The sequence below is a fragment of the Nocardioides sp. T5 genome, assembly GCF_048161455.1.
Classification (GTDB): domain Bacteria; phylum Actinomycetota; class Actinomycetes; order Propionibacteriales; family Nocardioidaceae; genus Nocardioides.
Genome location: NZ_CP182415.1, coordinates 2,188,975 through 2,303,271, shown reverse-complemented (window position 1 = coordinate 2,303,271; position 114,297 = coordinate 2,188,975). Strand labels below are relative to the sequence as shown.

At 71.9% G+C, this 114,297-nt stretch carries 100 protein-coding genes (2 of these 100 cut by a window edge); 40 read left to right on the top strand and 60 right to left on the bottom strand.

The window, feature by feature from the left end; genetic code table 11:
• Both ACNKF0_RS11140 and ACNKF0_RS11135 read left to right on the top strand, forming a co-directional pair.
• Positions 1 to 315 carry the end of a VOC family protein gene (locus ACNKF0_RS11140; protein ID WP_416958375.1) on the top strand. The gene continues 417 nt to the left of window position 1, outside the view, so only the last 315 of its 732 coding nucleotides appear in the window; the start codon falls outside the window, past its left edge; it ends in the stop codon at positions 313 to 315.
• 46 nt (positions 316 to 361) lie between these two features.
• The gene (locus ACNKF0_RS11135) at positions 362 to 1,012 is read left to right on the top strand and encodes a DUF3060 domain-containing protein (protein ID WP_416958373.1); all 651 of its coding nucleotides are present in this window, start codon (positions 362 to 364) and stop codon (positions 1,010 to 1,012) included.
• A 133-nt stretch (positions 1,013 to 1,145) separates the two neighbouring features.
• On the opposite strand, the gene ACNKF0_RS11130 is transcribed toward ACNKF0_RS11135, so the two are convergent.
• The 4 genes from ACNKF0_RS11130 to ACNKF0_RS11115 form a co-directional block, all read right to left on the bottom strand.
• Positions 1,146 to 2,429, bottom strand: coding sequence for a dihydroorotase (locus ACNKF0_RS11130; RefSeq protein WP_416958371.1), 1,284 nt, complete (start codon positions 2,427 to 2,429; stop codon positions 1,146 to 1,148).
• A complete protein-coding gene (locus tag ACNKF0_RS11125; RefSeq protein ID WP_416958369.1) occupies positions 2,429 to 3,367 on the bottom strand; it encodes an aspartate carbamoyltransferase catalytic subunit in 939 nt (312 codons plus the stop codon). Before ACNKF0_RS11125 ends, ACNKF0_RS11130 begins: the two co-directional genes overlap by 1 nt.
• The gene (pyrR, locus tag ACNKF0_RS11120) at positions 3,364 to 3,930 is read right to left on the bottom strand and encodes a bifunctional pyr operon transcriptional regulator/uracil phosphoribosyltransferase PyrR (RefSeq protein WP_299928745.1); all 567 of its coding nucleotides are present in this window, start codon (positions 3,928 to 3,930) and stop codon (positions 3,364 to 3,366) included. The genes ACNKF0_RS11125 and pyrR overlap by 4 nt, the downstream gene beginning before the upstream one ends.
• 253 nt (positions 3,931 to 4,183) lie before the next feature.
• Positions 4,184 to 5,464: an acetyl-CoA C-acetyltransferase gene (locus ACNKF0_RS11115; RefSeq protein WP_416958367.1), complete on the bottom strand. Its 1,281-nt coding sequence runs from the start codon at positions 5,462 to 5,464 to the stop codon at positions 4,184 to 4,186.
• A gap of 137 nt (positions 5,465 to 5,601) precedes the next feature.
• On the opposite strand from ACNKF0_RS11115, the gene ACNKF0_RS11110 reads away from it, so the two are divergent.
• Together ACNKF0_RS11110 and ACNKF0_RS11105 are read left to right on the top strand one after the other, a co-directional pair.
• Positions 5,602 to 6,936: a 3-oxoacyl-ACP reductase gene (locus ACNKF0_RS11110; protein WP_416958365.1), complete on the top strand. Its 1,335-nt coding sequence runs from the start codon at positions 5,602 to 5,604 to the stop codon at positions 6,934 to 6,936.
• On the top strand, positions 6,936 to 7,823 hold the full coding sequence (locus tag ACNKF0_RS11105) for a MaoC family dehydratase (RefSeq protein WP_416958363.1): 888 nt from the start codon (positions 6,936 to 6,938) through the stop codon (positions 7,821 to 7,823). Before ACNKF0_RS11110 ends, ACNKF0_RS11105 begins: the two co-directional genes overlap by 1 nt.
• Before the next feature lie 2 nt (positions 7,824 to 7,825).
• On the opposite strand, the gene ACNKF0_RS11100 is transcribed toward ACNKF0_RS11105, so the two are convergent.
• Together ACNKF0_RS11100 and ACNKF0_RS11095 are read right to left on the bottom strand one after the other, a co-directional pair.
• On the bottom strand, positions 7,826 to 8,692 hold the full coding sequence (locus ACNKF0_RS11100) for an acyl-CoA thioesterase (RefSeq protein WP_416958359.1): 867 nt from the start codon (positions 8,690 to 8,692) through the stop codon (positions 7,826 to 7,828).
• Positions 8,692 to 9,639 carry a proteasome assembly chaperone family protein gene (locus ACNKF0_RS11095; RefSeq protein ID WP_299928762.1) on the bottom strand — a complete coding sequence of 316 codons (948 nt, stop codon included), beginning with the start codon at positions 9,637 to 9,639 and terminating at the stop codon, positions 8,692 to 8,694. Before ACNKF0_RS11095 ends, ACNKF0_RS11100 begins: the two co-directional genes overlap by 1 nt.
• A gap of 119 nt (positions 9,640 to 9,758) precedes the next feature.
• Between ACNKF0_RS11095 and ACNKF0_RS11090 the strand changes: the two genes are divergently transcribed.
• The 4 genes from ACNKF0_RS11090 to ACNKF0_RS11075 all read left to right on the top strand — a co-directional run bounded on the left by ACNKF0_RS11090 (position 9,759) and on the right by ACNKF0_RS11075 (position 14,924).
• Positions 9,759 to 10,973 carry a thiolase family protein gene (locus ACNKF0_RS11090; protein WP_416958357.1) on the top strand — a complete coding sequence of 405 codons (1,215 nt, stop codon included), beginning with the start codon at positions 9,759 to 9,761 and terminating at the stop codon, positions 10,971 to 10,973.
• Entirely contained in the window at positions 10,970 to 13,042 is a 2,073-nt protein-coding gene (locus ACNKF0_RS11085; RefSeq protein ID WP_416958355.1) for a 3-hydroxyacyl-CoA dehydrogenase NAD-binding domain-containing protein, read from the top strand. Before ACNKF0_RS11090 ends, ACNKF0_RS11085 begins: the two co-directional genes overlap by 4 nt.
• A gap of 206 nt (positions 13,043 to 13,248) precedes the next feature.
• Positions 13,249 to 14,796, top strand: coding sequence for a sodium-dependent transporter (locus ACNKF0_RS11080; RefSeq protein ID WP_416958353.1), 1,548 nt, complete (start codon positions 13,249 to 13,251; stop codon positions 14,794 to 14,796).
• The gene (locus ACNKF0_RS11075) at positions 14,796 to 14,924 is read left to right on the top strand and encodes a methionine/alanine import family NSS transporter small subunit (RefSeq protein ID WP_299928776.1); all 129 of its coding nucleotides are present in this window, start codon (positions 14,796 to 14,798) and stop codon (positions 14,922 to 14,924) included. The genes ACNKF0_RS11080 and ACNKF0_RS11075 overlap by 1 nt, the downstream gene beginning before the upstream one ends.
• Before the next feature lie 21 nt (positions 14,925 to 14,945).
• Here the strand turns inward: ACNKF0_RS11075 and dxs are convergent, their stop codons facing one another.
• The 4 genes from dxs to ACNKF0_RS11055 are packed head-to-tail and all read right to left on the bottom strand — an operon-like array spanning position 14,946 to position 19,102.
• Positions 14,946 to 16,850: a 1-deoxy-D-xylulose-5-phosphate synthase gene (gene dxs / locus ACNKF0_RS11070; protein WP_416958351.1), complete on the bottom strand. Its 1,905-nt coding sequence runs from the start codon at positions 16,848 to 16,850 to the stop codon at positions 14,946 to 14,948.
• Positions 16,851 to 16,866: 16 nt separating this feature from the next.
• Complete coding sequence (locus ACNKF0_RS11065) at positions 16,867 to 17,802, bottom strand: SMP-30/gluconolactonase/LRE family protein (protein WP_416958349.1); 936 nt, start codon at positions 17,800 to 17,802, stop codon at positions 16,867 to 16,869.
• On the bottom strand, positions 17,799 to 18,665 hold the full coding sequence (locus tag ACNKF0_RS11060; RefSeq protein ID WP_416958347.1) for an NUDIX domain-containing protein: 867 nt from the start codon (positions 18,663 to 18,665) through the stop codon (positions 17,799 to 17,801). The genes ACNKF0_RS11065 and ACNKF0_RS11060 overlap by 4 nt, the downstream gene beginning before the upstream one ends.
• Positions 18,666 to 18,685: 20 nt before the next feature.
• Positions 18,686 to 19,102 (bottom strand): hypothetical protein, encoded by a 417-nt coding sequence (locus tag ACNKF0_RS11055; protein WP_416958345.1) that lies wholly within the window; start codon positions 19,100 to 19,102, stop codon positions 18,686 to 18,688.
• 317 nt (positions 19,103 to 19,419) lie between these two features.
• Here ACNKF0_RS11055 and ACNKF0_RS11050 point away from each other — a divergent pair, with 317 nt between their 5' ends.
• Positions 19,420 to 20,481 carry an IS110 family transposase gene (locus tag ACNKF0_RS11050; RefSeq protein WP_416958343.1) on the top strand — a complete coding sequence of 354 codons (1,062 nt, stop codon included), beginning with the start codon at positions 19,420 to 19,422 and terminating at the stop codon, positions 20,479 to 20,481.
• Positions 20,482 to 20,565: 84 nt separating this feature from the next.
• Here the strand turns inward: ACNKF0_RS11050 and ACNKF0_RS11045 are convergent, their stop codons facing one another.
• Complete coding sequence (locus tag ACNKF0_RS11045; protein WP_416958341.1) at positions 20,566 to 20,970, bottom strand: YjbQ family protein; 405 nt, start codon at positions 20,968 to 20,970, stop codon at positions 20,566 to 20,568.
• Complete coding sequence (locus ACNKF0_RS11040; protein WP_299928794.1) at positions 20,960 to 21,265, bottom strand: thiamine-binding protein; 306 nt, start codon at positions 21,263 to 21,265, stop codon at positions 20,960 to 20,962. The genes ACNKF0_RS11045 and ACNKF0_RS11040 overlap by 11 nt, the downstream gene beginning before the upstream one ends.
• 138 nt (positions 21,266 to 21,403) lie before the next feature.
• Here ACNKF0_RS11040 and ACNKF0_RS11035 point away from each other — a divergent pair, with 138 nt between their 5' ends.
• A complete protein-coding gene (locus ACNKF0_RS11035; RefSeq protein ID WP_416958338.1) occupies positions 21,404 to 22,240 on the top strand; it encodes an alpha/beta fold hydrolase in 837 nt (278 codons plus the stop codon).
• A gap of 31 nt (positions 22,241 to 22,271) precedes the next feature.
• On the opposite strand, the gene ACNKF0_RS11030 is transcribed toward ACNKF0_RS11035, so the two are convergent.
• The 5 genes from ACNKF0_RS11030 to ACNKF0_RS11010 form a co-directional block, all read right to left on the bottom strand.
• Positions 22,272 to 22,946 carry a DUF3105 domain-containing protein gene (locus ACNKF0_RS11030; RefSeq protein WP_416958336.1) on the bottom strand — a complete coding sequence of 225 codons (675 nt, stop codon included), beginning with the start codon at positions 22,944 to 22,946 and terminating at the stop codon, positions 22,272 to 22,274.
• 9 nt (positions 22,947 to 22,955) lie between these two features.
• On the bottom strand, positions 22,956 to 23,465 hold the full coding sequence (locus ACNKF0_RS11025; protein WP_416958334.1) for a SigE family RNA polymerase sigma factor: 510 nt from the start codon (positions 23,463 to 23,465) through the stop codon (positions 22,956 to 22,958).
• Entirely contained in the window at positions 23,452 to 24,813 is a 1,362-nt protein-coding gene (locus ACNKF0_RS11020) for a hypothetical protein (protein ID WP_416958332.1), read from the bottom strand. The genes ACNKF0_RS11025 and ACNKF0_RS11020 overlap by 14 nt, the downstream gene beginning before the upstream one ends.
• Before the next feature lie 86 nt (positions 24,814 to 24,899).
• Positions 24,900 to 25,496, bottom strand: coding sequence for a hypothetical protein (locus ACNKF0_RS11015; protein WP_416958330.1), 597 nt, complete (start codon positions 25,494 to 25,496; stop codon positions 24,900 to 24,902).
• The gene (locus tag ACNKF0_RS11010; RefSeq protein WP_416958328.1) at positions 25,493 to 28,327 is read right to left on the bottom strand and encodes an aconitate hydratase; all 2,835 of its coding nucleotides are present in this window, start codon (positions 28,325 to 28,327) and stop codon (positions 25,493 to 25,495) included. Before ACNKF0_RS11010 ends, ACNKF0_RS11015 begins: the two co-directional genes overlap by 4 nt.
• A gap of 151 nt (positions 28,328 to 28,478) precedes the next feature.
• On the opposite strand from ACNKF0_RS11010, the gene ACNKF0_RS11005 reads away from it, so the two are divergent.
• Positions 28,479 to 29,018, top strand: coding sequence for an AAA family ATPase (locus ACNKF0_RS11005; RefSeq protein WP_416958326.1), 540 nt, complete (start codon positions 28,479 to 28,481; stop codon positions 29,016 to 29,018).
• Between the two features lie 9 nt (positions 29,019 to 29,027).
• Here ACNKF0_RS11005 and ACNKF0_RS11000 read toward each other — a convergent pair whose 3' ends face one another.
• From ACNKF0_RS11000 to ACNKF0_RS10985, 4 genes are read right to left on the bottom strand one after another with little or no spacing between them, the layout of a single operon-like run.
• Positions 29,028 to 29,384: a hypothetical protein gene (locus ACNKF0_RS11000; protein WP_416958324.1), complete on the bottom strand. Its 357-nt coding sequence runs from the start codon at positions 29,382 to 29,384 to the stop codon at positions 29,028 to 29,030.
• A gap of 18 nt (positions 29,385 to 29,402) precedes the next feature.
• Entirely contained in the window at positions 29,403 to 30,908 is a 1,506-nt protein-coding gene (locus ACNKF0_RS10995) for a hypothetical protein (protein ID WP_416958322.1), read from the bottom strand.
• A gap of 20 nt (positions 30,909 to 30,928) precedes the next feature.
• Entirely contained in the window at positions 30,929 to 32,152 is a 1,224-nt protein-coding gene (locus ACNKF0_RS10990; protein WP_416958320.1) for a class I SAM-dependent RNA methyltransferase, read from the bottom strand.
• 10 nt (positions 32,153 to 32,162) lie between these two features.
• A complete protein-coding gene (locus tag ACNKF0_RS10985; RefSeq protein WP_416958318.1) occupies positions 32,163 to 34,214 on the bottom strand; it encodes an APC family permease in 2,052 nt (683 codons plus the stop codon).
• Positions 34,215 to 34,269: 55 nt separating this feature from the next.
• Here ACNKF0_RS10985 and ACNKF0_RS10980 point away from each other — a divergent pair, with 55 nt between their 5' ends.
• Together ACNKF0_RS10980 and ACNKF0_RS10975 are read left to right on the top strand one after the other, a co-directional pair.
• Complete coding sequence (locus ACNKF0_RS10980; RefSeq protein WP_299929643.1) at positions 34,270 to 34,932, top strand: potassium channel family protein; 663 nt, start codon at positions 34,270 to 34,272, stop codon at positions 34,930 to 34,932.
• A 14-nt stretch (positions 34,933 to 34,946) separates the two neighbouring features.
• Entirely contained in the window at positions 34,947 to 35,618 is a 672-nt protein-coding gene (locus tag ACNKF0_RS10975) for a potassium channel family protein (protein ID WP_299929646.1), read from the top strand.
• 11 nt (positions 35,619 to 35,629) lie between these two features.
• On the opposite strand, the gene ACNKF0_RS10970 is transcribed toward ACNKF0_RS10975, so the two are convergent.
• The 4 genes from ACNKF0_RS10970 to dut are packed head-to-tail and all read right to left on the bottom strand — an operon-like array spanning position 35,630 to position 37,894.
• Positions 35,630 to 36,370 (bottom strand): DUF3159 domain-containing protein, encoded by a 741-nt coding sequence (locus ACNKF0_RS10970; protein WP_299929649.1) that lies wholly within the window; start codon positions 36,368 to 36,370, stop codon positions 35,630 to 35,632.
• Positions 36,367 to 36,729: an OB-fold nucleic acid binding domain-containing protein gene (locus ACNKF0_RS10965; protein ID WP_299929652.1), complete on the bottom strand. Its 363-nt coding sequence runs from the start codon at positions 36,727 to 36,729 to the stop codon at positions 36,367 to 36,369. Before ACNKF0_RS10965 ends, ACNKF0_RS10970 begins: the two co-directional genes overlap by 4 nt.
• Positions 36,730 to 36,732: 3 nt before the next feature.
• Positions 36,733 to 37,368 (bottom strand): DUF3710 domain-containing protein, encoded by a 636-nt coding sequence (locus ACNKF0_RS10960; protein WP_299929655.1) that lies wholly within the window; start codon positions 37,366 to 37,368, stop codon positions 36,733 to 36,735.
• Between the two features lie 43 nt (positions 37,369 to 37,411).
• Positions 37,412 to 37,894, bottom strand: coding sequence for a dUTP diphosphatase (gene dut, locus ACNKF0_RS10955; RefSeq protein ID WP_299929658.1), 483 nt, complete (start codon positions 37,892 to 37,894; stop codon positions 37,412 to 37,414).
• A 27-nt stretch (positions 37,895 to 37,921) separates the two neighbouring features.
• Here dut and ACNKF0_RS10950 point away from each other — a divergent pair, with 27 nt between their 5' ends.
• From ACNKF0_RS10950 to ACNKF0_RS10940, 3 genes are all read left to right on the top strand, one after another.
• Positions 37,922 to 38,380: a DUF3093 domain-containing protein gene (locus ACNKF0_RS10950; RefSeq protein WP_416958314.1), complete on the top strand. Its 459-nt coding sequence runs from the start codon at positions 37,922 to 37,924 to the stop codon at positions 38,378 to 38,380.
• A 9-nt stretch (positions 38,381 to 38,389) separates the two neighbouring features.
• Entirely contained in the window at positions 38,390 to 38,722 is a 333-nt protein-coding gene (locus tag ACNKF0_RS10945; RefSeq protein WP_299929664.1) for a DUF4235 domain-containing protein, read from the top strand.
• 425 nt (positions 38,723 to 39,147) lie between these two features.
• Complete coding sequence (locus ACNKF0_RS10940) at positions 39,148 to 39,783, top strand: helix-turn-helix transcriptional regulator (RefSeq protein WP_416958311.1); 636 nt, start codon at positions 39,148 to 39,150, stop codon at positions 39,781 to 39,783.
• A gap of 142 nt (positions 39,784 to 39,925) precedes the next feature.
• Here the strand turns inward: ACNKF0_RS10940 and ACNKF0_RS10935 are convergent, their stop codons facing one another.
• From ACNKF0_RS10935 to ACNKF0_RS10925, 3 genes are all read right to left on the bottom strand, one after another.
• Complete coding sequence (locus ACNKF0_RS10935; protein WP_056600397.1) at positions 39,926 to 40,216, bottom strand: DUF4193 domain-containing protein; 291 nt, start codon at positions 40,214 to 40,216, stop codon at positions 39,926 to 39,928.
• Between the two features lie 200 nt (positions 40,217 to 40,416).
• Positions 40,417 to 41,226 (bottom strand): inositol monophosphatase family protein, encoded by an 810-nt coding sequence (locus ACNKF0_RS10930; RefSeq protein WP_416958308.1) that lies wholly within the window; start codon positions 41,224 to 41,226, stop codon positions 40,417 to 40,419.
• Entirely contained in the window at positions 41,223 to 42,338 is a 1,116-nt protein-coding gene (locus ACNKF0_RS10925; protein ID WP_416958306.1) for a ferrochelatase, read from the bottom strand. Before ACNKF0_RS10925 ends, ACNKF0_RS10930 begins: the two co-directional genes overlap by 4 nt.
• Before the next feature lie 33 nt (positions 42,339 to 42,371).
• Here ACNKF0_RS10925 and ACNKF0_RS10920 point away from each other — a divergent pair, with 33 nt between their 5' ends.
• Both ACNKF0_RS10920 and ACNKF0_RS10915 read left to right on the top strand, forming a co-directional pair.
• The gene (locus tag ACNKF0_RS10920; protein WP_416958304.1) at positions 42,372 to 43,556 is read left to right on the top strand and encodes an MFS transporter; all 1,185 of its coding nucleotides are present in this window, start codon (positions 42,372 to 42,374) and stop codon (positions 43,554 to 43,556) included.
• Positions 43,553 to 44,875, top strand: coding sequence for a D-arabinono-1,4-lactone oxidase (locus ACNKF0_RS10915; RefSeq protein ID WP_416958301.1), 1,323 nt, complete (start codon positions 43,553 to 43,555; stop codon positions 44,873 to 44,875). Before ACNKF0_RS10920 ends, ACNKF0_RS10915 begins: the two co-directional genes overlap by 4 nt.
• On the opposite strand, the gene ACNKF0_RS10910 is transcribed toward ACNKF0_RS10915, so the two are convergent.
• Complete coding sequence (locus tag ACNKF0_RS10910; RefSeq protein ID WP_299929684.1) at positions 44,872 to 45,507, bottom strand: trimeric intracellular cation channel family protein; 636 nt, start codon at positions 45,505 to 45,507, stop codon at positions 44,872 to 44,874. The genes ACNKF0_RS10915 and ACNKF0_RS10910 overlap by 4 nt on opposite strands.
• 138 nt (positions 45,508 to 45,645) lie before the next feature.
• On the opposite strand from ACNKF0_RS10910, the gene sepH reads away from it, so the two are divergent.
• On the top strand, positions 45,646 to 46,647 hold the full coding sequence (sepH, locus tag ACNKF0_RS10905) for a septation protein SepH (RefSeq protein ID WP_416958299.1): 1,002 nt from the start codon (positions 45,646 to 45,648) through the stop codon (positions 46,645 to 46,647).
• 3 nt (positions 46,648 to 46,650) lie between these two features.
• A complete protein-coding gene (locus ACNKF0_RS10900) occupies positions 46,651 to 47,490 on the top strand; it encodes an MOSC domain-containing protein (protein ID WP_416958296.1) in 840 nt (279 codons plus the stop codon).
• On the opposite strand, the gene ACNKF0_RS10895 is transcribed toward ACNKF0_RS10900, so the two are convergent.
• Positions 47,491 to 48,330: a sulfurtransferase gene (locus ACNKF0_RS10895; RefSeq protein WP_416958293.1), complete on the bottom strand. Its 840-nt coding sequence runs from the start codon at positions 48,328 to 48,330 to the stop codon at positions 47,491 to 47,493.
• Between the two features lie 54 nt (positions 48,331 to 48,384).
• On the opposite strand from ACNKF0_RS10895, the gene ACNKF0_RS10890 reads away from it, so the two are divergent.
• Positions 48,385 to 49,047 carry a thymidine kinase gene (locus ACNKF0_RS10890; protein ID WP_416958291.1) on the top strand — a complete coding sequence of 221 codons (663 nt, stop codon included), beginning with the start codon at positions 48,385 to 48,387 and terminating at the stop codon, positions 49,045 to 49,047.
• Positions 49,048 to 49,069: 22 nt separating this feature from the next.
• Here ACNKF0_RS10890 and ACNKF0_RS10885 read toward each other — a convergent pair whose 3' ends face one another.
• Genes ACNKF0_RS10885 through ACNKF0_RS10875 form a run of 3 tightly spaced genes read right to left on the bottom strand, consistent with a single transcriptional unit; the run spans position 49,070 to position 53,522 of the window.
• A complete protein-coding gene (locus ACNKF0_RS10885; RefSeq protein ID WP_299929699.1) occupies positions 49,070 to 50,197 on the bottom strand; it encodes an alkaline phosphatase family protein in 1,128 nt (375 codons plus the stop codon).
• On the bottom strand, positions 50,194 to 50,775 hold the full coding sequence (locus tag ACNKF0_RS10880) for a DUF5998 family protein (RefSeq protein WP_299929702.1): 582 nt from the start codon (positions 50,773 to 50,775) through the stop codon (positions 50,194 to 50,196). The genes ACNKF0_RS10885 and ACNKF0_RS10880 overlap by 4 nt, the downstream gene beginning before the upstream one ends.
• Positions 50,776 to 50,798: 23 nt before the next feature.
• Positions 50,799 to 53,522, bottom strand: coding sequence for a GNAT family N-acetyltransferase (locus ACNKF0_RS10875; RefSeq protein WP_416958287.1), 2,724 nt, complete (start codon positions 53,520 to 53,522; stop codon positions 50,799 to 50,801).
• Between the two features lie 75 nt (positions 53,523 to 53,597).
• Between ACNKF0_RS10875 and ACNKF0_RS10870 the strand changes: the two genes are divergently transcribed.
• Genes ACNKF0_RS10870 through ACNKF0_RS10855 form a run of 4 tightly spaced genes read left to right on the top strand, consistent with a single transcriptional unit; the run spans position 53,598 to position 59,128 of the window.
• Entirely contained in the window at positions 53,598 to 56,114 is a 2,517-nt protein-coding gene (locus ACNKF0_RS10870; protein ID WP_416958285.1) for a DNA gyrase/topoisomerase IV subunit A, read from the top strand.
• A 4-nt stretch (positions 56,115 to 56,118) separates the two neighbouring features.
• Complete coding sequence (locus tag ACNKF0_RS10865; RefSeq protein WP_299929711.1) at positions 56,119 to 56,847, top strand: LppX_LprAFG lipoprotein; 729 nt, start codon at positions 56,119 to 56,121, stop codon at positions 56,845 to 56,847.
• The gene (locus ACNKF0_RS10860) at positions 56,844 to 58,613 is read left to right on the top strand and encodes an MFS transporter (protein ID WP_299929714.1); all 1,770 of its coding nucleotides are present in this window, start codon (positions 56,844 to 56,846) and stop codon (positions 58,611 to 58,613) included. The genes ACNKF0_RS10865 and ACNKF0_RS10860 overlap by 4 nt, the downstream gene beginning before the upstream one ends.
• A 20-nt stretch (positions 58,614 to 58,633) precedes the next feature.
• Entirely contained in the window at positions 58,634 to 59,128 is a 495-nt protein-coding gene (locus ACNKF0_RS10855; RefSeq protein WP_416958282.1) for a beta-class carbonic anhydrase, read from the top strand.
• A gap of 13 nt (positions 59,129 to 59,141) precedes the next feature.
• Here ACNKF0_RS10855 and ACNKF0_RS10850 read toward each other — a convergent pair whose 3' ends face one another.
• From ACNKF0_RS10850 to ACNKF0_RS10840, 3 genes are all read right to left on the bottom strand, one after another.
• Positions 59,142 to 59,297, bottom strand: coding sequence for a hypothetical protein (locus ACNKF0_RS10850; protein ID WP_299929720.1), 156 nt, complete (start codon positions 59,295 to 59,297; stop codon positions 59,142 to 59,144).
• Between the two features lie 358 nt (positions 59,298 to 59,655).
• On the bottom strand, positions 59,656 to 60,180 hold the full coding sequence (locus ACNKF0_RS10845) for a GNAT family N-acetyltransferase (RefSeq protein WP_416958280.1): 525 nt from the start codon (positions 60,178 to 60,180) through the stop codon (positions 59,656 to 59,658).
• Positions 60,180 to 62,252 carry a DNA gyrase/topoisomerase IV subunit B gene (locus tag ACNKF0_RS10840; RefSeq protein ID WP_416958278.1) on the bottom strand — a complete coding sequence of 691 codons (2,073 nt, stop codon included), beginning with the start codon at positions 62,250 to 62,252 and terminating at the stop codon, positions 60,180 to 60,182. Before ACNKF0_RS10840 ends, ACNKF0_RS10845 begins: the two co-directional genes overlap by 1 nt.
• A 235-nt stretch (positions 62,253 to 62,487) precedes the next feature.
• On the opposite strand from ACNKF0_RS10840, the gene ACNKF0_RS10835 reads away from it, so the two are divergent.
• Both ACNKF0_RS10835 and ACNKF0_RS10830 read left to right on the top strand, forming a co-directional pair.
• Positions 62,488 to 62,733 (top strand): DUF7455 domain-containing protein, encoded by a 246-nt coding sequence (locus ACNKF0_RS10835; RefSeq protein ID WP_299929729.1) that lies wholly within the window; start codon positions 62,488 to 62,490, stop codon positions 62,731 to 62,733.
• A gap of 106 nt (positions 62,734 to 62,839) precedes the next feature.
• A complete protein-coding gene (locus ACNKF0_RS10830; RefSeq protein WP_416958276.1) occupies positions 62,840 to 63,316 on the top strand; it encodes a DUF456 domain-containing protein in 477 nt (158 codons plus the stop codon).
• A 30-nt stretch (positions 63,317 to 63,346) separates the two neighbouring features.
• On the opposite strand, the gene ACNKF0_RS10825 is transcribed toward ACNKF0_RS10830, so the two are convergent.
• Positions 63,347 to 63,892: a hypothetical protein gene (locus ACNKF0_RS10825; RefSeq protein ID WP_299929735.1), complete on the bottom strand. Its 546-nt coding sequence runs from the start codon at positions 63,890 to 63,892 to the stop codon at positions 63,347 to 63,349.
• 81 nt (positions 63,893 to 63,973) lie between these two features.
• Between ACNKF0_RS10825 and ACNKF0_RS10820 the strand changes: the two genes are divergently transcribed.
• Positions 63,974 to 65,107, top strand: a complete 1,134-nt coding sequence (locus tag ACNKF0_RS10820; protein WP_416958274.1) for a CapA family protein — start codon at positions 63,974 to 63,976, stop codon at positions 65,105 to 65,107.
• A gap of 6 nt (positions 65,108 to 65,113) precedes the next feature.
• Here the strand turns inward: ACNKF0_RS10820 and ACNKF0_RS10815 are convergent, their stop codons facing one another.
• The 4 genes from ACNKF0_RS10815 to ACNKF0_RS10800 form a co-directional block, all read right to left on the bottom strand.
• A complete protein-coding gene (locus ACNKF0_RS10815; RefSeq protein ID WP_416958272.1) occupies positions 65,114 to 66,154 on the bottom strand; it encodes a M28 family metallopeptidase in 1,041 nt (346 codons plus the stop codon).
• A gap of 103 nt (positions 66,155 to 66,257) precedes the next feature.
• Positions 66,258 to 67,745, bottom strand: a complete 1,488-nt coding sequence (locus ACNKF0_RS10810; protein WP_416958270.1) for an RNA polymerase sigma factor — start codon at positions 67,743 to 67,745, stop codon at positions 66,258 to 66,260.
• 153 nt (positions 67,746 to 67,898) lie between these two features.
• Positions 67,899 to 68,465, bottom strand: a complete 567-nt coding sequence (locus ACNKF0_RS10805) for an HhH-GPD-type base excision DNA repair protein (RefSeq protein WP_299929744.1) — start codon at positions 68,463 to 68,465, stop codon at positions 67,899 to 67,901.
• A 73-nt stretch (positions 68,466 to 68,538) separates the two neighbouring features.
• The gene (locus ACNKF0_RS10800) at positions 68,539 to 68,940 is read right to left on the bottom strand and encodes a universal stress protein (RefSeq protein WP_299929747.1); all 402 of its coding nucleotides are present in this window, start codon (positions 68,938 to 68,940) and stop codon (positions 68,539 to 68,541) included.
• Positions 68,941 to 69,064: 124 nt separating this feature from the next.
• On the opposite strand from ACNKF0_RS10800, the gene ACNKF0_RS10795 reads away from it, so the two are divergent.
• Positions 69,065 to 69,520 (top strand): hypothetical protein, encoded by a 456-nt coding sequence (locus ACNKF0_RS10795; protein ID WP_416958267.1) that lies wholly within the window; start codon positions 69,065 to 69,067, stop codon positions 69,518 to 69,520.
• Positions 69,521 to 69,538: 18 nt separating this feature from the next.
• Here ACNKF0_RS10795 and ACNKF0_RS10790 read toward each other — a convergent pair whose 3' ends face one another.
• Together ACNKF0_RS10790 and ACNKF0_RS10785 are read right to left on the bottom strand one after the other, a co-directional pair.
• Positions 69,539 to 71,002 (bottom strand): glutamate-cysteine ligase family protein, encoded by a 1,464-nt coding sequence (locus ACNKF0_RS10790; protein WP_416958265.1) that lies wholly within the window; start codon positions 71,000 to 71,002, stop codon positions 69,539 to 69,541.
• Between the two features lie 53 nt (positions 71,003 to 71,055).
• Positions 71,056 to 72,063: a DUF4192 family protein gene (locus ACNKF0_RS10785; RefSeq protein ID WP_416958263.1), complete on the bottom strand. Its 1,008-nt coding sequence runs from the start codon at positions 72,061 to 72,063 to the stop codon at positions 71,056 to 71,058.
• Between the two features lie 190 nt (positions 72,064 to 72,253).
• Here ACNKF0_RS10785 and ACNKF0_RS10780 point away from each other — a divergent pair, with 190 nt between their 5' ends.
• The gene (locus ACNKF0_RS10780) at positions 72,254 to 73,555 is read left to right on the top strand and encodes a DNA polymerase IV (protein ID WP_416958261.1); all 1,302 of its coding nucleotides are present in this window, start codon (positions 72,254 to 72,256) and stop codon (positions 73,553 to 73,555) included.
• A gap of 659 nt (positions 73,556 to 74,214) precedes the next feature.
• Positions 74,215 to 75,177 (top strand): sigma-70 family RNA polymerase sigma factor, encoded by a 963-nt coding sequence (locus tag ACNKF0_RS10775; protein WP_299929760.1) that lies wholly within the window; start codon positions 74,215 to 74,217, stop codon positions 75,175 to 75,177.
• Between the two features lie 182 nt (positions 75,178 to 75,359).
• Here the strand turns inward: ACNKF0_RS10775 and ACNKF0_RS10770 are convergent, their stop codons facing one another.
• The 3 genes from ACNKF0_RS10770 to ACNKF0_RS10760 are packed head-to-tail and all read right to left on the bottom strand — an operon-like array spanning position 75,360 to position 77,747.
• A complete protein-coding gene (locus ACNKF0_RS10770; protein ID WP_416958258.1) occupies positions 75,360 to 76,682 on the bottom strand; it encodes a glycoside hydrolase family 3 protein in 1,323 nt (440 codons plus the stop codon).
• A 40-nt stretch (positions 76,683 to 76,722) separates the two neighbouring features.
• Positions 76,723 to 77,319 (bottom strand): dephospho-CoA kinase, encoded by a 597-nt coding sequence (gene coaE / locus ACNKF0_RS10765; protein WP_416958256.1) that lies wholly within the window; start codon positions 77,317 to 77,319, stop codon positions 76,723 to 76,725.
• Positions 77,316 to 77,747: a MarR family winged helix-turn-helix transcriptional regulator gene (locus ACNKF0_RS10760; RefSeq protein ID WP_416958253.1), complete on the bottom strand. Its 432-nt coding sequence runs from the start codon at positions 77,745 to 77,747 to the stop codon at positions 77,316 to 77,318. The genes coaE and ACNKF0_RS10760 overlap by 4 nt, the downstream gene beginning before the upstream one ends.
• Positions 77,748 to 77,830: 83 nt before the next feature.
• Between ACNKF0_RS10760 and ACNKF0_RS10755 the strand changes: the two genes are divergently transcribed.
• The gene (locus ACNKF0_RS10755) at positions 77,831 to 79,675 is read left to right on the top strand and encodes an ABC transporter ATP-binding protein (protein WP_416958250.1); all 1,845 of its coding nucleotides are present in this window, start codon (positions 77,831 to 77,833) and stop codon (positions 79,673 to 79,675) included.
• A gap of 56 nt (positions 79,676 to 79,731) precedes the next feature.
• Here the strand turns inward: ACNKF0_RS10755 and ACNKF0_RS10750 are convergent, their stop codons facing one another.
• Together ACNKF0_RS10750 and ACNKF0_RS10745 are read right to left on the bottom strand one after the other, a co-directional pair.
• Complete coding sequence (locus ACNKF0_RS10750; RefSeq protein ID WP_416958248.1) at positions 79,732 to 81,015, bottom strand: aminotransferase class I/II-fold pyridoxal phosphate-dependent enzyme; 1,284 nt, start codon at positions 81,013 to 81,015, stop codon at positions 79,732 to 79,734.
• Between the two features lie 73 nt (positions 81,016 to 81,088).
• Entirely contained in the window at positions 81,089 to 82,039 is a 951-nt protein-coding gene (locus tag ACNKF0_RS10745; RefSeq protein ID WP_416958246.1) for a GlxA family transcriptional regulator, read from the bottom strand.
• 94 nt (positions 82,040 to 82,133) lie between these two features.
• Between ACNKF0_RS10745 and ACNKF0_RS10740 the strand changes: the two genes are divergently transcribed.
• From ACNKF0_RS10740 to ACNKF0_RS10730, 3 genes are all read left to right on the top strand, one after another.
• The gene (locus ACNKF0_RS10740) at positions 82,134 to 82,292 is read left to right on the top strand and encodes a hypothetical protein (protein ID WP_416958244.1); all 159 of its coding nucleotides are present in this window, start codon (positions 82,134 to 82,136) and stop codon (positions 82,290 to 82,292) included.
• Positions 82,293 to 82,417: 125 nt separating this feature from the next.
• Positions 82,418 to 90,769: a PKD domain-containing protein gene (locus ACNKF0_RS10735; RefSeq protein ID WP_416958242.1), complete on the top strand. Its 8,352-nt coding sequence runs from the start codon at positions 82,418 to 82,420 to the stop codon at positions 90,767 to 90,769.
• An 81-nt stretch (positions 90,770 to 90,850) separates the two neighbouring features.
• The gene (locus ACNKF0_RS10730) at positions 90,851 to 92,125 is read left to right on the top strand and encodes a class I adenylate-forming enzyme family protein (RefSeq protein WP_416958240.1); all 1,275 of its coding nucleotides are present in this window, start codon (positions 90,851 to 90,853) and stop codon (positions 92,123 to 92,125) included.
• A gap of 4 nt (positions 92,126 to 92,129) precedes the next feature.
• On the opposite strand, the gene ACNKF0_RS10725 is transcribed toward ACNKF0_RS10730, so the two are convergent.
• From ACNKF0_RS10725 to ACNKF0_RS10715, 3 genes are all read right to left on the bottom strand, one after another.
• On the bottom strand, positions 92,130 to 92,972 hold the full coding sequence (locus ACNKF0_RS10725; protein WP_416958238.1) for a patatin-like phospholipase family protein: 843 nt from the start codon (positions 92,970 to 92,972) through the stop codon (positions 92,130 to 92,132).
• A 115-nt stretch (positions 92,973 to 93,087) separates the two neighbouring features.
• Positions 93,088 to 94,575 (bottom strand): 30S ribosomal protein S1, encoded by a 1,488-nt coding sequence (gene rpsA, locus ACNKF0_RS10720; protein WP_299929788.1) that lies wholly within the window; start codon positions 94,573 to 94,575, stop codon positions 93,088 to 93,090.
• Between the two features lie 218 nt (positions 94,576 to 94,793).
• Positions 94,794 to 95,696 carry a phosphotransferase family protein gene (locus ACNKF0_RS10715; RefSeq protein WP_416958235.1) on the bottom strand — a complete coding sequence of 301 codons (903 nt, stop codon included), beginning with the start codon at positions 95,694 to 95,696 and terminating at the stop codon, positions 94,794 to 94,796.
• A gap of 59 nt (positions 95,697 to 95,755) precedes the next feature.
• On the opposite strand from ACNKF0_RS10715, the gene ACNKF0_RS10710 reads away from it, so the two are divergent.
• Positions 95,756 to 96,574, top strand: a complete 819-nt coding sequence (locus ACNKF0_RS10710; RefSeq protein ID WP_416958233.1) for a class I SAM-dependent methyltransferase — start codon at positions 95,756 to 95,758, stop codon at positions 96,572 to 96,574.
• On the opposite strand, the gene ACNKF0_RS10705 is transcribed toward ACNKF0_RS10710, so the two are convergent.
• The 4 genes from ACNKF0_RS10705 to ACNKF0_RS10690 are packed head-to-tail and all read right to left on the bottom strand — an operon-like array spanning position 96,512 to position 101,821.
• Positions 96,512 to 98,713, bottom strand: a complete 2,202-nt coding sequence (locus ACNKF0_RS10705; protein WP_416958231.1) for a transglutaminase-like domain-containing protein — start codon at positions 98,711 to 98,713, stop codon at positions 96,512 to 96,514. The two genes, ACNKF0_RS10710 and ACNKF0_RS10705, sit on opposite strands and share 63 nt — an antisense overlap.
• Positions 98,710 to 99,930 carry a DUF58 domain-containing protein gene (locus ACNKF0_RS10700; protein WP_416958229.1) on the bottom strand — a complete coding sequence of 407 codons (1,221 nt, stop codon included), beginning with the start codon at positions 99,928 to 99,930 and terminating at the stop codon, positions 98,710 to 98,712. The genes ACNKF0_RS10705 and ACNKF0_RS10700 overlap by 4 nt, the downstream gene beginning before the upstream one ends.
• Positions 99,927 to 100,904 (bottom strand): AAA family ATPase, encoded by a 978-nt coding sequence (locus ACNKF0_RS10695; protein WP_416958226.1) that lies wholly within the window; start codon positions 100,902 to 100,904, stop codon positions 99,927 to 99,929. Before ACNKF0_RS10695 ends, ACNKF0_RS10700 begins: the two co-directional genes overlap by 4 nt.
• Positions 100,905 to 100,930: 26 nt before the next feature.
• The gene (locus tag ACNKF0_RS10690) at positions 100,931 to 101,821 is read right to left on the bottom strand and encodes a DUF3068 domain-containing protein (protein WP_416958224.1); all 891 of its coding nucleotides are present in this window, start codon (positions 101,819 to 101,821) and stop codon (positions 100,931 to 100,933) included.
• Between the two features lie 173 nt (positions 101,822 to 101,994).
• Here ACNKF0_RS10690 and ACNKF0_RS10685 point away from each other — a divergent pair, with 173 nt between their 5' ends.
• Together ACNKF0_RS10685 and ACNKF0_RS10680 are read left to right on the top strand one after the other, a co-directional pair.
• Positions 101,995 to 103,815 carry a hypothetical protein gene (locus ACNKF0_RS10685; protein WP_416958222.1) on the top strand — a complete coding sequence of 607 codons (1,821 nt, stop codon included), beginning with the start codon at positions 101,995 to 101,997 and terminating at the stop codon, positions 103,813 to 103,815.
• Positions 103,812 to 105,035 (top strand): acyltransferase family protein, encoded by a 1,224-nt coding sequence (locus tag ACNKF0_RS10680; protein WP_416958220.1) that lies wholly within the window; start codon positions 103,812 to 103,814, stop codon positions 105,033 to 105,035. Before ACNKF0_RS10685 ends, ACNKF0_RS10680 begins: the two co-directional genes overlap by 4 nt.
• On the opposite strand, the gene ACNKF0_RS10675 is transcribed toward ACNKF0_RS10680, so the two are convergent.
• Together ACNKF0_RS10675 and ACNKF0_RS10670 are read right to left on the bottom strand one after the other, a co-directional pair.
• Positions 104,927 to 109,024 (bottom strand): alpha-(1->3)-arabinofuranosyltransferase, encoded by a 4,098-nt coding sequence (locus tag ACNKF0_RS10675; RefSeq protein WP_416958218.1) that lies wholly within the window; start codon positions 109,022 to 109,024, stop codon positions 104,927 to 104,929. The two genes, ACNKF0_RS10680 and ACNKF0_RS10675, sit on opposite strands and share 109 nt — an antisense overlap.
• Positions 109,021 to 109,761 (bottom strand): class I SAM-dependent methyltransferase, encoded by a 741-nt coding sequence (locus tag ACNKF0_RS10670; RefSeq protein ID WP_416958216.1) that lies wholly within the window; start codon positions 109,759 to 109,761, stop codon positions 109,021 to 109,023. The genes ACNKF0_RS10675 and ACNKF0_RS10670 overlap by 4 nt, the downstream gene beginning before the upstream one ends.
• 46 nt (positions 109,762 to 109,807) lie before the next feature.
• Between ACNKF0_RS10670 and ACNKF0_RS10665 the strand changes: the two genes are divergently transcribed.
• Positions 109,808 to 110,965, top strand: a complete 1,158-nt coding sequence (locus ACNKF0_RS10665; protein WP_416958215.1) for a glycosyltransferase family 4 protein — start codon at positions 109,808 to 109,810, stop codon at positions 110,963 to 110,965.
• Positions 110,966 to 110,999: 34 nt separating this feature from the next.
• Here the strand turns inward: ACNKF0_RS10665 and ACNKF0_RS10660 are convergent, their stop codons facing one another.
• Together ACNKF0_RS10660 and ACNKF0_RS10655 are read right to left on the bottom strand one after the other, a co-directional pair.
• The gene (locus ACNKF0_RS10660) at positions 111,000 to 111,155 is read right to left on the bottom strand and encodes a hypothetical protein (RefSeq protein ID WP_416958213.1); all 156 of its coding nucleotides are present in this window, start codon (positions 111,153 to 111,155) and stop codon (positions 111,000 to 111,002) included.
• Positions 111,156 to 111,216: 61 nt separating this feature from the next.
• Positions 111,217 to 112,845, bottom strand: coding sequence for a hypothetical protein (locus ACNKF0_RS10655; RefSeq protein ID WP_416958211.1), 1,629 nt, complete (start codon positions 112,843 to 112,845; stop codon positions 111,217 to 111,219).
• Between the two features lie 103 nt (positions 112,846 to 112,948).
• On the opposite strand from ACNKF0_RS10655, the gene ACNKF0_RS10650 reads away from it, so the two are divergent.
• Entirely contained in the window at positions 112,949 to 114,217 is a 1,269-nt protein-coding gene (locus tag ACNKF0_RS10650; protein ID WP_416958209.1) for a lipopolysaccharide biosynthesis protein, read from the top strand.
• Here ACNKF0_RS10650 and polA read toward each other — a convergent pair.
• Positions 114,211 to 114,297: the 3' portion of a DNA polymerase I gene (polA, locus tag ACNKF0_RS10645; RefSeq protein WP_416958207.1), read on the bottom strand. The gene runs 2,616 nt beyond the window's last position; only the last 87 of its 2,703 coding nucleotides appear in the window; its start codon lies beyond the right edge, outside the window; its stop codon occupies positions 114,211 to 114,213. The genes ACNKF0_RS10650 and polA overlap by 7 nt on opposite strands.

Genomic DNA, 114,297 nt, shown 5'->3' with positions numbered 1-114,297 from the left:
GAGTCCGAGGTGGCGTTCTGGTCCGGGCTGACGGGCCGCGGGGTCCAGGTCGGGTCGCTCCCGCACTTTGCCCGGCTCGTCGAGTACGGCCGGCTGCGGATCCTGCTGCAGCGGCTCGACGAGTCCGAGGGTCCCGTGCGGGCGCACCCGGACCTCGCGACGGCCGACCGCGCGCGCGACGCCGAGGAGCACGTCCGCCTTGGCGCGCGGCTGGAGCGGGTCCTCGACCACTGGACCGTCCTCACCGCGCCCGGCGGCCAGGTCTACTGCCTCACCGACCGCGACCCGTCGACCGGCCTCGCGGCCGGCGTGTGACCGAGCCCACGACCCACCCCGCCCCTGCTCTGCGTACTGTCGGTATGTGACTTCTCGCCACCGCGTCCTGCCCGCCGTCCTCGTTGCCGCCGCGCTCACCGCGGCCGGCGGGACCGCGCTTCCCGCGCAGGCCGCGGGCATCGCGGTGCCCGTCCAGTGCGAGACCGGCGCCGAGACCGTGCTCGCCTGGGACGACGTGACCTACGACCTGCGGGGCACGTGCGGCGTCGTACGGGTGAGCGCCGACCACGCGACCGTCACGATGCCGGCCGCCACCCGCCTCGTCCTGGAGGGCACGGGCAATGCGGTCACCGCCAAGCCGTTGTACGACGTCGAGGTGACAGGGGCCGGCAACAGCCTCACCACCCCGTCCGTGCGGTCCCTGTCCGTCACCGGGGCCGGCACCACGGTCACCGTCTCGGGGCTCGTGGAGTCCGCCGAGCTGGCCAGCACCTCGTCATCGCTCACCGCCGACGTCGTCAACCTCGTCCGGCTGCGCGGCGCCGACGCCGTGACGGCCCGCAAGGCCTACCGCACGCGCATCACCGGCTCGGACAACACCGTCGGCCTGCGACGCGCCGGCAAGGTCGTCCTCACCGGCGACCGCAACACCGTCACCGTCGCCCGGGGCCGTACGACGCTCCGCGACCGCGGAGCCGACAACGTGCTCGACCTCCGCCCCCGCCGCCGCCGCTGAAGGCCTGCCGATGGACTTCCACCCGTGTGTGTGGAAGTCCATCCGGGCCTGAGCGTGGGACGCCCGCATACGCGCTGAACTTCCACGCGTGGGCGTGGAAGTCCAGGCACGAGGGCCCGGCTCAGGTACGACGTCAGGCCAGCGCGCCGTCGCGCACGGTCACCCGACCGGCGTACACCGTGTGCACCACCCGCGAGCTCAGGCTGCGCCCGTGCCACGGGTTGTTGCGGGAGAGCGAGGCCGAGGCGTCGCGGTCGACCGTGACGGAGGCCGTCGGGTCGACGAGCACGACGTGGGCCGGCGAGCCGGGCTCGAGCGGTCGGCCCTGCTCGGCCAGGCCGGCGATCCGGGCCGGGGTCGTCGACATGACCCGGGCGACGTCGGTCCAGGACAGGTCGGGCAGCGCGGTGCGGACGACGCCGAGCGCCGTCTCGATGCCGAGCATCCCGAAGGCCGCGTCGACGAACGCGTGCTCCTTGTCGTGGCGCGCGTGCGGCGCGTGGTCGGTCGCGACGGCGTCAATGGTGCCGTCGACGAGCGCCGCGCGGAGCGCGTCGACGTCCTCCTGCGGGCGCAGCGGTGGGTTCACCTTGTACGTCGGGTCGTAGCCGGTGAGCAGGTCGGTGGTGAGCAGCAGGTGGTGCGGGGTCACCTCGGCGGTGACCTCCCAGGTGCCGTCGCGCTGCGCCTGCGCCTTCGCCCACCGCAGCACCTCCACCGAGCCGGCGGTGGAGACGTGGGCGACGTGCACCCGCGAGCCCGTGTGGCGGGCGAGCATCACGTCACGGGCGACGATGACCTCCTCCGCGATCCCGGGCCAGCCGGGGAGCCCGAGCCGGCCGGACAGCTCGCCCTCGTGACAGCACGCGGCCGGTCCGGCGAGCGTGGGGTCCTGCGAGTGCTGCGAGACGACGCCGCCGAACGCCTTGACGTACTCCAGCGCCCGGCGCATCACCCGCGCGTCGTGCACGCACTTGCCGTCGTCGGAGAAGACCTTCACCGCGGCGCGCGAGCGGTGCATGAGGCCCAGCTCGGCGAGCTCCGCGCCGGCCAGCCCCCGCGTCACCGCACCGACCGGCTGCACGTGCACCAGGCCTGCCTCGCGGCCGAGCTCCCACACGCGGGTGGCGGCCTCGGCGGTGTCGGTCACGGGCGAGGTGTTGGCCATGGCGAGCACGGCGGTGTAGCCGCCGAGGGCCGCCGCCTGCGAGCCGGTGAGGATGGTCTCGGCGTCCTCGCGTCCCGGTTCGCGCAGGTGGGTGTGCAGGTCGACCAGACCGGGCAGGGCGACCAGACCGTCGGCGTCGACGGTCTCCGCGCCGGCCGGCGCCTCGTCGACGAGCACGCCCGCGTCGTCGACGTACAGGTCCCGGGTCTGCTCGCCGAGCAGCGAGGCTCCCTTGATCACCAGCGACATCAGGCAATTCCTCCCCGGGTGTCCCCGGCCAGCAGGTGGTAGAGCACGGCCATCCGGATCGCCAGGCCGCTGGAGACCTGCTCCAGCACGACCGACTGGGCCGCGTCGGCGGCGTCGGCGGCGATCTCGAGGCCGCGGTTCATCGGTCCGGGGTGGCAGATCGGGACGTCCGGCTTGAGCAGGGCGAGCCGGTTGCGCGTGAGGCCGTAGCCGACCGTGTACTCGCGCGGGCTCGGGAAGAACGCGCCCGACATCCGCTCGCGCTGGACCCGCAGCATCATCACGGCGTCGGCGTCCGGCAGCACCGAGTCGATGTCGTACGACGTCTCGAACCCCGCCGCGGCCGACCACGCGCCGATGCCGCTGGGCATGAGCGTCGGCGGCGCGACGACGGTGACGCGGGCGCCCAGCCGGGTCAGGCACTGGATGTTGGAGCGGAAGACGCGGCTGTGGGTCAGGTCGCCGATGATCGCGACGTGCCGGCCCTCGAGCGAGCCGAGGTGGCGCTGGAGGGTGTAGGCGTCGAGCAGCGCCTGGGTGGGGTGCTCGTGCATCCCGTCGCCGGCGTTGACCACCGCGGCGTCGACCCACTGGCTGACCTGCACGGCCGCGCCGCTGGCGGGGTGACGGATGACGAGGCCGTCGACGCCCATCGCGCAGACGGTGAGCACCGTGTCGCGCAGGCTCTCGCCCTTCGACGTGCTCGAGCCCTTGGCGCTGACGTTGATGACGTCGGCGGAGAGCCACTTGCCGGCGATCTCGAACGACGACCGGGTACGGGTGGAGTCCTCGAAGAACATGTTGACGACCGTGCGGCCGCGCAGCGCCGGCAGCTTCTTGACCTCGCGGCTCTGCACGTCGTGCATGTCGGCGGCGGTCTCGAAGAGCTGGTGGATCTCGTCGGTCGACAGGTCGTCGATGGACAGCAGGTGCTTCACGAGATCGTCACCTCGTCGCTGCCGTCGACCTCGGCCAGCCGGACGCTGACGCGCTCGGCGAGGGCGCTGGGGAGGTTCTTGCCGACGTGGTCGGCGCGGATCGGCAGCTCGCGGTGCCCGCGGTCGACGAGCACGGCCAGGCGTACGGCGGCGGGCCGGCCGAGGTCGGCGAGCGCGTCGAGGGCGGCCCGGATGGTGCGCCCGGAGAACAGCACGTCGTCGACGAGGACGACGACCTTCTCGTCGATGCCGCCGGGGGGAAGCGCGGTCTTGTGGGCACGCCGGGTCGGCTGCGAGCGCAGGTCGTCGCGGTACATCGTCACGTCGAGCTCGCCGACCGCGACCGGGGCGCCCTCGACGGCGGCGATCTTCTCGGCGATCCGCCTCGCGAGGGGTACGCCGCGGGTGTGCAGGCCGAGCAGCACCAGGTCGGTGGCGCCCTTGTTGCGCTCGAGCAGCTCGTGCGAGATCCGGGTCAGCGCCCGGGAGATGTCACGGGCGTCCAGGACCGTGCGGTCCGGACGGTCGGTGCCGGGGTCGGTCTCTTCGGTGGTGGCAGGCATCTGCGCGCCGGACCTCCTTCTCCGCCTCACGGGACGGCTCGTTAAAGGATGTCGATCGGCCCCGACCCTAGCAGCGGTCGACGGGGCCGGCCCACCTCCACCGGGCGCATCGCGCGGTCGGCACAACTTGGTGGGGAAGTCTGACGCTCCGAGGCCGTTGCAACCCCCTCCAGGTGTCAGAGTCGCCGCTCGGGCGGGGACTCTGCGCCAACCGGACCCGCCGAGCCAGAAGCGCCAGCCGGACCAGCCCCGGTCAGCGCTCCAGGATCGCGACGACGCCCTGGCCGCCGGCGGCGCAGATCGAGATCAGCGCGCGGCCTGAGCCCTTCTGGGCCAGTAGCTTGGCGGCGACCGGGAGGATCCGGCCGCCGGTCGCGGCGAACGGGTGGGCGGCAGCGAGCGAGGAGCCGTTGACGTTGAGCTTGTCCCGGTCGATCGAGCCGAGCGGGGCGTCGAGGCCGAGGCGCTCCTTGCAGAACACCGGGTCCTCCCAGGCCGCGAGCGTGGACAGCACCTGGGAGGCGAAGGCCTCGTGGATCTCGTAGTAGTCGAAGTCCTGCAGCGTGAGGCCGTTGCGCGCCAGCATGCGCGGGACGGCGTACGCCGGCGCCATGAGCAGGCCCTCGTGGCCGTTGACGTAGTCGACGGCGGCGGTCTCGGCGTCGACGAGGTGGGCGAGCACCGGCAGGCCCCGCTCCTCGGCCCACTCGTCGCTCGAGAGCAGGACCGCGGACGCGCCGTCGGACAGCGGGGTGCTGTTGCCGGCGGTCATCGTGGCGGCCACGCCCTTGCCGAAGACAGGCTTGAGGGTGGCGAGCTTCTCGACCGTCGAGTCGGGGCGCAGGTTGTTGTCGCGCTCGACGCCGCGGAACGCGGTGACGAGGTCGTCGTGGAAGCCCTCGTCGTACGAGCGGGCCAGGTGGTGGTGCGAGCGTGCGGCCAGCTCGTCCTGCGCCTCGCGGGTGATCCGCCACTCGAGCGCGGTGAGCGCGGCGTGCTCACCCATCGAGAGCCGGGTGCGGGGCTCACCGTTCTGGGGGATGTCGAGGCCGATGTCGCCGGGGCGGATGGCGCCGAGGGCCTTGATCCGGCTGGCGGTGTCCTTGGCGGAGTTGACCCTCATCAGCTTCTTGCGCAGCTTGTCGCTGATGGCGACCGGTGCGTCGGAGGTGGTGTCGGTGCCACCGGCGACACCGGCGTCGATGACCCCGAGGGCGATCTTGTTCGCCACCTGGATCGCCGCCTGCAGCCCGGTGCCGCACGCCTGCTGGATGTCAGTGGCCGGCGTCTCGGGGGCCAGCCGGGACCCGAGCACGCACTCGCGGGTGAGGTTGAAGTCGCGCGAGTGCTTGAGCACCGCGCCGGCCACGACCTCGCCGAGCCGTTCGCCGCGCAGCTCGAACCGGTCGACGAGGCCGTCGATGGCGGCGGTCAGCATCTCCTGGTTGGAGACGCCTGCGTAGACGGTGTTGGACCGGGCGAACGGGATGCGGTTGCCGCCGACGACGGCGACCGGACGCGTGGTGGGCTGCATGTTCCTATCCTTGCCGGAGAGTCGCCCCCCGCCAACGGCGTGAGGGGCACGTCACGAAAAGTGGACTCGGAGTTACAGCACGCGTTACACATCGACGAGACGTCCGTCCGCACCAGCGAAGAGGGAACACCGCGACCATGAGCGACCGCTACCAGGGCTTCGTGTCCACCCCGATCGGCAAGCAGCTCACCAAGATCCTGGGCCTGCCCGCGCCCACGCGACTGGAGCGCTGGACCGAGGGCGCCCCCCTCGTGGACGGGCTCGTCGTGCTCGGGGGCGAGGGGCGCCTCACCGAGACGCTGCCGACCACGCTCGACGGGCTCGGCATCGCCTCGACCACCACGCTGGACGACGGCGTACGCGCCAAGGCCCTGGTGTTCGACGCGACCGGCATCACCGACACCTCGGGGCTCGTCGCCCTGCAGGAGTTCTTCACCCCGCTCATGCGCCGGCTCGAGACCTGCCCGCGCGTCGTCGTGATCGGTACGCCGCCGGAGCAGCGCACCGGCTCGGAGCGGGTGGCGCAGCGCGCGCTCGAGGGCTTCACCCGCTCGCTCGGCAAGGAGATCGGTCGCGGCGGCGCCGTCCAGCTCGTGTACGTCGCCCCTGCCGCCGACGGTGCGATCGCCTCGACCCTCGCCTTCCTCCTCTCCCCCAAGTCGGCCTACGTCTCGGGCCAGGTGGTCCGCATCGGTGCTCACGGCGGAGCGACCACCGACGAGCTCGGCGACTGGACCCGCCCGCTGGCCGGCAAGGTCGCCCTCGTGACCGGCGCCAGTCGCGGCATCGGCGAGGAGATCGCCCGCGTGCTGCACCGCGACGGCGCGACCGTGGTCGGGGTCGACGTGCCCCAGGCCGCCAGCGAGCTGCAGACCCTGATGGGCGAGCTGGACGGCGACCACCTCGTGCTCGACATCACCGCCAAGGACGCGCCGCAGCGCATCGCCCACCACCTGCGCGAGCACCACGGCGGCGTCGACGTCGTCGTGCACAACGCGGGCATCACCCGCGACAAGAAGCTCGCCAACATGGCGGAGGACCGGTGGCGCAGCGTCGTCGCCGTCAACCTCACGGCGCCCGAGCTCATCACCCGCGAGCTCCTCGACCAGGGCGTCGTCAACGCCGGCGGTCGCATCGTCGGCGTCGCCTCGATCGCGGGCATCGCCGGCAACGTCGGTCAGACCAACTACGCGACCTCCAAGGCCGGCGTGATCGGCCTCGTCGACAGCCTGCGCGACGAGCTCCCCGACGGCATCACGGTCAACGCCGTCGCGCCCGGCTTCATCATCACCCAGATGACCGCCGCCGTCCCGTTCGCGACCCGCGAGGTCGGCCAGCGCCTCAACGCCATGGCCCAGGGCGGGCTGCCGGTCGACGTCGCCGAGACCATCGCGTGGTTCGCCGGCGCCGGGTCGGGCGCGGTCAACGGCAACGTCGTGCGCGTGTGCGGCCAGATGATGCTGGGCGCCTGATGGCCACCGAGCAGCCGAGGACCCTCACCGGCGAGCCGGGCGGGCTGGCCACGCTCGCCCGCGCCGCGCTGCCGGCCGTCCCTGGTCTCAACCGGCTCCCCGGGATCCGCAAGGGCCCGGCTCGCGACTTCACCGGCCTGTCCTACGCCCGCGAGGCCGTCGTCGTCGAACGCTCGCGCGTCGACGCGTACGCCAGCGTGTGCGGCTTCCCGCGCCGCGACGTCGTACCCGTGAGCTTCCCGCACCTGCTGGCGTTCCCGCTCCACATGGCGATCATGGGCGACCCGGCGTTCCCCTACGCCGCGATCGGGATGGTCCACGTCGAGAACACGATCACCGCGCGCCGCGCCATCGGGGTCGGCGAGGCGCTCGACGTCACCACCTCGGTCGCCGCGCCGCGCCCCCACGCCAGAGGCGTCCTGCTCGACTTCACCACCACCGTGGCCGCCGACGGCGAGACCGCGTGGGAGTCGACCTCGACCTACCTGCGTCGCGGCCGGTCCGTCGACGGTGCACCCACTCCGGGCCTCACGCTGCCGGACCCGCCGACCGGTGGCGTCGAGTGGCGCCTGCCGGCCGACCTCGGGCGCACGTACGCCGCGGTGTCGGGCGACGCCAACCCGATCCACCTCCACCCGCTGACCGCGAAGGCGCTGGGCTTCCCGCGCCAGATCGCCCACGGCATGTGGACGCTGGCTCGCTCGGTCGCCGCGATCGAGAACCGGTTGCCCGAGGCGGTCACCGTCGAGGTGGCGTTCAAGAAGCCGGTCCTGCTGCCCGGCACCGTGCGCTACGCGGCGCGGCACGACGACGCCGGCTGGAGCTTCGCGATGACGAACCCGAAGGACGGCTCACCGCACCTGCTCGGCCGAGCCGACCCGGCCTGACGCTACGAGCGGTCGTCGCGCAGGCGGATCAGGCCCTCCTGGGCGACGGTCGCGACGAGCTCTCCCGACTGGGAGAAGACCCGGGCCAGCGCCAGGCCCCGCGCGCCGCCCGCGAACGGCGAGAACTGGTCGTAGAGCCACCACTCGTCGGCACGGAAGGGGCGGTGGAACCAGATCGTGTGGTCGAGCGACGCGGGCTGCAGGCGCGGGGAGGCGATGTGGATGCCGTGGGGCACGAGCGCGGCGCCGAGCAGCGTGAGGTCGCTGGCGTAGGTGAACGCGGCCTGCTGGACCGTCGGGTCGGCGGCGAGGTCGCCGTCGACCTTGATCCAGAGCCGGGCCCGCGCCGGGTGGTCGGGGTCCTCGGGCAAGCCCTGACCCGTGATGCCGACGTGGCGGATGTCGAGGGCTGCCCACTCCCGCTCCCAGTGCTCGGCGGCCTCGGGGCCGCGCGAGCGGGCCAGCTCCACCAGCGGCATCCCCTGCTCGGGGCTGGGCACGTCGGGCATCCGGTCCTGGTGCTCGAGGCCGGGCTCGGGGACCTGGAAGTTGGCGGTCATGTAGAAGATCGTGCGGCCGTGCTGGCGCGCGGAGACGCGACGGGTGACGAACGAGCGACCGTCGCGGATGCGCTCGACGTCGTACACGATCGGCACGGCCGTGTCGCCCGGACGCAGGAAGTAGGAGTGCAGCGAGTGCAGGACGAACGGGCTGTCCACGCTGCGGGTGGCGGCGACCACCGCCTGGGCGGCGACCTGCCCGCCGAAGACCCGCTGCCGCTCCGTGCGCGCCTGCGCACCGCGGTAGAGGTCGACCTCGAGGCGCTCGAGGTCGAGCAGGCCCGCCAGCTCGTAGGCGCTGCCCGCCATCAGCGACCGTCCCAGCCGCCGGCGTCGTCGCCGTTGTCCTTGGACTCGTCGTCCAGGTTGGCCAGGAACGCCTCGAACGCGCTGCCGATCTCCTCCCCGGTCGGGAGCGGCTCGTCGTCGGAGAGCAGCGACGACCCGCTGGCCTCGGCCTCGCGGAAGGAGTCGTACTGCTGCTCCAGCCCGCGCACCACGTCACCGACCTCGTCGTGGGTGGAGAGGTAGCGGTCGACCTCGGTCTCGGTGATCTCGGCCGCCTCGCGGAGCTCGCCGAGGTCGATGGTGAGGTGGCCGCCGATCTCGAGGTGCTCGAGGAGGACGAGCGCGGCCTGGGGGTACTCCATCTGGGCCAGGTAGTGCGGGATGTGGGCGACGAAGCCCAGCGCGTCGATGCCCCACTCCCCCAGCCGGATCTCCAGCAGCGCCTGGGCGCTCGCCGGGACGCGCAGCTCGCCCTGCCACGGGCTCTCGCCGGGGACCAGGTCGGGGCGGTTGGCGTGGGGGGTGATGGCGATCGGACGGGTGTGCGGCACCGCCATCGGCACGGCTCCCATGCTGACGACGCGGCTCACGTCGAAGCGCTCGACGACCTCGCGGACCGCACGAGCGAAGGCCTCCCACCGGATGTCGGGCTCGGGGCCGGCCAGCAGCAGGAATGGCGTACCGCCGCTGTCACGCAGCGCCCGGACGACGAGCCGGGGCGCCTCGTAGTCGGTGTAGTGGTCGCGCACGAAGGTGACCGGCGGGCGTCGGGCGCGGTAGTCGTGGAGGGCGTCGACGTCGAAGGTGGCCACCACCTTGCCGTCCGACAGGTCGGCCAGGTGCCGCGCAGCCAGCTCCGCGGACTTGCCCGCATCGAGGAATCCGGTGAGGACGACGACGAGGGTGAGGTCACCGGCGTCGGCGAGCACCTCGGCGTCGTCGACGATGTGCACGAGTCGATCGGCCATGGCCAGAGCCTAGTGAGTCGCCGTCCGTGACCCGACACACACCCGCCCTGGTGGGCAGGCGTTGTTACTGAGGGGTAACGTGAGGACACCCTGTCCCCCTCGAAGCCTGGGAGTAGCCAGTGTCCCGACCACAGCGTGAGGTCGTCTTCGTCGACGGCGTACGCACCCCGTTCGGCAAGGCCAAGGGCCAGTACGCCGAGACGCGCGCCGACGACCTCGTCATCAAGAGCATCCGCGAGCTGCTCCGCCGCAACCCGTCGCTGCCCCCCGAGCGGGTCGACGAGGTGGCGATCGCCGCGACCACCCAGATCGGCGACCAGGGCCTGACCATCGGTCGTACCGCCGCGCTGCTCGCCGGCCTGCCCCAGAGCGTCCCCGGCTACTCGATCGACCGCATGTGCGCCGGTGCGATGACGGCCGTGACCAACACCGCGTCGGGCATCGCCTTCGGTGCGTACGACGTCGCCATCGCCGGCGGCGTCGAGCACATGGGCCGCCACCCGATGGGTGAGGGTGTCGACCCCAACCCGCGCATCCTGTCGGAGCGGATCGTCAACCCCGACGCGCTCGTCATGGGCAAGACCGCGGAGAACCTCCACGACCGCTACCCCAGCATCACCAAGCAGCGGGTGGACGAGTACGCCGTCCGCAGCCAGCAGAAGACCAAGGCGGCCTACGACGCCGGGAAGATCCAGCCCGACCTCGTGGCCGTCGCGACCCGCTCGGCCGAGGCCGGCTGGGGCCTGGCCACGACCGACGAGCCCATGCGCCCCGAGACGACGATGGAGTCGCTCGCGAGCCTCAAGACCCCGTTCCGCTCGCACGGCAACGTCACCGCCGGCAACGCCGCGGGGATCAACGATGGCGCCACCGCCGCGCTGCTGGCCGACGAGGAGACCGCGCGCGAGCTCGGCCTCCCGGTGAAGATGCGCCTGGTCACCTACGCCTTCGTCGGTGTCGAGCCCGAGGTGATGGGCGCGGGTCCGATCCCCGCCACGGAGAAGGCCCTCAGGCTAGCCGGTCTCACCATCGACGACATCGAGGCCTTCGAGGTCAACGAGGCGTTCGCCGTCCAGGTGCTCGCCTTCCTCGAGCACTACGGCATCGCCGACGACGACGCCCGGGTGAACCCGTACGGCGGCGCGATCGCGATGGGCCACCCCCTCGCGTCGTCCGGCGTACGCCTGATGAACCAGCTGGCGCGCCAGTTCGAGGAGCGCCCCGAGGTCCGCTACGGCCTCACCACCATGTGCATCGGCATCGGCATGGGCGGCACCGTGATCTGGGAGAACCCCCACTGGACCGGCGGCGACAACGAGGGAGACGTCAAGTGAGCACCATCTTCGAGCGCGCGCAGGCGATCGTGTCCGACGCCGAGCGCGTCACGCAGGCCCACCTGCGGACCGTGACCCTGCCGGGCGCGACCATCGGCCTGATCACCCTCGACAACGGCGAGGACCACACCAAGCCCAACACCTTCGGACCTGCGTCGCTGCTGGCGCTCGACACCGCGATCGACGCGGCGCTGGCCGACGACACGATCGACGCGATCGCCGTGACCGGCAAGCCGTTCATCCTCGCCGCGGGCGCCGACCTCAACGCCATCCAGGGCGGCGGCCCCGACGCCGTACGCACCGTGGCGGAGCTCGGGCACGCCGTCTTCCGCAAGCTCCAGGACGGCGGCAAGCCGTCGTTCGGCTTCATCAACGGCCTCGCCCTCGGCGGGGGCCTCGAGGTGGCGCTGCACTGCACCTACCGCACCGTCATGGACTCGGCGCCGGCCCTCGGCCTGCCCGAGGTCATGCTGGGCCTCGTGCCCGGCTGGGGCGGGGCGTGGCTGGTGCCCAACCTCGTCGGCGCAGACAAGGCCGTCACGCTCATCGTCGAGAACCCGCTCAACCAGGGCAGGACGCTGGGCGGGCAGGCGGCGTACGACTTCGGCCTGGCCGACGCGGTCTTCAACGGCGCGGACTTCCTCGAGCAGTCGCTGCTCTGGGCGGCCTCCGTGCTGCGCGGCGAGACCGTCGTCGAGCGCCCCGAGGTCGACCGCGGAGAGGCGTGGGACGCCGCGATCGAGCGGGCCAAGGGCATCGTGGCCGCCAAGACCGGTGGCGGCTCCCCCGCCGCTGCCAAGGCCGTCGAGCTCATCGCCGCGGCGCGCGACACCGACCGCGACGCCGGCTTCGCGGCGGAGGACGACGCCCTCGAAGCGATGTCGCAAACCGCTGAGCTGCTGGCGTCGCTCTACTCGTTCGACCTGGTGCAGAAGCGGGCCAAGCGGCCCGCCGGCGCACCGGACAGGTCGCTGGCCCGCCCCGTCACCAAGGTGGGCATCGTGGGTGCGGGCCTGATGGCCAGCCAGCTCGCGCTGCTGTTCGTACGTCGCCTCGAGGTGCCGGTGGTGCTCACCGACCTCGACCAGGAGCGGGCCGACAAGGGCGTGGCCTACGTGCACGCCGAGATCGACAAGCTGCTCGCCAAGGGGCGGATCAACCAGGACAAGGCCAACCGCCACAAGGCGCTGGTGTCTGGCGAGACCGACAAGCAGGTCGCCTTCGGTGACGCCGACTTCGTGATCGAGGCCGTCTTCGAGGAGATGTCGGTCAAGAAGACTGTCTTCGCCGACGTCGAGAAGGTCGTCAGCAGCGAGTGCGTCCTGGCGACCAACACCTCGTCGCTGTCGATCACCGAGATGGCCGCCGACCTCGAGCACCCCGAGCGGGTCGTGGGCTTCCACTTCTTCAACCCGGTGGCGGTCATGCCGCTGCTGGAGATCGTCAAGGGCGACGCCACCGACGACGCGACGCTGGCGACGGCGTTCGCCACCGGCAAGACGCTGAAGAAGACGACGATCCTGGTCAAGGACAGCCCGTCGTTCATCGTCAACCGGCTGCTCGGCCGCTTCATGAGCGAGGTCGGCCGCATCGTCGACGAGGGCACCTCCGTCGGTGTCGCCGACGGCGCCTTCGCCGGCATCGCGCCGATGCCGCCGTTCGTGCTGCTCTCGCTCGTCGGGCCGGCGATCGCGCTGCACAACAACGAGACGCTCGCGGGCGCGTTCCCCGACCGCTTCTACGTCTCCCCCGCCCTCGAGCGGATCGTCGCGGCGAAGAAGGGTGCCTACTACGGCCCCGACGGCCGCCTCGACCCCGAGGTCGAGGAGCTGCTCGAGAAGCCCGAGCACCCCGTCGTCCTGACCGCCGACGAGGTGCGGGAGCGCACGCTGGCCGGTCTGGCCGAGGAGGCGCGCCTGATGCTCGACGAGGGCGTCGTCGCCGCACCCCAGGACATCGACCTGGCGATGATCACCGGAGCCGGGTTCTCGTTCTGGAACGGCGGCCTGACCTTCATGCTCGACGTGAAGGGCATCTCGGAGAAGGCGACGGGCACGCGCTTCCACTGATCCGCCGTTCGAGCGGTGCGTGCGGCATCTTCCGAGCCCGGGAATGATGTCTCACCCACCGCTCGGCCACGTACGCCCCGCCGGGCGGTGAGTCACGCAGGTTCTGGACCTTCAGAACGTGTCCCACTCACCGCTCGGCGGGGCGTTTCGCGTGCCTGATCTCTGGCATGCTGGTGCGATCGACGTCGTCGACAGGAGGAGGCACCGTGAGCGAAGCAGTGGAACACTCCGAGAAGCACCGGGGGGCGTTCAGCTCCCGCAAGGTCTTCATCCTCGCCGCGATCGGCTCGGCCGTCGGGCTCGGCAACATCTGGCGCTTTCCCTACGTCGCCTACGAGAACGGCGGCGGCGCCTTCATCCTCCCGTACCTGATCGCGCTGCTGACCGCGGGACTTCCGTTCCTGCTGCTCGACTACGGTCTGGGCCATCGCTACCGCGGCTCGGCCCCGCTCTCGTTCCGGCGGGCAGCCCGGGCGTCCGAGGGGCTCGGGTGGTGGCAGGTGGGCATCTGCTTCGTCATCGCCGTCTACTACGCCGCGGTCATCGCGTGGGCCGCCCGCTACGCCTTCTTCTCCTTCGACAAGGCGTGGGGCGACGACCCCGAGGGCTTCCTGTTCGGCTCCTACCTGCAGGCGGGCGACCCGGGCATCAGCCTCGACTTCGTCAGCGGCGTCACGGTGCCGCTCGTGCTGGTCTGGGTCACCGTCCTCGCCCTGATGGCGCTGGGGGTGCAGAAGGGCATCGGCGTCGCCTCCACCATCTTCATCCCGATCCTGTTCGCCGCCTTCATCGCGCTCGTCGTGGTCGCGCTGACGCTGGACGGCGCATCCGTCGGCCTGGACGCCTTGTTCACCCCCGACTGGAGCGCGCTCGGCGAGACGAGCGTGTGGATCGCCGCCTACGGCCAGATCTTCTTCTCGTTGTCCGTGGGCTTCGGCATCATGATCACCTACGCCTCGTACGTCGGTCGCCGCAGCGATATGACTGGGTCCGGACTCGTCGTGGGCTTCGCCAACTCGGGCTTCGAGCTGCTCGCCGGCATCGGCGTGTTCGCCGCGCTGGGGTTCATGGCGACCGCCAGCGGCGTGGGCGTCGACGAGGTGGCGACCGACGGTCTCGGGCTGGCGTTCATCGCCTTCCCGGCCATCATCAACGAGGCACCGGCGGGCGCGCTGATCGGCGTGCTCTTCTTCGGGTCCCTCGTCGTGGCCGGTGTGACGTCGCTCGTCAGCGTCATCGAGGTCGTGATCTCCGCGGTCCGGGACAAGTTCGAGATGTCCCGCGTCGGAGCCTCGATGGCGGTCGGCGTCCCGGCCGCGGTGATCAGCATCACGCTGCTCGGCACGACCACCGGCGTCTACGTGCTCGACATCATCGACCACTTCATCAACCGGTTCGGCATCCTCGTGGTGGCGGTCGCCAGCATGCTCGCGCTCGTGTGGGTGTTCCGGAAGACGAGCCTGCTGCGCGAGCACCTCAACCGCGACGGATCGGTGCAGGTCGGTCGCTGGTGGGAGCTGCTCATCGGCGTCTTCGCGCCGGCCGCGCTCACCTTCATCCTGGTCAACGAGTTCATCGACAACATCCAGGAGCCCTACGAGGGCTACCCGACGTGGATGTTGGCCACCCTCGGCTGGGGCGTCGCCGTCGCCGTGCTGGTGCTCGGGTTCGTCGCCGCGCGTCTCCCGTGGCGGGAGAGCACCTTCCTCGGTGATCCGGAGATCCAAGCCAGGCAGGACGAGAGGAGCTCCTGATGTCCACCTCTGCCGTCGTCATGATGCTGATCGCGATGCTCGTCCTCTGGGGCGGGCTGGGCGTGGCCATCTGGAACATCAACCGCTACCAGGGCGAGGAGCCGGAGTCCGTCCACCGCGACCTCTGAGGAGGCCCGGCCCGCTCGGCATCAGGCGGTGTGGTCGACCTCGACGATGCCGGCCCCGCCGTCGAGCGCGGTCACGTCCTCGACGATCGAGCGCGCGAGCGTCTGTGCGTCGAGACCGATGCGAGCCAGGATCACGTCGCGCTTGGCGTGGTCGAGGAACTCCTGCGGGATGCCGTGCAGGCGGAACGGCGTCTCGACACCCTCGTCGTTGAGGGTCTGCAGCAGCGTCGCGCCGCAGCCGCCGACGCGACCGTTGTCCTCGACGCTGACCACGAGCCGGTGCTCGCGGGCGAGGTCGACGATGGCGGGGTCGACGGGCTTGACCCACCGCGGGTCGACCACGGTGACCCCGATGCCTTGGTCGGCCAGCCGCGAGGCGACCTCGACGGCCGTCGTCGCCATCGACCCGACGGCAACGATCAGCACGTCCCGGTCCCCTGAGCGCACCAGCACGTCGGCGCCGCCTGCGCGGTCGATCGCCGGCACGTCGGCGGGCGGAGGGCCCTTGGGGAATCGGACGACGGTCGGGGCGTCGTCGACGAGGACGGCCTCGTCGAGCAGCTCGCGCAGCCGGGTGACGTCCCGCGGTGCGGCCAGGCGCAGCCCGGGGACGACCTGCAGGATCGACATGTCCCACATGCCGTTGTGGCTCGCACCGTCGTCACCGGTGACGCCGGAGCGGTCGAGCACGAAGGTGACTCCGCACTTGTGCAGCGCGACGTCCATCAGCACCTGGTCGAAGGCGCGGTTGAGGAAGGTGGCGTAGACCGCGAAGACCGGGTGCAGCCCGCCCATCGCCAGGCCGGCGGAGGAGGTGACGGCGTGCTGCTCGGCGATCCCGACGTCGAAGGTGCGCTCGGGGTACTTCGCGGCGAAGGCGTCGAGCCCGACGGGGTGCATCATCGCCGCGGTGATGGCGACGACGTCCTCCCGGCGGCCGCCGAGGTCGACGATGGCCTCGGAGAAGTGGTCGGTCCAGATCTTGCCCTTGGGCTTCTCCGCACCGGTCTGCACGTCGAACGGGCCGGGAGCGTGGAACTGGTCGGCCTCGTGCCGCAGGGCGGGGTCGTAGCCCTGGCCCTTGCGGGTCAGGGCGTGGACGATGACCGGGCCGTCGAAGCGCTTGGCGTTGGTCAGCGCCTGCTCCATGGCCGTGCGGTCGTGGCCGTCCACCGGCCCGACGTACTTCAGGCCGAGGTCCTCGAAGAGGCCCTGCGGGGCCAGCGCGTCCTTCATGCCCTTCTTGACCGCGTGGAGCGCGTCGTAGGCCGCGTGCCCGACGCCGGGGACCGCGTTGAGACGCTTCTTCACCAGGTCGAGCACCTGCTCGTAGCGCGGGTTGGTGCGCAGCGACGTGAGCGCGGTGGCGAGACCACCGATGGTCGGCGTGTAGGACCGCTCGTTGTCGTTGACGACGATGACCAGGCGGCTCTTCTTCGCGATCGCGATGTTGTTGAGGGCCTCCCAGGCCATGCCGCCGGTCAGCGCGCCGTCGCCGATCACCGCCACGACGTGCCGGTCCTCACCGCGGATCGCATAGGCCTTCGCCAGCCCGTCGGCGTAGGACAGCGCTGTCGAGGCGTGGGAGTTCTCCACGATGTCGTGCTCGGACTCGGCCTGGCTGGGGTAGCCGCTGATCCCGCCCTCCTTGCGGAGCGTCGCGAAGTCGGCGTGCCGTCCGGTGACGAGCTTGTGGACGTAGGACTGGTGCCCGGTGTCGAAGACGACCCGGTCGTGCGGCGAGTCGAAGACCCGGTGGATCGCCAGCGTCAGCTCGACCACGCCGAGGTTGGGTCCCAGGTGACCGGAGTTGGTCGCGACGGTGCGGATCATCACGTCGCGGATCTCGGCGGCGAGCTCGTCGAGCTGCTCCGCGGAGAGGCCACGGAGGTCGCGCGGCGAGGCGATCGAGTCGAGGAGAGCCATGGGGCAGGAGTCTATTTCATGGGCGGTCGAGGACCGCCACCGACGGCTCGTGGAGGCTTCCCAGCCACACGCGTCCCTCGTGCTCCCGGACCCCGGTGACCATGTGGTAGCCGGGACCGTGGTCCGGCCGGGGCAGGTCGAGGTCGTGCACCAGGCGGCCCTCGTCGTCGTAGGCCTGGACCCGGATCGTCTGGGCCGGCTTGGGCTGCAGCGCCTCGGGGATCCGCGTGACCGCCTTGCGCAGCACCATCGGCGCCGACCCGAGCCGCTCGACGAGGCCGTCGACCGGGCTCGCCACCGCGATCCAGATCAGCCCGTCGCTGCCCCGGCTGATGTTGTCGGGATAGCCCAGGAGGTCGGCGACGAGGTGGTCGCGCTCCCCCGCGCGCGGTCCGGTCAGCCAGAGTCGTACGACGGTGCGGCCGCGGCACTCGGCCACGGCGACGTAGGACTCGTCGGCGGCGAGCGCGACGCCGTTGGCGAAGGCGAGACCCTCGAGGACGACCTCGACGGAACCGTCGGGGTCGCGCCGGAGCAGCCGGCCGGTCCGGGTGTGCTGGACGAAGTCGTCCTTCCACCGGTCGACGCCGTAGTGGAGCGAGGAGTCGCTGAACCAGATCGTGCCGTCGGAGGCGACGGCGGCGTTGTTGCAGAACTGCATCGTTCGGCCCTCGACCCGGTCGACCAGCACCTCGACGGTGCCGGTCGCGGGCGCGACCCGGAGCACGCCTCGCCGGGCGTCGCAGACGACGAGGTCGCCGTCGGGGAGGAGCTCGAGGCCGAGCGGCCGGCCGCCGGTGTCGGCGACCCGGCGGGTGCTGCCGGTCGCCGGGTCGAGCGCCCAGATCACCCCGTCCTCGGTGCCGGTGAAGACCGTGCCGTCGGGGGCGACGACGACGTCCTCGGCACCCATCGACGGGACGGGGTGGACGGTGAGGGTGCGATCGGTCATGGCGCCATGCTGGCGTAGAGATCGCTGTCGAGGAAGGCCGGGACGATGTCGGTGGCGGCCGAGCTGAGGTCGAGCCCGCGCGCCACGGTGGGGTCGACGAACACGATCTGACGTCCCTCCCGGCAGTCGATGTCGGCGTCCGTGAGGTCGGTGGCGGCGACGAAGACCTGCATCACGTCCCACGAGCCGTAGGCCTCGTGGTGGTCCACCACGAACTCCCGGAACAGGCGCAGGCTGCCGGCCGGCATCCGGACCCCGGTCTCCTCCTCCAGCTCGCGGTGGGCGGCGGGCTCGAAGTCCTCACCCGGGTCGACGTGCCCGCCGGCCAGGCCCCACTTCTCCGGGTCGATCCGCGGGTGCTCGTCGCGCTCCTGCAGCAGGATCCAGCCCCGGCGGTCGACGAGGATGATCCCCGCGAACCTCCTCGGGTCCGGGCCGGGGTCGAAGGGGTGGGCCTCGGACCACTCGCGCACCCGGTGGAGGGTCAGCTCCGTCGCCCTGTGCAGCGGGCGGTCGGCGACGTCATCGAGGTGGACGAAGACCATCTGGCGGCCCTCACCGCACACCACGTTCGCCTGCGTGGCGATGGTCCGGACCGCGAACAGCTCGAACTCGTCGTCCCCGCCGCACCCGTCGCTGCGGAACCGCCGCACCCCCAGCGACTCGAGGTCGTGGATGTCGACGACCAGCCCGGTCTCCTCGCGGAGTTCACGGACCGCGGCGGCGCGGAAGTCCTCGCCGGCCTCGAGGTCCCCGCCGGGATAGCCCCAGCGGCCCGGCTCGTGGAGCACGTCGTCGTCGCGCTCCTGCATCAGCAGCCGCCCCTGCGGGTCGATGACGGCGACGGCGGCGAACCTGTGCATCACGCGACCCTAGCCAGACCTCACATCCGCACCCGGTAGCGACGCCCTCGTAGGGCGTCCTCGACGAGCCCCACCTCGCGGCGTACGCCGAGCAGGCGGGCGTCCTCGAGCTGGAAGGTCTGCACGGCCGCGAGCACGACCGCCTCGTCAGCCAGGTCCTTGAGGTCGCCGCGGATCTCGCTCAGCCCGCGGCGGGTCGCCAGCTGCTGGGCCTCGACGTGCAGCACCGCGAAGCGGGCCAGGACGACGACGTGCCGGCGCAGCCCCGAGAAGCGGCGGTAGTCGGGCGGGCACAGGTCGAGCAGCCAGCTCGCGGCGGTCGCCTCCCAGTCGGGCGCGTCCGGCGGCCGCACCTGCCGCGGCCACCCGGGCGGCGCGACCCCGCGGTGCCCCTCGGGCGGGGTGGGCCGCTGGCGGGGCTGCGGAGCGGGGAACACGCGGCCAGTCTATCGAACACGCGTTCGACTCGGAATGGGTGGCGTCTGCTCGACTGACTGTGAGGATTCCCTTCGCAGCCTGATGGTGCTGGGCTGTGGGGCGGTGACTGCGGGTGTGACCCATCGACTGACTGGCTTCGTGCCTTCCGCGCGACTTGTCCGCTCGTGGTTGCCGGCCCCGGCCCGGTCGGAGTAGCTGGCCTGATCAGGAGCTTGACCGACCGGTGTTCGCGCACCGGTCGTGTCTCATCACAGTCCTGCCGAATCTCCGCCCCGGACCGGAAACCACATCCGCTCCCAGGCAAGGAGAGAACGCAATGACCAGTCTGACCGATCTACGCGAGGTGGTCGATGTCGTCATCGGCGTCGACACCCACGTCCACACCCACTCCGCGGCCGCGATCGACGCCCGAACCGGTGGCGTGCTCGCCGAGATCACCGTCGAGGCCACCGCCGACGGATACGAACAGCTGGTGGAGTTCGCCGACGAGCACGCAACCCTGCGCGCGTGGGCGATCGAGGGCACCGGCGGTCACGGCGCCGGCCTGACCCGCCACCTTGAACGGCGCGAGGAAGTCGTGATCGAGCTCGACCGCCCCGAACGCGCCAAGCGACGTCACGGCGCGAAGTCCGACCCGATCGACGCGATCCGCGCCGCCCGGGAGGCGCTGTCACGGCCCCGGCTCGGTGGCCCGCGCAGCGGCGGCGACCGTCAAGCCCTGTCGGTGCTGCTGGCCGCACGTCGATCCGCGGTCAACGCCGCCGGCGACGCGCAGCGGCAGGTGTTCAGCCTCGTCATCGCCGCCCCCGAACAGATCCGCGCCCGGTTCCGCAACCAGAAGCTGCCGGCCATGCTCAAGACCGCCGCCGCTTTGCGGGTCCACCCGTCGTGGGACGTGGAGACCACCACCACTGTGACCGTGCTGCGGTCCCTGGCCCGCCGCGCCCGTGCGCTGGCCGAGGAGGCCGACGAGCACGAGAAGGCCCTCAAGGTGATCGTGCGGTCCTGGCGTCCCGACCTCCTCGAGCAGCTCGGCGTCGGACCGATCGTGGCCGCGACCGTGCTGTGCGCCTGGTCCCACCCCGGCCGCATCCACTCCGAGGCCGCCTTCGCGATGCTCGCCGGCGTCGCGCCGATCCCAGCCACCAGCGGCCAGGTCACCACCCGGCACCGACTCAACCGTTACGGCGACCGACAACTCAACCGCGCCCTGCACACCATCACGCTGTCCCGGATCCGCTACGACCAAAACACCCGCGACTACGTCGCGCGTCGCACGACCGAGGGCAAGACCACCCGCGAGATCAAGAGATGTCTCAAGCGCTACATCGCCCGAGACCTCTACCGACTACTCGAACACCGACCGATCATGACTTGACGATCCATAGGAGCGTCGGGTCAACGGGGAAGGACGGCCTCGACATGTCACGGCGATGCTCCCCGCTGTGCACGGGCAGGGCGCTCAGCCCGCCAGGAACGACCAGCGCACCTGGCGCTCGTCGTTGTCGACGTTGAGGTCGACCAGGCAGATGCTCTGCCAGGTGCCGAGCGCGAGCCGGCCTCCGAGCACCGGGACCGTGCAGTGGGGCGGCACGAACGCCGGCATGACGTGGGACCGGCCGTGGCCGGGCGAGCCGTGGCGGTGGCGCCAGCGGTCGTCGGGAGGCAGCTGGTCGCGCAGGGCGGCGAGCAGGTCGTCGTCCGACCCGGCGCCCGTCTCGATCACCGCGATGCCGGCGGTCGCGTGGGGCACGAAGACCTGGAGCAGCCCGTCGCCGCGTCCGTCCACGAACTCGACCGCGTCCTGCGTCAGGTCGAGCACGACCTCGTCCGCGCCGGTGCGGTAGGTGCGGATCTCACTGTCCATCGCGCAGCGCCTCCTCGATCCGCTCCACCTTCGCGGTCAGCTGGCCCTCGTAGCCGGGGCGGATGTCGGCCTTCAGCACCAGGCCGACCCGCGGCGACACGGCGGCGACCGCGTCGACGGCCTGCTTGACCACGGCCATCACCTCGTCCCACTCCCCCTCCACGTTGGTGAACATCGCGTTGGTCTCGTGGGGCAGCCCCGATTCGCGTACGACGCGGACGGCCGTGGCGACCGCGTCGGTGACCGAGCCGGAGGGATCGCTGGACATGGGTGAGATCGAGAAGGCGACGAGCATGTCTCCACGCTAGGGCACGCCCCGCCTCCCGGGCCGCGGCCACCCCGGCGGGTGGAACGACCCATCCACGCCCGTGCCTACGTTCGAAGGACCAAGGAACGGCCCTCCCACCCGGGGGCCCCAACGAAGGGACACCACGTGCCTGACGTCACCGCAAGCTCTGGCCTGCTGAGCTCCACCAAGGTCCATGTCGAGGACTCGGGCGGGAGCGGTCGGCCCGTCGTCCTCATCCACGGCTGGCCCCTCTCCGGCGAGTCGTGGAGCGAGCAGGTCGGCCCTCTGAGCGCCGCCGGCTACCGCGTCGTCGCCTACGACCGTCGCGGCTTCGGTCGCAGCGACAAGCCGTCCAAGGGCTACGACTACGACACCCTTGCCGACGACCTCGACGGGATCCTCTCCGAGCTCGACCTCACCGACGTCACTCTCGTCGGGTTCTCGATGGGCGGCGGTGAGGTGGCCCGCTACATCGCCCGCCACGGCCAGGAGCGGTTGCACTCGGTCGTGTTCGCGGCCGCCGTCCCGCCCTACCTGATGAAGGGCGACGACAACCCCGACGGGCCGCTCACCGAGGAGGCCGCGACCGAGATGACCCAGGGGCTCGAGGAGGACCGGACCACGTTCTTCGACGGCTTCACCCGCGACTTCTTCTCCGCCAAGGGCGAGCTGAAGGTCACCGAGGAGCAGCGCCAGGAGGCCATTGCGATGTGCCACCAGAGCGACCAGAAGGCGGCGCTGGGCTGCATGGAGGCCTTCGGCACGACCGACTTCCGCGACGACCTCACCCAGGTCACGGTGCCCACGCTCGTCATCCACGGCGACAGCGACGCCACGGTCCCGTTCGAGGGCTCGGGCAAGCGCACCCACGAGGCGATCGCCGGCTCGGAGCTCGTCGTCGTACCGGACGCGCCGCACGGCTTCAACGTCAGCCACGCCGACGAGTTCAACGCCGCGCTGCTGGACTTCCTGGCCCGCTGAGGCCGGCCCGCCCGAGCAGACCGCCCCCGCCTCAGGCGTCGGTGCCCTGCTCGGGCAGCCCGCCCTGGGGGTCGGGGGTGCCGCCCTGGCAGCTCACCCCGAACTCCGGGGCGGTGTGCCCGTCGCCGTACTCCTCGAGGAAGAGCCCCAGCCGCCGGTCGTCCGCACCGTCGAGCTGCAGCTGCGCGCCCCACACCGTCACCACGACGGGCGAGGGCAGGTCCTCGCGCGGCGACATGATGCCGTTGTCGGGCAGCTGCTCGGCGAGCGCTGCGCGGTCGTCCTCCGACAGGTCGGGGTCGTGGGTGATCCACACGGTGCCGTGCTCGAGGTCGTGGACGGCGTTCTCGTCGCGGACCGGCTCGTCGTAGACGCCGCACGCCAGCCAGATGGGAGCGTGGGCGCCTCCGGCGGGCGGGTGCTGCTCGTAGGTCACGTCGTCGGTGGTGTGGGAGCGGTCGGTGATCTCCCAGGTCTCCACGAGGGTGAGGTCGAGGGCGCGTTGCTCCCGCTCGTCACCGCGGATCGCCCGGTCGACGAGCGGCGCGACGAGGGCTGCGCCGAGCACGAGCGCGGCCGCGACGCTCGCCAGCACCAGGGGCAGGCTCCGCCGCGGACGCTCCACGACGGGCGCGGTGCCGACCACGGGGCCGGGGTCCTGCTGCTCGACCGCCTCGGGCGGACCGGGGTGCTGGACGTCGCTCACGGCGTCAGGCTACCGACGCAGGTCCAACACCACGTCGGTGCGATCCTCGTCGTCTGCGGGCAGCGCAAGCCGCAGGCGCGCCAGCCCGTCGCGCGCCTGTGACTTGACCGTACCGGGCGCGATGCCGAGCTGCGCCGCGATCTCCGCCTCGGAGAGTCCCTCGTAGTAGCGCAGCACGAGCACGGCTCGCTGCCGCGGCGCGAGCGACCGCAGCGCATCACGTACGGCGATGAGATCGGCGCTGTCCGGGTCGTGCGACAGCGCCTCGGGCAGCACGTCGCTCGCCTGCTCGCGCCAGCGTCGGCGCCGCCAGCGCGAGACGTTCTCGTTGACCATCGTCCGCCGGACGTAGGGCTCGGGGTTGTCCCGGATCCGCCGCCACTGCGGCACCACCTTGACCAGCGCGGCCTGCACGAGGTCCTCGGCGTCCTGGGCGTGCCCGGTGAGGAGGTACGCCGTCCGCAGCAGCGCGGCCTGCCGCGCGACGACGAACTCGGCGAAGCCGTCAGGCGTGGCCACGTCGCCGCCTCAGGTCGCGCCAGAGCGAGATGCAGAAGACCAGGGCGAGGATCCCGCCGGCCCCCACCACTCGAGGGTCGGGAGCGAACGGGGCGTCCGGGGCGGGCACGACCTCGGCGGTCCACGCGTCGGCGGCCACCTGCGGCGTGCTGCCCGAGAACTCCGTCAGGTCCGTCCGCGCACCGCTCACCACGTCGAGCGCCCACGCCCGGTGGACGCGCTGGGGCCGACCCTCCTCCACCTCGTCCAGCCCGGCCACGACCACCTCGGTCGGGGAACGCCACCCCAGGACCGTCCCCGCGACGGCGTCGTCGACCTGTCGCAGCGCGACGCGGGTGCCGGCGACGGCGCCCACCACGACCGGCTTGGGCGTCGAGTCGTAGATGCTGGCGTCGGGCATCAGCAGGGCCGCCAGGCGGGCCCCGTCGGTGCTGAGTGCCGCGTGGACGGTCCCCGCCTCGTCGGGCGCGCCGGCCGGGAGCTCGAGCCGGAGCGTCCGCGGGTCACGGTCGCCGATGACCACCTCGACCTGGCCGGAACGGCCCTGCTCGACGAAGCCGCCGGGTGCGTCGCCGACGCCGTTGGCGCTGACGCGGCGGCCGGCCGGGCTGGTGGCGTCCTCGCGCTCGTCGGTACCCAGGTCCCACGTGTGGGTCCGGGTCCGCGCGGTGAGCGCACCGTCCTCCCGAGCCTGCGCGGGGCCAGCCGACCACCACAGCACGTCCCCCGCCCAGGCCAGGCCGCCGGTCCACAACCCGTGGTCGGACTCGATGGTCCAGACGTCGCGCTCGCCGGTCTCGAGGTCGAGCACGGCGACCCCGTCGGCGAGCATCGCGCTCTCCCCCGCCTGCCCGAGCGCGTCGGCGTCGGCAGTCGTCGCGATCCAGTACGCCACGCGCGAGCCGTCGTGCGACACGGCGACCTGACCGAGCTCGAGCGCGTCGGGCAGGTCGAGGAACCGCGACTCCCCCGTTGTCGCCGAGACGCCCCAGAAGGCGTTGCGGTCCGACCACAGGCCCGACCGCGTGCCGATGCCGACGGCCGAGAGCCGTCCCGGGACGCTCGGGAAGGCGGACTCCCAGCTCCCCGGCTGGCGGACCACGTCGGGCAGGACCATCGGCTGCGCGGAGTCCGCCGGCTCGACGCGCTGCACCCGCTCGAGCAGCAGCGGCGTCGCCGTCGTACCCAGCAGCCCGACCGCCACGACGGCGGCCAGCGCGGCTGCGAGCCTCCCGCGTTGCCGTCGGCGACCGTGCGTCCAGACCGAGTCGGGCTCGATGACGCCGGCCGGCGCGTGTGCGGCCAGGCGCTCGAGCCGCTCGGCGACGTCGATGGGTGGTGCGGTCATGCGTGGATCCCCCTCGTGTGCGGCACAGCCTCACACGTCCACACGCCACGAGGAGCGCATCCGGTGGGGTGGCTCCGGGGGATTTCTCAGGCCAGGGCAGTGCGTACGTCGTCGGCGCGCTCGTCGTACTCGTCCTGCGGGATGTCGGGCAGCATGTCGGCCCAGACCGGCAGGTTGGAGCCGCGGAGCTCGAGCACCCCGAGCGGGCGGGCCAGCACGTTGACGGACAGGTGGCCGCCGCCGTTCTCCCACTTGCTCACCTGGACGTTGCCGACGCCGGGGAGCGCGCGCAGGGCGCGGTAGGTGCGCGCCACCAGCCGACCGAGCTCCTCGTCGGCAGCCTCGTCGAGGTCGTCGAGCCGCTCGTGCTCGCGCGAGACGACGTTGGCGACGAACATCAGGCTGGTGCCGCCCGGCCGGATCACCGCGAGCCGGGACCCGGTGTGCAGCACGAGGTCGTCACGCCCGAGGGCCTTGCAGGTGCCGCAGGCGTCGGGCGAGCGGTCCCGTGACGGCTCGGGGACGACCCGCTCCCCCATCGGCTTCGGGGTGAGCCCGTCGCGCTCGAAGGGGAAGACCTCCCAGTCGGCCATGCCGCCCAGCGGCGGGCGGCCGGCCGCGTCCAGGTGGTCCTGGACGCGGCCGCGCCACACCGCCGCCGGATCGGCGGCAGGGTCGGTCATCCGCGCAGCAGGTTGCGCAGGACGTACTGCATGATCCCGCCGTTGCGGTAGTAGTTGGCCTCGCCCGGGGTGTCGATCCGGACGGTGGCCTGGAAATCGCTGGTCTCGCCGTGCGCCTGGTCGGTGCCGGGCGCGGGCTCCACCTTGACCGTGACGGTCTTCGGCGTGGTGCCGTCGTTGAGCTCGGTGATGCCGCTGATCGAGATGATCTCGGCACCGGTGAGGCCCAGGTCGTCGGCGGTCTTGCCGTCGGGGAACTGCAGCGGGATGACGCCCATGCCGATGAGGTTGGAGCGGTGGATCCGCTCGTAGGACTCGGCGATGACGGCCTTGACGCCCAGCAGCGCGGTGCCCTTGGCGGCCCAGTCGCGCGAGGACCCGGAGCCGTACTCCTTGCCGGCCAGGACGACCAGTGGGGTGCCGGCCTCCTGGTAGCTCTGGCTGGCCTCGTAGACGCTGGTGACCTCGCCGTCCTTGGTGAAGTCCTTGGTCACGCCGCCCTCGGTGCCCGGCGCGATCTGGTTGCGCAGGCGGATGTTGGCGAACGTGCCGCGGATCATGACCTCGTGGTTGCCGCGGCGCGAGCCGTAGGAGTTGAAGTCACGCTGCTCGACACCGTGCTCGGCGAGGTAGTGGCCTGCCGGGCTGTCCTTCTTGATCGCACCGGCCGGGCTGATGTGGTCGGTGGTGACCGAGTCGCCCAGCTTGAGCAGGACGCGGGCGCCGACGATGTCGGTGACCGGCTCCGGCTCGTCGGGCATGCCGTCGAAGTAGGGAGGACGGCGGACGTAGGTCGAGTCCTCGTCCCACTCGAAGGTGTTGCCCTCCGGGGTGGGCAGCGACTGCCAGCGCTCGTCACCCTTGAAGACGTCGGCGTAGGAGTCGCCAAACATGTCGGAGGTGATCGCCTGGGCGATCGTCTCCTCGATCTCCTGCGGGCTCGGCCAGATGTCCTCGAGGAAGACGTCGTTGCCGTCGGAGTCCTGGCCCAGCGGGTCACCGAAGAGGTCGACGTCCATCGACCCGGCCAGCGCGTAGGCGACGACGAGCGGCGGTGACGCGAGGTAGTTCATCTTCACGTCCGGGTTGATCCGGCCCTCGAAGTTGCGGTTTCCGGACAGCACCGAGACGACCGCGAGGTCGGCCTCGTTGACGGCCGCGGACACCTCGGGGATGAGCGGGCCGGAGTTGCCGATGCAGGTCGTGCAGCCGTAGCCGACGAGGTTGAAGCCCAGCTTGTCGAGGTAGGGCGTGAGTCCCGAGCGGTCGTAGTAGTCGGAGACGACCTTGGAGCCGGGCGCGAGCGAGGTCTTGACCCACGGCTTGCGGGTCAGGCCCTTCTCGACGGCCTTCTTGGCCAGCAGCGCGGCACCGATCATCACGCTCGGGTTGGAGGTGTTGGTGCACGACGTGATCGCGGCGATCACCACGGCGCCGTGGTCGATCTCGACCTCCTGGCCGTCGAGCGAGACCTTCGTCCGCTTCGTGGGCCGACCGGCGTCCTTCGGGGCGTCGGCGTGCACGGGCTTGCCGTTGCCGCCCTCGTGGCTCGGCGAGTCGGAGGCCGGGAAGGACTCCTCGACCGCCTCGTCGTAGCCCGTGGCCTCGGCGGCGTCGTCCGGGTCGGAGTCGCCCTCGTCGACGTAGTCCGCGAGCGCGGCGCGGAACGAGTCCTTGGCCGCACTGACCTCGACGCGGTCCTGCGGACGCTTCGGGCCGGCGAGCGACGGCACCACGGTGGAGACGTCGAGCTCGAGGCGCTCGCTGTAGCGCGGCTCGGCGCTCGGGTCGTGCCACAGCCCCTGCTCCTTGGCGTACGCCTCGACGAGGGCGAGCTGCTCGTCGGTGCGGCCGGTCAGGCGCAGGTAGTCGATCGTCTGGTCGTCGATCGGGAAGACCGCGATCGTCGAGCCGAACTCCGGGCTCATGTTGCCGATGGTGGCGCGGTTGGCCAGCGGCAGCGCGGAGACGCCCTCGCCGTAGAACTCGACGAACTTGCCGACCACACCGTGCTCGCGGAGCATCTCGGTGATGGTCAGCACGAGGTCGGTGGCCGTCGAACCCGCGGGCAGCTCGCCCGACAGCTTGAAGCCCACGACGCGCGGGATGAGCATCGAGACCGGCTGGCCGAGCATCGCGGCCTCGGCCTCGATGCCGCCGACGCCCCAGCCGACCACGCCGATGCCGTTGACCATCGTGGTGTGGGAGTCGGTGCCGACGCAGGTGTCGGGGTAGGCCACGCCGTCGCGCACCATGACGACGCGCGCGAGGTGCTCGATGTTGACCTGGTGGACGATGCCGGTGCCCGGCGGGACGACCTTGAAGTCGTCGAAGGCGCCCTGGCCCCAGCGAAGGAACTGGTAGCGCTCGCGGTTGCGCTCGTACTCGATCTCGACGTTGCGCTCGAAGGCGTCGGCGGAGCCGAAGACGTCGGCGATCACCGAGTGGTCGATGACCATCTCGGCGGGCGCGAGCGGGTTGATCTTGGTGGCGTCGCCGCCGAGCTCGGCCATCGCCTCGCGCATGGTGGCGAGGTCGACGACGCAGGGGACGCCGGTGAAGTCCTGCATGATCACGCGGGCAGGCGTGAACTGGATCTCCTGGTCGGGCGCGGCGCTGGCGTCCCAGCCGGCGATCGCCTTGATGTGGTCGGCGGTGATGTCCGCGCCGTCCTCGGTGCGGAGCAGGTTCTCCAGCAGCACCTTCAGCGAGAAGGGCAGGCTCTGGACGTCGAGCCCCTCACCCTCGACCGCGTCGAGTCGGTAGATCTCGTAGGACTGTCCGTCCACGTCCAAGGTGCCCTTGGCACCGAAGCTGTCCTGACTGGCCATCAGCCACATCTCCTCGGGAGTTCGCGGGTTCGCATCCATCTTGCCGTCGCACCCTGAGGCGCGGGAAGCAGGGGGACCCCTAGTTCTGACATCGCAGTATCTTGATGTCAAGATATCACACACGCCCGGCTGGCTCGGCTAGCCTCCCCGCGTGCCGACCCTCCTCCACCTCAACGGACCGTCCGGTGTCGGCAAGTCCACGCTCGCCCGTGCGTACGCCGCCTCGCACCCGGGCACCCTCGTGTGCGACATCGACGAGCTGCGGTCGTGGGTCTCGGGCTGGGAGGACGACTTCGTCGGCACCGGTGAGGCCGTCCGGGCCTCCGCCCTCGCCCTGCTGACCGCCTACCTCGCCACCGGTCGCGACGTGGTGCTCCCCCAGCTCATCGTCACGCCCTCCCAGGCCGAGCGGTTCGAGGCGGCCGCGGCGGCGGCAGGGGCGTCGTACGTCGGCGTGGTGCTGACGGTCGAGCCGGAGGCCCTGCTCCCCCGCCTGCACGCCCGCGCCGCCACGCCCGTGAACACCGTCGTCTCGCGCATCATCGAGGAGCGGGGCGGCGACGAGCTGGTGCTCGAGGGCCGGCGGCAGCTGCTCGACCTCGCACCGCAGCACGGGTGGACCGTGGTCGATGCGACGGACCGCGACGCGGCCCTCACCTCACTGTCGGACCTCGTGACCGCCCGTCGCTGACGCGGCCCGTCAGTCGATCCCGGCCATCTGGTCGAGCCGTTGGAGCAGGTCGTGCGCGGCCAGCTCGACAGCCTTGTGCCGCCACTCGGACGCGCGGTAGACGCACGCGATGAGGCCCGAGCGGTGCACGCGACGCAGGTCTCCGTAGACGAACGCGTAGCGGGCCTTGGTCCCGTCGTTGGCGCCCTCGGTGAGGCCCAGGTGCCAGGCTCCGTAGTCGTCCCACGAGTGGCGCTCGAGGTAGGCGTTCTCGTCCTCCGCCCGCGGCTGCACCTGGCCCCAGTCGCTGTCCAGGACGTACTGCCGGCCGTCGATGAGCCTGCGTGCGTGCGCGACCGCCGCCGGGTTCACGTCGTACGTGGCCATGGCGTCACCCTGCCACGATCAGAAGCCCAAGATCCTGCCGAAGGCCGAGAAGAAGGCGTCGAACGCCTTGGCGATCGGGTTCCTGGGACCGTCGGCGCTCGCCTTCTGCCAGAAGAGCGGGTGCGAGCCACTGAACTCGTCGTCGACCAGTGGGGTCCGGCCCCACAGGTACGGCCAGAACACCTCGGTCCGGTTGACACCCACCTGCAGGCGGGAGTCGAAGCCCATCACGAGGTGTTGCTCCATCCGGGTGGTCCCGCTGCGCGGGCTCGTGGCCACCACGTCGCCGCATCCCTGGACGATCAGGCTCCCGCTGCCCGAGAACATGATGTAGCGCACCTGCCACGTCGCCAGGGACTGGATTCCCCACCGCCACCGCGTCTTCAGCTCCGGTGAGCCGATCACACCGACGACGTGCCGCGGCCGCATGACCAGACCCGGGTGGTCCCGGAAGTCGATGCGCATGAGGTACGAGTCCGGGTCGTCCGGGGTGGCCAGCGTCGCCGTGGTGACGCGTTCATCGCCCGTGACCCGGCTCAGGCCGTAGAGCCCGGCCGCGTAGCTGATGAACGGCGACGACCAGTCGTACAGGAGGTGGCCGCGGATCGGGCCCTGCACCGGCCGGACGTGCTCCGACCGCGCCGACAGCACCTCGTCGGGGCCCAGCTCGATCGTCAGGGTGCGCTCGGCGCGAGTGGTGCGGAGGTCGCTCCGCTCGGTCTCTGCCCCCTCCGACAGGTGGATCGGCCGCTGGGCCCGGTGGACCAGCGGCATGAGCACGAAGTAGCTGATGGCCCGCAGCGTTGGGGGCATGACGAGCACGAGCAGGGCGATGGCGGCCAGCCACCTCCACGACCGGGCCCACTGGTCGACGACCCATCCCACGCCCGATCCCTGGGCCTCCTCCAGGCTGCGCTCCTCGGCCTGCTTCTGCTCACGCTCCGACTGCTTGCTGTCGATCTCCCTCTCGGCGGACGAGAAGGCGCCGCTCACGCCGAGCTGCTCGAGCTTCTGCTCGTTCGTCAACGCTGGGTCGCGTAGGACCAGAGCATCGGCTTCGGCCTCGGCCAGATTCCGTTCGACCGTGGCCTGCGCCTGCTCGGCCTTCTCCAGCAGCTTCGTCGCGTCCTCACACGGGTTCGGGCCGATCGGCAGCCGCTCGGGCAGGCTCTCCCAGAAGCCGCACACGTTGTCCCGCTGCTCGCGGTTGTCCTCGACGGCGGACGCCAGCTCCGATGCCTGTCGATCCAGCCCGTCGATCTCCGCGCCGATCGTGCCCTCGAGCGACGTGACGGCCTCGGCCCGGGCCTGCTCGGCCTCGGCGCGGAGCTGCTCGAGATCGCTGTCGAGCGCTGTGCGTTCGGCGCGGACCTGCTGCAGCCGCTCGCGGTCCGTGACGGCGTCCTTGAGGGCCGGGACCGCGGCCTGGACGAGCAGGAAGCCCAGGAACATCGACAGGACGACCGCGAGGAGCAGACCCACCTTCCTCAGTGCGAAGCCGAGGACTGCCGAGACCAGACGCACCGCGCGATCCTAGTTCGACGTCACGGCAGGCCGGGGCCGGTTCTCCTCAACAGCGCGACGCACTCGACGTGGTGGGTCATCGGGAACAGGTCGAAGGCCCGGATGGCCGTGAGCTCGTAGTCGTGCTCGGCGAAGATCGCGACGTCGCGCCCGAGCGCGGCGGGGTCGCAGGCGACGTACGCCACGGCGCGGGGGCGGCGGTCGACCACCTGCTCCACGACGGCGCGCTTGGCGCCCTCGCGCGGCGGGTCGAGCACGACGAGGTCGAACGGCTCGTCCAGGCCCGAACGCAGCACCCGGTCGGTCGGGCCGCACTCGACGACGGCGCCCTTCAGCGCCGACAGGTTGGCGCGGGCGTGGGTGCACGCGGTCCGGTCCGCCTCGACGGCGACCACCCGGGCGCCGGTGGCCTCGCCCACGAACCGGGCGAACAGCCCGACGCCTGCGTAGAGGTCGAGGGCGCGCTCGCCGGGGCGCGGGTCGAGCAGCTCGAGGACGCTCTCGACGAGCACGCGCGGGGCCTCGGGGTGCACCTGCCAGAAACCGTCGGAGGCGGCGGAGAACGGGTGCGCGTCGGCGCCGACCGTGACCTCGTGGCTCACCGAGTCTCGTGACAGGCGTGGTGCGCCCCCCTCGCCCAGCGGTTCGTCGACCGCGTCGCCGGGTCGCGCACCCTCGGCGGCGATGAGGCAGTCGTCGACCCGGACGAGGTCGTGGGAGCGGTGCGCCCGCATCGCCGGACGGCCGTCCGGGCCGATGGCGTAGCGCTGACGGGTGCGCCACCGCAGGCCGTCGTCGGGGCGGTCGGGGACTGGGACGGCCTGCACCTGGAGACCGGTGACGAGCGACGAGGACGCGTCGAGGCGCCCGAGGCGGACGAGCTGCTCGCGCACCACGGCGGTCTTGAGGTCGCGCTGGGCCGGCACCGCGACGTGCTGGAAGTCGCACCCGCCGCACAGGCCCGGGCCGGCGTAGGGGCACGGGGCCTCGACCCGGTCGGCGGACGCGGTCGCCACCTCCACCGCGTCGCCGCGCCAGAAGCGGTCGCCGTCGGTGCCCTCGGTGATCTCGACGACCACTCGCTCCCCGGGCAGGGCATGGCGCACGAACACCACCCGAGACTCGGGCTCGGGCAGCCGCGCGACGCAGTGCCCGCCGTGGGCGACGGGTCCCACCTCGACTTCGAAGCGCTCCCCCACCCTTGAGCGGCCGCGGGCACGGCGGGTGCGGTTGTGGCGGCTCATCGTGGCGTGGTCATTCGTCGTCGATCTGCCGGTTGTTGTTGCGCGAGGCCACCCGGCCACGGCGCAGGTCGCCGGCGTGCACCCGGACCTCGTCGCGGCGCCGCTCCTCGGCCATCTGGGAGGAGCGCAGCTGGTAGGGCACCGAGATCACCATGACGCCCGGCGTGAACAGCAGCCGTCCCTTGAGCCGCAGCGCGGTCTGGTTGTGCAGGAGCTGCTCCCACCAGCGCCCGACGACGTACTCCGGGATGTAGACCGCCACGACGCCGCGCGGGCTCGCGCGCCGGATCTCCTGGGTGTACTCCACGATGGGGCGCACCACCTCGCGGTAGGGCGAGTGCAGCACCTTGAGCGGGATGTCGAGGTGCCGGTCGTCCCACTCCTCGAGCAACCGGGTCGTGGCCTTGGCGTCGACGCTGACGTAGATCGCCTCCAGCACGTTGGGGCGGGTGGCGCGGGCGAAGGCGAGCGCGCGCAGGGTCGGCTTGTGCAGCCTGGAGGCGAGCACGATGGCGTGCACCCGGGTCGGCATGACCTTGTCCTGCTCGTCGGCCGCGAGCTCGAGCTCCACGCGGGCGTAGTGGCGCCCGATCGCCTGCATGACGAGGAAGAAGAAGCCCATCGCCAGGATCGTGATCCACGCACCGGCGAGGAACTTGGTGATCAGCACGATCACCAGGACCACTGCGGTCATCCCGAGGCCGAAGGTGTTGATGGCCCGCGAGCGCATCATCCGGCGGCGTACGGCCGGGTCGCGCTCGGTGCGCAGGTGACGCGTCCAGTGGCGGATCATCCCGAGCTGGCTGAGGTTGAAGGAGACGAAGACGCCGACGATGTAGAGCTGGATCAGCTTGGTGGTCTCGGCGTCGAAGACCCAGATCAGCAGCATCGACAGGGCCGCAAGGAAGACGATGCCGTTGCTGTACGCGAGCCGGTCGCCGCGCGAGCCGAGCGACCGGGGGGCCAGCCCGTCCTGGGCGAGGATCGAGCCGAGGACGGGGAAGCCGTTGAAGGCGGTGTTGGCCGCCAGCACGAGGATGACGCCGGTGACGGTGACGACGAAGTAGAAGGCCGGCGGGAACGTGTCCATGAACAAGCCCTCCGCGATCTGGGAGATCACGGGGTGCTGCTCGTAGCTGTCCGGCACAGCGCCCCCGGCAGCCGTGCGGAGGCGGTCGAGCTCGTGCGGGTCGACGTAGCGGATCGTCATCTGGTTGGCGAGGACGATGACGCTCATCATCATCGTGATCGCGATCAGGCCGAGCATGAGCAGCGTGGTGGCGGCGTTGCGGCTCTTGGGCTTGCGGAAGGCCGGCACGCCGTTGCTGATGGCCTCGACGCCCGTCAACGCAGCACACCCGGAGGAGAACGCCCGCGCCAGCAGGAACATCAGCGCGATCTGGGTCAGCGGCTCCTCCCACCCGGGCTGCGGCGCGATGTCGAGATGGGCGCTCTCCGCCTCGGGAAGATCGCCGGCCAGCAGGCGCAGGAGTCCGTAGGCGCACATGCCGAGGATGGCCACCATGAAGAGGTACGTCGGCACGGCGAAGAACGAGCCCGACTCACGCACGCCGCGCAGGTTCATCGCGGTCAGCAGCGCCACTGCGACGACACCGACCGTCGCCTCGTGCCCGATCAACGGCGGGATCGCACCGGCGGCGTACTGGGAGGCCGACGAGATGGACACGGCGACGGTGAGCACGTAGTCGACCAGCAGCGCGCTGGCGACCGTGACGCCGGCGTTGCGGCCGAGGTTGACGGTGGCGACCTCGTAGTCGCCGCCGCCGGACGGATAGGCGTGCACGGTCTGGCGGTAGCTGGCGACGACGGTGAGCATCACCAGCGCGACCGCGAGACCGATCTTCCACGACCAGACGTACGTCGACGCGCCGGCGACGGCGAGCATGATGAACACCTCGTCCGGGGCGTAGGCCACCGACGACAGTGCGTCGCTGGCGAACACCGGCAGGGCGATCCGCTTGGGGAGGAGCGTCTCCCCCAGCTGGCTGCTGCGCAGCTTGCGACCCAGCAGGATCCGCTTGGACACGTCGCCGACACTCACGGGCGCGAGCCTAGACCCGCGACGATCCAGATCCTTGCTGGGATACGGTTCTGGCGTGCACGTCGTGATCATGGGTTGTGGCCGCGTCGGTTCGACGCTCGCCCGTAGCCTCGAGGACCGCAACCACACCGTGTCCGTGATCGACAGCGAGCCCGACGCCTTCCGTCGCCTGGGCCCGGAGTTCAACGGTGACAAGATCACGGGCTACGGCTTCGACCAGCAGGTGCTGGAGAAGGCCGGCATCCGCCGCGCCGACGCCTTCGCCGCGGTCTCCAGCGGTGACAACTCCAACATCATCGCCGCGCGGGTCGCCCGGGAGACCTTCGGCCTCCAGCAGGTGGTCGCCCGCATCTACGACCCCGGCCGCGCCGAGGTCTACCAGCGCCTCGGCATCACGACCGTGGCCACCGTGAAGTGGACGGCCGACCAGGTCCTGCGTCGCATCCTGCCGGCGGGGGCCGAGCCCGACTTCCGCGACCCGTCGGGAACGATCCGCGTCGACCACATCCCCGTCCCCGAGGTCTGGGTCGGCAACCGCACGGTCGAGTTCCAGATGCAGTCGCGCAGCCGGATCGCCTGGATCGACCGGCTCGGCGAGGGCATGCTGCCCACCCGCGAGACCGTGCTGCAGGAGGGCGACATGCTGCACATCGTGATCCGCGAGGAGAACGCCGCCCACGCCTACGCCGTGCTCGAGGCCGGCCCCGAAGACGACTGAAGGACATCTGAGACATGCGCGTCGCCATCGCCGGAGCCGGAGCCGTGGGTCGATCGATCGCCCGGGAGCTGATCGAGAACGGTCACCAGATCCTGCTGATCGACAAGAACCCCTCGGCCATCCGTCCCGAGCGCGTCCCCAACGCCGAGTGGCTGCTCGCCGACTCGTGCGAGCTGTCCTCGCTCGCCGAGGCGCAGCTGGGCAAGTGCGACGTGGTCATCGCCGCGACCGGTGACGACAAGGCCAACCTGGTCACCTCGCTCCTCGCCAAGACCGAGTTCGGCGTCCCCCGCACCGTCGGGCGGGTCAACCACCCCAACAACGAGTGGCTCTTCACCGAGGCGTGGGGCGTCGACGTCAACGTCTCCACCCCGCGCATCATGTCCGCGCTCGTCGAGGAGGCCGTCTCGATCGGCGACCTGGTGCGCCTGTTCACCTTCCGTCAGGGCAACGCCAACCTGGTCGAGCTCACCCTGTCGGCCGACTCCCCCTACGTCGGCACGCCCGCCGGGCTGGTGCCGTTCCCCGAGAACTGCGCGCTCGTGACCATCCTGCGCGACGGGCAGGTCTACACGCCCGAGGCCGAGCAGCCGCTGGAGTCCGGCGACGAGCTGCTGTTCGTGGTGCCCGCCGAGGTCGAGTCCGAGCTCGAGCAGCTCCTCTCCCCCGTCCAGCACCACGGCTGAGGGCGGGGCCCTCAGGCGGTCGCGGCGTCCTGCGCGACCGGCGTCTTGTTGCGCGAGAGCAGCCAGATCATCGAGGCGAGCGCCGCGAGCTGCAACGGCCAGCCGAGCGCGATCTTGAGCACGCCGAGGGCGGCCACCGCCGCGTCGGGGTCCATCGAGCCGGAGTTCCCGCCCAGCCAGATCGGTCCCTGGATCGCCACCCGCAGCAGGCACGGGGCGACGAGGAGCCAGGTCAGCCGGTTGCAGAGCTTCACGACCTGCTTGTCGGAGTGCCAGGCCGTGGGGTCGCCGGTGATGCTGCCGACCATGAAGCCGACCAGCGGCCAGCCGATGAGGCAGGTGAACGCCAGCACGACGGCGTACCCGCCGTTGTAGAGCAGCCCGGGCAGGAAGTAGGCGAGCGCCTGCTCCTGCTCCGACCCGCCCGACTGGGCGGCGCGGTAGACGAAGTACCAGCCGATGCCGATCCCGAAGAGGGCGTTGACGACGAACTGGACCGTCGAGCGCTGCACCAACCGGATGGCGAGCAGGACGAGCGCCGCACCGATGCTGATCGACAGCGCGAGGTTGAGGTCGCGCATCGTCAGCCAGGTGACGGTGAACAGGATGGTCGGGACCGCGGCCTCGGCCATGCCCCGCCGGCCGCCGAGCGCCTTGGCGAGCTGGCCGCGCACCACGGCCTCGACCGTGTCGGTGGTGGGGGTGATGGCGCTCGTGGGCTTGGCAGCCGGATCGCTGGTCGGGTCGGTCACGGGCGCAGCTCGTATCGGGGGTTGAACATGATCGGCACGCCGCCCTGTCGCCCGATGCAGCCGGCGACGCTCACCGACCGGCCGGGGTCCACGCCGGTGATGCGGCGCCGCCCCAGCCACACCACGGTGATGACGCCCGAGCCGTCGTCCAGCTCGGCCTCGAGGGCCGGGACGCCACCGCGCGGGCGAAGCGTGACCGTCCGCAGCACGCCGTTGACGACCACGTGCTCACGCTCGGGGGCGTCCGCGATGGCGATGGCCTCGTTGGTCGCGTGCGACTGGCGCAGGTCGCGCTGATGGGCCTCGGAGCTGTCCGCCCACCGGGAGAGCGCCTGACGCAGCCGGCTCTTCTCGGCCACGGCTCACCTGACCCGGCGGGCGTCGTCCGGCAGCGTGACCGGCAGCGGCTCGCCGACCGGCATCGCCTGGTCGCCGCGGCGTACGACGATCTGCGCGAGCGCGTCCTCCCAGTCGGAGGTCGTGTCGGGGTCGACGGCCGGCTTTCCGAGGAAGGAGGCGCGGAGCATCCAACGGTCGCCGTTGACACCGACGATGCGTGAGGGCTGCGTGGCCGTGGTCCCGTCGGGGCGTCGTACCGGCATCTGGCACACCAGCTCGGTGCCCCAGCGGCCCTCGCGCTCCGTGGCCTGGCCCCCGCGGCGCGCCATGTCCTCGGCGATCTGCGGGCGGACCTCGGACCACAGGTCACCGTTGCGCGGGGCGGCGAAGGCCTGGAACTCACACGCGCCGTCGGAGCCGGCGAGCATGACGGCGCGGACCTGGCCGCTCTTCTCGTCGACCTGCAACCGGAGCTCGCGATCGGCGATCGCGGGCACCAGGACCGAGCCGAGGTCGGCGCGCTCGACGCCGTCGCCCTCGACCTGGGTCACGTCGAACGGGCCGGTGCCCGCAGCCGGGCCGGCGGTGTCGTCCGCGGCGCTCTCCGCGGAGGTCTCCGCAGTCGCCGGGGTCGTGTCTGCCTTGCGGCGGAACTTCACGTCTGCACTCCTTCGATCAGCGCGCCTTCGAACGCGTTCCGGCTCAGGGACGCGAACCGGTACCTGTAGAACCGTAGCCCCCGGCGCCCCGGATCGACTCGGGCAGCACCCCCACCTCGACGAACCGCGCCCGCTCGAACCGCTGGACGACGAGCTGGGCGATCCGGTCGCCGCGGCGGAGGGTCACGGACTCGACCGGGTCGTGGTTGATCAGCATGACCTTGACCTCGCCGCGGTAGCCCGCGTCGATCGTGCCCGGGGTGTTCACGATCGACAGGCCGTGGCGGGCGGCGAGCCCGGAGCGCGGGTGCACGAGCGCGACGTACCCGTCCGGCAGCGCGATCGAGATGCCCGTCGGCACGAGCGCCCGCTCACCGGGTGCGAGGTCGACGTCGACGGTGGTGTGCAGGTCGGCGCCGGCGTCTCCCGGGTGTGCGTACGACGGGAGCGGCAGGTCGGCGTCGAGGCGGACGATCGCGATGTCCAGGTCGGGGGTTGGGTCGGGGGTTGGGTCGTGGTCGGGCACGGGGAGTGAATCTATAGGCTCTGCGCCGTGGACTACGCCGAACGCCTCACCGTCCCGCTCCGCTGGTGGGTGCAGGGCACGATGTTCGTGGCGTCGTTGTGGCTGGCCGTCCTCGCCGCCACGCCCGAGGTCGTGGCGTGGTCCGTCACGGCCCTGGCCATGGGTGTCCTGGTCGTCATGTTCGTCGGTTACGGCCGCCCGCGGGTGTCCGTGGACGGCACGACCTTCCGCGCCGGCCGGGCGCACATCCCGCTGGAGCTCGTCGGTCCCGCAACCGCACTCGAGGCGGACGACGTACGACGTCAGGCGGGCGTGGACGCCGACGCGAGGGCCTACCTCCTGCTGCGCCCCTACCTCAAGCGCGGCGTCCGGGTGGACATCGCGGACCCCGCCGATCCGACGCCGTACTGGCTGGTCAGCTCGCGCCGACCCGACGCCCTCGTCTCAGCCCTGGAGGCGGGGCGGACGCGCGCAACTGCTGGGTAGGGTGCGTCCATGGCTTCTTCCACAGCGGACAGCTCCAGCAAGTTCTACTCTGCGTTCTCCCTCGTCGCCGCGATCGGCGCGGCAGCCGTGGCCAAGAAGGGCCTCAACTCGTCCTGGCGCGCGGCCACCGGGAAGAACCCGCCCGCCAACCCGGCCGACCCCGACGTCAGCATCGGTGAGGCCGTCATGTGGGCCGCCGTCAGCGGCACCCTGATCGGCGTCGCACGCATGCTCGCCACCCGCCGCGCAGCGCACTACTACGCCAAGTCCACCGGCCACCTCCCCCCGCAGCTCAAGAAGGACGGCCAGGACGCCGACAAGGCGCCCGCCGCCGAGTCCTGACGTCGGACAGCCTCTCCAGATCCACCGAGCCCACCCGCGCCCCGGCGCCGGAGCCGGCCCCGGGCTCGCTCGTCGGAGTCCGGGCCGGTCCGGACTCTCGGCAGGACGACCTCCCCGCTCACGCCCCTCGGCCCCCCGCGGGCGTACCTCGCCCGACCATGGCCAGTGAGTCTCCCAGCGACTCATTGACATCGGGCGCCCCCGCCAACGGCTCACTAGCCGGTGAGTCGCTCAGCGACTCACCGGCCACTGTGCGGTCCGGGGGGTCGACACGCCCGGCCCGGACGACATCCGTGGCCACGAAGCGTCCACAGGGGCGACCAGGAGTGGTCGGCGCCGCCTCCTGTGGAGAGGGCTGCCACCGCTGTCGGCTCCTCGCGGTTCGCTCGTCGTACGACAGACGGCGATCACAAGGAGGAAGGCACATGAGCGGTACGACGGCGGGGCGCGGGGCGGCCGGGGGCAGGGCGGCGGGACTGAGTGAGGCGGAGCTCGTGTGGCTGCACATGGGTCCCTTCGACGGGGGCGTGCCGGGGCTCGTCCGGCGAGTCAGACGGATCCTCGACGTGTCGCAGCGCGGACTGGCCCTCCTGCTCGGGGTGTCCCAGTCGGCAGTGGCGCGGTGGGAGACCGAGCGCACGAGTCCGCGGGTGAGCGTCCTGCAGCGAATGCTGCGCCTCGCCGGCATCGCGGTAGCCCTGCACGATGAGACGTCAGGTGAGCGGGTCGAGCCGATGCGGGCCGACGGCGCCCGTGCGCGCAACGGGAACCGCTACCCGGCCCACGTCGACCTCCGGGTGACCGGGTGGTGGGTGCCGCGGAAGTACCGGGACATGACGAGTATCGACTACTTCACCAGTGTCGACCGCTCACGCAGGGTGGGGACGCCGTGCGTCCGCTACCGGACGTGCCCGCACCGGCGAAGGGTGGAGCGGATGCTCTTCGGAACGCCCGTCGACCACCCGGCCAGGCATCAGCTCAGGGCCGAGGCCGTGCACCTCGACGAGGAGCGGGAGGCTCGCAGGAGGGCGCTCTCGACACCGCCCCGCCGCGCCGGGTGACCCGACCAGCCACCGACCAGCGGCCCCAGACACGCCACAGCGCCCGCCCCTCGCGAGGAGGAACAGGCGCCGTCGTGTTCGAAGGCCCAGCCCGAGCCCCATTCCGAACCCAGGATCAGGTTCGGAGACCCAGCAACCGGACTCAGATGCAGTCGCGGCAGATGAGCTTCTTCTCGTCGGCCAGCTGCGACCGGTGGTGCACCAGGAAGCAGCTCATGCAGGTGAACTCGTCGTCCTGCCGAGGCATGACCTCGACCGCGAGCTCCTCGTGCGAGAGGTCGGCGCCCGGGAGCTCGAAGGACTCAGCGGCCTCGGTCTCGTCCTCGTCGACCTTGCCGGAGTTCTTGTCGTGGCGTCGGGCCTTGAGCTCCTCGATGCTCTCCTCGCTCTGGTCCTCCTCGGACTTGCGTGGTGCGTCGTAGTCGGTGGCCATCGTTACCTCTCCCCATGCTGTGGACCCGTCCTGCCGGATCGCGGCGGGACGTCCCAGTTGTGCGCGTCGTCGGCGCCAGATTGTGCACCATGAACCGGCTCCGTGGTGAGCCGGTCCGCGACGTGTCGCCTGAACAGTGGGTGACGTCTCGCTATTCCCGCCTCGGCAGGCGGGTCCAGCCCACCCCCACGGGGGGCGCCTCAGGCGATGAACCCCGCTGTCGCGAGCGCGGCGACGAAGTCGTCCCAGCCGTCTGCGGGGGCGCCCACGACCACGTTGCGCAGGGGGTGCGAGCCGAGGGTGAAGGTGCCGTCGAGCAGCTCGAAGCGACCGCCGGCCTCGCGCAGCACCAGCCCACCGGCGGACCAGTCCCACGGCTGCGGCCCGGCCTCGACGTAACCGTCGCCGCTGCCGTCCGCCACGTGGCACAGGTCGAGGGCGCACGAGCCCATCCGGCGGATGTCACGGACCTCGGGCAGTAGCGCGGCCACACAGCCCGCTTGGTGCTCGCGCACCTCACGCTGGTAGCCGAAGCCCGTCAGCACGAGACGCTCGGCGAGCGGCGGCGACGGCCGGACGGAGATCGCCGACCCGTCACGCGTCGCACCGTGCCCCGACGCAGCGGCGTACTCGACACCTGTGGGGATCGTCACCACGGCGCCAGCGACCACGACTCCGTCCACCTCGGCGGCCACGGACACGGCGCAGTCGGGCAGGCCGTAGAGGTAGTTCACGGTCCCGTCGATCGGGTCGAGGACCCAGCGGACCCCTGAGGTGCCGTCCCGGTCGTCGCCCTCCTCCCCGAGGATCGCGTCGTCAGGGCGCTGGGCGACAATGCGGGAGCGCAGCAGCTCCTCGACGGCCCGGTCGGCCTCCGTGACGACGTCGACCGCACTGGTCTTGGTGTCGGCCACGTCGATGCCGCCGCGCCGCATCTCGCGGGCCAGGCCGGCACCCTCGTGGGCCAGGGACGTGGCCAGGTCGCGCAGCTCGACGGGAGCGACCGTCACGAGTCGGCCCCGCACAGGGCCGGGCGCGGTCCTCGCGGGTTGGGGCAGCAACCCGCTCCGCACAGGTCGGGCCCCGCCGGCATCGAGCCCAGCGCCGGGCGTTCGGGCGACTCGCCCCGCTCGGCCGCGGCCCGCTCCAGCACGAGGTCGCGGACCATCGCCACGAACCGCGAGTCGGTCCCTGCCGTCGACGCGCGCACCGCCTTCATGCCCAGGCGCTCGGCGGTCGCCATCGCCTCGGTGTCGAGGTCGTAGATGACCTCCATGTGGTCGGAGACGAACCCGATCGGGGCGAGCACCACGCCGCTCACCCCGTCGGTGGCCAGCTCCTCGAGGTGGTCGTTGACGTCGGGCTCCAGCCACGGCGTGGACGGCGCACCCGAGCGCGAGCAGTAGACCAGGTCGTGGCGGTGGGCCCGCCCGGTGGCCTCCCGGACCCGCCGGGCGATCTCGTCGGCGGCACTGCGGTGCTGCTTGACGTAGGCCCCGCGCGGCTGTCCGGCCGGGTCCTCCGAGCCGCTGGTCTCGGCCATCGCGGTCGGGATCGAGTGGGTGACGAACACGAGCCGCGCCCGGTCGCCCCCGTCGGGCAGCGCCGCCAGGGCCTCCAGGCAGGCGTCGACGGCGGGCTCGAGGAAGCCCGGGTGGTTGTAGTACTGCCGGAGCTTGTCGAGGCGAGGCGCGCCGTCGGTCTGCTCGACGGCGTCCCACAGGTTCTCGCGGTACTGCCGGCACGACGACCACGACGAGTACGCCGACGTGGCGAAGACCGCCGCGCGCTGGACGCCGTCAGCGGTCATCTGCGCGAGCGTGTCGGCGAGGTAGGGGTCCCAGTTGCGGTTGCCGAAGTAGACCGGCAGGTCGATGCCCTGGTCGGCGAAGTCCTTCTCGAGCGCCGCGATCAGCGCCCGGTTCTGGTCGTTGATCGGGCTCTTGCCGCCGAACAGGAAGTAGTGCTCCCCCACCTGCTCGAGGCGCTCGCGCGGGATCCCGCGCCCGCGGGTGACGTTCTCGAGGAACGGCACCACGTCCTCAGGCTTCTCGGGACCTCCGAAGGAGAGGACCAGGAGAGCGTCGTACGGCTTCACGTCCGGGTGACCCGCAGGATTCATGGGGCCAGCGTAGAGCGGCCTACCATCCCGCTTGTGCTCGACTCCTACCGCCGGGTGCTGGCACGCCCCGGCGCGTTCGGCTTCAGCAGCGCCGCCCTCGTCGCCCGGCTCCCCATCTCGATGGTCGGGCTGGGCATCGTCCTGCTGGTCGAGGAACGCACCGGCTCCTACGGGCTGGCCGGGACGGTCTCGGCGGTGTTCGTGCTGGCCGAGGCCGCGTTCGCGGTGCTGCACGGACGGTGGGTCGACCACTTCGGACAGGCGCGCGTCCTGCCGCTGGCGATCTCGGTGTTCGGCACCGGTCTCGCGCTGATGATGCTCGCCGTCGAGCAGGACTGGCCGCGGATCTGGACGTACGTCTTCGCGGCCGTCGCCGGCGCCGCGCTCCCCCAGGTCGGCGCCAGCGTCCGCACCCGGTGGTCGCACCTGCTCGACGACCCGGGTGAGAAGCAGACGGCGTTCGCCCTCGAGGCCGTCCTCGACGAGGTCGTCTTCGTCGTGGGCCCGGTGCTCGTCACCCTGCTGGCCACCAGCTGGCACCCGGTCGCGGGCCTCACCTTCGCGCTGGTCAGCGGGGTGGTCGGCACCTTCGCGTTCGCAGCGCAGCGGCGCACCGAGCCCCCCGCCGGGCGCAGCTCGCCGGCAGGCCCACGGCCCCCGATGCCCTGGCGGCTCGTCCTGACGCTCGCGCTCGTCTGCCTGACCCTCGGCGCGCTCTTCGGCGCCGCCGAGGTCACCACGGTCGCCTTCGCCGAGGAGCAGGGCCAGCGCTGGGTGGCGGGCTGGCTGCTGGCGGTGTGGTCGCTCGGCAGCCTCGTCGCCGGGCTGGTGACCGGCGCGATCGCCTGGCGCAGCGGCCCGGACGTCCGGCTGAGGTGGGGGTCCGCGGCGATGGCGCTGGCGATGGCACCGCTGATGTTCGTCGACTCCGTCCCGGTGATGGCCGTGGTCCTGCTGGTCGGCGGGCTCGCCATCGCGCCCACGATGATCGGCGCGATGACGATGGTCGAGCAGGGCGTCCCGTCCGGTCGCCTCACCGAGGGCATGGCGATCCTGCACACGGGGATCGTGGCGGGCGTGGCCCCCGGCGCCAGCATCGCCGGGTTCGTCGTGGACCACAGCGGGGCCTCGGCGGCGTACGCCGTGGCGCTGGCCGGCGGACTGCTCGGCGCGCTCGCCGCGCAGGCGGCCCGCCCGGCCCCTAGTCTGCGGGCATGAGCTCCGCCCTCCACGGTCACCTCTGGCGCAACTGGTCCGGGCTCGAGGAGGCCGTCCCCCGCCACGTCGAGACGCCCGGCTCCGTCGAGGCAGTCGTGGACGTCGTACGCCGGACGCGTGACGCGGGCACGACCGTCAAGATGACCGGCACCGGGCACAGCTTCACCGCCATCGCGGCACCCGAGCACACCCTGCTGCGCCCCGAGGGGCTGCGCGGCATCCTCGCCGTGGACCGCGAGGCCATGACGGTGACGGCCCGCGCCGGCACCCGGCTCAAGGACCTCAACCTCGCCCTCGAGCACCTCGGTCTCTCCCTGCACAACATGGGCGACATCGCCGAGCAGACGCTCGCGGGCGCGGTCTCCACCGGCACCCACGGGACCGGTGGCACGGCGGCCGGCCTGGCCGCCCAGCTCGCCGGCCTCGAGATGGTCACCGGGACCGGTGAGGTGCTGCGCGCCTCCGCGACCGAGAACCCGGACGTCTTCGACCTCGCCCGCGTCGGTCTCGGCGCGCTCGGCGTCCTGACCAGCCTGACCTTCCACGTCGAGCCGCTCTTCGTCGTCGAGGCCCACGAGCAGCCGATGACGTGGGAGCGCGGGCTGGCGTCGTACGACGAGATGGCGGACGCCGCGCACCACCTCGACCTCTACTGGTTCCCGCGCACCGACCGCCTCATGGTCAAGCAGAACGTCCGCACCGACCTCGACCCCGGCGAGCAGCAGCCCCCGTCGCGCGCCGCGGCGTGGTGGGAGGACGAGGTGCTGTCGAACGGCATCTTCGGCGCCCTGTGCCGCGTCGGCTCGCGGGCGCCCGCCCTGGTCCCGCGCATCAACCGGGTCGCCGCCCGCGCGCAGTCCGAGCGCCGCTACAGCGACCTCGCGCACCGGGTCTTCGTGACGCCGCGACGGGTGCGCTTCCGGGAGATGGAGTACGCCGTCCCGCGCGAGGTCGGGCTCGACGTGCTCCGCGCGTGCCGCCGGGCCATCGACGCCAGCGACTGGCGCATCGCGTTCCCCGTCGAGGTACGCACCGCCCGCGCCGACGACGTCGCGCTGTCGACCGCCCACGGCCGCGACAGCCTCTACCTCGCCTTCCACGTGCCGGCCGACACCGACCACACGGCCTACTTCGGCGGGCTCGAGCCGATCCTGCGCGAGGCGGGCGGGCGCCCCCACTGGGGCAAGGTGCACACCCGCACGACCGCGGACCTGGCACCGGCGTACGACCGCTTCGAGGACTTCCTCGCGCTGCGCGACCGGCTCGATCCCGACCGGGTCTTCGCCAATGCGCACCTCCGGCGGGTGCTGGGCGACTAGACGTTGGCCGGGCCCTTGGGCAGGGGTGCTCGCCACCCGCGCACGAGCGCGAGCAACCGCCAGGTGAGGCAGGTGGAGAACCCGGCCGCGGCGACCACGAGGAACGGCAGGTCGGCGCGATCGAGGAGCACCGCGACGGCGGCCCCCGCCAGGGCCGGGGTCGCATAGAGGACACCCTCGAAGATCACCGGGACGCTGCCGACGAGCACGTCGCGGATCACGCCGCCGCCGACTCCGGTGACCATCCCCATGAGGGCCGCCGGCACCGGGCCGAGGCCGAACTCGACGGCCTTCAGCGCGCCGGTCACGCAGAACACCGCCAGCCCGAAGGCGTCGAAGAGGGTCACCACCCGTTCGAGGCGCCCGACCGCGGGGTGGAAGGCGAAGGTGAGCAGCCCGGCGAAGACGGGGACCAACAGGTAGCGCCAGTCGGTCAGGGCGGCCGGTGGCGTCGCACCGATCAGCACGTCGCGGATGAAGCCGCCGCCCAGCCCGGTGATGCCGCCGAGGACGAGCGCCGCGAAGAGGTCCAGGTTCTTGCGGACCGCGACCAGCGCTCCGGCGACCGCGAAGAAGAAGATCCCCGTCAGGTCGAGGACGACCAGCGGCGTCGCGAACTCCGGCTCAGGCACATCGGAAGCCTAGGGCGCGCCGCGGGGGCAACCGTGCCGGGGCACCGCGCTGGCGTAGGCTCGAGCGACACGGATTCCCCGTGCACCGCCGACCACCTCGACCGCCCCGACCACCCGCCAGGCAGGAGTCCGCCGTCCATGGCCAAGCTGACGTTCACCGGACGCAGCAGGGACGGCAAGCGCCTGCTCCTGGTGGACCAGTCGGGCCAGGAGCACACCCTGGCGATCGACCCCCGGCTCCGTCGCGCCGTCAGCGGCGCCCCCGACAGCAGCGGCCCCGACACGTCTGGCCAGTTGGAGATCCCGATGGAATCAACCCTCCGCCCCCGCGACATCCAGATGCGCATCCGGGCCGGTGAGTCACCCGAGGCGGTGGCCCACGCCGCCGGCACCTCGGTGGAGAAGATCATGCCGTTCGCGGCGCCGGTGATGGCCGAGCGCGCCCACGTCGCCGAGCGTGCGCTGCTGGCCTCCGTACGCCGCCGCGCGTCCGAGTCCGGCGCCCGCACCCTCGGCGAGGCCGTGGCTGCCCACCTCCGCGCACACGACGTCGACCCGGCCAGCGTCGAGTGGGACGCCTGGCGCCGCGAGGACGGCCGGTGGACGCTGACCGCGCTGTACGACGTGGGCGGTCGCATCGGGACCGCGACGTTCTCGCACGACCCGCGCGGCAGCTTCGTGACGCTCGACGACGACGACGCACGGTGGCTGGTCGGCGACGCCACCCCGGTTGCCGAGACCGCGGCGACAGCCGCGCCGGCATCCGACGACCTCGCGGCCGCGCGCCAGCGTCGGCTCACCGCGATCGGTGACGACCTGCCGCTCGGCGACGACGCGATCGAGATGGTCACCGCCGAGGAGCCCTCCGCCACCCCGGAGGAGACCACGATGGAGCTCTCCGACACCGGGCTGGGCGCCGAGCAGCCGGTCGAGGCCTACCTCGACGACCGGGGCGACGACCGGGGCGACCGCAACGCCGAGGACACGGCCGACGCGCCGGCCGACGCGCCGGCCGAGGCCCAGCCGGAGCCGGCCGCCGAGACCCCTGCCGAGCCGAAGCCCAGGCCGGCCAAGAAGCGCGGCCGCGCGTCGGTTCCGAGCTGGGACGAGATCATGTTCGGCGGCGGCAAGGGCGACTGACGCTTGCGCCTCGTCCAGCTCAACGTCCACCCGCTCAAGTCCGGCGCCATCCGTCCGATCAGGTCCACGACCGTGCAGCCACGCGGCCTGGTCGACGACCGGACATGGATGGTGGTCGACGGTGCAGGCCGCCTCGTCTCGGCACGCGAGGTGCACCGCCTCTTCCACGTGGTCGCCGACACGCCGTCGACCGATCCGTCCGTCACCGCCGCGCTCCGGCTCCGCGCCCCGGGTCACCCCGACCTGCTCGTCGACGTCCCCGGAGCCGCGCCGGTCGACGTCCACCTGTTCTCCCTCGACCTGCAGGCCCGACCCGCCGGACCGGACGCCGACGCGTGGGTGCGCTCCGTGCTGGGACGCGGCGACCTGCGCCTGGTCTGGTGCCACGCCCCCGAGCGGCGCTCGCTGCAACCGGGGTTCTCCCGCCCCGGCGACCACGCCGCGTTCCCCGACTCGTTCCCGGTGACGATCGCATCCCTCGCCTCGATGCGCCGGCTCAACGACTGGATCCTCGAGCGCTCGCTCGAGCTCGGTGAGGTGCCGCCCGACCCGCTGCCGGTGGAACGCTTCCGCGCCAACCTCGTCGTCGACGGCGACGAACCGTTCGCCGAGGACGGCTGGACCCGGATCCTCGTCGGCGACGTCGCCTTCCGCATCGGCAAGCCGGTCGGCCGCTGCGTGATGGCGACCCTCGACCCGGTCACGCTCACGACCGCGAAGGAGCCGACGCGCACCCTGGCCCGGCACCGCCGCTCCGACGGCGGCAAGGTGCTCTTCGCCGTGCACCTCGTCCCCGAGACCACCGGCCTGATCAGCGTCGGGGACGAGGTCCGGGCGGGCTGATCAACCGGTCGCGACCGGCCGCTCCGGGTCGGTGATCCAGCCGCTCCAGCTCCCCGGGTAGAGCGCGGCACGGATGCCGGCGACCTCCATGGCGAGCAGGTCGTGGGCGGCGGTCACACCGGACCCGCAGTACGCGGCCACCGACGACGCCGTGTCGGCGCCCACAGCGGCGTACACCTCGCGGAGGCGCTCGGGAGCCAGGAAGCGCCCCCGCTCGTCGAGGTTGGCGGTCGTCGGCACGTTGACGGCGCCCGGCACGTGGCCGGCGACGGGGTCGACCGGTTCGGTCTCCCCGCGGTAGCGCTCGGGCGCCCGAGCGTCGATGAGGACCTCGACGTCCAGCACCTCCTCGGGGCCGACGGCGGGGGCCCTGTCGCTCGGCCCGACCGTGAAGTCGCCCGGCTCCACGTCCACCGGACCGGCCTCGGCCGGGTGCCCGTCCTCGAGCCACGCGGTCCACCCGCCGTCGAGGACGCGTACGTCGCGGTGGCCGTGGTGCCGCAGCAGCCACCACGCCCGCGCGGCCGCCCGCCCCTGCCAGTCGTCGTACACGACCACGGGGTGGTCGTCCCGCACCCCCGCGCGTCGCATCGCCGCCTCGAAGCGTCCCGGATCGGGCAGCGGGTGCCGACCGCCGGAGCCCGGCGGGTCGGCGAGGTCCTCGTCGAGGTCGACGTACGCCGCTCCCGGCACGTGGCCGGCCACGTGCTGCTCGCGCCCCGCCGGCCCGCCCATGAGGTAGCGCACGTCGAGGACGGTGACACCGCCGAGGTCCGCGGCGAGCTCGTCGGGGCTGGTCAGCGGTCCGCGGAGGTGGCTGCGGCGGAAGTCCTGGTCCATGGCCGGCACGGTAGCCGTCGCGCCGGGCGGAGGCTGTGACAGGATTCGCGCGACATGGCTGAACTGCACTTCTTCACCGGCACGATGGACTCCGGCAAGTCGACGCTGGCGCTCCAGACCAACCACAACCACGCCGCGCGCGGTCGCGTCGGGCGGATCTTCACGACCCACGACCGTTCCGGGCAGGCGGTGGTGTCCAGCCGCCTCGGTCTGACCCACGAGGCGCTCGAGGTCGACGAGGGCTTCGACTTCTGGGCCTACGTCGTCGACACGCTCACGCGTGGCGGGCGGATCGACTACCTCGTCTGCGACGAGGCCCAGTTCTACGCGGCCGAGCAGATCGACCAGCTGGCCAAGGTCGTCGACGAGCTGCAGATCGACGTCTTCGCCTTCGGCATCCTCACCGACTTCCGCTCCTACCTCTTCCCCGGGAGCGCGCGGCTCGTCGAGCTCGCCGACCGGATGAACGTGCTCCAGGTCGAGGCGCTGTGCTGGTGCGGCAAGCGCGCCACCCACAACGCCCGCACCGAGAACGGCGCGATGGTCGTCGAGGGTGAGGTCATCGTCGTCGGCGACGTGGACCAGGTCGACGAGCCGCCGGCCGGCCCCGACGACGTGGCCTACGAGGTGCTCTGCCGCCAGCACCACCGCCGACGTCTGACCGCCGCACGCGCCAAGGCGGTCAGCCTGGCCCCGGAACCGCTTCCCTTCGGCTGACCCCTGCGCGCGGGTCGCCGGCTCAGCCGACCAGGATCGGGATCAGCATCTCGGTCGAGGTCAGCGAGCCGTGGAGCCCGACCAGGGTGTCCTCGTAGGCGAAGTCGCGGCTCGACATCACCGCGTTGTCGCCGTGGCACGCGACCATGACGTCGCCCAGGCGCGGCAGCACGCCCGGCGACACGGCGCCGAACCAGCCCCGGCCGATGGCCTCCTCGCGGGTGAGGACGGTCGCTCGCTCCCCCAGCACCTCGCGCCAGGTGGTCACCACGTCGGCCACGGCACCCGCGGCGCAGTAGAGGTGGCGGAACCTGGCCTCGCCGCCGAGGAGCGCGACCCCGTCCCGCATCCCGTCGACCTCGTCGACGTCGACGCGCGACCCACGCGGGCTGTCGACCATGCCGTGGTCGGCGACGACCAGCAGGCGGGTCGAGGCCGGCAGCGCCTCGCGCAGCTGCTCGGCCTCGGCGTCGACCATCGCCAGCTGCTGCAGCCACTGCGTCGAGGCCACGCCGAACTTGTGGCCGGTCCAGTCGAGGTCGGAGTCGTAGACATAGGTCAGTGACGGCCGGTCCGCCGACGCGGCGACGGTCGCGGCGATCCGTTCGCCGACGCGGTCGGCGCCGACGTACGTCGCCCCGCGCTGCGAGGCGATCGTCAGGCCGGAGCCGTCGAAGTCACGCTTGTTGACCGAGGTGACGTGGACGCCGGCGTGGGCGAGCCGACCGAGCGCCGTCGGGTGCGGCTGCCACTCGACCGGGTCGACGTTCGTGTCCCACCAGAGGTGGTTGAGCAGCCGGTCGGTGCCCGGGATGCGGGCGGTGAAGCCGACGAGCCCGTGCGCACCCGGCACCAGCCCGGTGCCGAGGGAGGTGAGCGACGTGGCCGTGGTCGAGGGCACGCCGGCCGTCCCGGTGGAACCGCCGTCGACGAGCGACGACAGGTAGGGCGCCGCATGGGCGTAGCGGGTGAGCAGCTCGGCCCCCATGCCGTCGACGAGGAAGACGACGTACGACGGCGCGGGCGGGAGCTCGATCCCGGCGGGGTGCCCGTGCAGCTCGACGCCCAGAGCGCGGGCGACGGACGGCACGACGTCGGCGAGCGAGCGGTCGCCGTAGGCCGGCGGGGTGAAAACCGCCGGGGCGGTCATCCGCGGGTGCGCGCGGACAGGGCGTCCGCGAAGCCGAGCAGACCGGCCACGGCGTCGGCTCCCTCGGCGGCCGCCGAGACGCGGAGCGTGTAGTCGTCGCCGGCGAGGGTGCCGGTGTAGCCGTGGTCGGCGTCGCAGCTCGGGTCCGAGCAGGCGGCGGGCTCGAGGTCGAGGCGTCCCACGCCGCCCCAGCCGATCGTCAGCACGGCCTCGGCCGGCGGGGCGACGCCCTTGGTCGGGTTGGCCACCATCCGGGTCACGACCACGGTCCGGATGGACGTCAGGGTGACCGCCTCGGTGGTGGTGGAGGTGTAGGGCTCGGGCAGCAGGTCGTCGCCCGGGTGCTCGTCGGTGTGCGCGATGACCAGCCGGGTCGGCGTCAGCAGGAGCGCCGTGAGGTGCCGGCGTACCTCCTCGTGGTCGAACGTCGTCTCGTGGTGGACGAAGTAGGACACGACCTCCTCGCCGCCCGCCGCGGAGAAGACGCCGTCGGCGACGACCTCGGGGTAGTAGCCGGTGCGGTGGATCGCCTTGCGGAGGTCGTGGGAGACGTCCGCGTCACGGGTGGAGCGGGGCATGGTGGCAGTCTGTCACGCCGTGCTCAGTCCGGCAGGGTGTCCCCGGGCATCGTGCTCAGTCGACGGACGAACCAGTCCGAGCGGGGGTCCTTCACCGGCTCGACCCGCACGTTGGCACCGAGCACCGTGGCGCCCTCCGCACCGGCCAGCACGAGCGGCAGCTGCAGCGCCCGCACCTGGGGGAGGTCGTGCTGGAGCTGCGCCACCTGGCGCACCAGCCGCTCGATCTCCGCGACGTCGACGATCTCGCTGCCCCGGTAGCCGAAGAGCAGGGGCGAGGCCCTGATCTCGCGCACCATGTCCTGGGCGTCGTGGTCGGCCAGGGGCGGGATCCGGAAGGACCGGTCCCCCAGCAGCTCGGTCAGCGGACCGCCGATGCCGAAGGACAGGACGGGGCCGAAGAGCGGGTCCTCCATCGTCGCGATCGTGACGGGCACCCCCGGCGGCGCGTTGCCCTGCACGACGAACCCGGCGTTGTCGGGGTCGGTGATCAGGCTGGTGAGCGAGCGCCACGCCTGCGCCATCTCGTCGGGGGTGTCGATGTTGCGCCACACGTGGGCCAGGTCGGGCCGGTCGCGCAGGTGGTCCGCGGTCGCCTTCAGCACGACGTCCCAGCCCAGCGTCTCCCCCGCCGTCGTGGCCTCGTCGAGGGTGGCGACGGCGTAGGTGTCCCACAGGTCGATGCCGTAGGCGGTGAGCAGGCGGTGCTGCTCGTCGAAGTCCAGGTCGCGCCCCTCGGGGTGGCGCATGAGTACCTCGTTGACGAGGTGGCGGGCCGCGTCGAGGTCGTTGGAGCCGGGCTCGATGGCCGTCACCTGCGGCACGCGCAGCCACACGGCGTACTCGACGACCCGCGCGAGCGCGCGCACGGCGGCCTCGACGGCGGGGTACGACGGCACCGACCCGCGACCGGCGCTCGACCCCGCGACGTCGGGCACGCGCAGCAGCTCGGGGACGCCCTCGGTGCCGAGGAAGGTGGACACGATGGGCTTGTCGGACTGCTCACCCACCGCGGCGAGCACGTTGGCGACGTCCTCGCGGGCGCCCGCGACGTTGAGGGGCGGGATGAAGATCGCGACCACCGCGTCGACCTCGGGGTCGTCGATGGCGGCGTCGAGGGCGTCCTCGAAGTCCTCCGCGGTGGCGTCCGCGCCGAGCGCCTCCTGCCGGTTGACGACGAGGCCGACACCGTTGGCGGCGTCGGCCGCGAGCAGGCCGAGGGCGTCGGAGTTGCCGACGATCGCGACCCGGCGCCCGCGCGGCAGCGGCTGGTGGGCGAGCAGCTGGGCGACGTCGAACATCTCCTCCAGCGACTCGACCTGGATGATCCCGGCCTGGCGGAACATCGCGTCGACGGCCTCGCCCGGCGCCCCGATCTTGCGCACCGCGTGCCCCATGGGGACGCCCTGCGAGCTGCGCCCCGACCGTACGGCGACGATCGGCTTGCGGCGACTCACCCGGCGCGCGATCCGCGAGAACTTGCGCGGGTTGCCGATGGACTCGAGGTAGAGCAGCACCACCTCGGTGGCGTCGTCCTCCTCCCAGTACTGCAGGAGGTCGTTGCCGGAGACGTCGGCGCGGTTGCCGGCGCTGACGAACGTGGTGAGGCCGAGGCCGCGGTTCTGCACCTTCTCCAGGATCGCCGAGCCGAGCGCTCCGGACTGGCAGAAGAACCCGGCGCGGCCGCGGGGCGGCATGACCGAGGACAGCGACGCGTTGAGCTGGACGTCGGGGTCGGTGTTGATGATGCCGAGCGCGTTGGGACCGATCAGCCGGAGGCCGTAGGACCGGGACAGCCCGACCAGCCGGCGCTGCCGCATCCGGCCCTCCTCACCGGTCTCGGCGAAGCCGGACGAGATCACGACCAGGCCGTGGACGCCCTTGGCGGCGCAGTCGAGGACGACGTCCTGGACCGACTCGGCGGGCACCGCGACGATCGCCACGTCGACGTCCCCCGGGATGTCGCCCACCGACTTCCACGCCGGCATCCCGGAGACCGAGTCGGCGCTCGGGTTGACCACGTGGATGCGACCGGTGAAGTTGCCGAGGACGAGGTGGCGCACCAGTGCGCGCCCGATGGTGTCCTGGCGCCGGCTCGCGCCGATGATCGCGACCGACCTCGGCGAGAAGAAGCGCTCGATCGAGGCGTACTCCGCGCGGTGCTCGCGCTGCTCCATGACGCCGAGCGCGGTGTCGGTCGGGTCGATCCGGAACACGAGCTCCATCACGCCGTCCTCGAACGTGCTCCTGACCTGGTAGCCGGCGTCCTTGAAGGTGTGGATCATCGCCTGGTTGTCGGGCAGGACCTCCGCGACGAACTCGTCGATGCCCCGCTCGCGCCCGGCCTGCGCGAGGTGCTCCAGCAGCAGCTGGCCGATGCCGCGGCCCTGGTGGGCGTCCTCGACGAGGAACGCCACCTCGGCGTAGCCGGGCCGGATGGTGTCGTAGCGGCCGACCGCGATCATGTGCCCGGCCACGAGCAGGATCATCGCGACGCGGTCGCGGTGGTCGACCTGCGTGAAGCGGTCGAGGTCGCGCTCGGACAGGAACGGCATGGGCGAGAAGAAGCGGTAGTACTTCGACTGGTCGGAGACCCGGCTGTAGAACTCGACGAGCAGCTCGCGGTCCTCGGGCTGGATCGGCCTGATGTGGGCCGTGCGCCCGTCGCGCAGCAGGACGTCGGCCTCCCAGTGCCGGGGCGGGCGCGTCGTACGCACCTCGTCTGCGGCGGCGTCCGTCTCGGTCACGACTGCAATCTATCCGCCCCTCCTCCTCGGCGTGCCCCCGACGGTCCACGAGCGGGCACCGGGGACAATGGCGCCATGGCACGACGTACGAAGCAGGAGCCCCTCCCGGACGACTTCGAGGAGCACATCCTCGACACCGACATCCGCGACGAGATGCAGACGTCGTTCCTCGAGTACGCCTACTCGGTCATCTACTCCCGCGCGCTGCCCGACGCGCGCGACGGCCTCAAGCCGGTGCAGCGGCGCATCCTCTACACGATGGACGAGATGTCGCTGCGGCCCGACCGCGGGCACGTCAAGAGCGCCCGCGTCGTCGGTGAGGTCATGGGCCGCCTGCACCCGCACGGCGACGGAGCGATCTACGACGCGCTCGTCCGGATGGCGCAGCCGTGGTCGATGCGACTGCGGACCGTCGACGGCCACGGCAACTTCGGCTCGCCCGACGACTCCCCCGCCGCCATGCGCTACACCGAGTGCCGGATGGCGCCCGCGGCGGTGGCGATGACCGCCTCCATCGACGAGGACACGGTCGACTTCAAGCCCAACTACGACTCCCGCGAGATGGAGCCGGTCGTCCTGCCGGCAGCCATCCCGCACCTGCTCGTCAACGGGTCGGCCGGGATCGCGGTCGGGATGGCCACCAACATCGCGCCGCACAACCTCGTCGAGGTCGTCCAGGCGCTCAAGCACCTGATCACGCACCCGAAGGCGTCCCTCGACGACCTGATGCGCTTCGTCCCCGGCCCCGACCTGCCCACGGGCGGCAAGATCGTCGGCCTCGACGGTATCCGCGACGCCTACGAGACCGGGCGCGGCACCTTCAAGATGCGAGCGACCGCCCGGATCGAGTCGGTCACCGCGCGACGCAAGGGCATCGTCGTCACCGAGCTCCCCTACGGCGTCGGCACCGAGCGCGTCATGGACCAGATCAAGAAGCTCGTGCTCGCCAAGAAGCTGCAGGGCATCGCCGACATCAAGGACCTCAGCGACCGCGAGCACGGGCTGCGCCTGGTCATCGAGATCAAGAACGGCTTCGTCCCCGAGGCGATCCTCGAGCAGCTCTACCGCCAGACCGCGCTCGAGGACTCCTTCGGCATCAATGCCGTCGCGCTCGTCGACGGACAGCCGCGCACGCTGGGCCTGAAGGAGATGCTCGAGGTCTTCCTCGGCCACCGCTTCGACGTCGTACGCCGTCGCTCCGTCTTCCGCCGGGGGAAGGCCGCGGACCGGCTGCACCTCGTCGACGGCCTGCTCATCGCCATCCTCGACATCGACGAGGTCATCCAGGTCATCCGCGGCTCCGACAACGCGGCGGCGGCCAAGGAGCGCCTGATCGAGATCTTCGAGCTCTCCGAGGTGCAGGCCGACTACATCCTCGACATGCCGCTGCGGCGCCTCACGAAGTTCAGCAGGCTGGAGCTGGAGAAGGAGAAGAGCGAGCTCGAGCGCACGATCGAGCTCCTCGACGCGATCCTGGCCGACGAGAAGCTGCTCCGGAAGGTCGTCTCCGACGAGCTCACCGACGTCGCCAAGGAGCACGGCACCCCGCGTCGCACGGTCCTGCTCGGCGCGGCTCCCGCCGTCACGGCGGCGGTCGCGTCCGTCGAGGTCGCCGACGAGCCCTGCTACGTCCTGCTCTCCTCCAGCGGCCTCCTCGCCCGCACCCGGGACGCCGATCCGCCGGGCTCAGGCGGCGACCGGGCCAACCACGACGTCACCGTCTCCGTGGTCCGCACGACCAAGCGCGGCGAGATCGGCGTGGTCACCAACCGCGGGCGGGTGATGCGGCTCTCCGTGCTCGACCTGAGCAACGCGGAGCTGCCGCCCACGGCCAACGACCCCAACCTCCAGGGCACCCTGCCGCTCAGCGAGATGCTCGCCCTCGACCCCGGTGAGCGCGCCCTCGCACTCACCTCCCTGCCCACCGACGGCCCGGGCCTCGCCCTCGGCACCCGCGACGGCGTCGTGAAGCGGGTCAACCCCGAGGTGCTCAACCGCGACGAGTGGGAGGTCATCGGCCTCAAGGATGACGACGAGGTCGTCGGCGCGGTCGAGCTCGTCACCGGCGACGAGGAGCTCTGCTTCATCTCCTCCGACGCCCAACTGCTCCACTTCCCCGCCTCGGGCGTACGACCGCAGGGCCGCTCCGGCGGCGGCATGGCCGGCATGAAGCTCGGCGCGGGCCAGCGGGTGGCGTTCTTCGGCGCCTTCGTGCCCGAGGACGCGGTCGTCGTCACCGCCTCCGGCTCGTCCACGGCCCTGCCCGGCACCGAGGCCGGCGCCGTCAAGGTGACCCCGTTCAGCGAGTACCCCGGCAAGGGCCGCGCGACCGGCGGTGTGCGGAGCCACCGCTTCCTCAAGGGCGAGGACACCCTGGTCACCGCCTGGGCCGGGCCCGGTCCGGCCCGCGCCGCGGCGTCGAGCGGGGCGCCCGTCGACCTGCCCGAGGCCAACGGACGGCGCGACGGCTCGGGCGTCCCCGCACCGCAGCCCATCGCCGCGGTGGCGTCCCCGGTGTCCGCGCAGCTCGCGACGCGTGCGGCCGCGGCGGGCGCTGGCGAGGGTGGCGCAGCCGCCCCTGTGGAAGGCTGAGGTCATGCCTGCCCGCGCCCGCACCTCCGGACGACTCGCCACGACGCTCACCGCGGTCGTGCTCGCCCTCCCGGCGCTGTCCGCCTGCTCCGGTGACGCGGGCGGGAGCGAGGGTGGCGACGAGGGCCCCACGCCAGAGGAGGTGCTCGACCAGGCCGCGACCACGCTGACCGAGACGAGCGGCGTCGACCTCACCCTGTCCACGCCCTCCCTCCCCGACGGGGTCTCCGGCATCACCCAGGCCGCAGGCACGATCACGCAGGCGCCGGCCTTCGACGGCTCGATCACCGTGGTGTTCGCCGGCCAGACCGTCGACGTACCCGTCATCGCGGTCGACGACACGGTCTACGCCCAGCTGCCGTTCACCCCGGGCTGGAACGAGGTCAACCCCAAGGAGTACGGCGCCCCGGACCCCTCCAACCTCATCGGCGAGGACGGCTTCGCCGGGCTGCTGGGCCTCACCGAGTCGCCCGAGGCCGGCGAGAGCGTGCGCGGCGGCGCGGACAACAGCGAGATCCTCACCACCTACTCCGGCACCGTCCCCGGCGACGCGATGGACGCGATCATCCCCTCGTCGTCGGGCGACACCTTCGACGTCGAGTGGCAGGTCAGCGACGCCGGCGAGCTCCGCAAGGCGACGCTCACCGGCGTCTTCTACCCCCGCGCCGAGCCGATGACCTACACCGTCGACTTCGCCGACTACGGCACCGAGAAGGACATCACCGCGCCGTGAGCACCGCCACGGGCGAGGCCGCGGTCTCCCGCACCTCGCGGGCGCTGCTCGCCATGGCAGCCGTCGCCGTCGCCTTCGCGGCGGCCGACACCTACGTCGTCGTCCTGGCGCTCCCGGACATGATGACCGGGGTCGGGGTGCCGATCGACCAGCTCCAGCGCGCGGCGCCGATCGTCAGCGGCTTCCTGCTCGGCTACGTCGCGATGCTGCCGCTCATCGGCCGCATCGCCGACCTGCGCGGTCGCGTGCCCGTGCTGGTGATGGCGCTCGTGCTGTTCGCCCTGGGCTCCCTCATCACCACCGTCGCCTACGACATGCCGAGCATCGTCGCCGGCCGGTTCCTCCAGGGGGTCGGCGGCGGCGGCCTGGTGCCGGCCACGCTCGCGCTGGTCGCCGACCTCTACCCCGTCGAGCGCCGCGGCGTCCCGCTGGGCGTCGTGTCCGCCGTCCAGGAGATCGGGTCGGTGCTCGGCCCGCTCTTCGGGGCGGCGGTCCTCGCCGTCGCCGACTGGCGCGCGATCTTCGCGATCAACCTGGCGGTCGGCCTCGTGCTCGCCGCCGCCATCCGCGCCCTCGCACCGCACCAGCCGTCCGGGGCGGGCCGACGGCGGCCCGACCTCGTCGGCCTGCTGCTGCTCCTGACCACCTTCGCGTGCGCCGCGGTGGTCTTCCTGCGCCCGGCGCCGATGATGCGCGACCTGACGTGGGGGCAGCTGTTCATCCCCTTCGCCGGCGACGGACGCTGGCTCACCCCGGTCGGCGCCGCCACCGTCGTCTCGCTCGTGCTGCTGCTGGCCTGGTGCTGGTGGGCGCCGCGCCCCCTGCTCGACCTGCGCGGCTGGGCACGCGTGCTCGTCGACGCGGACCTGGTCGGTGCCCTGCTGCTCGCGGCGGCCCTCGGCGGGGTCATCCTCGCCTTCGCCACCGCCGACCCCAAGGTCGAGGTGTTCTCGCCCCAGGGCCGGTGGTACCTCCTCGGCGCCGTCGTCGCAGCCGCCGCCTTCACCTGGCACGTACGCCGCGCCGCCAGCCCCCTCGTCCCCCGCGGCGCGCTGCGTCGTACGCCGGCGTGGGGGGCGCTGCTGGTCAGCTTCTTCGTGGGTGCCGCGCTGATCGCCGCCCTCATCGACATCCCGCTGTTCGCCCGCACCACGGTCTACCCCGACGACCAGCTGCCCGCCGCGCTCGTACTGGTCCGCTTCCTGCTGGCCCTGCCGGTGGGCGCGGTCGCGGGCGGGTACCTGATCCGCTTCCTCTCCCCCGGCCTGGTGACCGCCGGCGGGATGCTGCTCGCCGCCACCGGGTTCGTGCTGATGACGCGCTGGGGTCTCACCACGATCGAGGAGCCGATCGCCAACCTCGCCCTCGTCACGGGCGGCCTCGGCTTCGGGCTCGCCCTGGCGCCGGTCAACGCCGCACTGCTCGCCTTCACCGACGACGACGTCCACGGCGTCGCCAGCGCCTTCGTGGTGGTCGCGCGGATGGTCGGCATGCTCGTGGGCATCTCCGCGCTCACCACCATCGGGCTGCGCCGCTACTACTCCGAGCAGCTCGCCGTGCCGCCGGTCCAGGAGGTGTGCGACGGCAAGAGCCGGTGCAAGGAGTTCTCCGACCTCCTCCGGGTCGCCGGCATCGCCCAGGAGCACGCGGTCTTCTGGGGCGCGGCCGGGTGCGCAGTCGTCGCCGCGGTCCTCGCGCTCGTGCTGTTCCGCGAGGTGCGCCCCACCCGGCTGGCGGCGCGAGACGTCTTCACCGGCCGTGCCTGAAGGGCGCTAACCTGCCGTTCGTGAGCGACTTCGACGACTTGTTGCAGGCCAACCGCGCGTTCGCGGACTCCTTCGACCTCGGCGGCTTCGACGGCAAGGCCCATGCCGGCATCGCCCTCGTCACGTGCATGGACTCGCGCATCGACCCGCTGGGCATGCTCGGGCTCAAGCACGGCGACGCCAAGATCTTCCGCAACCCCGGCGCGCGCGTGACCCCGCAGGCGCTCGAGGCGCTCGTCCTCGGCGTGCACCTGCTCAACGTGCAGCGCATCCTCGTGGTGCCGCACACCCGCTGCGCCATGGCGTCCGCCTCCGAGCAGGACCTGCGTGACAGGGTCGGCGAGTCCGCAGGCGTCGACGCCAGCTGGCAGTCCTTCGGGGTGGTCACCGACCAGCTCGAGCAGCTGCGCGAGGACGTCGCCAAGGTGCGCGCCCACCCGCTCGTCGGCGAGCGCGCCAAGGTCGGCGGCTTCCTCTACGACGTCGACTCGGGGTTGCTGACCGAGCACGCCTGAGCCCGGGCGGACGTCAGCGCTGCTCGGAGTCCGTGCGCCGCAGGTCGGCGGGCGGGTAGCGACGGCTGTCCTCGATGCCGTGCTTCACCGCCAGGCGGATGATCCAGTAGGACGCATACATGGCCACGGCCAGGACGACCAACGCCACGATTCCCCCGATGTCGAGCATGGGCGCACGCTAGCCGACCGATGGGCCGCGGATGCGGGTACGACCACATCCAGTACGGCGTGTCCCGCGCGTCACGCTGTACGACGTCGCGGTGAGGCGGCGGTTCCGGCCCCGGGGCAACGGGGCGCGCGGGCTCGACCAACGTAGGCAGTTCGGGATGCTGCGAGAGACGACCGCGCTCGGACAGCCGGAGATACAGGCGAACTGCCTACGTTCAGCGGGACGATGCGTGCACCATGAAGGCAGTTCGCCCACCCGACTTCGGGTCTCACGCTCAGCCAGCCGAGATCCGTTGCGAACTGCCTGCATGGTGCTCGCCCGGGGCCCGGCTCTCCGCCAGCGGGCCGCTGGTGTCAGGTCACGTTGCCGGCCATGAGCGCCCCATGATGATGCGGTCGGCCGAGAACCCGGGACCGATCACGGCCCAGCCACTCGAGCGGTACAAGCGCCGGGCCGGGTCCTCGGGATCCGACGAGGTCATGAGAACCCAGCGGTGGTGGCTGAGGCCGTCTGTGAGGGCGGTCAGGAGACGCCGTCCGACGCTCGCGCCACGTGCGGACTCTGCGACACCGATGCTCACCAGCTCGAAGTGCCCTCCCAGCCAGTCGGAAGCGACATCGGGGTGGAGCACCGTGGCCGCGGTGTCGGTCCACCACTGACCGTGCTCGCCCGTGTAGCCGTAGCCGAACCCGATGAGCCGTCCATGGGTGCGAGCGAGCGCGAGACGAAATCCCGACCGCGCCGAATGCCGGTCCCACACCTGGTGGCGCCACGTGTCGAGGTCGTCGAAGTCCTCGAAGACGGTGCGGTAGAGCGGCCACAGCTCATCGAGTACCACGCTCTCCGCAACCTGCTCGACGACTGCCACGTCGATGTCGGACATCAGGCGTCGAGCATCTCCACGTCGACCTCGTAGGCGCCCTGCACGATGAACTCCTTGCGCGGGGCGACGTCGGAGCCCATCAGCAGGTCGAAGACCTTGCTCGCCTCGTCGACGTCGTCGATGGTGAGCTTGCGGAGCGTGCGGTGGCGGGGGTCCATGGTGGTCTCGGCCAGCTGGTCGGCGTCCATCTCGCCGAGGCCCTTGTAGCGCTGGACCGGGTCCTTCCAGCGCACGTTCTTCTTCTTCAGCTCCGCGAGCTTGCGCTGCAGCTCGTCGTCGGAATAGGTGTAGATGTACTTGTCCATGCCCTTCTTCGGGTTGGACAGCTCGATGCGGTGCAGCGGCGGCACGGCCGAGAAGAGCCGCCCGTCACGCACCAGCTCGGGCATGTACTTGAAGAACAGGGTGGCGAGCAGGCACCGGATGTGTGCGCCGTCGGAGTCCGCGTCGGCCATCAGGATGATCCGGCCGTAGCGGGCCGCCTCGAGGTCGAACGTACGACCCGAGCCGGCGCCGACGACCTGGATGATCGAGGCGCACTCGGCGTTCTTGAGCATGTCGCCGACGGTGGCCTTCTGGACGTTGAGGATCTTGCCGCGGATCGGCAGCAGCGCCTGGAACTCGCTGCTCCGGGCGGCCTTGGCCGTGCCCATCGCCGAATCGCCCTCGACGATGAAGAGCTCGGTGCGCTCGGTGTCGGTGCTGCGGCAGTCGAAGAGCTTCGCCGGCAGCGCCGAGGACTCGAGGGCGTTCTTGCGGCGCTGGTTCTCCTTGTGCTGGCGCGCGGCGAGCCGGGTCTTCGACGCGCCCGCGACCTTCTCCATCAGCAGCTTGGCCTGCGCCTTCTCGGCGCGCTTGGTCGAGGTGAGGAACGCCTTGAGCTCGCCCGCCACCACCTTGCGTACGACGCCGCGCGCGGCCGGCGTACCGAGGATCTCCTTGGTCTGGCCCTCGAACTGCGGCTCGGCCAGGCGCACGGTCACCACCGCCGTCAGGCCCTCCATGACGTCGTCCTTGATGACGTCGGTGTCGGCGGCCTTGAGCACCTTGGCGCCGCGCATGGCGTCGTTGAAGGTCTTGGTGAGGGCGGCCTCGAAGCCACCCACGTGGGTCCCGCCCTTGGGCGTGGCGATCACGTTGACGAACGAGCGAAGCTCGGTGTCGTACGCCGTGTCCCACCGCACCGCGACGTCGACGGTGAGCTCGCGCTCGACCTCCTGCGGTGTCATGTGGCCCTTGTCGTCGAGCAGCGGCACCGTCTCGGTGAAGGTGTCGGTGCCCTGCAGGCGCAGGATGTCGGTGACCGGCTCGCCGTGCGAGAGGAACTCGACGAACTCCGCGATGCCACCGTCGTGGCGGAACTTCTCCTCGACCATCTCCTCGGTGCGCTGGTCGCGGATGACGAGCTCGAGGCCGGGGACGATGTAGGACGTCTGGCGGGCGCGGCCGATCAGGCCGTCCATCTCGAACCGTGCGTCCTTGGTGAAGATCTGCCGGTCGGGCCAGAAGCGGATCCGGGTGCCGGTCTTCCCCTTGGCGACCCGCTTGCCCTTGCGGGACAGGCCGGACTGCGGCGTGAACGACGCACCGGGCCCGTCGCCGTCGAAGACGCCGGGCACGCCCCGCTGGAAGGACAGGCCCTGCTGGGAGGGCGAGCGGTCGACGTCGATGTCCATCCGGGCAGACAGCGCGTTGACCACCGACAGGCCCACGCCGTGCAGGCCACCCGTGGCGACGTAGGAACCGCCGCCGAACTTGCCACCGGCGTGGAGCTTGGTGGCGACCACCTCGACGCCCGACAGGCCTGTCTTGGGCTCCTTGTCGGTCGGGATGCCGCGCCCGTCGTCGTACACCTCGACGGAGCCGTCGTCGTGGAGCGTGACCTCGACGCGGTGCGCGACCCCGGCCAGGGCCTCGTCCACGCCGTTGTCGATGATCTCCCAGAGGCAGTGCATCAGCCCGCGCGTGTCGGTCGAGCCGATGTACATGCCCGGTCGCTTGCGGACCGCGTCGAGCCCCTCGAGGACGAGGAGGTGTGCGGCGTTGTAGGTGTTGTCTGCCGGTGCTGCCACAAGGGAAGAACCTACCTGCGACACGCCGGACGCCGACGGAGGCACGCCTGCCCAGAGCCATGCATGCACAGGTCTAGCGTGGGGCACCGGACAGGTATCACTTCCGCAACGGCTCGTCCACGCTTGAGGACAACGCCAGCGAGGGAGAGTGTGACGTGATTGACTTGATGAGTTCTCGTACCTGAAACAGCAGCAGGGAATCTTTGCCCCACTGGCTACGTTGGGCCAGACACCGATGAACAGAAATGAGGCTGACGTGACCACTGCCACCGCACCCACCCAAGCCGTACTCACGGCTGGTGACCGCTGCGACCGCTGCGGCGCCCAGGCCTACCTGCGGGTGGAGCTCCAGACCGGCGGCGAGCTGCTGTTCTGCGCCCACCACGCTCGTGAGCACGGCGAGAAGCTCCGCGAGGTCGCTGCGACCGTCCACGACGAGACGCACAAGCTCGACACCCCGTCCGCGGGTAGCGAGGCCTGAGACACCACCGACCACCACCGACTCCCGAACGGCCCCGGACACGCTCTCCGGGGCCGTTCTGCGTCCCCACCCGTCCGCGCGTACGCCGTCTGGGAGGCTGTGCCCCGTGAGCGCCCTCGAGATCCTCGTCGCCCTCGCGATCGCCGTCGGCATCGCAGGCATCATCGTCCCCGTCCTGCCGGGCACGATCCTGGTGCTCGCCGCGATCCTGGTGTGGGCCCTCGAGATCGGTACGTCGACCGGCTGGGCGGTGTTCGCCGTCGCCACGCTGTTCCTCGTCGTCGGGTCGGTCGTGAAGTACCTCGTCCCCGGACGTCACCTCAAGGCCGCCGGCGTGCCGACGCGGACGCTCGTCGCGGGGGGCGTGCTGGCCTTCGTCGGCTTCTTCGTGGTCCCGGTCATCGGGATGTTCATCGGGTTCGTCCTCGGCGTCTACGTCGCGGAGCGGGCGCGCGTCGGCGGCGCGCTGGCGTGGCCCTCGACCAAGGGGGCGCTGCGCGCCGTGGGCGTGTCGATCATGATCGAGCTCGTCGCGGCCTTCCTCGCCGCGGTCGCGTGGGCGGCCGGCGTCGCCGCCACCTGAGGGCCGGGGCGCGGCCGCCGGTCCTCGCGATCAGACGCCGAGGCCCGACTCGATCGGCAGGCTCCACCTGCGGCGTTCGGGGGACCAGTCGACAACCGGGTGGGAGCCATCGGCCTGGTCGATCATCTTGACCGACACCCGCACCGAGTCGGGCTTGTCCAAGCACTCCCGGCTGATGCGCACGCGGAACGTGTTCTTGGCGCCCCACCGCAGCCGCGCGTCGTAGGGGCAGTCGACCCGCTCGTCGCTTCCGCGCCACCCTCGCGCTTCGGTGAGGACGTAGTCGGTGCCGTCGTTGAGCCCGCTGCTGAGGACGTACTCAGGACCCTTGGTGCCGCGGTCGGTGTCGAGGAAGACCGACACCGCTGCAGCGCTCGAGCGCGTCAGGTCGCGGAAGCGCACCTTGACCAGCACGTTGGCGGCTCCGTGCTTCGCACGCAGCGCACGGATGTCGGTGAGCGAGGCACTCGCGTCGGCCGGGTCGCTGGTGCTGTAGTACTCCGCGTGCGCCGGAGCGGCCGTGAGGGCGCCGAGCGCGAGGGCAGGGACGGCGATGAGTGAGATCCGAGTTCTCATGCATCGAGTGTGTCACCGTCCACCCCTGTCGCGTCCACCTACTTCCGGAGGTGGCCGGGTCTCCGGTGGCACGATGGCACCATGATGGCGGCCGGGCGCAGGAGCGTACGCCGCTCCGGCACGGTGCTGGTGCTCCTGGCGTGCGCCGTCCTCGCGGGCTGCAGCCGATCGGAGGCACCGCCCCCGCCGCCGCAGTCCCGGGCCCCGACGGGATCGGCTCCCGAGACCTCGACCGCCCCGACCCCGCGCGAGCGGCGTCCCTCCCCGGTGCGCCTCGCGGTCGCCGGCGACATCCACTTCGAGGGGGTGCTCGCCCCGCGCCTGCGCGACCCGGCCACCGCTCTGGCGCCCGCGTCCACGGCGCTTGCCGAGGCGGACCTGGCGATCGTCAACCTCGAGACCTCCGTCGGCTCGGGCGGGCGTCCCGAAGCGGGGAAGCGGTTCACGTTCTCCGCCGGTGCGTCGGCGTTCACGGCCCTCGCCGCAGCAGGCATCGACGTGGCGAGCATGGCCAACAACCACGCGGTCGACTTCGGCCGGGACCGGCTTGCCTCGACGCTGCGGGCGGCCCGACGCGCAGCCGCCGCGGACCCGCCGCTGGCCGTGGTCGGGATCGGTGCCGACGAGGACGAGGCCTTCACCCCGGCGGTCACCGACGTGGACGGCACGCGGGTGGCTGTCCTGGCCGCGTCGGCGGCCGACCAGGACCCGACCGCGGACCCCACTGCTGCATGGAATGCCGGTCCGGACAGGTCCGGCGTCGCCGGTGCGCTGGACCCCCGACGTCTGCTCCGCGAGGTCCGCCGGGCCGACCGCACCGCCGACGTCGTGGTCGTCCACCTCCACTGGGGCGTGCAGGGCGAGCAGTGCCCGTCCGACGACCAGCGCCTGCTGGCGCGTCGGCTCGTCGGGGCCGGCGCCGACGTCGTGGCGGGCAGCCATGCCCACGAGCTCCAGGGCGACGGTCGGCTCGGACCCGGCTACGTCGCCTACGGGCTGGGCAACTTCGCGTGGTACTCCCCCGGGCCCACCGGTGTGCTCACCCTCACGGTCCGTCCGCCGCGCGCGCCGGCAGGAAGGGCGGAGGTCACCGCATCCCGCTGGTGGCCCGCGACCATCGGCGCGGACGGGCTCGCCGCCCCCGACAGCGGTGCGGCAGCGGCGGCGTCACGCGATCAGCGGGTGGCGCTGCGGGAGTGCGCCGGGCTGGGCTGACGGGCCTCAGCGCGGAGCCAGCCACGCAGCGACGATCCGGCCCACCCGCTCGAGCTGCGCCGCTGACACGACCGCGAGCACGTCGCCGGCCGAGTGGTAGCCGGCGTACGGCGTCGACCCGAGCCGCGCGCCCGGCAGGCCGGCACGGACGAAGGACCAGTGGTCGCTGCTGCGCTGGCCGCCCTCCGCCACGGTCGCGGCGCCCGCACGGCGGGCCGCTGCCAGCAGCGTCTGCTGCACCGGGTCGGTGTCGTACGCGGAGCCGACGGGGACCCGGTCACCCACACCGACCCGGTCCAGCGACACCATGGCCCGCACCGCGCGACGTTCGGCGGGCTGCATCGCGGCGACGTAGCGTCGCGACCCGTAGTGGTGGTCCTCTGGAGCGCCGCGAGGCTCCTCGGCACCGAAGGCGACGTACACCGTCGGGAGGCGGGTGGTGCGCTGCGACGCCGCCTCGGCGACTGAGAGCATCGCCCCGACACCCGAGGCGTTGTCCTCCGCACCCGGCGCCTGCGGCACCGTGTCGAGGTGGGCGCCGACGACGAGGTGCGGCTCGGTCGGGTCGAAGCCGGGCGGGGTGGCGACCACGTTGACCGAACGCCCGGCCGGGACGGCGACGCCCCACGACTCCCCCGCCGGCACGTCCACGCGCTGCCGCTCGACCTCGTAGCCGAGCCGCGACAGCTCCGCGGAGACCCAGCGGGCAGCTCGCGCGTACGCCTCCCCCGTTGCCTCGCGCGGACCGATCCGCCCGGCGAGGTGGCGCACCGCCCGCACCGCGACCGTCCGGTCGACGTCGTCCGCGGACAGCGGCTCGTCTGCGGTCTCCTCGGGCGTCTCCGGCGCCGACGGGGGCGATCCGGTCGGCTCCTCACCTGGCTCGTCGGCCGGCTCCTCGTCGGGCGGCGTGGTCCCCCCGCCCGTGCCGTCGGCCGCCGCTCCGGGCTCCTCAGGCTCCGGCTGCTCCGTCGAGCACCCGCCCGTCACCAGCAGCGCGAAGGCTGCAGCCCCCGCCCACCGTCGACCAGCGCGCCCCGTCGTCACGCCCCCACCCTGCCAGCCCCGGCCACGGCCGGCGACGTCGAAATGACGAGCAGCGCCGCCCCGGAGGGCGACGCTGCTCGTCAGCTGCGAGGTGAGCGAGCGCTCAGTCGAGGTAGTCGCGCAGGACCTGCGACCGGCTCGGGTGGCGCAGCTTGGACATCGTCTTCGACTCGATCTGACGGATCCGCTCGCGGGTCACGCCGTAGACCTTGCCGATCTCGTCGAGGGTCTTCGGCTGGCCGTCGGTGAGGCCGAACCGCATCGAGACCACGCCGGCCTCGCGCTCGGAGAGCGTGTCGAGCACCGCGTGCAGCTGCTCCTGGAGCAGCGTGAACGACACCGCGTCCGCGGGGACGATGGCCTCGGAGTCCTCGATGAGGTCACCGAACTCGGAGTCGCCGTCCTCGCCGAGCGGGGTGTGGAGCGAGATCGGCTCACGGCCGTACTTCTGGACCTCGATGACCTTCTCGGGGGTCATGTCGAGCTCCTTGGCGAGCTCCTCCGGGGTGGGCTCACGGCCCAGGTCCTGGAGCATCTGCCGCTGCACGCGAGCGAGCTTGTTGATGACCTCGACCATGTGCACCGGGATGCGGATGGTCCGGGCCTGGTCGGCCATCGCGCGGGTGATGGCCTGACGGATCCACCACGTGGCGTAGGTCGAGAACTTGTAGCCCTTGGTGTAGTCGAACTTCTCGACCGCACGGATCAGGCCGAGGTTGCCCTCCTGGATCAGGTCGAGGAAGAGCATGCCGCGACCGGTGTAGCGCTTGGCCAGCGAGACGACGAGTCGCAGGTTGGCCTCGAGCAGGTGGTTCTTCGCCCGGCGCCCGTCCTCGGCGATCCACTCGTACTCCTCGAGCATCTTCGGGCTGATCCGGCCGCCCTTGGCGAGCTTCTCCTCCGAGAACAGGCCGGCCTCGATCCGCTTGGCGAGCTCGACCTCCATCTCGGCGTTGAGGAGCGGGACCTTGCCGATCTGCTTGAGGTAGTCCTTGACCGGGTCGGCGGTCGCACCGGCGACCATGACCTGCTGCTCCGGCTCGTCGGTCTCGTCGGCCGCGGAGACGGTGAAGGCCTGCTTCTCGTCCTCCTTGATCGTCGGGTCCTTGGCGACGTCCTTCTCGAACTCGGCGTCGGGGATGTCGGGCAGGACCTTCTTGCCGTCCGGGCCGATCACCGGCGCCTCGACGGTGCCGAGGTCGACGACCTCGTCGCCGGTGGACGACGCAGCCTTCTTGGCAGCCGCCTTCTTCGCCGGTGCCGCGGTCTTGGCGGCGGGAGAGGCGGTGGCCTTCTTGGCGGCCGCCTTCTTCGCCGGGGCCTTCTTCGCAGCGGACGACGTCGCGGCCCGCTTGCTCGTGGCGGCGACCGCGCGCATTCCTGCGGCGTCGATCTGCACCGAGATCCCGAGGCCGCTGAGGTGCACCAGCAGCGCCTTCAGGTGCCGGGGCTCGACCCCGGCCTCCTCACTGGCGCGCCGTACGTCCTCGGGGGACACGGTGCCGGTGGGGGCAGCGCCGGCGACCAGGGCAGCGATGGAGGGGTGCGTGAGCACCTCTGCGGGGAGCAACTTGCGTGCGTGTGAGGACACGAACACCTCTCGTCGAACAGCTTCGGGGCGCGGCGAGGCCCGGTGACGTCAAGAGCCGCGCGGTCATTCTGCCACGGCCGTCCAGATGGTCCGACATCCGGCTCCCCTCGGCGCGTGTCCACGACCGTCGGCACGCCCGGGCGGCACTCGAGGTCAGTCCGTGGCCTTCGCGGCGGCCTTCTTGGCCTTCTTGAAGTCGCGCACCTTCTGCAGCGACTCGGCGTCCACGACGTCGGCGACGGAGCGGTGCCCCTCGAGGGCATAGTCACCGACGACGGCCTCCCAACCCTCGGGTCGTACGTCGAGCTGCTTGGCGAGGAGAGCGACGAAGATCTGCGCCTTCTGCTTGCCGAACCCCGGCAGCGCCATCACCCGCTTGAGCAGGTCCTTGCCGTCGGCGGCCTCGGTCCAGAGCCGCGACGCGTCGCCGCCGTAGGTCTCCTCCACGATGCGAGCCAGCTCCTGCAGCCGCGCCGCCATGGAGCCCGGGAAGCGGTGGATCGCCGGCGGGGTGGAGGCCATGGCCGCGAACTCCTCCGGGTCGGCCGCCGCGATCGCCTCGGGCTCGACCGTGCCGAAGCGGTCCAGGACCTTGGCCGGCCCGCGGAAGGCGTGCTCCATCGGGTACTGCTGGTCGAGCATCATGCCCGCCAGCAGCGCGAACGCGGAGTCGTCGAGAACCTTGTCGGCGGCGGGGTCGCCCGTGATCTGGAAGCCCATGGGGCCATCCTGCCCGACGGACGCCGCGCCGCGGCTCGCGCACGCGCGCGAACCGCTCGAGGTCAGGGAGCTGCTACTGCGCCTTGACCGCCAGGACCGGGCACGGGGCGTCGAGGAGAACGCGCTGGGCGTTGCTGCCCAGGATGAGCTTGCCGACGGGCGAGCGGCGTCGCAGGCCGATCACGAGCAGCTCCGCACCGTTGGCCTCGGCGATGCTGATCAGGTCCTCGGCAGGCTCGAAGCCCCGCACGAGCTGGCGCACGTCGTGCTCGACGCCGGCCTCCTGGAGCCGCTTCTGGATCCCGGTCAGGTCGTCCTCGGAGGAGCGGGCAGCCGAACCGTCGAACTCCTGGCCTCCCCGGTGGGAGTTCACCACGACCAGCTTGCTGCCGCGCAGCTTCGCCTCGTTGATGCCGGCTTCGAGAGCCGCTTCACCCTCCGGCTTGGGGACGTACCCGACGACGACGGTGCCCATGGTGTCTCCTCTCGTGGCCACGACGCCTCGCCGCTGGCCTGCTGGCACCGTAACGGAAACCACAGTCCTTGGGCAGCCTGTGGAGGGGTGGGTCGGATGCTCCGCACTGGGGCAGGCTGGAGGGGTGGCCCCACCGCTCGCGCCCCAACCCTCACTTCAGGCGCCCGTCGACCAGCACACGCACGCCGTCCTGCGAGCGGCCACGCTCGAGCTGGTCGAGAGCGAGGGCCGACGCCGCTTCCCGGTCGCGGTCCACGCCGGGGTGCCGGGACGCAGCGTCCGGCACGTCGAGGACCCGCCCCTGCCCGACGCCGGGCTGCGGGCCGACGTCGTCCTCGCGCTGCTGCGGGCCTCGTCCGCCCTCGTCCCCCGCCCCGCGTTGTGGCTGACCCGTCCGGGCCAGCTCACCCCGCACGACGACGACCTGCGCTGGCTCGGGCCCGCCGCCTGGGCCGCTCGCGCGTTGGGTATGCCCGTCGGCCTGGTCGTCGTGACCAGGCGCGGGTGGTTCGACCCGGTCAGCGACGTACGCCGGGAGTGGCGCCGGCTGCGACCCCGACCGGTGGGGTCCCGCACCTGACAGCGCAGGCGGCGGAGGTCAGTCCCAGGTGTGGACGGGCTCGTTGGTGTGCATCCGCTCGCGGTAGTCGAGGAGCGTGGCCCGGAGGGCGTCGTAGCGGTCCACTCCCCCACGCTCGCGGACGCGGTCGACGAACCACCCCGCACCGCTGGCCTCGGTCTGGCAGCGCTGCTCGATGATGCCGAGGTAGCGGTCGCTCTCCTCGGACGGGACCCCCCAGGAGTCGAGGCCGGCGCGCGCCATGGGGAGCAGCCGTCGCAGCACCAGCTCGGTGGCCCGGACCTGGCCGAGGCCCGGCCAGTAGACCTGCGCGTCGACGCCCATCTGGGCGGCGACGTGGAAGTTCTCCTCGGCTGCGGAGAACGACATCTGCGACCACAGCGGCCGCTCGCTCTCGACGAGGTAGCGGACCAGCCCGAACCAGAGCGCGGCGTTGGCGATCGTGTCGGCGACGGTCGGGCCGGCGGCGAGCAGCCGGTTCTCCACGCGCAGGTGGGGAATGCCCTGCGAGATGTCGTAGACCGGACGGTTCCAGCGGTAGATCGTGCCGTTGTGGAGCTTGAGCTCGTGGAGGGCGGGCGTGCCGCCGGACTCGAGCACCTCGAGCGGGTCCTCGTCGTCGGTCACCGGGAGCAGTGCGGGGAAGTAGCGGACGTTCTCCTCGAACAGGTCGAACACCGAGGTGATCCACCGCTCGCCGAACCACACCCGCGGCCGGACGCCCTGGGCCTTGAGCTCCTCGCTGCGGGTGTCGGTGGCCTGCTCGAAGAGCGGGATGCGGGTCTCGCGCCAGAGCTCCTTGCCGAGCAGGTAGGGCGAGTTGGCCGACACAGCCAGCTGCACGCCCGCGATCGCCTGGGCGGCGTTCCAGTGGGCGGCGAACTGGTCGGGCGAGGTCTGCACGTGGAACTGGGTGCTGGTGCAGGCAGCCTCCGGGACGATCGAGTCCGCGGTCGTGGTGAGGCGCTCCTTGCCAGAGATGCTGATCGTGATGTCCTCGCCCCGAGCGGCGAGGATCTGCTCCGAGAGCAGCTTGTAGCGCGGGTTGGAGCTCAGGGAGGACACGTTCATGTGGCCCTCGGCGAGGGTCGGGAGGATCCCGATCATCACCTGGTGCGCTCCGACCTTCGAGCCCTTCTCCTCGGCGTAGTTGAGCGAGCGACGCAGGCTGTCCTCGAACTTGGAGAGGCCACCCTCACGCAGCTTGGCCGGGGCCACGTTGATCTCGATGTTGAACTGGCCGAGCTCGGTCTGGAAGTCAGGGTCGGCGATGGCCTCGAGGACCTCGGCGTTCTTCAGGGCCGGGTCGCCCGCGTCGTCGATGAGGTTGAGCTCCATCTCGAGGCCGGTCATCGGGTCGTCGGTCTCGAACGCAGCCTCGCGCAGCATGCGGGCGAACACGTCGAGGTTGCGGCGCACCTTCTCGCGGTGGCGCGTCCGGTCGGCTCGACTGAACTCCTGCTGGTCGACCTCTTCACCCATGACGGCACCCTAGTCACGGCGGCACCGCGCGGGAACCGTCCGGAGGGCTGGTCTCACGCCGCCGGGTCGCCGCTCGCGTCGAGCCCGGGCTGCAGGGTCGCCCACGCGTCCGGCGGGGTCGCCGATTCCAGCAGCTGGACCACGAGGCCGGCCAGCGAGTGGGCCGGCTCGCTCTCGCGGCACCGGTCGACCGCACACCACGACAGCGCGCCGTCCCCGACGAGCCACGCCGCGAACGCCAGGACGGCAGCGGCACCGGCGACGTGGGTCGCGGGCAGCCGGCGCACCGCGTCGGACCAGAGCTCCACGGCACCGCGGGCGTCCGCGCGGTCGAGCCACACCCACGCCTCGTCGCGACGCTCACCCGTGCGCACCGTCACTGCGACAGCCGCCAGCTCGGGAGCCGAGAAGGTGGTCCGGTCGCCGAGGTGGCGACGTACCAGTGCCCGCAGGCCACCCGCGGGCAGCGGCGTCGCGTCCGCCAGGAGGGGCCCGCTCCGTCCCACCGCCGCCAGGTCGGGCGCGAGGGTCTCGCGCAGCTCCTCGCGGCTGGCGTGGGTCACCCGCCCCTCGAAGACCGCCTGCGCCGTGAACGGGTGCTCGGCGAGGGTGAACCGGACGCCCCGGTAGGCGGCGAGCGGAGCGCCCGGCAGCACGGCGTACCAGTGGTCGTCGTGGACGCGCAGCACCTCGCGCACGGCGATCCCGGCCGCGGTGAACTCCTCGTGGACCGACCAGGCCGCCTCGTCGGCGACCGTCGTGTCGTCGTCGTAGACCACGACGACGACGTCGCGCACACCGTTGCGCCTGGCCGGCCGCAGGAGCGCCTCGACCACGTCGTCGACGTCGTCGGGGTCGTGGGGTAGGTCGACGCGGGCGTGCATGCCGCCGGAGGCACCGACGCTCACGACGACGACCGAACGCTGCGGCACGAAGCCCATCGCAAGGGGCACGAAGGCGGCGACGTCGCCCGGCGTGCGCACGCGCAGCGTGGTGGGGCCGCCGGACGGCGAGGGAGGGGTGGTGGACGGGGGGACGGGGACGAGCTCGTGGGGTTCCATGACCACGACGCTTCCCGGCAGCACCGACCCTCCACGCTCGGCCAGGCATCGACCTGTGGAGAAGCGGCGGTTCGGGTCGCCTGTGGACGGTTCGTGGCGTGCGGCCGGGGCGGAGCGCTCCCCGGCCGCCCACCCCGATGCGGGAGGATGAGGCTGTGACGCTGCTGCCCGCTCCCGGCCCGACCGGCTGATGCGCGACACCGCGTCGATCCTCCACCTGGACCTGGACGCCTTCTTCGCCGCCGTCGAGCAGCGCGACAAGCCATCACTGCGGGGCAAGCCGGTGATCGTCGGCGGCACCGGCGGCCGGGGCGTGGTGTCCACGGCGTCGTACGAGGCGCGCCGCTACGGCGTGGGGTCCGCGATGTCCGGGCGCGAGGCGCGGGCGCGCTGCCCGCACGCGGCGTTCCTGAGCGGCCGTTTCCACGCCTACCGCGCGACCAGCAAGCAGGTCATGCAGGTGCTCCGCGACCTCTCCCCCCTCGTCGAGCCGCTCTCGCTGGACGAGGCGTTCGTCGACCTCGCCGCCGCCGGCCTGCCCGACCTCGAGGTCGACACCGTCACCGCGGCCGGTGCCGAGCTGCGGCGACGCGTGCAGGAGGTCACGGGCGGGCTCACCGCGACGGTCGGCATCGCGTCGTCGAAGTTCCTCGCCAAGGTCGCCAGCGAGCTCGACAAGCCCGACGGCATGACCGTGGTTCCTCCCGGCACCGAGCTCGACCTGCTCCGGCCGATGAAGGTGAAGGTGATCCCCGGCGTCGGCCCCGCCACCGCCGAGCGCCTGCGTCGCGCCGGCATCCACACCGTCGCCGAGCTCGAGGCGGTCAGCGAGGACGAGCTGGTGCGACTGCTCGGCCAGGCGCAGGGGCACGGGCTGTGGCAGCTGGCACGGGCCCAGGACTCGCGCCCGGTCGTCGCCGAGCGGGAGGCGAAGTCGATCAGCGTCGAGGGCACCTATGACTCCGACCTCACCGACCGGAGGCTGATGGAGGGCCTGCTGACGCGGCAGGCGCGCGAGGTGGGCACGCGCATGCGCAAGAACGGACACTCCGGTCGGACCGTCACCATCAAGGTCCGCCTCTACGACTTCACCACGCTCAGTCGGTCGAGCACGCTCACGAGCCCGACCGACGACGGCGCGACCATCGCCCGGGTCGCCCGCGCGCTGCTGGCGGACCTCGACACCACCGGCGGCGTACGGCTCCTGGGTGTCGGCGTGTCCGGGCTCGCGGACTGGGTGCAGGAGGACCTCTTCGGCGAGAGCGGAGAGGACGAGGAGGTCGAGGTGGTGATCCCCGAGCCGCCGCGACGCACCTGGCCACCTGGCGCCGACGTCGTGCACGACGAGATGGGTGCGGGCTGGGTGTGGGGCTCCGGCGCCGGGGTCGTGACCGTGCGCTTCGAGACCGCCGACACCCCACCCGGCCCGGTGCGCAGCTTCCGCGCCGACGACCCGGCCCTGCGCCGCTTCGAGCCACCGGCCGAGGACTGACGCACGCCGTACGCCGTCTCGTCGGCCGCCGGCCACCGGCACGTCGACCCGCGGGAGTTGCGACCGCTCCCCGACCTTTGGCAGCCTCGTGGGTGCACACAGGTGAGGGGCTCCCGATGGTATGAGCATCAGGAGCCCCTCGATGTGATCGGGGTGGTGACGTCCGATCCACCGCACCGGCCTCCCGGCTCCCACAGTCCCCGCCACCGGGCCTGCGCGGCGAGCAAGTCGCCGTGTGGAGCTGTTCGTCCGATCCGATCCCCGACCCCGCCGGAGCGGGATCGGTAGGAGAGTTCTATGTCCTCCGGTCGAGCGCACGCAAGGGTTCGGCTGGACAAACCGGCAGTCCCACAGGGTTCCCCACAGAAGTCGGTCACTGCTCCACAACCCGGGTGCGTCCCTCCACAGCTGCAGACCCAGCCTGTGGAGGACCCGCGCGTCACGTCGGTACCGGGCCGCCGGGGGCCCTGCGCGGACGCGGTCCTCAGGGCCAACCCCTGAGAAGTCCCTGAGAGTTGGACGAACATGCAACTCCGGTGGGTACTGGCTCGTCAAGGCAGGTGAAGGCACCACATCCGAGGCGGGGAATCCCGCGACGGACACCGGCGTTGGAACAGATGTGCGACACAGGGGTGGTCGCACGAGAGCAGGAGGACGAGATGAGCACCGCACAGGCCAAGCGCACCACCACCACTCGTGAGATCGAGGGCCGCGACAGCGTCGGCCTCTACCTCGACGAGATCGCTCGCACCCCGCTCCTCGACGCCGAGACCGAGGTCGAGCTGTCCAAGACGATCGAGGCGGGCCTGCTGGCCCAGCACCTCCTCGACACCGGCCGCGTCGGTCGCCGCAAGGGCGGTGCGCCGATGAGCGCCAACGAGGCCGAGCTCGAGTGGCTCGCCGAGCAGGGCCGGCTCGCCGTCGACCGCTTCATCGAGGCGAACCTCCGCCTGGTGGTGTCCATCGCGCGCAAGTACGGCCGTTCGCAGATGCCGATGCTCGACCTCATCCAGGAGGGCAACACCGGCCTGATCCGTGCGGTCGAGAAGTTCGACTACACCAAGGGCTACAAGTTCTCGACCTACGCCACGTGGTGGGTCCGCCAGGCCATCACCCGCGGGATCGCGCAGCAGGCGCGCGTCGTACGCCTCCCCGTGCACGTCGTCGAGGAGCTCAACCAGGTCGGCAGCGCCCGGCGCACGCTCGAGCGCCAGCTCGGCCGCGACCCGGAGCCGCAGGAGATCGCCACCGAGCTCGGGATGGACCTCGACCGGGTGCTCGACCTGATGAGCTGGGGCCGCGACCACGTCTCGCTGGACACGCCCGTCGACGAGGACGGCGACACCTCGCTGGGTGACCTGATGGCGCAGGAGACCGCGCCCGGACCGGATCTCAACGTCCTCGACGCGGAGGCCCGCCAGCGGCTCGACGACCTCGTCGCGATCCTCGACGAGCGCTCCGCCGACATCGTCCGCGCCCGCTACGGCCTGGCGGACGGTCGCCAGCACAAGCTCGCCGACATCGGTGCCCGCCACGGCATCTCCGCCGAGCGGGTCCGCCAGCTCGAGCGCGAGGCGCTGCAGAAGCTCCGCCGCGCGGGCGACCCCGACCTGGCTGCCTGACCCCGGGCGCTCAGTGCGCCACCGCGAGACCGCCGGGCCCACGCCCGGCGGTCTTGTCATGTCCCCCGCCTAGCCCCGCCGAAGCCCGCCGCGCCCCCGAGCGGTGCGTGAGACACCTTCTGAGCGCCCAGGACCTGCGTCACGCACCGCTCGACGCCCGATGGGGGCGCTGCCAACCCCGATCAGTACGCCGCGGACTCCAGGTCCGCGCTCGCGGCCTGTGCGCGCTCGACCACGTCGGCGGGGACGGGCCGTCGTGCTGCCACCCGCGCCTGCCAGAGCTGGACCGCCACCACCCGGGCAGCCGCCTCCTCCACGCGGGCGCGGGAGACCAGTCCGGAGTCGATGGCGTCGACGACGATCTGGTGCGTGGTCGCGGTGTCGACCGGCATCAGGAGCAGGTCCGCGCCGGCCTGCAGCGCCTGGAGGGCCGGGGTGGGCCGGCCGCCGACGGCGCCCATGCCGAGCGAGTCGGTGATGGTGACGCCCTCGAAGCCGAGGTCGTCGCGCAGCAGGTCGTACACCTCGGGCGCCATGCTGGCCGGCACTCCCGGCGCGATCTCGGTCAGGTCGAGGTGGCTCAGCATCACCGCCGGCGCCTGCTGGCGGAACGCGGACTCGAAGGGCGGCAGGTCGTGCGCCTCGAGCTCGGCGAGCGTCGAGTCGAGCACCGGGAGGGTGTCGTGGCTGTCGCTGGTCGCGCCGCCGTGGCCGGGGAAGTGCTTGACCGTCGACACGACACCCGCGTCGTCGTAGCCCTTGATCGCAGCCCCGACCGCCTGCGAGGCCAGACGTGGGTCCTGCGAGGGCGACCGCGCCCCGATGGTGGGGTCGGCGGCGCCGATGGTGACGTCGGCGACGGGGGCGAAGACCCACGTGAAGCCGAGGTCACGCAGCTCGAGGCCCGTCGCGAGGGCCGCGGCGCGGGTGACCCGGCGGCCGGCGCGGGCGTCCGCAGCGATGGCGAGCCCGGCCGACTGGAAGTGCGGGAAGTCGGTGGCGATGCCGCGCAGGTGTGAGACGTAGCCGCCCTCCTGGTCGACGCCGATGACCGGTGGGTGGTCGCGGCTGTCGGCGCGAGCGGCCTCGGTGATCGCCGCGGTCATCGCCAGCACCTGGTCGCGGTCGAGGACGTTGGCGCCGGTCACCGAGACGCCCGCGAGGTGCAGGTCGCGCACCATGCGGGCCGGCTCCTGCGGGTCGGTGCCGTGGAAGCGTCCGACGATGACTCCTCCGGCGAGCTGCTCGGAGCTCCAGCCGGCGACGAGCTCCTGGGCCTGAGCGAGCTCGCCCGTCGTCGGGCCCCACGACGTCGGCGCGTCGGGGTCCTCGGTCGCCTCTGCCTCCGGCTCGGCCGGCTCGGCGGACTGCGTCGTCGACGCCGATGACGAGGGGCTCGACGTGCCCGGCTCAGCGTCGTCGGGCGCCTGGCCGAGACCGGCGCACCCGCTCACGAACAGGACACCGGTCGCGATCACGGCCAGGCGGGGTCGGATCGAGAGCACGCGGGGAGGTTACCCGGCCGAGGCCCACGAGCCGGAAACGTCAGGCCCGGCGGGCCAGCTCCTCGTGGATCGCCTCCACCTGTCGCCGCAGGTCGTCGAGCGAGCCGGTGTTGTCGACCACGTGCGTGGCGATCGCCCGTCGCTGCTCGCGGGTCGCCTGCGCCGCGATGCGGGACTCGGCCTCCTCGCGGGTCCAGCCTCGGTCCTCGACCATCCGCTGCACCTGCAGCTCCGCGGGGGCGTCGACCACGACGACCGCGTCGAAGGACCCGGCCCGCCCGACCTCGGCCAGCAGGGGGATGTCGTGGACCACGACCGCGTGCTCCGGTGCGTCCGCCTCCAGCTCGGCGCTGCGCCGGTGCACCAGCGGGTGGATGATCGCCTCGAGCCGGCGGCGCGCGTCGGGGTCGGCGAAGACGAGGGCGCCCATGGCGGCCCGGTCGAGGTCGCCCTCTGGCGTGAGGACCTCCGCCCCGAACTCCTCGACCACGGCGGCCAGACCCGGCGTCCCGCGCGCCACGACCTCGCGGGCGATCAGGTCGGCGTCGATGACGACGGCGCCCAGCTCGGCGAGGATCGCCGAGACCGTGCTCTTGCCCGAGGCGATGCCGCCGGTCAGGCCGACACGAACGGTCACAGGTCCTCCCCCACGACGACGGCCAGGATCTCGTGGAGCGTACGACGCTGGGCGGGCGTGAGCACGTCGAGGACCCGCTGCGACGCGTCGCGGCGTACGTCGTCGACCTGCGCCAGCAGCCGACGACCGTCCTCGGTGGGCACCAGGCGGGTGGCCCGGCGGTCGGTGGGGTCGGGCTCGCGCCGCACCCAGCCCCGCTCCTCGAGCGCGTCGGCCAGCTCGGTGGCGGACCGGGGAGCGATCCGCAGAGCCTCGGCGAGGGCCGAGGGACGCATCGCGTCGGCGCCGCCCAGCACGCGCAGCGCCCTCGCCTGCGACGGGGTGACGTCCCATGCGGCGAGCGCCTCGACGTGGGCACGTCGCACGCGTCGCGCAAGCGCCATGACCAGGTCGCCGGTCGTGGGCTCGGGTGCGCTCGTTCGGTCCACGGGAATACCTCCACCTGTCTCTGGGTTGCAACCTCACAGTGAGGCTACCTCACTACTTTCGCACACCGAGAGGAGCTGGTCGGATGACTGACCACCCCGACTCCCGTCCGGACTCCCGGGGCAGCCGCTCCCGCGGCGGTCGCCCCGATCCTGCCGACCTGCGGCAGCTCGCGGACTCCCCCGTGTCCCTGCGCCGCATCGCCGGCCTCTTCACCCCGCACCGCGCGACCCTGACCGTCGTGGTCGCGCTCATCGTGCTGAGCTCGCTCGTCGGGCTCGCCCAGCCGTTCCTCGTCCGGCACGTCATCGACGAGGCGCTCCCCCGCCAGGACGTGAGCCTGCTGCTGCTCCTGGTCGGCGCCATGATCGGCGTCGCCGTCGCGACAGCAGTGATCGGCGTCGTGCAGACCTGGCTGTCCACCGCGATGGGCCAGCGCGTCATGCACCGCCTGCGGAGCGACCTGTTCGCCCACCTCCAGCGACAGTCGCTCGACTTCTTCACCCGCACCCGCGGCGGTGAGGTGCAGTCGCGCCTGGTCAACGACATCGGCAGCATGCAGGGCGTCGTCACCCAGACGGCGACGTCGATCGCCGCCAACGTCACCGTGGTCGTCGGCACGGCCGTCGCCATGGTCGCGCTGAGCTGGCGCCTCGCCCTGATCTCGCTCGTGGTGCTGCCACCTGCCGTCCTGCTCACCCGCCAGGTCGCCCGGATGCGGCACCGGATCACCGGCGAGCGCCAGCGGCGCCTCGCCGACCTCCACGTCCAGATCGAGGAGGGCCTCTCGGTCAGCGGCGTGCTGCTCACCAAGACCCTCGGCGCCTCCCCGCGCCTGACCGCGCGGTTCGAGGAGACCTCCTCCGACCTCGTCGGCCTCGAGATCCGCTCCCGTCTCGCCGGTCGCTGGCGGATGGCGACGATGAACGTCGTCTTCGCCGCCGTCCCGGCCGCGATCTACCTCGCCGCCGGCTTCCCGGCCACCTCGGGCGGGATGACGATCGGCACGCTCGTGGCCTTCGTCGCGCTGCAGGGCACGCTGTTCCGTCCGCTCATGGGGCTGCTCAACGTCGGGGTCGACCTCACCGCCTCGCTGGCGCTCTTCAGCCGGATCTTCGAGTACGCCGACCTCCCCGTCGAGATCGGCGAGCCCGACGAGCCCGTCCGGATCGACCGGCACCGCGTGCGCGGCGAGGTCCGCTTCGAGCGGGTCGGCTTCTCGTACGACGGCGAGCGCGCCGTGCTGTCCGAGGTCGACCTCGTCGTGCCCGCGGGCGGCACGCTCGCCCTGGTGGGCGAGACAGGCAGCGGCAAGTCGACCCTCGCCGCGCTCGTGCCCCGGCTGCACGACGTGACGTCGGGCCGGGTGCTCGTGGACGGGGTCGACGTCCGCGACCTCGCCGCCGGCGACCTGGCCGCCGTCGTCGGCGTGGTCACCCAGGAGACCTACCTGATGCATGCGAGCGTCCGGGACAACCTGCGCCACGCCCGCCCGGAGGCCACCGACGCCGAGATCGAGCAGGCCTGCCGCACCGCACGCATCCACGACCTGATCGCCTCTCTTCCCGATGGCTACGACACCGTCGTCGGCTCACGCGGGCACCGGTTCTCCGGCGGCGAGCAGCAACGGCTGGCCATCGCCCGCACCCTGCTGCGCGACCCGGCCGTACTCGTCCTCGACGAGGCCACGAGTGCTCTCGACAACGAGACCGAGCGCGCCATCCTGGCCACGCTCGACGAGGTGACCCGGAGCCGTACGACGATCACGATCGCCCACCGCCTGTCCACCGTCCGCGACGCCGACCAGATCGCGGTGCTCCACGCGGGGCGCGTCGTTGAGCTCGGCACCCACGAGGAGCTCCTGCTGCAGGGCGGTCGCTACGCCGACCTCGTCCGCGGCGGGCTCGGCGCGGAGCCCGCGGCCGCCTGACCCCGGACGGGCAGGAAGCGCCCGGTCGACGACCCTGACGGGCAGGAAGCGCCCGGTCAGCGGTCGGCGGCCGCCTTCTCCGCTGCCGCGAGCAGCACGCAGGTCGCCACGGCCTCCATGGCCTGGGTGACCTCGCCGAGCGGCGGCATCGTGGGCGCCAGCCGGATGTTGGTGTCGCCCGGGTCCTGCTTGTAGGGGAACGACGACCCGGCGGGCGTCAGCGCGATGCCGGCCTCCTTGGCCAGGGCGACGACGCGGCTCGCGGTGCCGGGCACCACGTCGAGGTTCACGAAGTAGCCACCGGTCGGGGAGTTCCAGGTCGCGACACCGCGCCCGCCGAGCCGCTCCGTCAGCACCCGGTCCACCTCGGCGAACTTGGGCGCGATGATCGCCCGATGCTTGGCCATGTGGTCGCGCACGCCCTGCGGAGAGCCGAAGAACTCCGCGTGCCGCAGGTGGTTGACCTTGTCCGGCCCGATCGAGCCGTTGCCGAGGTGCTGGAGGTACCAGCCGACGTTGCCGGCGGAGGCGGCCAGGAAGGCCACGCCCGCGCCTGCGTAGCTGATCTTGGACGTCGACGCGAACATGATCGGCCGGTCCGGGTGCCCCGCGGCGGACGCCAGGGTGAGGATGTCGGCACTCTTGGCCTCGTCCTCGGTGAGGTGGTGCAGGGCGTAGGCGTTGTCCCAGAAGATCTTGAAGTCCGGCGCGGCGGTCGGCATCGCTGCGAGCCGGGCGGCGACGTCCTGGCTGCAGACAGCGCCCGTGGGGTTGGCGTAGGTCGGGACGATCCACATCCCCTTGATGCTCGGGTCGTCGGCGACGAGCGCAGCGACGGCCGCGACGTCGGGGCCGTCGTCGTTCATCGGCACGGTCACCATCTCGATGCCGAGGCTCTCGAGCAGGGTGAAGTGGCGGTCGTAGCCCGGCACCGGGCACACGAAGCGGACCTTCTCCTCCTTGCCCCACGGCCGCTCGGAGTCGGTCGCGCCGAAGAGCATCATCCAGACCAGGCAGTCGCGCATGAGGGACAGGCTCGAGTTGCCGCCGGCGACCACCTGGTCGGGCTCGACCCACAGCAGCTCGGCGAACATCTCCCGCAGCTCGCGCAGACCCTCGAGACCGCCGTAGTTGCGGACGTCGACGCCGCTGGCGTCCTTGGTAGACGTCGGCAGCCGGAGCAGGTCGTCGGCGAGGTCGAGCTGCTGGGACGACGGCTTGCCGCGCGTGAGGTCGAGCTTGAGACCCTGCGCCTTGAGCTGCTCGTAGGCAGCCCGCTGCTCGTCGAGCAGGGCGGCGAGGTCGTCGGCGGACAGGTCGGCCAGCGCAGTCGCGTTCACGGACTCCAGCCTAGAGGTCGCCCGGCCGTGCCCTCACGGCCGTTCCGCCCGTGGAACGACTCGTCGCTCGGGCTCAGGCCGTCAGCCGGAAGGTGCGACGGTACTCCTGCGGACTGACCCCGCGGGAGCGGCCGAAGTGGTGGCGAAGCGTCGCGGCGTTGCCGAAGCCGACCTCGGAGGCCACCCAGTCGATCGAGTGGTCGGTCTGCTCGAGCAGCTCCTGCGCAGCGCGGACGCGTTCGCCGAGGATCCAGCTGTAGGGCGTCGTGCCGGTCTCCTCCTTGAAGCGACGGGCGAACGTGCGCGCCGACATGTGCATCTGCCGGGCCAGCGTCTCGACGTCGAGGTCGTCGGCGAGGTGGGAGGCGATCCACGCCAGCAGCGGCGCCAGCGCCTCCGACTCGCACACCGGGACGGGGCGGGCGATGTACTGGGCCTGGCCGCCGTCACGGTGCGGCGGGACGACCATGCGCCGCGCCGTCGTGGCGGCGACCTTGGCGCCGAACTGCTGCCGCATCACGTGCAGCGCGGCGTCGAGGGCGGCCGCGGATCCCGCGCCGGTGACGATCGAGCCGTCCTGCACGTAGAGCACGTCGGGATCGACGACCGCCTCGGGGAAGCGAGCCGCCAGCTCGGCGGCGTACCTCCAGTGGGTGGTGCAGCGACGCCCGTCGAGGAGACCGGCCTCGCCCAGCATGAAGGTCGCCGAGCAGTGGGCGAACAGCATGGCGCCGCGCGCGTGCGCCGACCGCAGGAGCTCGGAGACCTCTGCCGACGTGCCGCGGTGGTCGCTCTTGGGAGCCAGGCAGATGAGGTCGGCGTCCGCCGCCTCGTCCAGGCCGTGGTGGACGTGCAGGTCGAAGCCCGCGCGCGTGCGCAGCCGCCCCGGCCGGGGCGTCACGACCTTGAAGTCGAAGACGGGGTTGTCGTCCTCGGGGTGGTAGGGCTCGGCCCAGACCTCGCACAACGCGCCGAGCCCGAACGGCTCCGGCTGCTCCTGCACCACCACAGCCACCTTCTGCATACGAGCAGCGTCGCACGAGTCATGGCAGTAAATCAACCAATGCTGTCATTCCTGCCACTGGTGGCAGGAAGCAGGTGGGCGAATGATTGCTGCCATGAACACGATCATCGCCCTCCTGGTCCTGGCCGCCGCCATCGCGCTCCTGGTCAGCTACGCCCGCCACGACCGGTTCGCCGGCCATGCCTCCTCCGCCCACCCGGTCGACGACCTCGGTCCGATCGAGGAGCGGTTCCACCTCGTTCCCCGCAGCTGAGGCCGGTTCCGCCGAACGCAAACCAACTTTTGCTTGACCTGACACAAAAGTCGCGCCTAGCGTGATGCCGGTCACACGGCCGTCTGCCTGTGACGCCACTCGCTCTCGGTTGTGGAAGGCGCATCATGCCCGTGCGGTCCCGTCAGCTCCTCGTCTCCCTGCTCGCCCTGGTCACCGGGCTGGCGCTCGCCCTGGGGCTCACCGCCCCGGTGGCGGCCGCCGTACCGGACCCGACGCCCGACCGGGTCGCGTCCGGCGCCGAGAAGGGAGCCGACGAGGAGAAGGCGCCCGCCAAGGCCGACCCGGCCGACCAAGCTGACGAGGCCGGCACGACCGGGAAGACCGACACGTCTGCGAAGACCGCCGCCGCGGCCGCCGACGACCCGCCGGACCTCTCGAAGTTCCAGAAGGTCGTCCTCGGCCAGGGCACCGGTCTCGGCGAGGTCATGGAGCTGACCGTCGCCCCGGACGGGCGGGTCTTCTTCATCACCCGCGCCGGTGACATCTCAATGTACGACCCGGCCGACGGCAGCATCGAGATCATCATGAACAACCCGAGCCTCGGGGTCTGGAGCGGCCTCGAGGACGGTGGCCTCGGCATCACCCTCGACCCCGCCTTCGCGGACAACGGCTGGGTCTACGTCTACTACGCCCCCCTCCCGGCGTCGTACAACGCCAACCGGCTCGCCCGGCTGACGGTCGAGACCGACGCCGAAGGCGACGCCTTCATCGACAAGGAGTCGGAGAAGGTCATCCTGGAGGTCGGCACGCAGCGCAACGTGTGCTGCCACTCCGCCGGCTCGCTCCAGTTCGGCGACGGCGGCGTCCTGCACCTCGCCACGGGTGACAACACCTCCTCCTCCGACAACGACGGCTACTCCCCCCACGACGAGCGCTCGGGCCGCTCGGACTACGACGCGCAGAAGTCCTCGGCCAACACCAACGACCTGCGCGGCAAGATCCTGCGCGTCATCCCCCGCAACGACGACGCCGGTGACGTCGACCCGACGGCCGGTGACGGCATCTCCTACGACATCCCCGAGGGCAACCTGTTCGGCGAGGGCGGCGCCTACCCGACCGCGGAGTACCCCGACGCCGACCCGGCGAAGACCCGCCCCGAGATCTTCGCGATGGGCCTGCGCAACCCCTACCGCCTCGGCGTCGACGCCGACACCGACGTCGTCTACTGGGGCGAGGTCGGTCCCGACTCGCGCGTGAACAGCCCCAACCGCGGCCCCCGCCACTTCGAGGAGTTCAACCGCACCGACTCCGCGATGAACGGCGGCTGGCCCTACTGCGGCGGCGAGGTCGGCGACGACCTCACCGACATGGACTTCGGCGGCGCCTACGTCGACTGGGACTTCGTCGCCAACCGCTACCGCACCAACCCCGACGGCACCCCCAAGCGCTTCCCGTGCAACGACCCGGACGAGATGGCCGGCGTCAACGACTCCCCCAACAGCACCGGCCTGCAGACCCTGCCGCCGATGACCGACGCCTGGATCCCCTACTCCGACGTCGCGCCCTACAAGTACCCCGCCGTCCAGGGATCCACCCCGACCGGCGGTCAGGTCTACCGGCAGTCGCAGAACACCGCGGCCGAGGACACGGCGTTCCCGGCCTACTTCGAGGGCTCCTACTTCATGTCGGAGATGAGCCGCGGCTGGATCAAGGAGGTCCGCACCGACGCCGAGGGCAACATCGAGTCGATCAACGACTTCATGAGCGGCTTCGTGGCACCCGGTGACCTCGAGTTCGGCCCCGACGGCTCGATGTACGTCCTCGAGTACGGCACCGGCTTCTTCTCCGGCTCCCCGCAGACCAAGCTCGTCCGCATCGACTACGCCGTCAACGGCTCGGCGCCGGTGGCCCGCGCCAGCGCCGACGTGACCGAGGGCCCGGCACCGCTCACCGTCCAGTTCAGCAGCGACGGCACGAGCGACCCCGACGGTGACGACGTCACCTACGCCTGGGACCTCGACGGCGACGGCGAGACCGACTCGACCGAGGCCGACCCGAGCAGGACCTACGAGGAGGCCGGTGACTACACCGTCGTGCTCACGGTCACCGACGCGACCGGCAAGACCGCGACCTCGCAGGTCGTGGTCAACGTCGGCAACACCGCGCCGACGGTGCAGATCGAGCTCCCGGTCGACGGCGGCTTCTACTCCTCCGGCGACGACATCCCCTTCAGCATCGACGTGCAGGACGCCGAGGAGACCGTCGACTGCTCGAAGGTCGTGCTCCAGGCGGGCCTGGGCCACGACATCCACGTCCACCCCAACCTGTCGGTCACCGGCTGCGAGGGCGAGATCCGCACCTCGACCGCCGGGGACCACGGTCCCGACGCGAACACCTACGGCGTGCTCATCGCGACCTACACCGACGGCGGCGCCAACGACGGCGCCAACGCACCGCTGCAGGGCAGCGACACCCTGATCCTCCAGCCCAAGCTGCGCCAGGCCGAGCACGCCACCGAGCGCCAGGGAGTCGGCCAGACCGGTTACGACGACAAGTCCGGCACGCGGCCCGGTGGTGGATCCCTGATCACCGGCATGGGCAACGGCGACTGGGTGATGTTCGACCCGATGAGCCTGGTCAACATGACCGACGTGTCGATCCGCTACTCCGGCGGGCCGCAGGCCGGTGCCGCCATCCAGGTGCGCGCAGGAGCCGCGGACGGTCCGATCGTGGCGACCGTGCCGCTCGACGGCGGCACCCAGGGCCAGTACTTCTACAAGACGGTCAGCGCCGCCATCACCGCACGTGACGCCGACGCGGGCGGACGCCCGCTCTACTTCGTCTACGCCGGCAACGGCGAGATGAACTTCGACGAGTTCTCCGTCGAGGGCCTGGGCGTCGCCGGCAACACCTCCCCGGTGATCACCTCCGCCGAGGCCACCCCTGCCGACGGTCTCGCGCCCCTCGACGTCGAGTTCACCGCCGAGGCCAACGACCCGGACGGTGACGACATCACCTACGCGTGGGACTTCGGCGTCGAAGGCACCGAGGAGGACACGGCGAGCGCGGCGACGGCCTCGTGGACCTACCCCGAGCCCGGCACGTACACCGCGACGCTCACCGTCGAGGACTCGACCGGCAAGTCGACCAGCAAGGCCGTCGACGTGACGGTCCGGCAGCCGTGTGCGACCGCACCCACCCCCGACGAGGGCTACGAGCTGCTCTTCGACGGCACCGACGTGTCCGCCTGGAAGCAGTCCGGTCCCGGCGGGTTCACCGTCGAGAACTGCGAGCTCACCAGCTTCGGCGGTCTCGGGCTGTTCTGGTTCTCCGAGCGCACCTTCGACGACTACTCGGTCAAGCTGCAGTTCAAGCTGTCCGACGACGGCGACAACTCCGGCGTCTTCACCCGCTTCCCCGACCCGGGCAACGACCCCTACGTGGCGGTCGACAACGGCCACGAGATCCAGATCAAGGAGGGCCAGCCCAACGACGAGCCGCAGAAGACCGGGTCGGTCTACAACTTCGACCGCGAGGACGCGCGCAACGCCCGGCCCATCGGTGAGTGGAACGACTACGAGATCCGGGTCGAGGGCCAGACCTACACCATGACGCTCAACGGCCAGGTGGTGAACGAGTACACCTCCGACGGCACCCGCGGCACCGGCGGCTACATCGGCCTGCAGAACCACGGCAACGCCGACGAGGTCAGCTTCCGCAACATCCAGGTCAAGGAGCTCGAGGTCCAGAAGCCGTTCGTCAACAAGCTGACGGCCGACCCGGTCCGTGGCGGCGCCCCGCTCGAGGTGGACTTCACCGCCGAGGGCATCGACCGGCAGGACGACGCGATCACCTACGACTGGGACTTCGGCGACGGGTCCGACATCGTCACCGGTGCCGCCGGCACGGTCTCGCACACCTACACCGAGGGTGGGACGTTCACCGCGAAGGTGACGCCCGTCGACGCCGCGGGCAACCGCGGCCTGACCCGGACGACCGAGGAGATCACCGTCCTCGTCGACCCGGTCGTCACCGCGACCGCGACCCCGCGCTGCGGCGTGCTGCCTCTGGACGTCGACTTCGACGCCTCCGCGACCGACCCGCAGGACCAGGCCGTGACCTGGGCGTGGGACTTCGGCGTGGACGGCACCGACGCCGACACCTCGACCGAGAAGTCGCCCACCTACACCTACACGGCGGCCGGCGAGTACACGGCGACCGTCACCGCGACCGACCCCGACGGCAACACCGGCACCAGCTCGGTGCGCATCGAGGTCCTCGCCGACGGCGAGTGCCGGCCCGTGGCCGACCTGTCGGAGCTGTTCAACAACGACGGCATCTCCACCGACGCCAACCCCGGTGACGGCAACTTCGACGGCGGTGGCTGGACCTTCGCCGCCGAGCTCCTCCCCCCGGCCGTGCAGGACAACGGCGGCCCGGTGAAGCTCAACGGCGTCGACTACGACCTGGGCAGCCCGGCCGACGGCCAGCTCAACAACGTCGAGTCCGACGGCCAGGTGATCACCCTGCCGACCGGCACCTACGACGAGCTGAGCATCCTCGCCACCGCGCACAACGGTGACGTCCAGAAGGAGGCCACGCTCGCCTACAACGACGGCACCACCGTGCAGGTCCCCCTGCGGTTCACCGACTGGGCCGTGACGCCGAAGTTCGGCGAGGAGATCGCCATCGACATGCCCTACCGCCACAACGGCGGAGGCGACACGTCGCCGCGGGTGATGATCTTCACCCAGCGGATCGCGCTGGAGTCCGGCAAGCAGCCCGACACCCTGACGCTGCCGGTCGACCCCAAGCTCCACGTCTTCGGCGTCTCCGGCGTCCGGGCCGAGGAGCCGGCGCCGCCGTGCGACCAGCCCGAGCGCTCCGACGAGTTCAACGACACCGAGCTGCTCGACAACTGCCACTGGACGGTGCGCCGCCCCGACGAGACGGCGTACGACGTCTCCGACGGTGCGCTGCACCTGACCGCCCGCAACGGCGAGTACAACGACACCGCCAACATCATCACCCAGGACGCGCCCGACGGCGCGTGGACCGCGACGACCAAGCTCACCTGGGACCCCGCCGAGGCCGGCCAGCAGGCCGGTCTAGTGGTCGCCGGCAGCGGCGGCTCCGGGTTCGCCAAGCTGACCTTCGTGGACAAGGGCAACGGCAACGAGTGGATCGAGTTCCTCAAGTCGTCGAGCCCGAGCAACAACGACTTCGAGTTCACCGGCGACTGGAACACCGGTGGCGGCAGCTTCGACGGGCCGTTCCTGCCCGGCGACTTCCCCACCACCTTCTGGCTGCGGTTCACCTCCGACGGCTCCCAGCTGCGTGGGTGGTACTCCACCGACGGCGAGGCGTTCACGGAGGTCGGTGACCCGCGCACCCTGGCCGGGATCACCAACCCCCGGGTCGGCGTGATGGCGCTGAAGGGCGGTGCCGGGGGCAACCCGGTGGCCGACTTCGACTTCTTCCGCTGGTCCGGCGTCGAGCAGGGTGAGGCGCCGAGCGTGACCGCGGCCGCCGAGCCCACCTCGGGCACCGCGCCGCTGGACGTCGAGTTCAGCGCCGAGGGCACCGACCCCGAGGGTGGCGCGCTCACCTACGCCTGGGACTTCGGCGTGGACGGGACGCAGGACGACACCGCCGACGTCGCCGACGCGAGCTGGACCTACACCGAGCCCGGCACCTACACGGCGACGGTGACCGTCACCGACCCCGAGGGCCAGACCGGTGAGGACACGGTCGAGGTCGTCGTCGAGGAGCCGGCGAACCCGGACGTCTTCGTCGTCGACGCAGTCGACTCCGCGACCGACAACCAGTGGGTCGCCGAGCAGACCGGCACCTCCACGGTCACCATCGAGGTGGGCGACACCGTCGAGTGGCAGTTCGACCAGGCCACGATGGGCCACGACCTGACCTCGCGCGACACCGCCGACACCTGGGACCCCGCGCTCCAGGAGTACCGCGGACCCGGCGGCGAGCCGGTGCGCTACACCTTCACCGAGCCCGGCACCTACGAGTACTGGTGCACGATCCACGGCGCCACCATGCGCGGCACCGTGATCGTGGAGGAGCCCGCGACGGACAACCAGGCGCCGACGGCCGACCCGTTCGTCGACCCGAAGCAGGGCGCCGCACCGCTCTACGTGCACTTCGAGGCCCGCGCCAGCGACCCAGACGGTGACGCACTCACCTACCTGTGGGACTTCGGCCAGAGTGACGAGCCGTCCGACCAGTCGACCTCGTCGCACGCCCACGTGACGTACGCCGACCCCGGCACGTACACCGCGACCCTGACCGTCAGCGACGGCAAGGGCGGGACCTACGAGGACGACTTCGAGATCACCGTCACCGGCGACGCACCGCGGGTCACCGTCGAGGCCACGCCGACCAGTGGTCCCGCTCCCCTGCCGGTCGCGTTCGACATCAGTGCGATCGACGACCAGGGAGGTTCGCTCACCTACACGTGGGACTTCGGCGACGGGACGACGTACACCGGTCCCAAGCCCCCGCTCAACCACGTCTACACGGCCGCGGGCAGCTACACCGCCACGCTGACCGTGACGGACCCCGACGGCAACGAGGGCAGCGACAGCGTCGAGATCGAGGTCACCGAGGAGGAGGCGACGCTGCCGCAGATCGATGCGACGGCGACGCCCGACAGCGGTGACGCACCGCTCGAGGTCGACTTCTCCACGGTGGTGACCACCGCCGGCGAGCTCAGCTCCTTCGCCGACGGCACCACCACCTACCCCGACCTCACCGGCACCGCCTCGATGGTCCGCTCGCGGGGCACCACCGTGACCACGCTCGACGTCACCGGCCTCAAGCCCGACGCCGACCACATGGTCCACGTCCACGAGCAGTCCTGCACCGACGGCAACGGCGGAGCGCACTTCCGCTTCGACACCGACCAGCCGTTCTCCGAGGACAACGAGATCTGGCTGCCGTTCACCAGCGACGCCGACGGCGCCAGCGGCGAGGTGGTCGTCACCAGCGACCAGCGCGCCGGCTCCAAGGCCATGGCCATCGTGATCCACGACCCGGACAACCCGGCCAAGCGGATCGGCTGCGTCGACCTCGACCCCAGCACCGACGGGCTCACCTACGCCTGGGACTTCGGTGACGGCGAGCAGGCCGAGGGCGCCGACCCGACGCACACCTACACCGAGCCCGGCACCTACGAGGCCACCGTCACCGTCGGCGCGGGCAACCAGGACGGCACCGACGAGGTCACCGACACCGTGCAGGTCGTCGTCACCGGTGAGGAGGCGCTGCCGGAGATCGATGCGACGGCGACGCCCGACAGCGGTGACGCTCCGCTCGAGGTCGACTTCTCCACGGTGGTGACCACCGCCGGCGAGCTCAGCTCCTTCGCCGACGGCACCACCACCTACCCCGACCTCACCGGCACCGCCTCGATGGTCCGCTCGCGGGGCACCACCGTGACCACGCTCGACGTCACCGGCCTCAAGCCCGACGCCGACCACATGGTCCACGTCCACGAGCAGTCCTGCACCGACGGCAACGGCGGAGCGCACTTCCGCTTCGACACCGACCAGCCGTTCTCCGAGGACAACGAGATCTGGCTGCCGTTCACCAGCGACGCCGACGGCGCCAGCGGCGAGGTGGTCGTCACCAGCGACCAGCGCGCCGGCTCCAAGGCCATGGCCATCGTGATCCACGACCCGGACAACCCGGCCAAGCGGATCGGCTGCGTCGACCTCGACCCCAGCACCGACGGGCTGACCTACGCCTGGGACTTCGGTGACGGCGAGCAGGCCGAGGGCGCCGACCCGACGCACACCTACACCGAGCCCGGCACCTACGAGGCCACCGTCACCGTGAGCCGCCAGGACGGCACCGACGAGGTCACCGACACCGTGCAGGTCGTCGTCACCAGCGACGGCCCGACCGACCCGGGTCCGACCGATCCCGGCCCGACCGACCCGCCGGTCCTGGGTGACACCACCGCTCCGGACACCACCATCACCGACGGCCCGAAGGGCCAGGGGCGCGGTCCGGCGGCGACGTTCACCTTCACCTCCTCCGAGCCCGGCAGCACCTTCCAGTGCAGCCTGGACGGCGGGGCGTGGGCACCGTGCAGCTCCCCGGCGACGTTCAACAAGCTCGGGACGGGCGAGCACGAGCTGCGGGTGCGGGCCACCGACAAGGCGGGCAACACCGACGCCAGCCCGGCCGCACGCACCTGGACGGTCGACCGGGGCAAGCCCAAGGTCAAGGTGCTGAAGGGACGCCAGGTGACCAAGGACCGGACGCCGAAGGTGCGGGCGCGCCTCAGCGACCGCTACGACGACCTCCGGGCGCGCGACGTGAAGGTGCGCTTCGACGGTCGGGCCGCGGCGAAGGTGCGGGTCAACCGCAAGGGCGTCATGGTCGCGACGGCGAAGCGGCTCGCGCCGGGTCGTCACCGCGTCGTGCTGAAGGTCCGGGACGAGGCGGGCAACAAGCGCACCGTCCGCTTCTGGATCACCGTGCGCCGCTGACACCGAGCCACCCCACCACCAGCACCCGCCGGTCACCCCGGCGGGTGCTGGCGTGTGCAGGGGCGCAGGCACAATGCCCCCATGGACGGACCAGGCACCGCTGACGCCCTCGCCGCAGGCGCCCGGGTGACCCTGCTGGTCCCCGGCTCGCCGTCGTACGTCGACCTGGTCCTGGCGCTGCTCGCCGACGGGATCTTCCCGGTGCCGCTCGACCCCGCGCTCACGCAGGCGGAGCGCGACCGGATCCTCGATCCGATCGCCCCCGACCTCGTCGTCACCTCGCAGGCGCAGGTGGAGCAGCTGCTCGCCGCCCGGCGCGGCCGGTCCCGGTCGCTGCCCCTCGGCCGGCCGATCCACTGCACCAGCGGCACGACCGGCACACCGAAGGGCGTGTGGTCCGGGCTCCTCCCCGAGAGCGAGGCAGCCGCCCTGGTCGACGAGGAGCGCGACCTGTGGGGCTTCGACGCGGACGACGTCAACCTGGTGCTGAGCCCGCTCCACCACTCCGCCCCGCTCCGCTTCGCGACCGGCACCCTGCTCGCCGGCGGCCGGATCGTGGTGCCGGGGAAGTTCGACCCGGCCGTGGTGACGGCGGCGATCGAGCGCGATCGGCCGACGACGATGTTCTGCGTGCCGACGCACCTGCAGCGGCTCCTCGCCCACTGGGACACCGCGGGCGTCCCGGACCTGTCGTCCTTCCGGCTCGTCGCCCATGCGGGCGCCCCCTGCCCTCCGCAGGTCAAGCACCGGCTGGTCGAGCTGTTCCCCGACGGCTCGACGTGGGAGTTCTACGGCTCGACCGAGGGCCAGTTCACCGCGTGTCGCTCCGAGGACTGGCTGGCGCACCCCGGCACGGTGGGGCGGGCCCGCCCCGGACGCACCCTGACCACCGACGACGACGGCCGGATCTGGTGCGCCGTGCCGCAGCACGCCCGGTTCACCTACCTCGGGGCCCCCGAGCAGACGGCGGCGGCCTGGCGCGACACCCCGCACGGGCCGGCGTTCACCGTCGGTGACGTCGGGAGGATCGACCCCGACGGCTACCTCCACCTCGAGGGCCGACGCACCGACCTGATCATCACCGGCGGCGTCAACGTCTACCCGCTCGAGGTCGAGAACGCCCTGCGCGAGGTCGAGGGGGTCGACGACGTCGCAGTCTTCGGCGTGCCCGACGACCGGTGGGGCCAGCGGGTGTGCGCCGCCGTGGTGGGCGACGTCACGACGGACGCCCTCGACGCCCATGCCCGGCTGGTCCTGGCGCCGGCCAAGCGTCCCAAGGAATACCTCGGCGTCGCCGGCCTGCCGATGACGGCCACCGGCAAGGTGCGGCGCGACGCGCTCGCCGACCTGGTCTGAGCTCTCAGGCCGTCCAGACCGGGCCGACCTGGTCGACGAGGTCGCGGGACTGGCGCAGCCCGGCCTCGGCCGCGACGGCGCGCTTGGCGGGGTCGAGCAGGTTGCGGCCGAAGGCGGCCAGCGCCTCCGGGTCCGGCGTCACCACCGACCAGGCACGCGGTGCGACGCGCTCGAGCTGGGCCCGGATCGACACCTTCTTGCTCACCGACCGCGGCAGGGGCGCCAGCACGATGACGCGCTCGGCTCCCCGGGCCACGTCGACGTTGGCCGTGGATCGCATGCCGCCGTCCATGTAGGTGCGCCCGCCGATCTCCACGGGCGGCCACACCGTCGGGACGGCACAGCTGGCAGCGACGGCCGCGACCAGGTCAACGCCCGAGTCCGGCCCGAAGACGGTGAACTCACCGCTGGTGGCGTCGACCGCAGTGATGCGCAGGTCGCGGTCGGGCCAGTCGTGGACCGGCAACCGGGCGCGGATCACGCCCTCGCGGTCGACGCTCCCGGGGGCGTGGGACGCGTGGGCGACCCGTCCGACGCGAGCGAGCTTGTCGCGGCCGCTCCCGGGCAGCACGTAGGGCGGGACGAGCTTGAGCGCCGCGATGCGGGAGAGCCGACCCCCCAGCTCGGCGTCGGCCGGCTCGAGCTGGGCGGCGTACAGCTCCTCGAGCGGGACGCCGTTGGTCACCTGCGCACCCACGACCGATCCGGCGGAGGTGCCGACGACGGTGTCGGCGTCGGCGAGGTCCACACCCGCCCGCGCCAGGCCGGTGAGGATCCCGAGCTGCCAGGCGATCCCGGTGATGCCCCCACCGCCGAGCACCAGGGCTGACGTTCCGCTTCCTGTCATGAGGCCAGTTCTAGCGGATCGTCCCTGACGACAGCACCCACCCACAGACGACGACGGCCCGCCGGGTCTCCCCGGCGGGCCGTCGTGGTGGTGCTCAGATCAGTGGATCAGCCGATCAGGCCTGGCCACCGGTCAGCTTCTCGCGGAGCGCCTGCAGCGCCTCGTCAGAGGCGAGCGAACCGCCGGTGTCGCCACCGGACTCGCCGTCCTCGACGACGTCGCCGCCCGAGGAGTACGAGGTGGCCTCGCCGGCCTCGGCCTCGGCAACCTTCGCGTCGGCCTGCTGCTTGACGTGCTGCTCCCAGCGCGCGTGCGCCTTGGCGTACTGGTCCTCCCAGACCGCACGCTGCTCGTCGAAGCCCTCGAGCCACTCGCCCGTCTCGGGGTCGAAGCCCTCGGGGTAGACGTAGTTGCCCTGCTCGTCGTAGGTCGCGGTCATGCCGTAGAGCGTGGGGTCGAACTCCTCCACGTCGGCGGCGGCAGCGGTCTCGTTGGCCTGCTTGAGCGACAGCGAGATCCGGCGACGCTCGAGGTCGATGTCGATGATCTTGACCATGACGTCGTCGTTGACCTGGACGACCTGCTCGGGGATCTCGACGTGACGCTCGGCGAGCTCGGAGATGTGCACCAGGCCCTCGATGCCCTCCTCGACGCGGACGAACGAGCCGAAGGGCACCAGCTTGGTGACCTTGCCGGGCACGATCTGGCCGATCTGGTGGGTCCGGGCGAAGTGCTGCCACGGGTCCTCCTGCGTCGCCTTCAGCGACAGGGAGACACGCTCGCGGTCCATGTCGACGTCGAGGACCTCGACGGTGACCTCGTCGCCCACGGCGACGACCTCGGACGGGTGGTCGATGTGCTTCCAGGAGAGCTCGGAGACGTGGACGAGGCCGTCGACGCCGCCGAGGTCCACGAACGCACCGAAGTTGACGATCGAGGAGACGACACCCTTGCGGATCTGGCCCTTCTGGAGCTGGGTCAGGAAGCCGTGGCGGACCTCGGACTGGGTCTGCTCGAGCCAGGCGCGACGCGACAGGACCACGTTGTTGCGGTTCTTGTCGAGCTCGATGATCTTCGCCTCGAGGGTCTGGCCGACGTAGGGCTGCAGGTCGCGGACGCGACGCATCTCCACCAGCGAGGCGGGCAGGAAGCCGCGAAGACCGATGTCGAGGATGAGGCCGCCCTTGACGACCTCGATGACGGTGCCCTCGACGACGCCGTCCTCCTCCTTGACCTGCTCGATGGTGCCCCAGGCACGCTCGTACTGAGCACGCTTCTTGGACAGGATCAGGCGACCCTCCTTGTCCTCCTTCTGGAGGACCAGGGCCTCGACCTTGTCGCCCACGGAAACGACCTCGTTGGGGTCGACGTCGTGCTTGATGGACAGCTCGCGCGAGGGGATGACGCCCTCGGTCTTGTAGCCGATGTCGAGGAGGACCTCGTCACGGTCCACCTTGACGATGGTGCCGTCGACGATGTCGCCGTCGTTGAAGTACTTGATGGTCGCGTCGATCGCCGCGAGGAAGTCCTCTTCGGACCCGATGTCGTTGACAGCCACCTGAGGGGCGTCGTAGTCCGGAAGAGTGGAGAGCGTGCTCGTCATATGGAAGGAATTTCCTTGGATGGATGGAGTCGTGCGGACGCGTGCAACTGCCTGTTTCACTGCTCCCCGACGGTGACTGGTCACGGACGGTGGTGCGGCGAGCCCGGGTTCGCTCGGTATGGAAGCCGGGCAGACGACTGGCGCAACACCCAAGACTACGCGCGCGCCACGCTCGGCGTCCAACCGGCAGGCACGCTCAGTCCACGCTCAGACCGGTGTCACGCCTCGTGCGGCCACGCGTGCACGTCGCCCGCCTCCGCGATGGCACGGAGGAGCACCGTTGACCGGTCGGCGACGGGGTTCTCGCCGGCTCGGGCAGCGAGGTCGACGAGGGCCCAGAGGTCGGCTGCCCGCGCCCCGTCGAGCAGCGCGTCGGCGGCACCGCCGTGCCGCGACGCCCATGCGTTGAGCACACCGTCCACGTAGGCCGGCTCCCGGTCGAACCGCAGCAGGTTGCCGAGGTCGGTCCACGGGTGCCCGGCGTGGGCGAACTCCCAGTCGAGCACGCCCGTCACCTCGAGGGTGTCGGGATCGACGAGCAGGTTCTTCGGGTTGAGGTCGCTGTGCACCAGGCAGGCCCGCTGCACCGTGTCGAGCAGGTCCTGCGCGTCCCGGGCCACCTGCGCCAGCGCAGCGCGCTCGGCCTCGGGCCAGTGCGCCAGGCGGGAGACGACCCACTCGTCGAGACCACCGTCGGGGAAGGCGCCGACGGTCAGCTCGGGGTCGACGAACGGTCCGGGCCGCAGCGCGGGCATCGCGGCCAGCGCAGCGGCCACCCCGCCCGTGCTGGTCCCGAGCCGGCGGAGCCCGTCGGTGTCGCCGGCTGCGGTGAGCCGCTCCACGACGAGGTCGCCCCGCTCCCCCGGCAGCCACGACGTCACCAGCAGGCCCGGCCGGCCGGTCGACTCGTCACCGAGCCGCACCTCGAGCACCTCGGGGACCGGCAGCAGGCCCCGCACCAGGCGCAGCAACGCCTGGTCGACCTCCGGGGCCGCGTCACCGCGGGGGTCCCCGGGTGGATAGAGGCGTACGACGGCGCGCTCGCCGGCGACCTCCCCGAGGAACGTGCGCCCGGAGTGGCCGCCGGCCAGCGGCTGCAGCGTGGGTCCGAGGTCGCTCATCAGAGCGATCGTGGCACACGCCGGCGAGGTTCGACCGCACCCCCACTAGGCTTCCGAGGGTGGAGGATCACCTGCCGCAGTCGGTGCGTGTCGAGCGGCGCCCCGTCTCCGAGCACGAGTCACGCAGTGCCAACGGACCCGACTGGGACCGCTACGCCGACGAGTACCAGGCCACCCACGGCAACTTCCTGGGTGACGCCGGATTCGTCTGGGGGCCCGAGGGCCACACCGAGGACGAGCTCGGGATCCTCGGCGACGTGGCCGGTCTCGACGTCCTCGAGGTGGGCAGCGGCGCCGGGCAGTGCTCGCGCTGGGTGCGCACGCACGGCGGCCGGGGCTTCGGCCTCGACCTCTCGCACCGCCAGCTGCAGCACTCGCTCCGCCTCGACGCGGAGACGGGCGTCCCCGTCCCGTCCGTGCGCGGCACGGCCACCGCCCTGCCCTTCTCCCCCGACAGCTTCGACGTCGTCTTCTGCTCCTTCGGCGCCCTGCAGTTCGTCAGCGACATCGACGTCGCGGTCCGCGAGGTGGCCCGTGTGCTCCGACCCGGCGGCCGGTTCGCCTTCTCGGTCACCCACCCGACGCGGTGGATGTTCCCCGACGACCCGGGCGAGGCCGGCCTCACCGCGACCCAGTCCTACTGGGACCGCACCCCCTACGTGGAGGTCGACGACGCGACCGGCGTGGTGTCGTACGTCGAGCACCACCGCACCCTGGGCGACTGGGTGCGCCTGCTCGCGGGGCACGACTTCAGGCTCGTCGACCTCGTCGAGCCCGAGTGGCCCGAGCACCACGACCGGGTCTGGGGAGGCTGGTCACGCACCCGCGGGGTGCTGACGCCCGGGACCGCGATCTTCGTGGCGCGCCTGGCGGCCTGAGCGGCTCCGGCGGGCCCAGCCGGCCACCAGTGACGCCGGGTCGAGGTGTGCCCGCAGCCGCCGGCGCAGTCCTCCCTGCGTGACGAGCTCACGACGCACCCGCTGGCACGCGTCCCAGAACGCGCGCCCCTCCGCCTCGTCCGGGGGTCCGGGCGCGAACACTGCCGCGTCAGCCTCCCGGGCCAGGTCGGCGCCCACGCCCAGGCCGGCCGCCTGCGCGAAGCGGCTCCACCCGTCGGGCACGGGGGTGCCGCAGTCGCGGGCAGCGTCGAGCACCTCCTGCCAGCCGTTGACGTAGAGGCCGGACCACGACGACGTACGTCGTCGGCGGGCGCGACGCAGCACCTTCGCCAGGGGCACGAGCAGCAACGCGGCGAGACCGAGCGTGACGATCACGGCGACGACCGCCAGGGCCACCTGCCGCGCGGGACGCGGCTCCGCCGCGTCGCGGGGCGGACCGATCTCCCGGTCCTTCCCCTTCGACGCCTGGTCGAGCTGCTGCTGGACGAAGTCCTCAGGGTCGGGCGCCGGCACCGGCTCCGTGCCCTCCTCCAGCACGCGCGAGCCGAGGTATCGCTCCAGGTCGAGCGGGCGCCAGGTGCCGTCCTCGAACTGCAGCTCGACCCAGGACGTGAGGTCGCCGTAGTCGACGAGCCCGCGGCGGCCCGGCGCCGCACCGGTGACCAGGCGCGCGGGAACGCCGAGCCGGGAGGCCCCGAGCGCCATGAGGGCGCTGTACTGGAAGGCGGTGCCGGTCATCCGCTGCGACCCGAGCATGCGGCGCCCGAGCATGTCGGGCGACTGGTCGAAGGCCTCGGTGGTCCGCACCGTGCCCTGCGTCCGGAGGTAGCGGGCCAGCAGCAGTACCCGCTCCAGCGGGAGCAGCTCCCGGCGGTCGAACGGCTCCAGGTGCTCGTCGAGGAACTCACCGTCCGGCTGGCGCTGCTCGTCGGTCGGCTCGCGCGTCCGGTCGCGACGCGTGAAGCCCACCTTCCCCACCACCGACTCGAAGCGGTACTCGTCACGCACGTCGACCCCGCCGAGCACGAGGGCACTCGCCGTGGCCTGGTTGTAGCGCACGTCGCCGACATCGGTCCTGCCGGGATTGAAGTCGAAGTCGAGACTGGTCAGCTCACCGAGCATCGGCAGCCAGTCGCTGGAGTAGCCGGGACGGAACTTCACGCGCACCACCGCCGTGGTCCCGGGATGGAGGGCGGCCACCGCGGACCCGACCCGCTTGAACGTCCCGTAGCCGTCGGACCCCGGCGATTCCTCCGCGGGGATCCAGGCCGTGCCTTCGTAGAGGTCGAGCACGGCCAGCCGCAACCGATGGCCGTCGGGGACCCCCCTCGCCGTGAACAACCTGATGTCGTCGGTCCTCGGCACGGGCAGTGCCGGCGTGTCGGCGACGCGCGGCGTGTCGTTCCTGCCGCTGAGCAGCACGCGGTCGGACACGTCCGAGTCGGGCACCACGAGCACGGCGAGGGCGGACACGAGCACCACCGTCACGACGGCCGCTGCGGCAGCCGCGCCGGCCCCGCGGGTGGCGCTCGCGGTGGTCTCGCGTCGACGCGCCCGCACCGCGGCCCAGGCGAGGAGCAGGCCCCCGACGAGGATCCCCCGGGTCACCATCAGGGTCGGAGCGAGCACCCCCAGCGGAATGGTCGCCGCGAGGGCCGCCAGCAAGGGCACCACCGGCGCGAACGGGCGCGTGGTCGCGACCGCGAACCACGCCGCGGGGAACGCCGCGAGGAACCCGATGAGGAACGGCACCAGCATGACCTGTCCGCTCGGCTCCACTGGGGGAACCGTGCTGACCAACGTCAGGGGTGCGTCGACGGACCCCGTCAGGACCCGCCCGACCGTGCGGAACGTCGGGAACACCCACGGCCCCGGCTCACGCAGCGCGGCCCACGCCGCGACCGGGACGAAGCCCGCCAGACCGGCGAGGGAGTACCACCAGCCCCCCTCGTGCAGACGACGGGTGGCCAGGGCGAGACCGACGAGCAGCGCGACGGGGACCAGGCCTGCGACGAGGTAGGTGCGGTCCGCGAAGCTGTCGTCGAGGATCGACAGGATCATCGCCAGGGCGACGACGACCACCACCCCGTCGGCGACGCTGCCCTGTTGGCGCGTCACCGCATCCCCCGCGCCATCAGCTCGTGGAGGCGGGCGAGGTCGGGCACGGAGAGCTCGCGCAGCGATCCGCTGTCACGCACCAGCGTCTTGCCCTCGCTGTCCGCACGTACGACGATCCAGTCCGCTCCGCGACCGAGCTGCGCAGCAGCTGCGTCGAGGTCGGCTATCGCCCGGGCCGCTCCCGTGACCTGGACGACGAGCCCGGTCCCGGCGACGGCCCCGGCTGCGTCCATGGCCTGGGCCAGGTGACCGTCGTCGTCCTCGACGGCGAACCGGCACGCCGCGTCGGTCATCGCGACGGGGTGGCGGCTGTGCGCGACATGAGGTCCGCACCGCAGGTAGGTGTCGAAGTCGTCGCGCACGGAGCGCAGCGCGATCGAGGTGGCCACCGACGTCGCGAGCTCGAAGTCGCGCAGTCGCGGGTAGGACGACCTCGCGCAGTCGACCAGCACCGTGACATGACCGCGCCGGGTCTCGTGGAACTGCCGGACGAGCAGCTGACCCGCCTTGGCCGACGACCGCCAGTGCACGTGCCGCAGGTCGTCCCCGGGGACGTACTCGCGCAGTGCGTGGAAGGCCAGGTCGCTCATCGACAGCTGTCGGCTCGTCGCCCCGTCGAGGTCGTTGGCTAGACCTCCGGCGAAGACGTCTACGTCTGTCACCTGCGGCGACACGAAGAGATCGACCGATCCACCGATCGTGTGACGGCGACTCAGCAGCCCGACCGGATCGGTCCTCTCATAGGCGACCGGGCCGACCACGTGCACACCTCGAGGCATCGCGGGGAGCTCAACCGACTCCTCGTGCCGCGAGAAGGGTCGGAGGAACGGCAGTCGGAGTCGTACCGTGCGCGTCCCCACGGGCACGACGACGCGCGGGAACAGCATCGGGACCGCGCCTGCCTCCACCTCCAGGACCGCGACCACCGGCTGGGCCCCCACGACGGTCCTGGTCTGCTTGAGCACGAGGTTCGCCGACGGCTCCCCCGGCAGCACCTGCCAGGCGATCGCCACCAGCAGCAGCCCGTACGTGACGGCAGCGACCAGCGCGAACTCGTGCCAGTTGAACCGCACGGCGAGCACGGTTGCGACGACGCCAGTGACCAGGACGCCGCGACCGAGGGGCGTGAACACACGGAGCGGGCCCGCAAGGCGCGGGGGCCACAGCGCGGCGGGCAGCCGAGCGGCGCCGCCCCGCGTGCTGGCCCGCTTGCTCACGCGCGGTCGCGGGGTGCGGGCACCTGCGCGAGCAGGTCGTCGATGATCGCGTCGGACGTCGTACCCCCGTAGGCAGCCCCGGAGCCCATCAGCAGGCGGTGCCCCAGCACCGGGTGCGCGAGCGTCGCGACGTCCTCGGGCACCACGTGCCCGCGCCGTTCGGCGAGGGCCCACGCCTTCGCGGCACGGATCCAGGCCAGGCAGCCACGGGTGGACAGGCCGATCCTGACCTCGGGCACCTCCCGCGACGCCTCCGCCAGGCGGCGCACGTAGGCGATGACGGCCGGGTCGACGTGCACCGCGTCGGCCAACCGGCCCATCTGCTCGATCTCCCGCCCCGTGACGACCGGCAGGAGGTCCGCCGCACGGTCGCGGATGCGCGACTCGGCCAGCAGGGCCTCGGTGGACTCCGCGTCGGGGTGCCCGACGCTGGTGCGCATCAGGAAGCGGTCGAGCTGCGCCTCCGGAAGCTGGTAGGTGCCTGCCTGCTCGATCGGGTTCTGCGTCGCGATCACCATGAACGGCCGGCGGACCTCGTGGGTCTTCCCGTCGACGGTGACGTGTCCCTCCTCCATCACCTCGAGCAACGCGGACTGCGTCTTGGGCGAGGCGCGGTTGATCTCGTCGGCCAGCACCAGGCTGTGGAAGAGGGGCCCCGGGTGGAAGGAGAACTCGCCGTGCGCCTGGTCGTAGACCGTGACGCCGGTGATGTCGGACGGCAGCAGGTCGGGCGTGAACTGGATGCGCGCGAAGGAGCAGTCGAGCGACTTCGCCAGCGCGCGGGCCAGCATCGTCTTGCCCGTCCCGGGGAGGTCCTCCAGCAGGAGGTGACCCTCCGAGACGAGGCAGGTCAGCCCGAGGCGTACGACGTGTCGCTTGCCGAGGACGGCCGTCTCCACGTTGTGCTGGATCCGCTCGAACGTGTCGGCGTACCACCGCACGTCCTCGGACTGGACAGTTGCGAGCTCGGACATGCCGTCAGGACCTGGTCGGTCCCGCCTCAGGCAGCAGTCGTGTCGCGGCGCCCGCGCAGGAACAGGAACAGCCCGGCGAGGAAGGCGATCGCACCACCGATGAAGCCGACCAGCGGCAGGGTCTTGGTGAGGAGGTCCAGCGACTGGCCGCTGTCCTTGGCGTCGGCGACGTTGCCCTCGACCTGCTCGTCGGTGAACGCGAGCTGCATGTCGAGCAGCGGGGAGCCGTCCTCGAGCTCGCGCACCTCGTGCTGGGTCTGGTTGACGATGGATCCCGTCGTCGGGTCGACCCAGATGTACTTGTCCTGGGAGTAGACGCCGTCGATGTCCTCGACGACCTCGGCCGCCTCCTCCTCGACGAGCACGTGGTACTTGTAGGTCTCCAGACCCTCGATCGTCTCGGTGCCGTCGTAGGTGGCGTCGACCGCCTCGCCGAGCATGCTGTCCCAGTACATGTAGTCCTTCTTCTCCGCGTCGAAGGGCCACTTGTTCACGAGGCCGGACTTCTCCTCAGCGCTCGGCGGGACGTACTGGGGGTCGTTGACCGCCTCGGCCGTACGACGATCGGTCGCGAACACGTCGCTGCTGGCGCTGACCAGCCGCTCGTCGGAGTCGTCGACGCACTGGGGGGTGTCCCCCTCGTCGATCACGAGACACGTCGTGTTGACGAAGACGACGACGTCGTCGCTGGAGAGCTCGGCGTCGGCCTTGGTCACGCTGGTGGCCTTGACCTGGAGCGACTCCACCTCGCCCGTGCCCGGGTTGAGCTTGTCGGCCGTGCCGGACAGGTTGGTCACCGAGTCGGTGTCGAGCGGGGTCTTCTTGACGGCGTCGCCGCCCCAGAGGATGACCGTGAGCGCGGCAACGAGCAGGAACGAACCAAGGCCGAGCAACACGCCGGCGATGACCTTGCGCACAAGAATCCTCCTGGACAGAGCAATGAAGTCGACGAACGGTACCAGCAAGTAGCATGCGCGGGAACGAGATCAACGAACCCCCCGGATGGACTTCATAAAACGTGGTGACCAGTCCCCCAGTCGCTCCCGAACAGTCCGGGCGGCGCCGAGCTGCAGGAGCGCACGAGCGCACCGTGGTGAGCCGTACCCTCACCCGCCTGTCCGACGGGCTCGGCCACTCCCGGACCGCGGTTCTGGCGACGGCCGGAGTGCTGCTGCTCGCCCAGCTCGGCTTCCGCACGTGGGCTGCCTGGTCGAGCTGGTACTTCCTCGACGACCTCGTCTTCCTGAGGCGCTACGCCGAGGCCGGTCGCTGGAGCTACCTGATGGAGCCGTACAACGGTCACCTGATGCCGGTGGCCAAGTCGGTCTACTGGGTCATTCGCGGCACGGGGCCGACGGAGTGGTGGCCGGCCGCGCTGATCCTCGTCGGGGGGCAGGCCCTCGCCAGCGTCGCCTGCCTCTGGATGCTGGTCAGCCTCTTCGGCGTTCGCCGGGCCATCCTGGTCCCCTTCTCCCTCTACCTCTTCCTCCCCCTCTCCCTCCCCTCCTACATGTGGTTCATCGCGGCTATGCAGCAGCTGCCCTTGCAGCTCACGCTCGCCATCGGCGTGGGCGCCTGGGTGCGCTGCCTCCGCACCCGCAGGATCGGGTGGCTCGTGGTGTGCATGGTCGCGCTCTGCCTCGGTCTGGCGTTCTGGCCCAAGGCGTTGTTCCTCCTGCCGCTCCTCGCCTACCTCAGCGTTGCCTACTTCTCCTCCGGGGATGGCCTGCGGCAGCGGCTGAACGGGCTGCGGTGGCAACTGCTGACCTTCGCTCCGTTGCTCGTCGTCGGCCTGGGGTACGTCGGCTACTACGTGAGTGCCGTGCCGGGACAGCTCACTCCGGTCACCGCACGGCTGGTGGGCGAGTTCGCCGGCACCCTGCTGGGCACGACGCTCGTGAGCGGCCTCGTGGGCGGGCCTTGGCAGTGGGACGTCCCGGCGCCCCCGAACGCGTTCGCCGACCCGCCGTCGTGGGCAGTACACCTGTCCTGGGTCGTCGTGGTCGCTGTCGTGACGTATGCCTGGCTGCGCCGGATCAGGACCGGTCGAGCCACGTTGCTCTTCCTCGGCTTCGTCGGCGGAACCTTCCTCCTCGTCCTTACGGGGCGCGCCGGTGCACTCGGTGCGACGCTGGGCACCGACTCCCGTTACCTTTCAGACGTCCCCCTGGTTGCAGCGCTGTGCTTCAGCCTCGCTTTCATCGACCTGCCCGGCGCACCCGGGTCGTCCGCGCTCCGGGACGTGCCTCGCATCCACGCGGCGCCACGTGGCGTCGGCGCAGCGCTGCTGGTCGTCGTCCTGGTCGGCAGCCTCGTCAGCTCGCTCGGCTACGTGCGCCCGTGGCACCAGGACAACGCCGCCCGGCCCTTCTTCGACCGGTTCCGGACCGAGATCGAGGCCCGTGGTCGCACCGACATGGTCGACCGCGTCGTGCCCGAGGACGTCATGTCCCAGCTGGCCGCACCAGCCAACAACTTCGAGTTCCTGGCGCCACTCGTGACCGATGCGGTCCACTTCCCGGACGTGTCCCCTGACCTCGCCATCGTCGGCGACGACGGGTCGCTGCGCCAGGTGGTGATCGAGCGTGGGGTCGATTCCCTCCCGGGCCCCGTCGCGGGCTGCGGGTGGAGGGTGACCGAACGCGGACGACGGATCCCACTCGCCGGCGACGCCTTCGACTTCGTGTGGTGGGCGCGCATCGGCTACCTCAGCAGCCAGGACTCTCCTGTCACCGTCTCCGCCGGCTCCACCTCGGTGCAGACGCGCGTGCGCAGCGGTCTCAACAACCTGTACGTCTTGCTGGACGGGGGATTCGACCACGTCACGATCGACGGCCTCGACGCGGGGACGACGCTCTGCGTGGACACGATCGAGGTCGGACAGCCCGAGCCGGGAGCGCCTTTGCCATGACGACCGACTCCGCCGCCCACGTCGAGGTGTCACATGAGTTCCCAGCGCTCGACACGGTTCGCGCCATCGGCGCCATCGCGGTCCTGACCACCCACGCCGCCTTCCAGACCGGCAGCTACCTCGGGTCGGGAGCCTGGGGGACGTTCCTCGCCCGGCTCGACGTCGGCGTCGCCATCTTCTTCGTGCTTTCCGCGTTCCTCCTCGCGCGCCCCCACCTGGCCCGGGCCGCCATCGCGCGTCCGGCGCCCGACCTCGGCCCCTACGCGCGGAAACGGGTCCTGCGGATCGCCCCCGCCTACCTCGTCACCGCCGTCCTGGCACTGTCGCTCTTCCCGAAGAACGCCGACGAGGGCCCGCTGGACTGGCTCTCCACGCTGCTGCTCCTCGACATCTACGTCCGCGAGGAGCTGCCGCACGGACTCACCCACATGTGGAGCCTCTCCGTCGAGGTGGCGTTCTACGCCCTCCTGCCCCTGCTCATGCTGGTGGCCCTCGGGCGCGGCCGTCGCCGGACGCTGCGTCCACGCCGCACGCTCGCACTGCTCGCGGCCATGGCCGCCGTCACCGTGTGGTGGCACCTCGAGGGCACCTCCCTGCTCGACCCCCACGTCGCCGGCAGCACCGGCCTCTGGCTGCCCGGCTACCTGACGTGGTTCGCCGTCGGCGTCGCACTCGCTCTGCTCCACGTGCGCCACCAGCAGGGCGTGAGCACCGGCGTGGAGCGGCGGCTCGTCGAGCTCGGTCGTATGCCGGGCACCTGCTGGACCCTCGTGGCCGGGCTCGTGCTCGCGGTGTCCACGCCGCTCGCGGGCCCGGTGCTCTTCGTCGCAGGCACCCCCTCGGAGACCCTGCTGAAGAACCTCGTCTACTCGGTCATCGGTGGACTGATCGTGCTCAGCGGAATTTTCGCCGATCCACAACGCGGCTACGGGCGACTCATGTCGCACCGTGTCGCCCGCCACCTCGGCCACATCTCGTACGGCATCTTCTGCCTCCACCTGTCGATCATCAGCCTCGTGCTCTGGAGCACCGACTACCGGCTCTTCGGTGGCGACGGCTTCCAGGTGTGGGCACTCACGCTGGTCATCAGCATCGCCGCCGCGGAGGTGCTCTACCGCGTCGTGGAGCGGCCGGCCCTCCGGCTCGGGCGCGGCCGGCGCTCTTCGTCGAGCCAGACCCAGGCCGCAACGGCCGAGAGGCACAGCACGACCAGCAGGTGAGGCCAGGCCAGCTGACCGGCCCACCCCGCCGCGCCACCCCACGGGCGCAGTGCGTAGGCGGCGTAGGTCGCGACCAACGGAGCGCCGAGCCACCACGCCCCCGCCTCAGGTGCCTTGCGGTGCAGGGCCACGGCGCCTGCTGCACCGACCAGCGAGACCGCCAGGCCCACGTGGCCCGCCACCAGGCCGGCGACCAGCAGCACGACCCCGGCATGCGCCAGGACCGGGAGCCGGCCGCGGCGCCGGGCCGCTCGCGCAGCGCTGCGCCTGCGGCGGACGACCCACGCGACCCCCAGCAGACCGCCGAGTGCCACTGAGCCACCGAGAAGGGCCGCGCGATAGGCGCGATCGGGCGCGAACGACATCGCGAGGTGACCAGCCGAGGGGGTCGTCCAACCCTGGCGCCAGCCGTCGAAGATCGTCGGAGCGACACCGTCGCCGTCAACATCGGCCGTCCAGCCACGGCTCGCGTTCTCCCGGGTCGCCACGCCGCCCCCGGCCGGCACGTCGACCCGACGCAGGACGGGGTCGGGTTGCTCGGTCGGCAGCGCCGTGCCGTCCGCGACGACCGCGGCGTCGCCCAGGACCAGGACGTCCGGGACGAACGCATCAGACGCCAGGAGGTCGATGTCGTTCACGCCCGCGCGCAGCGGCACCACGTCGCCTCCGCACAGGACTGCCTCGAGCCGCCGGCCAGCCAGCATGTCCGCCGGACTCCCCACGACTCGCGTGCGCTGGGAGACCGCGTTGCTTCGAATGGTCGGACCCGTGCCGCAGCGGGTGCGAACCGGCTCGTCGGGCAGGTCCAGCGGCAGGTAGGGGACGCCTTGGAGGACGAGCTCGGAGACCCCAATCGGCACGTTGCGGGAGGACCCGTCGAACCCGAGGTCCGCTGCCGGCTCGGCGTCGAGCACCCGGATCGCGAGCTGATCGGTACGGATCGGGTCGAACCGAGCGGACCCGCGCCTCAGCGAGACCGTTCGCGTGCCACCGGGCCACGAGAGCTCGACCCGCTCCGGCAGCCGCGCCGCGACGACCCTGTTCACGCTCATTCCGAGACCCGTCACGGTTCGCTGCCCGAGCCATGACAGTCGAAGCTCCGGGTTGAGTGCTGCGGAGGACGCCATCCACGTCGTGGCGGTGTCGCCGTCCACCGCCGCCACCGGCCTCGCCCGCGGGTCGTCCACCCCAGCAGACGTCGCAGTGACGGAAACAGGCTGGTCCTCCAGGATGACCCTGTCCAGCGCCGGACCGGGGTCGGGGCTCACGTACAGGCGCGCCGACGCCACGTCATTCGTCGGCGACACGAAGCGCCGACGTACGTCCCGGGCCTCCTCCGGTGAGCCGGCCTTGTGCGCCGCACACCTGACGACCTCGTCGAGCCGGACGCATCCCGTCCTACGGTCGTCGAGGCGGCGCAAGACGATCGTGTCGGGCGTGCCCCATGCCTCCGGCGTCGCGGGCAGCACCAGGCGGCGCACCACGTCGACACCGACATCGACCTCCGCGAGCTCGAGCACGTTCCCCGGCCTCTCGGACACGTCGGTCACGGTGACGGAGGACGTGGCGCCGGGCACCTCGACCGAACGTGACTCGCCGGGAGCGAAGCGCAGCGGCTCCGACTCCCAGTCCGGGGTGGACACCACCAGGAGCTCGTCGCCTGCGTCACCGGCACGAACCGTGACCACACCCAGCTCCCGCGGCGAGCCGAGGTCCAGACTCCACCAGTGGGCGTCGGACGTGAAGGCGGCCGACCGCCAGGCCGTCCGCACATCGCCGTCCAGCGCAGCCTCGGGGAGTGTCCCTCTGCGCGTGAGGCCCAGCGAGTTGGGATTCGATTGCGTGCTGGAGGCAGTCACTGACGCCGCCCCGTAGAGCTCGGCGAACGTGAGCCAGCGTGGACCGCCCTCGAGCGCGTAGTCGGGCACCCCCGACCGGGAGAGGTCTTCCCACTCCTCCGACGACAGGGTCGGTGACACCGAGTCGTGGAGCCGACCGAAGTTGCGCTCCACAGCCCGCAGGCCGTCGGTCAGGACGACGTGGTCGGGCGCGACGGACTCGTCCGCGTCCACGGCGAGCCGCACCGGTCCGCTGCCCACGACGCCCGCGTCGGCGAGGTCGAGGAGGTCCTCCGGCCCACCGACCACGACCGTTCCCGGGTCGGCCGCCTCGGTCGCGTACGGCACCTCCCCCGACAGACGATAGATCTCGACCGCCTGGTACTCCGTCTGCCAACCGGAGTTGACGAGAGACTTTCCCAGCCGGCCCCCCTCGATCCTGGCCTCACCGCCGATCTCCGGCCCGAATCCCGCGGCCCGGACCAGGCCGGGCGTGTCGTCCAGTGCTTGGTGGACCAGGACCGGGTCTGCGATGTCGGGGCCGCGCTCGAGGTCGTTGCGAACGACCACGTGGGACACGCCTGCCCGCCGGAGGTAGCTGGCGAGCCCGGCACTCCCTTGCCCCTCGTTGATGCGTCGCTCGATCTCGTCGAGCATGCGGATGTTGCCGGCCGGGGTGAGCGGTACCGCGTTGCGTACGGCCCACGGGCTACCCGCGAGGGGCTGCATCGGCTCGTCACGCGGCGTGCCCCACACGTACGTGCCGAAGGACGACCCGGGCACGAGCAGCGCCACACCGGGGCGCTCGCCCTGCTCCCGCTCGAGCCACCCAGCAGCGTCGCGCCAGTAGCCGGGGACGTCATCGAACCCCTTCGCGGGCGTGAGGCGTCCGGCCCACGCGGGCGAGGTCGAGCCGACCACCGCGACCAGGACGACGCCGATCACGAACGCCAGGTTGGCCCTCTCGGACACGGCCAGGCGATGCGTCCGCGTTCCGTGGGCGGCTGCCCAGCGCGATTGCAGCTCGTCGAGCGTGAAGGCCAACCCGATCACGAGAGGAACGCGGAGCACGACGTCGAACTTGTGCACGTTGCGCAGCGGCGCGAGCGACCCGTCGAGCAGTGTGCCCAGCTGCGAGGCGAACCAGCCCTGGACGTCGCCGTGGTGGCCCATCGTCACGAGCAAGAGGCCCGCGAACACCCCGGAGACGAGGAACACGCGGTGCTCGTTGCGCCGCAGCGCCAGGCCCGCGACACCCGCCGCCACGACTACCGCGCTGTTCAGGGGTAGGTAGACCGAGGTGATGAGGTCGCGCCCGGCGCGAGCGTCAGGATCGAGGTACGCCACCCAGTTCGAGGTGCCCCGCAGCGCGTCGGCCAGCGTCGTGGGATAGGTCGTCACTGCGGCGGTCTCGATGAAGTCGAGGAACGGCGGACTGTAGGCACCGAGGAGGAACAGCGGCACCAACCACCAGAGCGTTCCGAGCACGGTGAAGAGCGGCCACCACACCATCATCGAGCGGCGGCGCGGTCCCGGCTCGCGGGTCAGGAGCCACAGGACTCCGAGCGGCAACACTGCGGACGTCGCCGCCGCGTTGACGCCGCCCACCATCGCCACCGCGAGGGCGGCGAGCGCCGCAGCCCGGACCGGAGAGCCGCGACGGCTCCCGAGCACGAGGGGCAGCAACACCCAGGGCGCCAAGGCGCTCGGCCACACCTCGATCGAGCTGGGGCCCAGGACCGTCAGCATCCGGGGCGACAGTGCGAACCCGAAGCCGGCGACGATGCAGGCCAGGTCCGACCGCACACCCAGCGCGCGCGCGAGCAGTGCCATCCCGACGAACGCCACGCAGAGCACGAGCGCCATCCACAGCCGCTGCACCACCCAGGGCGGCAGGTCCATGAGGTAGCCGAGGGCGTGGAACGGACCCATCGGCCAGAGGTAGCCGTAGGCCTGGTTCTGCAGCTGACCGAAAGCCCCTTCGGCATCCCACAGGTGAGCCGCTCGACCGAGGAAGTCCACCGGCGCGATCGCGAGGTCGAGCTTGGTGTCGGCGACCACGAGACCCGCCGACTGGATCAGCGCGAGACCCGTCAGCAGCGCGCAGGCAGCCACGAGCCGCCAGCCGAATCGCGACTCCTGCTGGCTCACCGCTTGCGCAGCACGAGCACCAGGTTCCACGTGACGACCTCTCTCACTACCGGGACGCGCAGCAGCCAACGACTCCACCAGGGGTTGTAGCGGGGCAGCACGTGCACCACGTCGGCCTCCTGCTGAGTGCGTACCCACCGCAGGCCGTCGGCGACGGAGACCGCGAACAGCGACTCGCCGAACTTGTTCTTCGGCTCGTGACCGTGGCGTCGGGCGTAGCGTCGCCGGGCCCGGCGCCCGCCCAGGTAGTGCCAGGGCGCTGTCTCGTGTCCGCCCCACGGACCCCACCAGGTGGTGTAGCTGATGAAGACCAGTCCACCCGGCCGCGTGACGCGCACCATCTCGGCGGCCATCTGCCACGGGTGTTCGACGTGCTCCAGGACGTTGGACGAGTAGCAGACGTCGACCGCCGCGTCGCGGAACGGCAGCTGCATGCCGCTGCCGAGGACGGTGCGGGCGTCGATCGACCCGGCGCCGGCGAGCTCACCCACGTCGGCGTCCAGGGCGACGTACGACGCGCCTGCCGCCTCGAACGCCTCCCGGAAGTACCCGGGGCCGCCCCCCACGTCGAGCATCAGCTGGCCCGACAGGTCGTGGTACTGCGACACCTGATCGGCGGAGTCGCGGGCGAGGGCGGTGTAGAACCGGGCCGGGTCGGACTGCTCGTGGCCGAACTCCCGGAACAGCCGTAGCGACCGGGAGAGGTCGGCGCGCCACGGCGGGGTCCTCGTCAGCACCCGCAGACCCTAACCGACAAGTGACTCGGCGGTAGGGTTCTCGCCGATGACTGACCGACACGAGCTCGCGGGGCGCCACGTCGCCTTCTTCAGCTGGCGCGACACCCACAACCCCGAGGGCGGCGGCGCCGAGCGCTACCTCGAGAAGATGGCGCGCGGGCTGGTCGAGCGCGGCGTCCGCGTCACCATCTTCTGCGCCGCCCACGCGGCCGCACCCCCGGAAGAGGTCGTCGACGGCATCCGGTACATCCGGCGCGGGTCCAAGCTCACCGTCTACTCGGAGGGGTTCAAGGCGCTCGCCCGAGGCAGGCTCGGTCCGGTCGACCTGGTGGTCGACGTCCAGAACGGCCTGCCGTTCTTCACCCGTGCCGCCACGAAGGCACCCGTCGTCGTGCTCGTGCACCACGTGCACCGTGAGCAGTGGCCCGTCGTCTACCCCGGGCTCGTCGGCAAGGTCGGCTGGGCGGTCGAGCACGCTCTCGCTCCCCGGCTCTACCGCTCGTGCCAGTACGTCGCGGTGTCGCGCGCCACCCGTGACGAGCTGGTCCCCCTCGGCGTCGACCGCCGACGCATCGCTGTCGTGCACAACGGCACCGACCCGACCGTCGCGGCGGGGGTCGGGAAGTCGGCCCACCCGACGATCGCGGTGGTCGGACGGCTGGTGCCGCACAAGCAGGTCGAGCACGCGATCGATGCGGCCCTCACCCTGCGCCACGACCACCCCGACCTGCGCCTCCACGTGGTGGGCAGCGGGTGGTGGGAGGCCGAGCTGCACCGCTACGCCACCGAGCGCGGCGCGGGCGACACCGTGGTGTTCGAGGGCCACGTCGACGAGACCCGCAAGCACGAGGTCTACGCGCAGGCGTGGGCGCTGGCCCTCCCGTCCCTCAAGGAGGGCTGGGGGCTGGTCGTCGGCGAGGCAGGCATGCACCGGACACCGACCGTGGCCTACGGGTCAGCGGGCGGCACCCGGGAGTCGATCGCCCACGACGTGTCGGGGCTGCTGGTCGACCAGCCGCAGGAGCTCGTCGACGCGCTGCGCGACCTGCTCGACGACGTCGGGCTGCGAGGCCGACTCGGCGACGGAGCACTCGAGATGAGCCACCGGTTCACGTGGGAGCACGCCCAGGAGTCGTTCGCCCACGTCGTGGCCGCCGTCCTGCGCGGGGAGCGCGTCGACGCCCAGGATCCCGACGCCGGGTGACCCCGCGGGGCGGCGGAGGCCGGTCAGGCCGTCGTCACTCGGTGACGCCGTAGTTGAACTCCGGCGTGTTGATCGTGCCGGGCGACTGCTCCGGCGCACTGGTCTGGCTCGTGACGACACCGGTGAGCGTGGCGACGGCGAGACCGCCACCGACGAGGATGCTGACGATCGGCGCAATGATTGAACCCATGACTCCGGTGACCTCCTAGGCGATGTCTGCAAGGTACCAGCCAGTAGCCAGTTCTGCGCAACTATCGCGCCGCCCGCCGGCGACGATCCCGCCACCACTGCACGAGGGCGATGACCGCGAGGCCGATCCAACCGCCCCACGCCAGTGACATCACGGCCACCCACGCGGCAGGCGGGCGGGGCTCCGGCGCCGCGGGCCCGAGGTCGATCAGGATCAGCCCGTCGAACTGCCGGACGACGTCGCCCTCGACGTCCGGCACGTCCACGTCCGGGAGCTGCTCGACGAGGACGTACCGGATGCCCGCATCGCGCAGGCCGGCAGCCCGCTGGCGTTCGTCCGGCGCCTCCAGTGCGCGTCGTACGTCAGCGGCCCTCGGGTCCTCCCCGGCGAGCGGGCGTCCGTCGACGACCAGCCGGTCCTCGACGACGACGCCGCGGGGCAGGTAGCGGCCGAGCGGCGCCAGCACCGGCCGGCCGTCGTTGTTCCAGGACGGGGCGCGATAGCTCTGGAAGGGCAGCAGGACGACATCGCCCTGCGGGCGCGACCGGAGCTCAGCGGCCAGGTCTGCGTACGGCTCCGGGTAGTCCACGGCCGCCACGCGTCCGGAGAGACCGAGCGCCGCGTCCGGCATGAGCGCGACCGGGAACAGGACGCAGGCCATCGCGATCATGGCGCGAGAGAACGCGTCCGGGAGCGCGTGCACCAGGACCTCGGCGCCGCGCCCCGCCAGCACGGCGGTCAGCGGCGCCGCCAGGGCGAGCATGCGGGAGCCGTCCCGGAGAAGCCCCGCTCCCGGAACCGTGCTGGACAGCCACCCCGTGACACCCGGCAGTGCCCAGGTCGCCACGGTCAGGCTCAGACCCACGACCCAGCACGCCACCAGCGGGCGCCGCAGCCCGGCCGGTACCTGCGACCACCCCCGGCGGACAGCCAGCACCGCGAGCACCGCCAGGACGACCGTCATGGCGACGCCCAGCGCGCCGGACCGCGATGGGAGCACCACCTGGGCGTTCCAGGTCCCGCCGAGCGACAGGAAGGCCAGCGGCCCCGGCAGGAGTCCGTCCCCGCTCGGCGCGAAGACGTCCGCACCGTCGGCGCTCGACGTGGCGCTGCCGGCGTGGAGCAGCCCCGAGGCCAGCCAGGGCAAGTTGGCCAACGTGAGCATCCCTGCCAGGGCGAACCAGCGACGACTACCCCGTTGCGCGGCAGCCGCGCACGCGGCGATCGCCGTGACGATCCCGGTCGACGCGCTCAGGCTCCCGAGGAGCAGGAGGATCGGGAGCCTCGCCGGGAGCACGCCTGACCGACGCCACTCGGCGCCCGCCAGCAGCACCCACGGCAGGACGCCGTAGCCCACCAGCACGGGCCAGTGCCCGATGGCGAGCCGCTCCACCACGAACGGGTTCCATACAGCGACCGACGTCGCCACCAGACGTGCTAAGACGCCGGGGCCGACCAGGGCGGCCGCGCCCGAACCTGCTGCCACCAGCGGCACCAGCAGCACCAGCTTCTGCAGCAGCATGCCTCCGAGCGCCTCGTCGAGGACGGCCACCACGGCATCGGAGGGGACGGCTCGCGGGAGCGCGGTGCCGAGCCCGAGCGCATCCGCGCCGAGGCGGAGGTCCGGCACCCACACCATGTCGTAGCTCAGCACGTAGCCGAGACCGAGCGCGCCGCCGAGAAGCAGCACCCCGAGCAACGTTGCCCAGGCCGTCGGCAACAGCAGCCCACGCAAGCGTGGTGTCGCCCCATCGACCCGTGGTCCCACGGTGGGACACCTTAGGGTGTGCCGCATGTCCACACGACCCCGCGACCGGTCGCACGACGTCGTCGGTCCTCGTGGGGGACGCCGCGGCTGGCTGGCCGGGAGTGGGCAGATCGCGGTCGCGATGATGCTGATGAACGTCGCCACCTACGGGTTCACGATGGCAGCAGCGCGGATCATCGGGCCCGTCCCCTACGGCGCCTTCTTCGCGTTGATGAACCTCGTGATGATCCTCAGCGTCGTCATGCTCGGGCTCCAGGCGACAGCGGCGCGACGCATCAGTGCCGACCCCGCCCACGTCGGTCAGATCGAGCGCGAGATCCTCCGGGTGGCATCACGCGCGTCGCTGGCGCTGGGCGCGGTGCTGCTCCTCGGCGCCCCGCTCGTCAACCGCCTGCTCGACCTGGACAGCATGCCGACGGCCGTGCTGGCAGCCGTCGCGGCCGTGCCGATGACGATGGCGGGTGCGCAGATGGGCATCCTGCAGGGCGAGAGACGCTGGCGCGAGCTCGCGACCATGTACGTGCTCTCGGGCGTCCCCCGGCTCGTCATCGGTCTCGCACTGATCCTCTGGCGGCCCACGGAGTTCATGGCGTTCCTGGGGGTCGCGCTGGGCTTCTACGCACCCTTCCTCTACGGCCTCGTCGTCCTGCGGCACGCCCGCGAGGCCGGTGACGTCCACGCGCGTCACGGACTGCTCCCGGTCATCAAGGAGGCCGTCCTCAACTCGCAGGCGCTGTTCGCCTACCTGGCGCTGACCAACATCGACATGCTTGTCGGCCGTTCAGTGCTGGACTCGCACGACTCCGGCCTCTACGCCGCCGGCCTCATCGTCTCCCGCGCCGTGATGTTCCTTCCCCAGTTCGTCGTCGTCGTCGCGTTCCCGTCGATGTCGACGGGCCACAACTCGTCACGTGCCCTGTCCGGCAGCCTGCTGGTCGTCGGCGGGCTGGGCGGGGCGTGTGTGCTGGCCACAGCTCTGTTCCCCGACCTCGTGCTCATGTTCGCCGGTGGTCAGGAGTACGACGAGGTGAGCGGCCTGCTCTGGGTCTTCGCCGTGCTGGGCACGTGCATGTCGCTCCTGCACCTGCTGGTCTACTCGGTGCTCGCCCGCCAGGGCACGGTGTCGATGGCGCTGATCTGGGTGGCGCTGGGAGTGGTCGTCGCCCTGGCCACGACCATGGTCTCCACCGTCGGCGAGCTCCTCGCGGTCGTGCTGACCGTCGATCTCGCGCTCCTCGTGGTGCTGCTCCCCATCAGCTTCGTCAAGCTGAAGGAGCGCTCAACCACTCAGTGAGCGGCGTCGTGCCAGCTCCGCCCGGTGCCGATGGAGACGTCGAGCGGGACGGCGAGGTCGGCAGCGCCGCCCATCTCGGC

Bases quoted from the DNA above. Each gene is read 5' to 3' on its own strand.
- ACNKF0_RS11100 (WP_416958359.1), bottom strand. From the start codon at position 8,692: ATGGCGGGCAGCGCCTACGAGCTGGCGGGCCTGCTCGACCTCGAGCGC.
- ACNKF0_RS11075 (WP_299928776.1), top strand. From the start codon at position 14,796: ATGTCCACCTCTGCCGTCGTCATGATGCTGATCGCGATGCTCGTCCTC.
- ACNKF0_RS10880 (WP_299929702.1), bottom strand. From the start codon at position 50,775: ATGCCCCGCTCCACCCGTGACGCGGACGTCTCCCACGACCTCCGCAAG.
- ACNKF0_RS10945 (WP_299929664.1), top strand. From the start codon at position 38,390: ATGGCTTCTTCCACAGCGGACAGCTCCAGCAAGTTCTACTCTGCGTTC.
- ACNKF0_RS10935 (WP_056600397.1), bottom strand. From the start codon at position 40,216: ATGGCCACCGACTACGACGCACCACGCAAGTCCGAGGAGGACCAGAGC.
- ACNKF0_RS10725 (WP_416958238.1), bottom strand. From the start codon at position 92,972: ATGACAGGAAGCGGAACGTCAGCCCTGGTGCTCGGCGGTGGGGGCATC.
- ACNKF0_RS10890 (WP_416958291.1), top strand. From the start codon at position 48,385: ATGGCTGAACTGCACTTCTTCACCGGCACGATGGACTCCGGCAAGTCG.
- ACNKF0_RS10925 (WP_416958306.1), bottom strand. From the start codon at position 42,338: ATGAATCCTGCGGGTCACCCGGACGTGAAGCCGTACGACGCTCTCCTG.
- ACNKF0_RS11010 (WP_416958328.1), bottom strand. From the start codon at position 28,327: ATGGCCAGTCAGGACAGCTTCGGTGCCAAGGGCACCTTGGACGTGGAC.
- ACNKF0_RS10715 (WP_416958235.1), bottom strand. From the start codon at position 95,696: ATGAGCGACCTCGGACCCACGCTGCAGCCGCTGGCCGGCGGCCACTCC.
- ACNKF0_RS10845 (WP_416958280.1), bottom strand. From the start codon at position 60,180: ATGTCCGACATCGACGTGGCAGTCGTCGAGCAGGTTGCGGAGAGCGTG.
- ACNKF0_RS10695 (WP_416958226.1), bottom strand. From the start codon at position 100,904: ATGTCCGAGCTCGCAACTGTCCAGTCCGAGGACGTGCGGTGGTACGCC.
- rpsA (WP_299929788.1), bottom strand. From the start codon at position 94,575: ATGACGAGCACGCTCTCCACTCTTCCGGACTACGACGCCCCTCAGGTG.
- ACNKF0_RS10835 (WP_299929729.1), top strand. From the start codon at position 62,488: ATGAACAGAAATGAGGCTGACGTGACCACTGCCACCGCACCCACCCAA.
- ACNKF0_RS10850 (WP_299929720.1), bottom strand. From the start codon at position 59,297: ATGCTCGACATCGGGGGAATCGTGGCGTTGGTCGTCCTGGCCGTGGCC.
- ACNKF0_RS10650 (WP_416958209.1), top strand. From the start codon at position 112,949: ATGTCCACACGACCCCGCGACCGGTCGCACGACGTCGTCGGTCCTCGT.
- ACNKF0_RS11020 (WP_416958332.1), bottom strand. From the start codon at position 24,813: ATGACCGCACCACCCATCGACGTCGCCGAGCGGCTCGAGCGCCTGGCC.
- ACNKF0_RS11115 (WP_416958367.1), bottom strand. From the start codon at position 5,464: ATGCAGCCCACCACGCGTCCGGTCGCCGTCGTCGGCGGCAACCGCATC.
- ACNKF0_RS10820 (WP_416958274.1), top strand. From the start codon at position 63,974: ATGATGGCGGCCGGGCGCAGGAGCGTACGCCGCTCCGGCACGGTGCTG.
- pyrR (WP_299928745.1), bottom strand. From the start codon at position 3,930: ATGCCTGCCACCACCGAAGAGACCGACCCCGGCACCGACCGTCCGGAC.
- ACNKF0_RS10940 (WP_416958311.1), top strand. From the start codon at position 39,148: ATGAGCGGTACGACGGCGGGGCGCGGGGCGGCCGGGGGCAGGGCGGCG.
- ACNKF0_RS10780 (WP_416958261.1), top strand. From the start codon at position 72,254: ATGCGCGACACCGCGTCGATCCTCCACCTGGACCTGGACGCCTTCTTC.
- ACNKF0_RS11105 (WP_416958363.1), top strand. From the start codon at position 6,936: ATGGCCACCGAGCAGCCGAGGACCCTCACCGGCGAGCCGGGCGGGCTG.
- ACNKF0_RS11060 (WP_416958347.1), bottom strand. From the start codon at position 18,665: ATGCACAGGTTCGCCGCCGTCGCCGTCATCGACCCGCAGGGGCGGCTG.
- sepH (WP_416958299.1), top strand. From the start codon at position 45,646: ATGGCCAAGCTGACGTTCACCGGACGCAGCAGGGACGGCAAGCGCCTG.
- ACNKF0_RS11130 (WP_416958371.1), bottom strand. From the start codon at position 2,429: ATGTCGCTGGTGATCAAGGGAGCCTCGCTGCTCGGCGAGCAGACCCGG.
- ACNKF0_RS10975 (WP_299929646.1), top strand. From the start codon at position 34,947: ATGCGCGTCGCCATCGCCGGAGCCGGAGCCGTGGGTCGATCGATCGCC.
- ACNKF0_RS10740 (WP_416958244.1), top strand. From the start codon at position 82,134: ATGAACACGATCATCGCCCTCCTGGTCCTGGCCGCCGCCATCGCGCTC.
- ACNKF0_RS10735 (WP_416958242.1), top strand. From the start codon at position 82,418: ATGCCCGTGCGGTCCCGTCAGCTCCTCGTCTCCCTGCTCGCCCTGGTC.
- ACNKF0_RS11050 (WP_416958343.1), top strand. From the start codon at position 19,420: ATGACCAGTCTGACCGATCTACGCGAGGTGGTCGATGTCGTCATCGGC.
- ACNKF0_RS10790 (WP_416958265.1), bottom strand. From the start codon at position 71,002: ATGGGTGAAGAGGTCGACCAGCAGGAGTTCAGTCGAGCCGACCGGACG.
- ACNKF0_RS10870 (WP_416958285.1), top strand. From the start codon at position 53,598: ATGGCACGACGTACGAAGCAGGAGCCCCTCCCGGACGACTTCGAGGAG.
- ACNKF0_RS10785 (WP_416958263.1), bottom strand. From the start codon at position 72,063: ATGGAACCCCACGAGCTCGTCCCCGTCCCCCCGTCCACCACCCCTCCC.
- ACNKF0_RS10895 (WP_416958293.1), bottom strand. From the start codon at position 48,330: ATGGACCAGGACTTCCGCCGCAGCCACCTCCGCGGACCGCTGACCAGC.
- ACNKF0_RS10915 (WP_416958301.1), top strand. From the start codon at position 43,553: ATGAGCTCCGCCCTCCACGGTCACCTCTGGCGCAACTGGTCCGGGCTC.
- ACNKF0_RS10805 (WP_299929744.1), bottom strand. From the start codon at position 68,465: ATGGGCTTCCAGATCACGGGCGACCCCGCCGCCGACAAGGTTCTCGAC.
- ACNKF0_RS11095 (WP_299928762.1), bottom strand. From the start codon at position 9,639: ATGGCCGATCGACTCGTGCACATCGTCGACGACGCCGAGGTGCTCGCC.
- ACNKF0_RS11015 (WP_416958330.1), bottom strand. From the start codon at position 25,496: ATGACCGACCCTGCCGCCGATCCGGCGGCGGTGTGGCGCGGCCGCGTC.
- ACNKF0_RS10680 (WP_416958220.1), top strand. From the start codon at position 103,812: ATGACGACCGACTCCGCCGCCCACGTCGAGGTGTCACATGAGTTCCCA.
- ACNKF0_RS10660 (WP_416958213.1), bottom strand. From the start codon at position 111,155: ATGGGTTCAATCATTGCGCCGATCGTCAGCATCCTCGTCGGTGGCGGT.
- ACNKF0_RS10800 (WP_299929747.1), bottom strand. From the start codon at position 68,940: ATGGGCACCGTCGTCGTCGGGTACGTCCCCAAGCCGGAGGGTGAAGCG.
- ACNKF0_RS11065 (WP_416958349.1), bottom strand. From the start codon at position 17,802: ATGACCGATCGCACCCTCACCGTCCACCCCGTCCCGTCGATGGGTGCC.
- ACNKF0_RS11040 (WP_299928794.1), bottom strand. From the start codon at position 21,265: ATGCTCGTCGCCTTCTCGATCTCACCCATGTCCAGCGATCCCTCCGGC.
- ACNKF0_RS10990 (WP_416958320.1), bottom strand. From the start codon at position 32,152: ATGAGCCGCCACAACCGCACCCGCCGTGCCCGCGGCCGCTCAAGGGTG.
- ACNKF0_RS10665 (WP_416958215.1), top strand. From the start codon at position 109,808: ATGACTGACCGACACGAGCTCGCGGGGCGCCACGTCGCCTTCTTCAGC.
- ACNKF0_RS11110 (WP_416958365.1), top strand. From the start codon at position 5,602: ATGAGCGACCGCTACCAGGGCTTCGTGTCCACCCCGATCGGCAAGCAG.
- ACNKF0_RS10825 (WP_299929735.1), bottom strand. From the start codon at position 63,892: ATGAGAACTCGGATCTCACTCATCGCCGTCCCTGCCCTCGCGCTCGGC.
- ACNKF0_RS10755 (WP_416958250.1), top strand. From the start codon at position 77,831: ATGACTGACCACCCCGACTCCCGTCCGGACTCCCGGGGCAGCCGCTCC.
- ACNKF0_RS10745 (WP_416958246.1), bottom strand. From the start codon at position 82,039: ATGCAGAAGGTGGCTGTGGTGGTGCAGGAGCAGCCGGAGCCGTTCGGG.
- ACNKF0_RS10885 (WP_299929699.1), bottom strand. From the start codon at position 50,197: ATGACCGCCCCGGCGGTTTTCACCCCGCCGGCCTACGGCGACCGCTCG.
- ACNKF0_RS10775 (WP_299929760.1), top strand. From the start codon at position 74,215: ATGAGCACCGCACAGGCCAAGCGCACCACCACCACTCGTGAGATCGAG.
- ACNKF0_RS11000 (WP_416958324.1), bottom strand. From the start codon at position 29,384: ATGGCCACGTACGACGTGAACCCGGCGGCGGTCGCGCACGCACGCAGG.
- ACNKF0_RS10730 (WP_416958240.1), top strand. From the start codon at position 90,851: ATGGACGGACCAGGCACCGCTGACGCCCTCGCCGCAGGCGCCCGGGTG.
- ACNKF0_RS10865 (WP_299929711.1), top strand. From the start codon at position 56,119: ATGCCTGCCCGCGCCCGCACCTCCGGACGACTCGCCACGACGCTCACC.
- ACNKF0_RS11045 (WP_416958341.1), bottom strand. From the start codon at position 20,970: ATGGACAGTGAGATCCGCACCTACCGCACCGGCGCGGACGAGGTCGTG.
- dxs (WP_416958351.1), bottom strand. From the start codon at position 16,850: ATGGCTCTCCTCGACTCGATCGCCTCGCCGCGCGACCTCCGTGGCCTC.